Source organism: Streptomyces sp. NPDC017448, from assembly GCF_044330565.1.
Classification (GTDB): domain Bacteria; phylum Actinomycetota; class Actinomycetes; order Streptomycetales; family Streptomycetaceae; genus Streptomyces.
On record NZ_JBIRLM010000018.1, the window covers coordinates 1 to 81,114 of the forward strand.

The following is an 81,114-nucleotide window of genomic DNA, read 5'->3' on the forward strand; positions in this document are numbered from 1 at the left end:
CCGCGGGGCCGGGGCGGGTCCGTGGGGCGCGCCCGGGGGCGGGCGCGGGGGGGGGGGGCGCCCCCCGGCCCCCCGGGGGCCCCCCCCCCCCCCCCCCGCGCCTCGGACCCCGGCTACAGGCGTACGAGCCGTTCGGTCAGATCCCGGTAGTGCTGGAGGGCGATCCGCAGGTCCTCGGTCTCCGCCGCCGCCGGAGCGTCCTCGCCCTTCCCCGCGCGCAGCTTCCGCCCGCGTTCCCGGAGGGCGGCCTCAAGACCCCCGACGACCTCCTCGAACGTGGCGTCGGCGTCCCGCACGGCCCGGCGCGGGTCCTCCACGAACCCGGTGACGGCCTGCTGGATGCGGGCGGCGAACGCCTCCCGCTGCTCCGGGGCGAACAGGGGGTGTCCGGCGCGCGGCCGGTCCTCGACGTGGCCTTCGGGGGAGGCGGGCCCGGCTCCCGGACCGGAAGCGGTCCGGGGGTCCGTCGCCGCGTCGTGGGGCGGGGGGACCGGCGCGGACGCGTCCGGGGCCATGGCGCCGGACGCGGGCCCGGGGGCGTGGGGGGAGAGGGGGCCCGCCCCGGCCGCGGGGGGTGCCGCGGGCTTCTCCACCGGCTCCGCCGCCCTCTCCCGGCCCGTGACGGTCCTCGTGGCCGTCCCGGGTGCGGCCGGCCGCCTGACGGGCGTGCCCGTGTCGATCGGTCCCGCGCCCTCCGGGAGGCCGGTGCCGCCGGGCGGGGGCGTCCTGTCGTTCGGTGCCTGCGTCATGATGCGCGGTGTCCCTTCACCAGATGTCCGTTGCCGTGTTCGCGCTGCGACCCGCCGTCGGCGAGGAGCGCTTCGAAGAGGCCGCGGGCGTCCATCAGCGCCTCGCGCATCTCCTCGGTGCTCGCGTTCCCGCTCCGCGCCGCGTGCACGCGCCGGTAGCCGTGGACGTGCGCGGCATGGTGGACGGAGAGCGCGTCCGCACGGTCCTCGCCCTCGGGGAAGCCGCGCTCCCGCGCCAGATCGGCCAGCAGCGCGTCGGCCTCGGCCAGCGACCGCTCCGGCGACTCGACGAACAGTTCCTGGGCGCTCGCCCAGCGGGCGGCGTAGCGTGCGCGGGCCTCCTCGGCCAGCGGCCGTTCCTCGAGGTGCCCGTGGCGCTTCACCCGATCGTCCAGCTCCCGCTCGGCCGCCTTGGTGTCACCGCCGTGCCGGGCGACGACGCGGTCGTACTCCGGTCCGAAACGGCCGCGCAGTCCCCGGCCGCCGGCCGTGCGCCCGCGCAGCAGCAGGAACGCGGCGATGGCCGCCACGACGACCACGGCGACGATGATGATCGCTGTCGTCACGGCTACCGCCCCCAACGTTCGTCGGCCGGTACGTAGCTCTGCTGTCGCACAGTGTTCAACCCCTCTCGGTCCGGGCCCGGCGACGACCGCCGGGCTGCGTGCAGGAGTTCGTGTACCCCCGGATCGCTGTTCGAGGCGGTCCCGCTCCGACCCGGACCCGGTGGAGACGGTGGGTAGGGTGGAACCGTCGGGATGAGCGGTGGGCCGGAGGGATGCGCCATGACGGAACGGAAGCCGCCCGGGGTCAGTTTCGAGTCCTGGGTCGACCGGCAGATCAGCGAGGCGGAGCAGCGCGGCGACTTCTCCCGGCTGCCGGGGTTCGGCAAGCCGATCGACGGCCTGGAGCGCCCGTACGACGAAGCCTGGTGGATCAAGCAGAAGATGCGGCGGGAGGGCGTGTCGGTGCTGCCGCCCGCGCTGGCCCTGCGCAAGGAGGTGGAGGACGTCCCCGGCGCGGTCTCCGCCGCCCGCAGCGAGGCGGAGGTGCGGCGCCTCCTGACCGCGGTCAACGAGAAGATCGAGCGGGCGCTGCGGATGCCTCCCGAGGGCCCGCCGCTCCGGCTGGCCCCCTTCGACGTGGACGAGGCCGTACGCCGCTGGCGCGAGGAACGACCGCCGGCCTGAACCCACCGCCTCCCGGTGCCCCATACTCGCCGTATGGGATCGAGAAGGCCGGGGCGGCGGGGCGGGCGCGCTCCACGGCACCCCGCCGTGGCGGTACGCCGGGCCGCGGCGTCCGACGCCGGACGGCTGACCCGGCTGGTCCGCGCCTCACGCGCCTACGAGGGACCGTACGCGCCGATGGTCGAGGGCTACCGGGTCGGACCGGACTACATCGAGACGCACCGGGTCTTCGTCGCCGAGGACGACGGGACGGGCCTGGTCCTCGGCTTCTACGCGCTGGTCCTCGACCCGCCCGAGCTGGACCTGATGTTCGTCGCCGACGCGGCCCAGGGGCGCGGCATCGGCCGCCTGCTCGCCGCCCATCTGCGCCAGGAGGCCCGCGGCCAGGGGCTCACGGGCGTCCGGATCGTCTCCCACCCGCCCGCCGAGGGCTTCTACCGGAGCATCGGCGCCGAACCCGTCGGCACGGTCCCGGCCGATCCGCCCGCGGTCCTGTGGGACCGGCCCGAACTCCTGCTCCGCGTCGGCTGAGTCCGCACTCCGCACGGCGGGGCCCGGCCGCGCACCCGCGACCGGGCCCCGTTCCGTACGGGAGGCTCCCGGTGGTGATCAGCCGCCGTACGGGCGGGTGATCAGCTCCAGCCAGTGGCCGCCGGGGTCGGGGAAGTACACGCCCCGGCCGCCGTCGTTGCGGTTGATCTCGCCGGGCAGCTTCCGCTGCGGATCGGCGTAGAACTCGATTCCCCGCGCCTGGATCCTCGCGAACGCGGCGTCGAACTCCGCCTCCGAGATGAGGAAGGCGTAGTGCTGCGGAACGATCGAATCAGCGGGAATCGTCGCGAAATCCAGGGTGACGTGGTTGGCGAGGACGACCGGGATGAACGGACCCCACTCCTCTCCGACCGTCAGGTCCAGCAGCTCCGCGAAGAATTCGGCGGACTCGCGGTTGTCCCGGCAGTGGACGATCGTGTGGTTCAACTCGACTGACACGGTGGAATGCCTCCAGGGGCATCTCACGGGCTACCTCCACGCCTCACCCGGACGGTGACCGACGCGCGATGCCGTGCGGTGATCATAACCGCGCGGGACGACCGGATCGAGGGGGTGAACAGCCGCCCGGGCCCATGGGATTGGCCCGGTCCCCCCGGGGCACCTGTACTTCCGGTCGAACGGGTGTGTCAGTGCGCCCGGTCGTTTCGAGACGAGGAGAGCGTCGATGTCGGAGACCAAGGGCAGAGGCCGGGACGAGACCCAGGAGGAGCGGGCGGACCGGCAGTGGTCCGAACTCCTCCAGGAGCTGCGCGTCGCGCAGACGGGGGTGCAGATCCTCTTCGGCTTCCTGCTCGCGGTGGTCTTCCAGTCCCGGTTCGAGGAGCTGGGCCACGTCGACCGGGCCATCTACGTCGTGACGGTGATGCTGGGATCGGCGACCGCTGCCGCGCTCATCGGCCCCGTCTCGTACCACCGGCTCCTCACCGGCCGCCGGATGAAGCCGCAGACCGTGATGTGGGCCTCCCGGATGACCGTCCTCGGGCTGGGGCTGCTCTTCTGCACGATGTGCTCGACGCTGCTGCTGATCCTGCGCGTTGCCCTGCACAACCAGCTGGCCCTCTGGCTGGTCGGCGCGATGGCCCTGTGGTTCCTGGCCTGCTGGTTCCTCTTCCCGCTCTGGGCCATCGCCAAGGGGCGGTCCGGCCCGCGCGAGAGCGCCGCGGGCGACGGCGCCGACACGTCCGACCGCAGGCGCGGGGACGCCTGAACGGCGGACCGCCGCTCAGGCCGGGCTGCGCGCCTCGGTGACGGCGAACAGCGCTCCGTCCGGATCCCGCAGGGTGACCTCGGCGCCCGCGAAGCCGGTGCGGTCCTCGACGACGACGCCGCCGTGCCGCTCGGCCGCGGAGACCGTCGCCGCCAGGTCCGCCACCGGGAACTGCACCTGCCAGTGCGGGCGCACCAGGGGGTCGACCGCGGCCTCCACGGCCCCCGAGCTGATCCGGGCCAGCGGGTGCCCCTGGCACCGCACGATGACCTCGTCGCCCTCGTACGCCACATCGCAGGCTCCCGGCCGCCCGCTCGCCCAGTCGAGGACCTCGCCGTAGAAGATCGCCGCGTCGAAGGCGTCCCGGGTGCGCAACCGCAGCCAGGCGTGCGCGTGGCCCTCCGGGGCCGGCGTCGAGGTGGAGGGCTCGATGCGCTGCCAGAGGCCGAACGACGCCCCGTCGCGGTCCGACGCCAGCACCCCGCGCCCCTTGCCGAGCGTCAGCGGCCCCACCGCCACGGTCCCGCTGCGCTCGCGCACCCGGGAGGCGGCCACGTTCGCGTCCCCCACCGCGAAGTAGGGCGTCCAGGCCACCGCGACCTGGTAGGCCGACGAGACCGCGAAGACGCCGGCGACCGGGACCTCGTCGCGGAGGGCGACCGAGAAATCCGCCCCGAGCCGCCCCGGGCGGAACGACCAGCCCAGCACCTGCCCGTAGAACCGCTGGGCGCTCTCCAGGTCCCGGGTCATCAGGGTGACCCAGCACGGTGCGGCCGGCCCGGTCAGCGGTGCCGCCGAGGAGGCCGTACGGGGGTCGCTTCCGGTCATGGTCCACTGCCTTCTTCGAGCAGCGGCGTCCTGCACGACCGCTGCGGTCCAGCAACCAGCGTCGACCGGCGGGCCCGGTCCCGCAAACGCGGAACCCGCGCGCAGCCCGGCGGGCAGGCCCGTGCGGGGACACCCCGAACGGCCGAGCCGGCCCTCTCCGCCCCTGATCCAGGGGCGGAGAGGGCCGGCTCGGCCGGACCCGTCAGCCGCGCGGCTGCTCCTCGTCGGGCGGCAGCGGACCGTTGCCGTGGTCCTTCAGCTCGTACGGGGACAGGGCGTGGCCGTCCGCGGGGAACCGGTCGGAGGAGTGCGGGTCGCGCTCCTCGATGTGCGCGCGCCGCTCCGGCTTCTCCGGCTGCTCGTGGGGCTGGGGCGGCGGCGGCTCGGCGTCGTGCTTGCGCTTGGTGAGGATGAAACCGCCGATCAGCAGGGCGACGACGGCCAGCCCCACCAGGGGCAGCGCCAGCCCGAGAGCTCCTGTGCCGTCCGCGAGCGTGGCCGCGACGGGAAGCCCGGCCGCATTGACTCCATTGAGAACATCCATGTCTTGCGCATACCCCGGGAGAAGGTCATCAGTCAGCTATTCACAGCAATTCATGTTTTATGGGTATCTCAGGGGAAACGAGTTTCAGGGCCGGGGCCCGGAACAGCCCTCCTGCCCGCTCCTCTGGAGCTCAAGACCTCTTCCGGGCACTTCCCGTGCCGCAGCCGGCCGGACGCGGGAGCGGCCCGGCGCGGTCCCGAAGGCCGGCAACCCAGCGGAAGGAACCACGGTGAACAGCACCCCCGAGCAGAGCGGCGACAACCACCCGGCGGACCGGGAGGTGGTGGTGTCGCTGAGCCGCTGCGAGGCGCAGGACGCGCGGACCGTGTTCGACGTGCTCACCGCGGCGTTCGCCTCCGACCACCCGATGGGCGAGACGCCCGAGTCGTCCTCGGGCCCCCGCCCGGACGTCTGGGTCACCACCGTCGACGTCTCCGAGCCCAAGGCCGACGCCGGCCCCGCCCGCCTCACCGCACCGGTCACGGTGGAGGCCCAGGGCGGCTACCGGGCCGTCGACCGGCTGCGCACCCACCTCGACGGCGCCTTCGCGGTGAGCGTCGTCGGCACGGCCGCCGGCGACCAGGAGCAGGAGGTCCGGCTGCGGCTGGAGAACCGCTGACGGCCCGCACGAGGACACGACCGGCACCACGGCCGCGGGGCGGGCCCGCCCCGCGGCGAAGCGAAAGGCGCGCGTATGGACTCCCTCGCTCTCGGAGCGGACCTCGAACCCGAACCGGTCGTCGACGCACACTCCGCCGTGACGTTGCGCGTCAACGGCGAGGAGACGACGCTGACCGTCGACCACCGCAGCATCCTCCTGGACACCCTGCGCGAGGACTTCGGCCTGACCGGCGCCAAGAAGGGCTGCGACCACGGCCAGTGCGGGGCCTGCACGGTCCTCGTCGACGGGCGGCGGGTCAACAGCTGCCTGCAGCTGACCGTCGCCCGGAACGGCTCCGCGATCACCACCGTGGAAGGGCTCGCCGACGGCGAGGAGCTGCACCCGCTGCAGCGCGCCTTCGTCGAGCGGGACGCCCTCCAGTGCGGCTTCTGCACCCCGGGCCAGATCTGCTCGGCCGTGGGCATGCTCCGCGAAGCCGCGGACGGCGCGCCCTCGCACGCCACCGAACCGGACACCGCCGCGACCGGACCGGTCGCGCTGGACGCCGACGAGATCCGGGAACGGATGAGCGGCAACCTCTGCCGGTGCGGGGCCTACCCCCGCATCGTCGAAGCCATCGAGGACGTGATCGCGTGAAACCGTTCGGCTATGTGCGCCCCGCCTCCACCGACGAGGCGGTCCGGCTCTGCGCCGCCGGTCCGGGCGCCCGCTTCCTGGGCGGCGGGACCAACCTGGTGGACCTGATGAAACTCGGCGTGGAGACGCCCCGGACCCTCATCGACGTCGCCGCCCTGCCGCTGGACCGGGTGGCCCGGACGGCCGAGGGTGGCCTGAGCGTCGGCGCCACCGTCCGCAACAGCGACCTCGCCGCCCACCCCGACGTGACCGAGCGGTATCCCGCGCTCTCCCAGGCGCTGCTCGCCGGGGCCTCCGGACAGCTCCGCAACTCCGCCACCACCGCCGGAAACCTGCTCCAGCGCACCCGGTGCCGCTACTTCCAGGACGTCTCCAAACCCTGCAACAAGCGGCTCCCCGGCTCCGGCTGCCCCGCGTACGAGGGGACCAACCGGGACCTCGCGATCCTCGGGTACTCACCGGAGTGCGTGGCGACCCATCCGTCCGACATGGCCGTGGCCCTCGCCGCCCTGGACGCCACCGTGGTCCTCATCGGGCCCGAGGGCGAACGGACCGTCCCCGTCGCCGAGTTCCACCGGCTGCCGGGGGAGAACCCGGACCAGGACACCGTGATCCGGCCCGGCGAGCTGATCACCGAGGTGGTGCTCCCGCCCCCCGCGCCCGGCGCCCCGTCCCGCTACCGCAAGGCCCGCGACCGGGCCAGTTACGCCTTCGCGCTCGTCTCCGTCGCCGCCACCCTCCGGGTGGAGGCAGGGCGCGTGGAGCACGCCACGCTGGCGTTCGGCGGCGTGGCGTCCCGGCCGTGGCGCGCCCGCAGGGCCGAGGCCGAGCTGCGCGACGCCCCCGCCACCTCCGCCGCCTTCCGGCACGCCGTGACCGCGGAACTGGCCGAGGCGCGACCGCTGAGCGACAACGCCTTCAAGGTGGACCTGGCCCTCCGGCTCGCCCTCGACGTACTGGGCGAACTCACCGAGCGGCAGCCCGCCCCCACGGGCTGAACGCCCCGACCGGTCGGCCCCCCGCCGGTCGAACGCGCCCGCCCCCGACGACCTCGAGGATCCCCCGCCATGACCACGCAAGCCCCGCAGTTCCCCGGTGCGCCCGTCGTCCGCAGAGAGGCCCGGGACAAGGTCACCGGCGCCGCCCGCTACGCGCTCGACCGCACGCCCGCCGGATGCCTGTACGCCTGGACCGTCCCGGCCACCGTCGCGGCCGGGCGCGTCACCGCCGTACGGGCCGTGGACGCCCTCGCCGTACCGGGCGTCCACTCCGTCCTCACCCACGACAACGCGCCCGAACTGCAGGAGCCCGACGACCCGATCCTCGCCGTGCTCCAGAACGACCGGGTTCCGCACCACGGCTGGCCGGTCGCCCTCGTGATCGCCGAGACCCTCGAAGCGGCCCGCACCGGGGCGGGGGTCCTGCACATCGAGTACGAACGCGATCCGCACGACGTCGTCCTCACCGAGGACCACCCCGGCCTCTACACGCCCGACGAGGCCAACGGCGGGGAACCCGCCCTGCGGGTGCGCGGCGACGTGGAGCGGGCCCTGGCGGCCTCGCGCGTCCAGGTGGACGCCACGTACCGGATGAGCCCGTTGCACAACCATCCGATGGAGCCGCACGCCGCCACCGCCGTGTGGGAGGACGGCCGCCTCACCGTCCACGACTCCAGCCAGGGGGCCACCAAGGTCCGCGAGAGCCTCGCGCAGGCGTTCGGCCTCGACCCGGACCGGATCACCGTGGTCTCCGAGCACGTCGGCGGCGGCTTCGGCTCCAAGGGCACCACCCGCCCCCAGGGGGTCCTGGCCGCGATGGCCGCCCGGCACACCGGCCGCCCCGTCAAGCTCGGCTTCCCCCGGGCCCAGCTCGCGGAGGTCGTCGGGTACCGGGCCCCCACCATCCAGCGGGTCCGGCTCGGCGCCGACCCGGACGGGACGCTCACCGCCGTCAGCCACGAGGTCGTCACCCAGACCTCCACCGTCAAGGAGTTCGTCGAGCAGGCCGCCGTGCCCGCCCGCGTCATGTACGCCTCGCCGAACAGCCGCACCGGACACCGGGTGGCCGCCCTCGACGTCCCCACCCCCTCCTGGATGCGCGCCCCGGGAGAGGCCTCGGGAATGTACGCGCTGGAGTCCGCCATGGACGAACTCGCCTCCGCGCTCGGCCTGGACCCGGTGGAGCTGCGGCTGCGCAACGACCCGGAGACCGAGCCCGACAGCGGCCGCCCCTTCAGCAGCCGGGGGCTGGCCGCCTGTCTGCGCGAGGGCGCGTCGCGGTTCGGCTGGCACGACCGCGACCCGCGCCCCGCCGCCTGCAGGGAAGGCCGCTGGCTCATCGGCACGGGCGTGGCCTCCGCGACGTACCCCGTCCTCGTCTCCCCGTCCACCGCGAGCGCCCACGCCGCGCCGGACGGCTCCCTGCACGTCTGGGTCAACGCCACCGACATCGGCACCGGGGCGCGCACCGTACTGGCCCAGATCGCCGCCGACGCGCTCGGCACCGCCCCCGAGGCCGTCCGCGTCGACATCGGCTCCACCGACCTGCCCGCCGCGCCCCTGGCCGGCGGTTCCTCCGGCACCGCCTCCTGGGGCTGGGCCGTCCACAAGGCCGCCGCCGCTCTCGCCGCCCGCCTCGCGGAGCACACCGGCCCCCTGCCGTCCGAGGGGATCACCACCACGGCCGACACCGAGGAGGAGGCCGGAGAGGAGTCCCCGTACGCCCGGCACGCCTTCGGCGCCCACTTCGCCGAGACGGCGGTCGACGCCGTCACCGGCGAGGTACGCGTACGCCGCCTCCTCGGCGTGTACGCCGCCGGACGCATCCTCAACGCGCGCACCGCACGCTCCCAGTTCACCGGCGGCATGGTCATGGGCATCGGCATGGCCCTCACCGAGGGCTGCGGCACCGACCCGGTCTTCGGGGACTTCACCGCCAAGGACCTCGCCGCCTACCACGTGCCCGTCTGCGCCGACACGGCCGACATCCAGGCGCACTGGATCGAGGAGGACGACCGCCACCTCAACCCGATGGGCAGCAAGGGCATCGGGGAGATCGGGATCGTCGGCACCGCCGCCGCCATCGGGAACGCGGTCCGCCACGCCACCGGCGCCCGGCTGCGGGAGCTGCCCCTCACCCCCGACACCCTCCTGCCCTACCTGCTGTGACCCGAGAACCCCTCCCACCGGCACGGACGGCTCCGCTGTTGCGCGTTCGGCGTACCGGCCCCACCCTGATGAGTGACCCAGAAGTGACCAGTGCTCACGCTGCGCGTTCGGGGGTCGTTCGTACGACGGGGTGACGTACGGCGGGGAGCACGTGGGCCTCGTGGTGAGGAGCCTCGACGATGACCGTTCCACCCGACCGGCTCTACTCGGTCGAACTGCAGGTGTCGGCAGAGCGTGTTTCCCAGGTGCGGCGGATCGTCGCCGCACACCTGCGCCACTGGAGTCTCGACCTGCACGTCCGGCCGGTCTGCCGGGCCCTGGACGAACTCCTGACCAACGTCCACCGGCATGTCGGCGACGGCCGCACCTGCGTCGTCGAACTCCACTGGACCGGACGGCGCGTGACCGTGTCCGTCGCGGACGACAGCGCCCGGATGCCCCGGCTGCTGCCGGCCGGCGGCGGGCTGAGCCGGGTGATGGCCCTGAGCGACAGCTGGGGCACCTGCCGGACCGCGGACGGCAAGGTGGTCTGGTTCACCCGCTACGCCCAGGCGCCCCGGGCGGCGGGGCTGCTCCCGCACACCCCGCTCCCCGGCGTCCGCACCGCCCGCCGCCTCCCCCTCGCGGCGCTCGGGTAACCGTCCCCGCGGGCGGCCCCCGCACCGGCCGACGCGGAACGTGCGGCCCGGACGCTCCGCCGGCCGGGCGGGGCGCCCCTCGCACGCATGATCCGCGCCGGCCGGGTACGCGCGGGGGAGGAACGGGCCGCGTTGCGCGCACCGGCGCGGGGCGGCACGGTCGGAGTATCCACGCAAGGAGGCCACTGCCATGCCCATCGCGACGGTCAACCCCGCGAACGGCGAACTGATCAGGTCTTTCGACGCCCTCGGGGACGAGGAGACCGAACGCAGGATCGCCGCCGCCGCGGAGACCTTCCGCCAGTACCGCACCACCCCCTTCGAGCAGCGCGCGGCGTGGCTGAACCGGGCCGCCGACCTCCTCGACGAGGATCGCGACACCATCGCCCGCACCATGACCCTGGAGATGGGCAAGCCCGTCACCGCCGCCCGCGCGGAGGCGGCCAAGTGCGCCAAGGCGATGCGGTGGTACGCCGCCCGGGCCGAGGGGCTGCTCGCCGACGAGCACCCGGACCCCGGCGACGTGCACGACTCGGGCGCCTCCCGCGCCCTGGTCCGCTACCGGCCGCTCGGCGTCGTCCTCGCCGTGATGCCGTGGAACTTCCCGCTCTGGCAGGTGGTGCGCTTCGCCGCCCCCGCCCTGATGGCGGGCAACGTCGGGCTGCTCAAGCACGCGTCGAACGTGCCGCAGACCGCGCTGTACCTGGAGGACCTCTTCCACCGCGCGGGCTTCCCCGCCGGCTGCTTCCGTACGCTGCTGATCGGCTCGGGCGCCGTCGAGGCCCTCCTGCGCGACCCGCGCGTCGCCGCCGCCACGCTCACCGGCAGCGAGCCCGCGGGCCGCTCCGTCGCCGCCACCGCGGGCGACGAGGTGAAGAAGACCGTGCTGGAACTCGGCGGCAGCGACCCGTACGTCGTGCTGCCCTCGGCCGACGTGGCCAAGGCCGCCGCCACCGCCGTCACCGCACGCGTCCAGAACAACGGGCAGTCCTGCATCGCCGCCAAGCGCTTCATCGTCCACGCCGACGTGTACGACGCGTTCGCCGAACGGTTCACCGAGGGCATGCGGGCCCTGACCGTCGGCGATCCGCTGGAGGAGGCCACCGACATCGGGCCGCTCTCCACCGAGCAGGGCCGCGCCGACCTGGAGGAACTCGTCGACGACGCCGTCGAACGGGGCGCCCGGGTGCTGTGCGGCGGGCGCCGGCCCGAGAAGCTCGGCGGCGGCCTGGACAACGGCTGGTTCTACGAGCCCACGGTGCTCGCCGGCATCACCACCGCCATGCGCGTCCACCGCGAGGAGACCTTCGGACCGGTCGCCACCCTCTACCGGGTCGCCGACCTCGACGAGGCGATCCACCTCGCCAACGACACCCCCTTCGGCCTCAGCTCCAACGTCTGGACCCGCGACGCGGGCGAACAGGAGCGCTGCGCCCGCGACCTGGAGGCCGGCGGGGTCTTCTTCAACGGGATGACCGCCTCGCACCCCGCCCTGCCCTTCGGCGGCATCAAGCGTTCCGGCTACGGCCGGGAGCTGGCAGGCCACGGCATCCGCGAGTTCTGCAACGTGACCACGCTCTGGTACGGACCCGAGGCGTCCTGACGCCCGCCCCACCGCCCGTGCGCCGTCAGCCGACGAGGAGACCAGCTCCGTGAGCGACACCCCGACCCCCTCCGCCCCCACCGCGCCCGCCCCCCTCACCGACGACGAACTCGCCGCGCTCGACGCGCACTGGCGCGCGGCCAACTACCTCGCCGTCGGCCAGATCTACCTGATGGGCAACCCCCTGCTGACCCGGCCGCTCGTCCCCGAGGACATCAAGCCGCGGCTGCTCGGCCACTGGGGCACCTCACCGGGGCTCAACCTCGTCCACACCCACCTCAACCGGGTGATCAAGGCCCGTGACCTGAGCGCCCTGTGCGTATGGGGGCCCGGCCACGGCGGGCCCGCCGTCCTCGCCAACTCCTGGCTGGAGGGCAGCTACTCCGAGACCTACCCCGACATCGGCCGGGACGCCGAGGGCATGGGGCGGCTGTTCAAACAGTTCTCCTTCCCCGGCGGCGTGCCCAGCCACGTCGCCCCCGAGACCCCCGGCTCCATCCACGAGGGCGGCGAACTCGGCTACGCCCTCGCCCACGCCTACGGGGCCGCCTTCGACCACCCGGAACTCCTCGTGGCCTGCGTGGTCGGCGACGGCGAGGCCGAGACCGGACCCCTCGTCGCCTCCTGGCACGCGAACAAGTTCCTCGACCCCGTCCACGACGGGGCCGTCCTGCCGATCCTCCACCTCAACGGCTACAAGATCGCCAACCCGACGGTCCTGGCCCGCATCCCCGAGGAGGAGCTGGAGCGGCTGCTGCGCGGCTACGGGCACGACCCGCTGTTCGTCACCGGCGACGACCCGTCCGCCGTCCACCGCGCCCTGGCCGCCGCCATGGACACCGCCCTCGACCGCATCGGCGCCCACCAGCGGGAAGCCCGTGAGGACGGCGCCACCGAACGCCCCCGCTGGCCCATGATCGTCCTGCGTACCCCCAAGGGCTGGACCGGGCCGAAGGAGGTCGACGGGCTTCCGGTCGAGAACACCTGGCGCTCCCACCAGGTCCCGCTCTCCGGCGTCCGCGACAACCCGGACCACCTGCGGCAGCTGGAAGCCTGGCTGCGTTCCTACCGGCCCCAGGAGCTGTTCGACGCCGACGGCCGCCCCACGGAGCAGGTCCTCGCCTGCCTGCCGGAGGGGGAGGCCCGCCTCGGCTCCACCCCGTACGCCAACGGCGGGCTGCTCCTGCGCGACCTTCCGCTGCCCGACCTCGCGGACCACGCCGTACGCGTCGACGCACCCGGCGCCGCCCTCCACGAGCCGACCAAGGTGCTCGGCGGCTTCCTGGAGAGCGTCATGGCCGCCACCGCGGGGCGCAGGGACTTCCGGGTGGTGGGCCCCGACGAGACCGCGTCCAACCGGCTCGACGCCCTCTACCGGGCCACCGGCAAGGCATGGCAGGCCGGCACGCTGCCGACCGACGAACACCTCGCCCACGACGGCCGGGTCATGGAGGTGCTCTCCGAACACCTCTGCCAGGGCTGGCTGGAGGGCTACCTCCTCACGGGCCGGCACGGACTCTTCTCCTGCTACGAGGCGTTCGCCCACATCGTCGACTCGATGGTCAACCAGCACATCAAATGGCTGCGCACCTCGCGCCGGCTGCCCTGGCGGCGGCCCATCGCCTCGCTCAACTACCTGCTGACCTCGCACGTCTGGCGCCAGGACCACAACGGTTTCTCGCACCAGGACCCCGGCTTCGTCGACCACATCCTCAACAAGAGCCCCGAGGCCGTCCGCGTCTACCTCCCGCCGGACGCCAACACCCTGCTCTCGGCGGCCGACCACGCGCTGCGCAGCCGGGACTACGTCAACGTGATCGTCGCCGGGAAGCAGCCCACCTTCGACTGGCTCACCCTGGACGAGGCCCGCGCCCACTGCGCGCGCGGCGCCGGGGCCTGGGCGTGGGCCGGCACCGAGGACGGGAGCCGGGAGCCGGACGTGGTCCTCGCCTGCGCCGGGGACGTCCCCACCCAGGAGACCCTGGCCGCCGCCGACCTGCTCCGCCGCCGTCTGCCGGAGCTGGCCGTCCGCGTGGTCAACGTCGTCGACATCGCCCGCATGATGCCCGACACCGAGCACCCGCACGGCATGCCGGACTCCGAGTACGACGCCCTGTTCACCCGCGACAGGCCGGTCGTCTTCGCCTACCACGGCTACCCGTGGCTGATCCACCGGCTCGCCTACCGCCGCGCAGGCCACGCCCACCTCCACGTACGCGGCTACCGGGAGGAAGGCACCACGACCACCCCGTTCGACATGGTGGTCCGCAACGACCTCGACCGCTACCGGCTGGTCATGGACGTCATCGACCGGGTGCCCGGCCTCGGCGTCCGCGCCGTCGCCCTGCGCCAGGAGATGGCGGACGCCCGCACCCGCCACCATGCCTGGATCCGCGAGCACGGCACGGACCTGCCCGAGGTCGCCGAGTGGAAGTGGAGCGGCTGACACCGGTGTTCGCCGGGGCCCCTGCAGGCCGAGGGAGGCGATGCGCGATCATGGACGGCGATCCTGCCGGTACCGAGAGGGGCTGCCATGAAGCTGCGCTGCGCCGTCATCGAGGACTTCCAGTCGGTCGCCGCCACCGTGGCCGACTGGTCGCCCGTGACCGCCGACGTCGAGATCGTGACGTTCACCGAGCACCTGGCCACGGTGGACGAGGCGGCCGCCGCCCTCGCCGGCTTCGACATCGTGGTGACCCTCCGCGAACGGGTGCCGTTCCCGGCCGACCTGTTCGCCCGGCTGCCCCGGCTGCGGCTGCTCGTCGCCTCCGGCATGCGCAACTCCGTCATCGACTTCGACGCCGCGCGACGGCACGACGTCGTCGTCTGCGGCACCGCCAGCTCCTCCACCCCGCCCGTCGAACTCACCTGGGCGCTGCTGCTGGGCCTCGCGCGCGGCATCGTCCCCGAGACCGAGTCCCTGCGCACGGGCGGGCCCTGGCAGTCCACCCTCGGGGCCGACCTGCACGGGCGCACGCTCGGCCTGCTGGGGCTCGGGAAGATCGGCGGCCGAGTGGCCCGAGTGGGCCTGGCCTTCGGCATGGACGTGGTGGCCTGGAGCCAGAACCTGACCCGGGAGCGGGCCGACGAGGTCGGAGCGAGGCTCGCCGCCTCCAAGGAGGAGCTGCTGGCCGCGAGCGACTTCGTCTCCGTCCACCTGGCGCTCGGCGAACGGACCCGGGGTCTGATCGGCGCGCCCGAACTCGCCCGGATGCGCCCGACCGCGTACCTGGTCAACACCTCCAGGGCGGCCATCGTCGACACGGACGCCCTCCTCGCCGCCCTGCGCGACGGAGTGATCGCCGGAGCCGCGACCGACGTGTTCGACACCGAGCCGCTCCCGGCCGACGACCCGGTGCGCACGACCCCGGGGCTGCTGGCCACCCCGCACCTGGGCTATGTGTCGCGCGCCAACTACGCGACGTACTACGGCCAGGCGGTGGAGGACATCCGGGCCTTCCTCGACGGGCGACCGGTCCGCCGCCTGGGCTGACGGACGGACCGGCAGGGCCTCGGTGCGTGGTCAGTAGCGCAGGGCCGCCGCGATCCGCCCGTGGTCCGCCAGCGAGTCGTCCTCGACGAAGACGACGTCGGCGCCGCCGTCCAGCGCCGTCTCGACCAGTTCGTCGACGATGTCCTCGCGGACCGTGCCCTCCGCCGTCCGCGCGGCCTCCTCGGACACCGGCTCCAGGTGCTCGTCGGTCACCCGCACGGTCGTCCGGAAGTGCTCCTCCACCGCGACCGTTCCCGCCCGGCCCTCCCGGACCGCGGCCCAGACCTCGTCGAGTCCGGCGGCGAAGGTGCGGGCGCTGCGAGCGTCGTCGAGCCGGGCCTCCACGTCGGCCGCCGCCCGTCGAGCGCCCTCGGCGAGGGCGGGCTCCAGCTCGGTGAGGACCTCGGCGGCGGAGAGGCCGGGCGGCGCGCCCTTGGCCACCCGGCCCACGGCGGAGGCGGAAGCCGTACCGACTTCGTCGAGCAGTGAGAGGGCGGGCGCCTGGCCCATCAGATACAGCGGACGCGGATCGTCGGCGAGGACCGTGCGCAGCTTCGCGTCCACGTCCCGGAAGAAGTTCCGGGTCTCCTCGTCGGTGAAGAGGCTCGGAGTGTCCCCGATCCGTTCCTCGCGCTGCGGGTCCGGCTGCTCCTGCGGCGCGGTCAGCGGAAAGCCCGACCCCTCCACGCGGTGGATGCCGTCCACCGTCCCGGACCAGAGGGTCGCGTGGTCGGCGGCGACGGTCAGTGCCCGGAACGGCCGCGCCTGGGCCTTGGCCGCGACGAGGTTGCGGGTGAGGAAGGTGTCGCTGAGCACCACCCGTTCGGGTGCCGTGCGCGGCAACTGCCAGATCCAGTACGCGTCGGTGGTGACCAGGAGCACCAGGGAGTCCAGCGCTCCACGCGGGTCCACCTCGGCCGCCGCCCGCTCCAGCTGGTCCCGGAGAGCGGCCGCGGCCTCCTGGCTGACCTGCGGGTCCTCGTCGAGACGGGCTCCGGCCTCGGCCACCAGGTTCCGCAGGCGGACCGGGTCCTGGGCATTGTCCGGGGCCGTGCGGTGCGTCGGCATGGTCAGGGACAGCACCGGGTAGGGGCGGGGCGCCCGCAGCTCCCGCAACAGGTCGGCGGTCAGGGCGTCCGTGTCCATCGTTCCCTCCCGGGACTCGAACCCGCTTCCGTGTGAAGCAGGTGGAGAGATTGCTTTGTCCCTCAATTCATAGCTTTTGATCCTAATATGGGCGAGTTGTCACTCTGTGATGCGAGAGGAGGCGCGGTGCCCGCGTTCCTGGTGGGAAAGGCGACCGAAGTCGCGCCGGGCGCGGTGGGCGTCGGCGGCGTCGAGGCGGCCCCCCGCGCCCGGCCCCGGCGGGTGGCCGCCCGGTGAGCGCCGCCGACGCGGTCACCGACTCGCTCGCCGGGCTGCGCGACCGGTTCGCCGCCGTACGGGAGGGGGAACCGGCCGGCTACATCCCCCAGCTCGCCCTCGCCGACCCGGACGCCTTCGGGCTGGCCCTGGTCAGCATGGACGGGCACCGCTACAGCGCGGGCGAGGCGGAGGTCCCTTTCACCGTCCAGTCCGTCTCCAAACCGTTCGTCTACGCCCTCGCGCTCTCCGCTCTCGGCCTCGACGAGGTCAGCCGCTGGGTGGGCGCCGAGCCGAGCGGTGAGGCGTTCAACGCCATCAGCCTCGAACCCGGTACGGGCCGTCCCGCCAACGCCATGGTCAACGCCGGCGCGATCGTCACCACGGCCCTGGTCCCGGACGCTCCCGGCGAACCCGCCTTCGACCGGATCCTGCGCTGCCTCGGCCGCTTCGCCGGACGCGAACTGGACGTGGACGAGGAGGTGTTCGCCTCCGAATCGGCGACCGGCGACCGCAACCGGGCGCTGGCCTACCTGATCCGCTCCACCGGTACCCTGCCCGTCGACCCGGTCCTGGCGGTCGACCGCTACTTCCGCCAGTGCGCGATCCGCGTCACCGCCCTCGACCTCGCCACGATGGCCGCGACCCTCGCCTACGGCGGGGTGAACCCCGTGACCCGTGAGCGGGTCGTCTCCGCCGAGGTCGCCGCGCGGGTCCTCGCCGTCATGGCGACCTGCGGCATGTACGACGGTTCCGGCGACTGGCTGCTGCGGGTGGGGCTGCCCGCCAAGAGCGGGGTCTCCGGCGGGCTCATCGCGGTGGGCCCGGCCCGCTTCGGGGTGGCGACGTACAGCCCGCGGCTGGACGCCACCGGCGGTTCGGTGCGCGGCCACGCCGCACTGGAGGCGATGTCACGGCGGTACGGCCTCCACCTCATGCTCAACCCCGCGCTGCCGGGCTCCACCGTCACCCTCGTCACGACCGCCGACGACCTGCCCTCGGCCCCCTCCGGGGAGCGGGAGCGGGGCTTGCGCGAGCGGGTCGGCGTCGTCGTCGCCCAGGGGGCCATCGACTTCACGGCCGCCGAGCGCGTGCTGTACGCCCTGGACGAGTCGGGGCCGGACGGCGGCCCGGTCGTGCTCGACCTGCACGACGTCACGTCCGTCGACTCCGTGGCGCTGGCGATGCTGCACACCGGGCTCGCCCGGCTCACCGCCGACGGGCGGTACGCGGCGGTCGTGGACCCGAAGGACGTGCTCGGCCCCATCGACGCCGTACGGGAGCGGACCGGCCAGGACCTGCCGCACCACGCCACCCGTGAGGACGCCGTGGAAGCCTGCGCGCGGACCCTGGCCGGGGAGGGCTGAGCCCGTCACCCCCAGATGGAGCCCACCCACTCGGGGTGGTCCACGAACGGGTTCCGGTTGTGCTGGAACCGCTCGAATATGACGTCGTTGCGGCGCTTCTCGAAGGTGTCCGGCGGGTCCTCCCGGCTCCACCGCTTGAGGACGGAGAGCCTGCCCATCTTCGGTGCGGACCCGTTGTTCACCTGGTCGTTGGGTTCGAGGTCGGCGAAGGAGTCGTTCCCCTCGTACCGGACCGCCATGTAGAGGATCATGCGGGCGACGTCGCCCTTGACCTCGTCGCGCGGCTCGAAGGAGTCGCCGTCGGTGAAGTTGCCGGGCGCGGAGCCCAGTTCGCTCCCTCCGTCGTCGAAGTCCTTGTTGCCGCGCGTTGAGTTGACCTGGACGTCCGTGGGCCGCAGGTGGTGGATGTCGGTGCCCGGGCCCGTCGCCGTACCGAAGTCGCCGTGCGACTTGGCCCAGACGTGCTCCCGGTTCCACTGGCCCGGGTCGCCGCCGTTGTCGTTCTTGGACTGGGAGCGTCCGGTGTACAGCAGGATGACGTTGGAGGGGTTGGCGGGGTCCTCGTCGGTGGCCTTGAGGGCGTCCCACACCTGGCTGTAGGAGAGTCTGGTCTGGGCGCTGATGATCGTGTGCAGGGCGGCCTTGAGTTCGGCGCCGGACTTGCCGGCGGCGCCCTGGTAGTACGTGGAGTCGAGGGCTGCCGCGATGGTGGCGGGGCGGTCGGGCGGGGTGTCCGCGGGGGCTGCGGCGGCGGTGCCCGACAGTACGGTGACGGCGGCTGTCGCGGCCATGAGTGGACGCGCGTAGAACGAGAGGCGACGGGACATGTGGGGTGTCCTCCCCGAAACGCGGACACCGCGGCGAACCCCTCCCGGGTGCGGGGGCGGTCGCGCGGCGGCCGTTGCGGTAGGTGGTCAGCCGGAGCCTTCCACAGGCGCGGTGCCGCACGTGTGAACACGGTGTACCTATCATGTGCAGGTCAAGTCTGGATGGGTGGGGGGCCGGGAAAGCGGACCGTCCCGCGCGCCTCGGAGCCGCTACGGGACGGTCGGGGTCCGGGCGACGGCTACCCGGCGGCCCACTCGCGCAGCGCCCGGATGGAGCCGAAGTCGGCCACGTTCCTGTCGAGCGGGTCGTCGGTGTACTGGTGGATGCGCCAGTCCGCCTCGATGCGGGGTCTGCCCGCGGAGACGTAGTCGGCGATCCACAGCCCGTCGCCCGCGTAACCGCTGGTGTCGTGGTCGAGCCAGAACGCCCGGTTGCAGTACAGCAGGACCCGGTGGTCGGGGCGCTCCTCCTTCACCGCCTTGATGAAACGGTCCTTCTCCGCGCTGCTCGCACGCGTCCCGCCGCCGGTCTGCTCCCAGTCGACCGCGAGCAGGTCGCCCGCCTTCTCGGGGGTCTTGTCCAGGAAGTACTCGACCTGCTCCGACACGTTCCCCGGCCAGAGGAAGTGGTAGAAGCCGACGACGCACTCGGCGTCCCGGGCCCGCTTGACCTGCGCGTCCAGGCGCGGATTGACGTAGGTGCGGCCTTCGGTGGACTTGATGAGGACGAAATCGACCCCCTCCGTGTCGTAGGAGGGCTGGTAGGCGCTGACGTCGACACCGTGGATCATGGGCACCGCCTCGGAGAAGGTGGGGGCTGTGGCTTCCCTGTCCTGCCCACACCCCGCGCCTCCCATGGGCTGATTCACTCTCCCGGGTAACGGGGGCGCCCTCCTCGGATGCGGCCGGGCCCCGGGCGAGCGAGAATTGCCGCAAGGACGAGGAGGCGGCATGAGCGAAGAGCCCGAAACCGTATCCGAGGCCCTGGCCGGACCGGACGGCGTCACGCCCGACCGGCTCCTGCACACGGGCGCGAGCGACCGGCCCAGTCCGGAGGACCTGGTACTCGCCTCCGGGCGGGACCTGACACCGGAGAACCTGGAATGGGCCCGCCGCAAACTGGCCGACGAAGGGCGCTCGGCCATCGACAAGCAACTGCCCTGACGGCCCACGGGCCCGGAGCCACCCGGCGGACGGGTGCGCGGAGCCGTACGCCGAGGTGACGGCAGCCGAGGGGCCGGGGAGCGTGTGGGGCGCCCCCCCGGCCGCCTCGGCTAGCCTGAGTGCCATATGAACCGTTTGACGACCTCGCAGGGCGCCTTCGAACTCGCCCGCTTCCCCGAGCATCCGCGCGACCCCTTCCGGGCGTGGGACGCCGCCGACGAATACCTGCTCCGACAGCTCGCGGACCCCGAGACGGGCCCGGTGGACCTCTCGGGGACCGTCGCCGTCCTGGGGGACCGGTGGGGAGCGCTCGCCACCGCCCTGGCCGCACACCGGCCCGTGCAGATCGGCGACTCCTACCTGGCCCGGCGCGCCACCCTCGCCAACCTGGCCCGCAACGGCCTCGACCAGGACGCGGTACGCCTGCTGTCCTCGCGCGACGCCCCGCCCGGCCGGATCGACGTCCTCCTCGTCCGGGTGCCCAAGTCCCTGGCGTTCCTGGAGGACCAGCTCCACCGCATCGCCCCCGCCGTCCACGCGGACACCGTGGTCATCGGCACCGGCATGGTCAAGGAGATCCACACCTCCACGCTCAAGCTCTTCGAGCGGATCATCGGCCCGACCCGCACCTCCCTCGCGGTGCGCAAGGCGCGGCTCGTCTTCTCCACCCCGGACCCCGCACTGCCGCGTACGCCGAGTCCGTACCCCTACCGCTACGAGCTCCCCGCCGACGTGGGCCCCGCCTCCGGGCGGACCGTCGTCAACCACGCCGGGATCTTCTGCGCCGACCGCCTCGACCTCGGCACCCGCTTCTTCCTGAAGCACCTGCCCACCCGCGGCGGGGCCGCCCGGATCGTCGACCTCGGCTGCGGCAACGGCGTCCTCGGGCTCTCCGCCGCCATCGCCGCCCCCGAAGCGCACATCACCTGCGTCGACGAGTCCTACGGGGCGGTCGCCTCCGCCGAGGAGACCTTCCGGGAATCCGCGCCGGACGGCGCCAAGGCGGACTTCCTGGTCGGCGACGGGCTCGCCGGCCTGGCCCCGGGCAGCGTGGACCTGGTGCTGAACAACCCGCCCTTCCACTCGCACCTCGCCACCACCGACGCGACCGCCCGAACGATGTTCACCGGCGCACGGACCGCGCTGCGCCAGGGCGGCGAGCTGTGGGTCGTGGGCAACCGGCACCTCTCGTACCACACCCACCTGCGCCGGATCTTCGGGAACTGCACCACGGTCGCGGGCGACCCGAAGTTCGTGGTCCTGCGCGCCGTCAAGCGCTGACGCCCCGGCCCGCCTCCCGGCCCCTCCCGATCCCTGCAACAGGTTCTGCTCCGTGAGCCCCCGCACACGGGCGACGCCGAAGCGGGGCTCCGGAGGGGCCGTGCGCAGCTCCGGGCAGGTGGGGGGCGGCGGGGTGGCAGGATGACGGGGTGTCCGACCCCCTGTGCGAACCGTGGCTGCGCGGCGTCGCCTTCAACCCGGCGGCGCCTTCCGGGGTGCTGATACGCCTCCTGGACCGGTCGGGCCACGGGGCCGGCCCGGCGATGTGCGAAGGACGGGAGCTGCCCGGCGCCGTCATCGACGCGGCCCTCCGCCACCCGGACCAGCACATCCGGCGTGCGCTCGCCCGCAACCGGTTCGTCGACCCGGTGCGGCTCGCCCCCCTGGCGACGGATCCTTCGGGGGTCGTGCGGGGGTGGCTCGCCGGCGGGCCCCGGGGCTTTCCCCGGCGGGTCCGGCCGCTCCCGGACGACATCCTCGTGGCCCTCCTGACCGCCCGGGACGGAGGTGAGGACGGAAGGGCCACCGCGGACGAGATCGCAGCCGAACTCGTGTCGTCCCGGCAGATTCCGCTCTCCTTCCCACCCTCCCTGGCGGGCCACCGGCATCCCGGACTCCGCGTACGCGCCACCCGGAGCTGGCAGTCCCTCACCCCGGAGCAGCGGACGGCGCTGCTGGACGATCCGGACCCCGAGGTCCGTCGAGCGGCGCGGGACAGCAGTTGGGTGCTGGACCCGGAACGGGTGGAGGCCATGCTGCCGTCCTTCGGGGCGCGCAACGCGTTCGTGTTCGAGACCTGTGCGCTGACCCCCGCTCTCGTCGAGCGGTGTTTCGCGGACGGCACGGTACGCCCCCTGGCCCGGAACCGGCACATCCCGGCCCACGCCGTCGCCCGGCTCGCCCGCCACCCCGACGCCGGGGTGCGCGCGCTGGCCGCGGCCCGGCCCGATGCGGGACCGGACCTCATCGAGGTACTGGCCGCGGATCCGGACGAGGATGTGCGGATGCGCGCGCGTCTCCAGCCCTTCACACCCACCTGGGCCGAGTACGCGGTGGTCCAGCGGGTCGCCGGGCACGGCCCCGACTGCACCTGCCCCGTCACGGAGCCGTTCGCCGAGCCGACGAGGGGCGCGTCGCCGGGCCCGTCGCCCGACTGGTTCGCCGCCTGCGCGGTGTCCGGGGAACCGGTGCTCCGCCGGGTCGCGGCCAGTTGGCCGGGTCTGTGCGCGGAGCTGGTGGAGGCGCTCGCGCGGGACGCCGACGAGGAGGTGCGGATCCGGCTGGCCTGCCACCACGCCCAGGCCCCGCCGCGTCTACTCCTGGACGTCTTCACCACCCGCCCGGCCCACCGCCCGCACCTGCTGGACCTGCCCGCGTTCCCCCGTACCGGACGGGCCCACCTCACCGGCCACCCGGATCCCGAGGTACGCGCCCTGGCCGCGGCCGATCCCGCCCTGCCCGAGCCGCCGGTGGCGGACCCCGACGCGTCGGTACGGCGGGCGGCCGCGACCAACCCGAACCTGGCGCCGGAGACCATGGAGGCGCTCCTCGCCGACCCCGCCACGGCCGAGAGCGCCGCGGCCAACCCCGCCCTCCCGGTTCCCCGTATGCACGCACTGCTCGACCACTGCCTGCACGGCACCGGCACGCCGTGAGCCGCCCCGCGCCTTTGCACCGCGTGCGGTCGCGGTCCTGACCACCGGGTGAACGATGGCGAGGTGGTGTGCGGTACGGCGGAGGGCGCCCCGCCGCGTACCGCCGCCGCCGGCCGGCAGCCATACTGGACGGGGCCGGGGAGGGCCCGATGGCTCGGGCGGCGGCCACGGGGAACGACGGGGGCGGGAAGCGGACGATGGCGGAGACCGGGCTGATCCAGAGCCGCTACCGGCTGATCGAGCTGATCGGACGTGGCGGCATGGGCGAGGTGTGGCGCGCCCTCGACGAATCGCTGGGCCGTCAGGTCGCCGTCAAATGCCTCAAACCCGTGGGCCCCCAGCACGACCGGGCGTTCACCCGTGTGCTGCGTGAACGCTTCCGGCGCGAGGCCCGGGTCGCCGCCTCCCTCCAGCACCGGGGCGTCACCGTCGTCCATGACTTCGGCGAGGACGAGGGCGTGCCCTACCTCGTCATGGAACTGCTCGACGGACAGAACCTGAGCCAGCTCCTGGAGGAGAACGAACAGCACCCGCTGCCCGTCGAGCACGTCGTCGACATCGCGGAACAGGTCGCCGACGCCCTCGGCTACACCCACCGGCAGGGCATCGTCCACCGCGACCTCAAGCCCGCCAACATCATGCGGCTGACCGACGGCACCGTGAAGATCTGCGACTTCGGCATAGCGCGCCTGGGCCACGACATCGGCATGAGCTCCCGGCTCACCACCACCGGTCTCGCCATGGGCACCCCGCACTACATGTCGCCTGAACAGATCAGCGGCAAGGAGGTCGACCACCGCAGTGACCTCTACTCGCTGGGCTGCGTCCTGTACGAGATCGCCACCGGGGCGCCGCCGTTCGACCAGGAGGACGCCTGGGCCGTACTCGTCGGCCACCGCGACACCCCGCCGGAACCCCTGCGCACCCACCGCGCCGAACTGCCCGGCTTCTTCGACCGCGTCGTCCTCGATCTGCTCGCCAAGGCCCCCGACGAACGGCCCACGGACGCGGGCGACCTGCGCCGCCGCATCGTCCTCGGCCGGACCGGGGAACAGCCCGCGCTCGGGCCGGGGCCCCTCACCCGCCCCGGGGCCGGGCTGCCGCCCGCCCCCCGCGCGAAGGCCCTGCCCGCCTGGACCCGCTCCATGACCGCCGGCCGCCCGGCGACCGGCTCGACGCCCCCGGCCGCCGACCGTCCCGACCCGGCCGCCGGGCTGACGGGGCAGTGGACCGCGGCGACCGCCACCGCCCCGCACACCGGCTCCTCCGTCTCCGTCCCGGCCGGACCGCCCGCCCCCGGCCTCCTCGCCACGCTGGAGGGCCGGCACGGCGCGGGCATCGACCTCGGCCGCCTGGGCCGCTGGGCGGAGGCGGCCGAGGTGCACCGCGAGGTCGCCGCCCAGCGCCTCCGCCTCCTCGGCCCGGACCACCCCGACACCCTCGCCAGCCGCTACGAAGTGGCGTACGGCCTGGGCAGGCTGGGCCGCTGGACGGAGGCGCTCGAGATCTACCAGGACGTCGCCCGCGCCCGCGCGGCCACCCTCGGGGCCGACCACCCCGACACCTTCGCCGCCCGCTACGAGGCAGGCATCAGCCTCGGCCGCCTCGGCCGGGACGCGGAGGCCCTGGAGGTGTACCGGTCCCTGGTCGAGGGCCGCACCCGCACCGCGGGCGGGGCCGACCCCGAGACCCTGCGCGCCCGACACGGCCTCGGAGTCAACCTCGGGAGGCTGGGGCGCTGGGAGGAGGCGCTGGCCGAGGCCCGCGAGGTCTGCGCCCTGCGGGAGCGCACCCTGGGCCCCGACCACCCGGACACGGTGATCAGCCGCCGGGAGGTCGCCGCCGGGCTCGGCTGGCTCGGCCGGTGGAGGGAGGCCCTGGTGGCGTACCGGCAGGTGGCGGAGGCGCGCACCCGCACCCTGGGCCCCGGCCACCCCCAGACGCTCGCCGCCCGCGAGGACGAGGCGCACTGCCTGGAACGGCTCGCGCAGGCGTAGGGCCTGCCGCCGAGCCGCCCCCTCCGGGCGGCGACGGCAGTTCGACGCCGGGCCCGGGGCGGCCTGCCGGCCTGGCGGCGTCGTCCGGCGGGAAGCGAGGGACGGGTCCCGCACGCCCGGCACGTACGAACAAGATCGAGCGGCTCGGTGCGGACGCGGCGGCGGGCCCCCGCCCGGCACGTACACGCGCGAGCGCCGTCGGGCCGCCGCCTCTGGTCCGGAGCGCGGGCGGCGTGTTACGAAGACGCATGCGCGCACCCCAGAGCCCCGCACCCCAGAGCCCCGCACCCCGGCCCCCCGCGGGCCGGCCCGTCGCCCGAGCGGGGTCCGCCCCCGGCGCGCCCTCCCGCGACCGCTACGACGCGGTGATCGTCGGCGGCGGCCACAACGGTCTGGTCGCCGCCGCCTACCTCGCCCGTGCCGGACAGTCCGTCCTGGTCCTGGAACGGCTCGGAGCCACCGGGGGAGCGGCGGTCTCGACCCGCCCCTTCGCCGGGGTCGACGCCCGGCTCTCCCGGTACTCGTACCTGGTCTCCCTGCTGCCCGACAAGATCGTCCGGGACCTGGGCCTCGACTTCGCCGTACGCAAGCGGACCGTCTCCTCCTACACCCCCGCCGTGCGGGACGGGCGGCCCACCGGGCTGCTCGTCGCGGGCGGGGGCGCCACGCGGGAGTCCTTCGCCGCGCTGACCGGCGGCGAGCGCGAGTACGCGGCGTGGCAGCGGTTCTACGCCATGACGCGGCGGGTCGCCGAGCGGGTCTTCCCGACGCTCACCGAGCCGCTGCCCCGCCGGGACGCGCTGCGCGAGCGGATCGGTGACCCCGACGCCTGGCGGGCGCTGTTCGAGGAGCCGCTCGGAGTGGCCGTCGAGGAGGAGTTCACCGACGACCTGGTGCGCGGGGTCGTCCTCACCGACGCGCTGATCGGCACCTTCGCCGACGCCCACGACCCCTCGCTCCTCCAGAACCGGTGCTTTCTCTACCATGTGATCGGCGGCGGCACCGGGGACTGGGACGTCCCGGTGGGCGGCATGGGCGCCCTCACCGACGCACTGGCCGCCACCGCCCGAGCGGCGGGCGCCGAGATCCGCGTACAGCACGAGGCGACCCGGATCGAGACCGACGGGACCGCTGCCGAGGTCACCGTCCGTACACCCGACGGCGAACACGCGGTCGCCGCCCGCCGCGTTCTCGTCAACGCTTCCCCCGCGGCCCTCGCCGCCCTGCTCGGCGACGCCCCACCCCCGGCCGCCGAGGGCGCCCAGCTCAAGGTGAACATGCTGCTGACCCGGTTGCCCCGGCTCCGCGACCGGACCGTCGACCCCCGGCAGGCGTTCGCCGGGACCTTCCACATCGCGGAAGGGTACGGGCAGTTGGCCGAGGCGTACCGGGAGGCGGCGGCCGGGCGGCTGCCCGCCGCACCGCCCTCGGAGATCTACTGCCACTCCCTGACCGACCCCTCGATCCTCGACCCCGAACTCGCCGCCCGCGGCTACCAGACCCTCACCCTCTTCGGCCTGCACGCCCCCGCCCGGCTGTTCGCCGCCGACAACGACGCCGCCCGCACCGCCCTGCTGAAGGCGACCCTCGCCGAACTGGACGCGCACCTGGAGGAGCCGATCGCCGACTGCCTGGCCCTCGACGAGCGGGGGGAGCCCTGCATCGAGGCGAAGACCCCGCTCGACCTGGAGAGGGAGCTGAGACTGCCCGGCGGCCACATCTTCCACCGCGATCTCGCCTTCCCGTACGCGGAGGAGGGCGTCGGGCGCTGGGGCGTGGAGACCGCCCACCCCACCGTGCTGCTCTGCGGGGCGGGCGCGGTGCGGGGCGGCGGCGTCAGCGGGGTTCCCGGCCACAACGCGGCGATGGCGGTCCTGGAAGGGTGAGGGGCGCCCCCTAACGCAGGTGTCCGCGCTCGACGGCGGCGGCGATCGCCGTGTGACCGGAGGGGCCCGGATGCAGGCCGTCGCCGCTGTCGAACGCGGGCAGGAGCCGGGAGGGCCGGTCCGGATCGCGCAGGGCGGCGTCGACGTCGGCGACGGCGTCGAAGACCCGCCCGGTGCGCACGGCCTCGTTGACCCGGTGGCGCACCGCGTCCTGCTCCGGGGTCCAGCGCTTCCACCCCTCGAACGGCGCGATCGTGGCGCCCACCACCCGCAGCCCGGCGGACCGGGCGCGCAGGGCGAGTTGACGGTACGCGGCCACCATCCGTCCCGCGTCGCGTTCGACCGGCAGGTGGTGGAGGTCGTTGACGCCCAGGTGCACCACCACCGTCCGCAGCCCCGGCAGCGACAGCACGTCCCGGTCGAAGCGGGCCTGCGCGCCCGGCCCGAAGCGGTCGCTGTCGAGCAGCAGCCGGTTGCCGCTGATACCGAGGTTGGCGACGGCGGAGCCGGGCAGCCGGCGGGCCAACTGGTCGGGCCAGCGCAGGTCCCCGTCGTCAGGTGTGCCGGTGCCCTCGGCGATGGAGTCGCCCAGCACGGCGACCACCGGACCGCGGGCCCCGGTGGTCTCGACCCCGGTGAGAAGGAGGACGGACCGGGTCCGGACACCGTCGACCAGGTGCCAGGCGTGGGTGTTGCGGTGGAAGGAGAGCGGGCCGGTGGGGCCCGGCAGCCGTGTGTCGACGGTCAGCAGCGACCCGTCCGGAACCCGCAGCCCCGCCACCGGGTCGCTGGTGAGCGACGCGCCTGCCGCGAGCCACTCCTGCGGCCGTCCGCCGAAGGTGACCGGGCGCCCGCCGGCGGTCACCGGGCCCACCAGCACCGGTGCGGTTCCGAAACCGTGCGCGTACCGCAGCCGGACCTGGCCGCCCGCCGAGAGCCGCAGCCGCGCGGTGCAGAGCCCGTCGGTGAGACCGGCGGATGCCAGGGGGTCGTCCGCCGTGGGCGCGGTCTGCGCGGTGGCCCACGAGGTGGTCCAGGAAGTGCCCGGACGCGGGGCCGCCGACGCGTCCGGGGCCGAGGCGAAGGCCGCCGCGGCTCCGGCGGCCGCCGCGTACAGCAGCCCTCGCCTCGCCGGTACGGGAACGTGCCCGCCGGTCACCGGGAGAGCACCCGGGCGGAGGGGGCGGTGTGCCGAGCACTGCTCATGGGTGTGCCTCCTGGATTCGACCACGGGACGGGCGGCCCGAGCCGCTCGCGCAGGGACCGTGCCATTCAACGGCCTTCGGATGAACCGGTGGTGACGCCGGTGCGCACCGGACGCGTCGCCATCGTGGCGGTGGTGCCGGGGGGGGGGGGGGGGGGGGGCCCCCCCCCCCCCCCGCCCCCCCCCCCGCCGCACCGCTCAGTCGGCCGACAGGACCCAGCCCGTCGCTCCGATCCGCCCCGCGTCCCGGGGCCGTCCGGAGTCGAAGACGGTGACGGCCCCGTCCCGCACCCGGAGGGAGCCCACGTACGCGCCGCGCCCCACGTACCGCTGGTCCGTGGTGTACCGCCACCGCAGGTGGAGGCTCTCGCCGCGCCAGGCCGAGAGGTCCGCCTCCAGCCGGTGCCACACCCGCCCCGACCAGCCGCTCACCGATCCCGTCGGGTGCGGCTGCGGGTCCGGGTGGTGGCCGGCACCCCGGGCCTCGGTGGTGAACGGCACCGGCTGCCACTCCTGCCCCGTCGACGCCTCCAGCGCCAGGGAGTCGGAGCCGGGTTCGGTGTCCCACCACAGCGCGCACTCCAGCCGGGCCCGGGAGGAACGCAGCCGCAGGGCGGGCAGCGTCAGTGTGGCCGTGGTCGCGCTCGACATCCCGGAGAACCAGGCCGTCCGCCCGCGTTCGGGCCGGACCGGAACGGCCCGTGCCAGCTGGTTGGCGGTCGCCACCCGCGGGGCGCTGCCCGAGCGCCAACTCCGCACGGGGTGGACGGAGTTGCCCAGCACGATCAGGAAGGTGTCGGTCGTCGGGTCGAGCACCAGGCTGGTGCCGGTGAACCCGGTGTGCCCCGCGCTGCGCGGGGTGGCCATCGCCCCCATGTACCAGTGCTGGTAGAGCTCGAAGCCGAGGCCGTGCTCGTCGCCCGGGAAGTCGGTGTTGAAGTCGGTGAACAGCAGGTCGACCGATTCCTCGGACAGGATGCGGGCGCGGCCGTAGATCCCGCCGTTGAGGAGCGTCCGGGCGAGGACCGCGAGATCCCAGGCGCAGGAGAAGACCCCGGCGTGCCCCGCGACCCCGTCCAGGCTGTACGCGTTCTCGTCGTGCACCTCGCCCCAGACCAGCCCCCGGTCGATGCCGGACCAGGGCCGCCGGGCGTCCTCGGTCGCCGCGATCCGCGGCTTCCAGGACGCGGGCGGGTTGTAGCGGGTACGACGCATCCCGAGCGGGGCGGTGATCTCGTCGTGGAGCAGGGCGTCCAGCGGACGGCCGGTGATCTTCTCCAGGATCAGCTGCAGCGAGATCAGGTTGAGATCGGAGTAGAGGTACGCGCTGCCCGGCGTGCTCACCGGGACCTCCTCCCACAGCCTTTGGAGCTTGCCCTCCCGGGTCGGCTCCTCGTACAGCGGTATCCAGGAGCGGAACCCCGAGGTGTGGGTCAGCAGGTGACGGACCGTGATGCCCTCCTTGCCGCCCCCGGCGAAGTCCGGGAGGTAGGAGGCGACCGTCGCCTCCAGCGCCAACGTGCCCCGCTCGATCTGCTGGACCGCCAGGAGAGAGGTGAACAGCTTGGAGATCGAGGCCAGGTCGAAGACGGTGTCCTCGGCCATGGGGATCTGCTGGTCGGCCGGGAACTCCACCCCGGTGTCGGTCTTCTCGTCGTACGCCGCGTACCGCACCGCCTTGCCGATCGGCCGGTGCAGCGCCACGGTGCCGCCCCGCCCGGCGAGCAGCACCGCGCCCGCGTACCAGGGGTGGGCGGGGGAGTCGGAGAGGTACGCCTCGGCGTCCCGGACGAGCTGGTCCAGCGGTTCCTGGAGCAGCCCGGCGCGCGCCGCGCTCCCGCGCCGCAGTGTGGGCCGGTGCGCCCCTGATCCCATGCCCGCTCCCGTGCCGGCCGCCCTCTTCGCCGCTCCCGCTCCCGGCCCCCCGCGCGGGGCCGCGCCCGCCGCCGGGATCGGAGCCAGCGCGAGTGCGCCGCCCAGCGCCAGTATCCCGCCGCCGAGCCGCCGCCGGGCGACGCCGCCGCGGACCGGGCCGCCCGTGCCGTTCGCGGCCCTCCCGCCCCCGGCGGCGCCACCGTCCCCGTCTGCGCCCCGGCCGTCCGCCGTGCGCCCGAAGCCCTGCGTGTCCCCGGTCATCCGCAACTCCTCCCCGCGCCGGGCGGCCGGTCACCGGGCGGTGCCCGTACATCCGGAGCCCGCGCGAAAGTAACTTCCGACATCTGGCCGAGCAGTGAAAGTTCCTGCCGCCGCAGAGGTTACTGTCACCTCCGCCGTACCGCGCGGGTACCGGCGCCACCAGAATGTGACGCGGTGTCAGGAGCCGTTCTCCCGCTGCCTTCCGCCGCGGCGTCCTGCGGCCGGGCAGGGCTTCGGGCGCCCCTGTGGCCATGGCCGGGGAGGGGCGGGGCCCGCCCCTCCCCGGAACCGCCTACCGCCGTTCGTGCACCCGCACCACCCGCAGCGCGGGCGAGCGGGCGATGTCCTTCTCGCAGAACCGCGACGTCACCCAGCGCTCACCCGCGTACAGCCGGGTCTGGTCGCTGTACTGCGGCGACCTCGGGTTCTCCGACTGGGAGTACGTCAGCAGCGTCCGCGCCACCGGGCAGCGGCTGTCGTCCCAGCCGACCGCCTGGATGTAGCTGGACCCCGCCGACACCTCCGTATAACCGCCGCCCGACGGGTTCCACACCGGCTCGGTCTTGTTCCAGACGCCCAGCGACTCCGTACCACCGCCGATCGGGAGCCGTTCGCCGTTGCGTTCGACGAACTGGTGCTTCCCCAGCGGGGCGTCGAGCGCGATGCCCGCCGCCCGCAGCTCCGCCACCGCGTCCGCCAGCGCCTTGCCGAGCCTCGGCGCGGCGGTGTTCAGGCCGCGCGGGGTGCGCACCGGATCGGCCGGGTCGAACGGCGTCCGCCACAGCTCCGCGGCGGGCGCCGACGACGCCCTGCGCCAGAAGCGGTCGAAGAGCAGCGCGCCCCGGCTGTCGCTGTCCGCGGACCGGTCCCAGCGCCGCAGCACCCGGCAGGCACCGGACACGTCGACCGCGGCGCCGTCCGAGCCCACGGCCGTGCCGCCCGGCAGCGCCGCACACCACGTCGCCGCGTCGGAGGCGACCAGGTCACCGGCCGGCACCCGGTTGGCGAACTGCTGCCGCTGCAGATCCCGCACCCCGAGGCGGCCCTTCCGCGCCATCGCCGCGACGTCCTCGATCGCGCCGCGCGTCCGCACCGACCGGGGCGTCGCGACCGTGCCGAAGACCCGCTCGTACCCCGTCAGCGGCCGCTCCGCGTTGGTCAGCCAGGCGCTGTCGTTGGAGTTCTCCACATAGGGCAGGTTCTTCAGGGCGGGCATCCGGTCCGGCCCGAAGATCCCCGGCTGCACCGCGTCCCGGTCACTGCCCGGCGCGCAGTCCTTCCGCGAACCGTCCAGCACCGCGAGGCCGGAGGCGGGGTACGTCGCCCGGCCGAGCGGGGTCGAGCAGCGCTGCGCCAACTCGTCCGTGATCCTCGGCAGCACCTGCGACTGGGAGAAGAACGAGTGCCCCGCCCGGTCCGCCGCGATCGTGTTCACCCACGGCAGCCCCTGGTTCCGGCGCAGCGAACGCTCGACGTCCGCCGTGGAGCGGGCCTTCGCGAATCCCAGCCCCGTGTCGGCCATCCGCAGGTTCACCGCGTTCGGATCGTTCAGCGCGTACGCCGTGCTCGCCGTCCACGGCAACGGCAGCGCCGCGCCCATGGAGGTCGTGACGGGGCCGTAGCGCGTCCACCACTGGGTGCGCTTCACCGGGGCGGCGTCCTTCACCGGGACGCTCACGGTCCGCCGCGTCATCCGCTCCCGCTCGCCGTCCACCAGGTAGACGGTCGGGTCGGCCGGATCGAGGGTGAGCTGATGCAGGTTCAGCGGCACTCCGGTGGCGACCGTATGGCTCCACGCCACGTCCGCGTTGTGCCCGATCGAGATCGTCGTCGCCCCCAGCAGGGAGGCGCCCGCCACGTTCAGCTCGCCGGGGATCGTCTGCTGCGCCTGCCAGAAGCGCCGCCCGCCCTGCCACGGGTAGTGCGGGTTGCCGAGCAGCAGCCCGCGCCCGTTCGCCGTGGTGGAGCCGTCGAAGGCGACCGCGTTGGAGCCCATGTCCGCGTTCTGCGCCGACAGCAGGCGCTTCGCCGCCGCCGCGGCCTCCTCGGGGGTGACCCCGGCCGCCGGGGGAGCGGCGGTCGGCGGCTGCGCGGCGGTGATGCCGTCGATGCCGCGCCCCTGGCCGCCGAGCACGGCCAGCGCGTACCCGCGCGCCGCCACGTCCAGCGCCGTCACCGGGCGCACCCAGGACGCGCCCCGGCAGGCCGGATCGGTGATGCGGTTCTGCGCGATCCACGCGTTGTACCCGGCGGCGAACCCGCGCATCGTCTCCTTCACCTCCCGGCTCGGACCGGCGGGCGCGGGCGCCTTGAGCAGCCTCTCCACCGTGCCGCTGTCCCGGACGCCCCGGAAGTACAGATCGCTGGAGAGGTTCGTCGCCGCCGAGGAGAGCGAGAAGTCCGTGGCGGCGTCCGGCCCGAAGTACCGCGACCGCTCCCCGCGCACGGTGAGGAAGCCGTCCGCCAGGGTGCACACCTGGTCGGCGGCCTGCGCCCAGCCGGTGCCGAAGCCGAGCTGCGCGTAGTCCTTCGCCACGATGTGCGGAATTCCGTACTCCGTGTACCGGATGACGGCGGAGAGACCGCCGCCGGCCGGGCGCCGCTCCGCTCCCGCTCCGGACGCGGCGGCCGGCGGCAGCGACGCCGACACGGTGAACAGGGCGAGACCGGCTACCCCGAGCAGTCTCAGACGGTTGCGTAGCGTCAAGGTGTTCCTCCCAGCGGTGCGGTGGCACGGCGGCCGCTCCGGACCGCCCGGACAGCCACGCGCAACTCAGCCAGGGGGTCCGGGGAACTGTCAACCGTCCGGTCGGTATCCAGCCTCTTGACCCGGCGGGGACCGGCCGCACAGGATCACGCCATGACAGGTGTACGCAGCAGCACGGTGGACGGCGTCCTCACCCGCAGCGCCCGGCGCACCCCCGCCCGGACCGCCGTGCGGTACGAGGGCCGGGCCTGGACCTACCGCTCCCTGGACGCCGCCGTCTCCACGGCCGCAGCCGTCCTCACCGAGGAGCACGGACTGGCTTTCGGTGACCGCGTGGCCGCCTACGCGCACAACTCCGACGCCTACCTGATCGGCTTCCTCGCCTGTGCGCGGGCCGGGCTCGTCCACGTGCCGGTCAACCAGAACCTCACCGGCGACGACCTCGCCTACCTCCTCGGCCAGTCCGGCTCCACCCTCGTCCTGACCGACCCGGACCTCGCCTCCCGGCTCCCCGCCGGGCTCCCGGTGCGCACCCTGCGCGACGCGCCCGGCTCCCTGCTCGACGCCCTGGAGACCGAGCGGCCCTTCACCCCGAAGCGCCCGCCCGCCTCCGACGACCTGGTGCAGTTGCTGTACACGTCCGGCACCACCGCCCTCCCCAAGGGGGCGATGATGACGCACGGGGCCCTGGTCCACGAGTACGTCAGCGCGATCACCGCGCTCTCCCTCGCCGCGAGCGACCGGCCCGTGCACTCCCTGCCGCTCTACCACTCGGCCCAGATGCACGTGTTCCTGCTGCCGTACCTGGCGGTGGGAGCGGAGAACACCATCCTGGACGCCCCGGACGCCGGCCGGATCTTCGACCTCGTCGAAGCGGGGCTGGCCGACAGCCTCTTCGCCCCGCCCACCGTCTGGATCGGCCTCGCCGACCACCCGGAGTTCGCCACCCGCGACCTCGGCGGTCTGCGCAAGGCGTTCTACGGGGCCTCGATCATGCCCGTACCCGTCCTGGAGCGCCTGCGCGAACGCCTCCCGCGCCTGGCCTTCCACAACTGCTTCGGCCAGAGCGAGATCGGTCCGCTCGCCACCGTGCTCGGCCCCGACGAGCACGAGGGGCGGATGGAGTCCTGCGGGCGCCCGGTCCTCTTCGTGGAGGCCCGGGTCGTCGACGAGAAGGGGGAGGACGTCCCCGACGGAACCCCCGGCGAAATCGTCTACCGCTCGCCCCAGCTGTGTTCCGGCTACTGGGAGAAGCCCGAGGAGACGGCCGCGGCCTTCCGCGACGGCTGGTTCCGCTCCGGCGACCTCGCGGTCCGCGACGCCGAAGGCTTCCTCACCGTCGTCGACCGGGTCAAGGACGTCATCAACTCCGGCGGCGTGCTCGTCGCCTCCCGCCAGGTCGAGGACGTCCTCTACACCCATCCGGCCGTCGCGGAGGCCGCCGTCGTCGGGCTGCCCGACGACCGCTGGATCGAGGCCGTCACCGCCGTCGTCGTCCGACGCGGCGGGACGAGCGCGGACGAGCGCGAACTCATCGCCCACGCCCGCGAGAAACTCCCCGCCTTCAAGGCGCCCAAGCGCATCGTGTTCGTGGACGCCCTGCCGCGCAACGCCAGCGGGAAGATCCTCAAGCGGCGGCTGCGGGACGAGCTGGGCTGAACCCGGGGCGGGCCGGGGGAGCCCGCCCCCGGCCGGGGGAGCGAGGACCGGCCGGTACGCACCCGGCGCCGGACCCGTCGCCGTCCCGGGGGCCCGGGGCCGGCCCGGAGCGAGCCGGCCGGACCCGAGGCGCTCCCTACCCCCTGCCGGGCTCCCGCAGGTCCACGATCCGCCGGATCTTGCCCACCGAGCGCTCCAGCGACTCCGGGTCCACGATCTCGACGCTCACCGACACCCCGATGCCGTCCTTCACCGCCGCCACGATGGACCGCGCCGCCCTCTCCCGTTCCTCGGTCGTCGCGCCGGCCCGCGCCTCCGCGAACACCGTCAGCGCGTCGAGCCGCCCGTGCCGGGTCAGCCGCAGCTGGAAGTGCGGGGCGACGGCGGGCGTACGGAGCACGATCTCCTCGATCTGGGTGGGGAAGAGGTTGACCCCCCGCAGGATCACCATGTCGTCGCTGCGACCGGTGACCTTCTCCATCCGGCGGAATGTCCGCGCCGTCCCCGGCAGCAGCCGCGTCAGGTCCCGGGTGCGGTAGCGGACCACCGGCATCGCCTCCTTGGTCAGCGAGGTGAAGACCAGCTCCCCCTCCTCGCCCTCCGGCAGCACCTCGCCGGTGAACGGGTCCACCACCTCCGGGTAGAAGTGGTCCTCCCAGACGTGCAGCCCGTCCTTCGTCTCCACGCACTCCTGAGCCACCCCCGGACCCATCACCTCCGAGAGTCCGTAGATGTCCACCGCGTCGATGGCGAACCGGTCCTCGATCTCCCGGCGCATCTCCTCGGTCCACGGCTCCGCGCCGAAGATCCCGACCTTCAGGGACGTGGAGCGCGGATCGACCCCCTGCCGTTCGAACTCGTCCAGCAGCGTCAGCATGTAGGACGGCGTGATCATGATGATCTCGGGCCGGAAGTCCTGGATCAGCCGGACCTGGCGCGCGGTCATGCCCCCGGAGGCCGGGATCACCGTGCAGCCCAGCCGCTCCGCCCCGTAGTGCGCGCCGAGCCCTCCGGTGAACAGCCCGTAGCCGTACGCCACATGCACCTTGTGGCCGGGCCGCCCGCCCGCCGCCCGGATCGACCGGGCCACCACGTCCGCCCAGGTGTCCAGGTCGCGTCCGGTGTACCCGACGACCGTCGGACGCCCCGTCGTGCCGCTGGAGGCGTGGATCCTGCGCACCTCGTGCTCCGGTACGGCGAACATTCCGAAGGGGTAGTTGTCCCGCAGGTCCGCCTTGACCGTGAACGGGAACCGGGCCAGGTCCGCGAGCGTCCGGCAGTCCTCGGGCCGCAGCCCCGCCCGGTCGAACGCCGCCCGGTAGAAGGGGACGTTGGCGTAGGCGTGGTGCAGCGTGGACCTCAGCCGTTCCAGCTGCAGGGCCTCCAACTCGCCCCGGCCCAGCCGTTCCGCCGCGTCCAGCATGGCCGTCATCGAGATCCTTCCTTCCAGCACAGGAGACATACGGGCGACCCGCAGGTCGCCACAGAGGCGACCGATCATTCGGTCGCCCTCGCTGGGAGCAGTAAGGCAGGCGGCCGGGGGTGCGGGCAAGAGGCGGGCGGGCCGCGCGGGCGATCCGCCGGTGGCGAAGTCCGGTGCGCCGGCTCCCGGGGTGCTGTTCGGATGGGGCGCATGCCGATCTTCCCCGCGTACGACACGACCCCGCTCGCCTACCGTCTGGTGGGGGAGGGGGAGCCGCTGATCTGCCTGCCCGGCGGACCGATGCGGGCGAGCGCGTACCTCGGAGACCTCGGAGGGCTCGCCGCCCGTCGGCAGCTCGTCCTGCTGGACCTGCGCGGCACCGGCGGATCCGGTGTGCCCGAGGACCCCTCGACCTACCGCTGCGACCGGCTCGTCGACGATGTGGAGGCCCTGCGCGCCCACCTCGGCCTCGACCGGATCGACGTACTGGCCCACTCCGCCGGGGCGGACCTGGCCCTGCTGTACGCGGCCCGCCACCCGGAACGGCTGCGGACCCTGACCCTGGTGACGCCCGGCGTCCGGGCCGTGGGCATCGTGGTGAGCGGCCAGGACCTGCGCGAAGCCGCCTAACTGCGCCGCTACTCCTTCGAGACGTTCCGCGACGACCTCCACGCCTTTCTGGAGGCCCGTGACCTGGCCGGGGCGACGGTCGTCGGCCACTCCCTGGGCGGGGTGGCCGCCTACCTCCTGGCCCAGCGCGAAGCGGGCCTGGTCGGGCGGCTGGTCATCGAGGACGCCCCGCCCCTTCTCCCGCTCGACCCACCCCGGCCGCCCCCCGTCCGCCCGGACGGCGTCCTCGACTTCGACTGGGCCGTCGTCCCCGCCATCGACGCCCAGCTCAACGCCCCCGACCCCGCTGCCCGTGAGCGGCTTTCGGAGATCACCGCGCCCACCCTCGTCATCGGCGGCGGCCCCACCAGCCACATCGACCAGGGGCAACTGGCGCAGCTGGTCCGCGCGCTACCGAACGCCGCTTCGGTCACCATCGATGCCGGACACCTGATCCACACGGACCGGCCGGAGGAATTCCTCGCCGCGATCCGGGAGTTCGGCCTCGCCTGACCCTGTCACGTCCGGGAAAAGGCTCCGGCGGGGCCGAACGCCCGACGCGATGCGCCGGAGGGCGCACCCGGCTCGTACCTCTTCCGGTACCGGTGCCGTAAGGGGTGTGCTGGGTCGCCGAGGAGTGAGTGCATGAGCAAGCCGGCGGCGGAGGCCGGGCCGCCGGAGTTGCAACGGCGGCCGGGGGTCTTCGACGCCGTGGTGATCGGCCTGGGGCCGATGATCGGCGCGGGGATCTTCGCCGCGCCCCCGCCCCCGCGCCCGCGCCCGCCGCCCCCGCCGGCGGGCCCGGGCCCGGCTCCGCGGCGTGAGCCGGGACACGTACCATGGGGGGCATGTCCTTCCTCCGCCGCCGTAGTGCCGCAACACCCGCGGGCCCGGACTTCGACGTCCTGGCCATGGACCCCGGGGACTGGCCCGGCAACCTCGGCGCCGGTCTGCTCCCCGCGCCCGACGGCAGCTGCCAGGGCGTCTTCCTCCGCTACGACCTGTACGGCGGCCGGGGCCCGGCGATGGTCATCGGCAACCTCCCGGAAGGCTCACCCGCCCGCGAGACCGAGGAGGGCCAGGTCCCCTTCGAGGTGGCCCAGCTGCTGCTCGCCCTGGAGAACGACGAGCCGATCGAGGTCGTCAGCTCCGAGGACGTCCCCGTCATGCAGGGCGACAACCTGCTGATCGTCCGCCGCGTCAAGCTCTCCGAGAGCCGTATCTCCTGCGTGCAGTTCGATCGCAGCGACGGCGTCCTGGTGACCATCGCCAGCTGGGACCGGCCGATCACCGACGACCTGTACACCCTGCTCAAGCCGCTGCCCGCGGAGCTGTTCCAGCAAGGCTGACGCCTCCCCGCCCCGTGCCGTCCGGACCCCTCCGGACGGCCTTCTTACCGCCCGGCGGCCCCGCGAGACCCGCACCCCGCCCGCATGGCCGGCCACGGCCCGCCGGGGGGGGGGCCTCCCGGCGGACCCTCCTCCCCGCAGCCGGGCCTCCGGGCCCCGCGGCGGGGCCCGGAGACACGACAACGCCCTACGGGGCGGTGCTGCCCGCCAGGGGCGCCATCAGCCGGGTGATCTGCGCCGCCGACGTGCCGAGCCCCGTGGGTCCGCCCAGATGCCAGGGCGCACCGTGGACCTGGCGCAGATCCTCCTCACGGTAGCGGCGGCAGCCCCGGTGCCAGATCAAAATGCCCGCCAGCCAGTGCTCCAGCTCCCGCACATAGCCCGCCAGCGTCTCCCGCGCCTCGGCGCCCAGGCCGAAGTCGTCGTACATCACGGGCAGTTCGACCTCGGCGACATGCCGGAACTGCCGCAGCCGCGCGTTCATCAGGTCGTGCACGATCGCCACGCCCGTCGGATAGTCCACGCCGAAGAAGTTCTGCACGACCAGGACGCCGTTGTGCACCTCGCCCTCGTACTCGATCTCCTTCTGGTACGAGAACAGGTCGTTGAGGAGGCACGCGTAGTCCGCCGCCGCGTTCTCCAGGGACCGCATGGGGCCACTGCGGTAGACCTCGTCCGGAACCCTTCTGCCGTGCCCCAGCCGGCACAGGCTCATGGTCAGGTCCGAGCCGAACGTCGCCCGCCGCATCTCCACGTAGTCCACCGGATCGGGGACGCGGTTCTGCGCCTGGTTCGCCAGCTCCCACAGCCAGCTCGCGGTCATCGTCTCGATGGCGGTGCGGAAGGTGCGCCGCGCGCCCGCGTCCATCGGGCCGGCCGTCCTGCTCCACAGATCACCCAGACTCCGCTCCAGGGCGTTCACCGGCTCCGGCGTCCCCTCGCCGTCCAGCGGCATGAACAGCGACAGCCGCTCGTTCGCCAGCCGCGCCCCCGCCAGGTCCCTGGTCCGCCCGTGCACGACCGGGAACCAGTCGTCCCCGTACGTGCCCCAGGCCAGCCACCCCGAGGACAGGTCCAGCCCGTCCGGGGTCGCGTCCGGATGGATGCCCGCCGCGCACAACGGCAGGTCGATCGCGCGGATCCGCTCCTCGTCCCAGATGTGCGAACCCGGCACGCCCGGCTGGGCCTCCAGGATGCCCATCCGCCGTGCCCAGTCGACGACCCGGACGCGCGCCCCCTCCAGGTGGGGGCTCAGCGTGGTGGTGAAGGGCAGGTCGAAGTCCGGGATCAGCGAGGGGCCCACGTGCTGGAAGGGCACGTGGCTGTGGCTGCGGGCCCGCGCGGTCTCCGAGCGGAGGGTGAACCTGAGGGAGGCGGCGGACATGCCGAAGCCGGGCACGGCCTCGCCCGCGCCGCCGCCGTTCATGTAGCGGCTGGAGCGCATGTGCCACTCGTGGCCGCCGGACTGCCAGTCCTGGAGCCCCTTGGCGTAGGCCAGTACGGCGGCGGTCTGGGCGGGGCCCAGCCCCTTCTCGGCGCAGAGTGGGCCGAGTTCGGTCAGGGCGGTGTTCTCGAACTGCTGGAGGCGTGAGGTCAGCAGGTCGTTGACGGCCTCGGCGGCCTCCTGCGTGGAGCAGCCGAGGAACTTCTCCAGGACCAGCACGCCGTTGCTGTTCTCCCCCTCGTCCTCCACCTCGCGCTGGTAGGAGAAGAGGTCGTTGCGCAGGTGCACCGCGTCGGAGAAGGCGTCCCGCAGCACCCGCAGCGGCCGGGAGGCGGCGACCTCGGCCGGTACCTCGGCGTCGGCCGCGTACTCCACCAGACCGGCGGACCAGGGCGCGCCGCCCACCTTGCGGCGCATCTCGATGTACTCGACGGGGTTGGCGATGCGGCCCTCGTCGATGTTGGACAGCTCCCACAGGGACTCGTTGAGGAGGTTCTCCGTGGCCTCCGCGAACCGGGCCCGCCAGCCGTCCGTCATCGCGGGGACCGTCCGGGCCCACAGATCGGCGAGCCCCGCCTCGACGGGGTTCTCCGGCTCGGGCGTCGCCGCCCCGCGCTCCATGGGCATGAAGGCGGGCAGCCGGTCCAGGTACCGCTTGCCGCCCTCCCGGTCGGGCGTGCGCTTGAACAGTTCCAGGAAGTGGTCGTCGAAGAAGAAGACCCACACGTACCAGTCGGTGACCAGGCTGAGCGCCTCGGCCGAGCAGTCGGGGTGGGTGTAGGCGCACAGGAGGGCGTAGTCGTGCGCCTCCAGGTCCTCCTCCTCCCAGATGCCGGACCCCTCCAGCATCCCCATGGAGCGAGCCCACTGCCGGGTGTGCGTGCGCGCCGTCTCCACATGAGGGTTGAGCCTGGCCGGATACGGGACGTAGAAGTCCGGCAGTGAGAAGGGCTGTGCCATGTGCGTCAGGCCTTTCCAGAAGCCTCCGCGCGGGAAGCACGCGGACCGGTGGTGTCCGCGCAGCACTACCCTTCGGCCATACGGAGCACGCACGACGGCGATTAGTCACATCATCATTGGATCGCGTGTGCGTGCTCGGAAGGCGGTCGTGCGGGGGCCTGCCGCAGGCGGCCCCGGGGTGACTCAGTAGGCGGAGTCGACGTTGTCGATCGAGCCGTACCGGTCGGCGGCGTAGTTCGCGGCGGCCGTGATGTTGGCGACCGGGTCGGTGAGCTTCTTCGGGGTGCCCTTGACGTGGTAGGCGTCGAAGGTGGGCTGGATCACCTGGAGGAGGCCCTTGGAGGGGATGCCGTTGCGCGCGTTGATGTCCCAGTCGTTGACGGCGTTCGGGTTGCCGCTGGACTCGCGCATGATGTTGCGGTGCAGCCCCTCGTAGGTACCGGGGATGTTCTTCTTCTTCATGATGTCGAGCGACTCGCGGATCCAGCCGTCGAGGTTGTTCGCGAACTTCTTCGGCGTGATGGCCTTGCGCTCCGTGGAGCGGTTGGCGGCCTGCTTCTCGGAACGCGCCTGTTCGGCGGCGCTCCGGGCGGCGGCCTTCTTCGCGGCGGCGGCCTCGGCGGCCTTCTGCTCCGCGGCCTTCTCGGCCGCGTCCTTCGCCGTGGGGATGCCCGCCGCGGCGACCGGCTCCACGGAGACGGAGGACCGGACCGCGGAGGTCTGCGCTTCGCTCGGACCGCCGGTGGCGGCTATGGCGGTGACGGAACCGGCCGCGACGAGCACGGCGGTGGCGATCTTGTGCGAGCGGGTGATGCGCAGGGTGGAGATGCGGGGCATGCGTGAGCTCTTCCTATGGGGGACGGGCTTCGCGGCCTTCGCGCCGCGTCGGCGGCAACCGGGTCGTGCGGGCCGCGTCCGCCGGTGGGCGGTCGACGGCGGCTCGTACTCGGTGCCTGCCGGGATCCATGGTTAGCGGGCACGGGCATAGGAAGCAATGACCGCCTTTACTACTCTTCATCGTGTTATGTCCAATTTGTGAGCCAAAAGGAGGGTTCTTTACGCCGCCCGGGGGCTCTCGCGCCCACTACCCGCGGTCGTAGGTGACGTGGGTCTCGTGGCGGGCCTCACCCGTGGAGCACCCCGGAACGACGCACGGTCCGCGCTCCGTCACGGAACGCACGACAGCGCGCCGCGGGATCCGGTGTGTCGGCACCGGTCCCGCAGCGCGCTGCACTTTCACAGTGGTCTGGTCACTGCGGTCTTCGGGGGACGGGCCCTGGGCCCGTCCCGTTCTTCTCGTCCCGTCCCGGAGCTCCCGCCGTCCCGCCCCGGCCCCCGCGGTCCCGCCTCAGCGGGTGCCGACCGCCGCCCGTACAGCCCGCCGTGCCATCGCGCAGTCGTCGTGGAGCCTGCGCAGCAGCAGCCGCTGCTCCTCGCCCGAGGAGAGCGCGCCGGGACGCTCGGGTCCGGCGCCCGCCGGGGGGGCCTCGCGCATGGTGCGCTGGACCGCCGTCTCGTAATGACGGATCTCGCGGGTCAGCACCAGCATCAGGTTCACCAGGAACGCGTCCCGCGCGGCCGGCCCCCTGGACTGGGCCAGCTGGCTGATCTGGCGCCGGGCCGCCGGGGCGTCGCCCAGCACCGTCCACAGGGTCGCCAGGTCGTAGCCGGGGAGATACCAGCCGGCGTGCTCCCAGTCCACGAGCACGGGACCGGTCGGTGACAGCAGGATGTTGGAGAGCAGGGCGTCCCCGTGGCAGAACTGCCCCATGCCCTGCCGACCGCCCGCGTGGGCCAGGCCGTGCAACAGCTTCTGGAGGTCGTCGAAGTCACGGTCGGTGAACAGGCCCAGCTCGTGGTAGCGCGCGATCCGCGAGGCGTAGTCGAGCGGCGCCTCGAACACCCCGGGCGGCGGCCGCCAGGCGTTCACCCGGCTGATCGCGCCCAGCACGGCACGGATGTCGGCGCGCGGCGGCGCCTCCGCCGGATGCCGGGTGAGGGCGGCGACCCGGCCGGGGGTCCGCTCGATCACCAGCGTGCAGTTCTCCGGGTCCGCCGCGATCAGCCGGGGCGCCCGCACCGGGGGGCGGTGCCGGACGAACGCGCGGTACGCCGCTATTTCGTGCCGGAACCGCTCGGTCCACGCCGGTGAATGGTCCAGTAAACACTTCGCCACGGCGGTGGCCCGCCCGGTCGTCCCCACGATCAGGACCGAGCGGCCGCTGCGGCGCAGCACCTGGACCGGGTTGAACTCGGGGCAGACCCGCTGCACGGAGGCGATCGCCATCCGCACCTGCGCCCCCTGCGGCCCGGACAGGTCGATCCTTCCGCTGAGCGGTCCGGCGCCCGGCCCCGCGGCCCGCCGGGCCCGGCCCGGGCCCTGCGCCGGTGCGCCGGCGTGAGGAGCGAGATAGGGCCCGCCGCTCGCGCCCATCGGGCGGAGCGGACGGGGTGGGGCGGACACGGAGGACGATGCTGTGTACATGGGCGAGACAGATCCCTTCGTGCGCCGACAAGGTACGTGCGCCAACCCGGCCGACGGCCGGTCGGCACCCTGGGGAGTACCGAGGGCTGCCGGGCGGGGTGGCGCACTCCTACCTGACAACGGGTCACGGGTGGCAGACCATCTGGCGGACCCTGGCGAACCCTGGCGAATAGTCACGGCGCGTCTGACCAGGGGTTAGTGTCAAGTCAGCCGAGAACCTGGGGGCTTGACGTGACCGGAGAACCCAACACCCGCCTTTCTGACCTGTTCGGCCTGGCCGGCTGGTCCAAGGGCGAACTCGCGAGAATGGTGAACCGGCAGGCGGCGGCCATGGGCCACCCGCAGCTGGCCACCGACACCTCGCGAGTCAGGCGCTGGATCGACATGGGGGAATCCCCCCGTGATCCCGTGCCCGCAGTGCTGGCGGCTCTGTTCACCGAGCGGCTCGGCCGTGTCGTGACCATCGAGGACCTCGGGTTCGGTCGACGCGGGCGTGCGGGGAAACGGCGTGACTCCGGGACGGAGAACGATCCCGATCAACTGCCGTGGGCGCCCGAGCGGACGGCAGCGGTCCTCACCGAATTCACGGGAATGGACCTCATGCTCAACCGACGCGGTTTGGTGAGTGCGGGCGCCGCGCTCACCGCCGGATCAACCATCGCCGGCCCCCTGTACGACTGGCTGCGCAACGCACCCGCTCCAGCGGCCGACGCTCCACGCGCCAACACTCCGGCGCACGCCGACCCCGCCGGTCTCGACCGGTACGAGGCGGCGCCGGTCGGCTCCGAGGAGATCGAGGCCCTGGAGCACTCGGTCGAGGTGTTCCGCGCCTGGGACGCCTCCCGGGGCGGAGGACTCCAGCGCAAGGCGGTCGTGGGCCAGCTCAACGAGGTGGGCGGCATGCTCGCCTACCGCCACCCCGACCATCTCCAGCGCCGCCTGTGGGGCGTGGCCGCCAACCTCGCCGTCCTGGCGGGCTGGATGTCCCACGACGTGGGCCTGGAGCCCACCGCTCAGAAGTACTTCGTGATCGCCGCCCACGCGGCGCGAGAGGGCGGTGACCGGCCGCGCGCCGGAGAGGCGCTCTCCCGCGCGGCACGCCAGATGGTGCACCTGGGCCGACCGGACGACGCGCTCGACCTGATGAAGCTCGCCACCTCCGGCTCCGGCGACGAGACCCTGCCCCGGACGCAGGCCATGCTGCGCACCATCGAGGCATGGGCGCAGGCGTCGATGGGCCGCGGACAGGCCATGCGGCGCACCCTGGGCGAGGCCGAGGAGCTGTTCACCTCGGACAAGGGCGATGTGCCCGCGCCCAGTTGGATGCAGATGTTCGACGAGGCCGATCTGCACGGCATGCAGGCGCTGGCCTTCCGCACTCTGGCCGAGCACGACCGCAGCGCCGCGGTCGTCGCCCAGCGCCACGCCAAGCAGGCGCTGGAGCTGCGGGCCACCGACCGCCAGCGTTCGAAGATCTTCGACTACATCTCCCTGGCCTCGGCCTGCTTCATCGCCAACGACCCCGAGCAGGCGGACCGGTACGCGCGGCTCGCGCTGGTGTCCATGGGGGAGACCTCCTCGCACCGCACCTGGGACCGGCTCCGCGAGATGTACCGGCTCACCGGCCGGTTCGCCGGACACCCGGGCGTCCAGGCCCTGCGCGAACAGATCGAGCACTCGATGCCGCCGAGCCGGAAGAAGGCCGGGGGCGCCGAGATCTGACCCGGCGCCGCGCCGGTCCCCGCTCCCTCACACCCTGTCGCTACCGTGCCTCCTCACGCCCCTGCGCGGGCGACCAGCACGCACGCGTCGTCCAGGCGCCCGGCCCCGCCGAACACCTCGACGAGGCTCCGGACGCACTCCTGTGCCGTACGGGCCCGGGCGAACCGGGGGGCGAGGGCGAGCAGCGCCTCCGGGCCCGCACCCCGGACGCAGCCCCGGACCAGCCCCTCGGTGTGCAGGACGAGCACGTCACCGGGGAACAGCCGCACCTCGTCCTGCCCGTACGAGGCGGAGGGCGAGGAGCCGAGCGGCACACCGTCCGGCGTCGGCAGGGCCCCTCCCGAACCGTTCCGGAAGAGCAGCGGTGCGGGGTGTCCGGCCTGCGCCCAGGAGAGAAGGGAGGTCCCGGGGTCGAAGCGACAGCACAGGGCGCTGCCCAGGGCGGGCTGGAGCGACGTCTCCAGCACCTGGTCCAGGTGGCCCATCAGCGTGCCCGGTCCGATGCCGGCGACGGCCATGCCGCGCAGAGCTCCCAGCACCATCGCCATCGCCGAGGTGGCGGGGACGCCGTGCCCGGTGAGGCCGCCGACGGTGAGGAGGGTGCGCCCGTCCGGGAGCTCCATCGCGTCGTACCAGTCGCCGCCGACGTGCCCGCCCGACTCGGAAGGGAGGTGGTGCGCGGCGATGTCCAGGCCGACCCGGCCCTGCCGGGGGAGGCGCAGTGAGCCGCGCCAGGGGGGAAGGACCGTTTCCCTGAGTTCCGCGGCCAGGCGGTGCTCGGTGCGCTCGATGTGCTCCGCGTGGCGTGTCGAGGCCCCGTCGCGGTCCACGGCTCGCCCACCGCGCCGCAGCTCGCTGACGTCCCGCAGCACCGCCCACATCGAAGCGGTGCAGCCCTCGGCGTCGAGGACCGGTTCGCCCGTCATGCGCAGGGTGCAGGTGCGTCCGTCGGGGCGCACGATGCGGAACTCACCGTCCATCGGCCGGCCGTCGACCAGGCAGCCGGTGACCATGGACGTCAGCAGCGGCTGGTCCTCGGGCAGCAGTACGGACGGCAGGTCGTCGAGCGAGAGGGGGGCGGATCCGAGGGGCCTGCCGAAGATCTCGTACAGCTCGTCCGACCAGGTGCACTCGTCGGTCAGGAGGTTCCACTCGGCGCTGCCCACCCGGCCCGGCGGGGAGCAGGCGTCCGGTGCGTCCGGAGCCGCCCCGGTCTCGGGCGGCGGGCCCCCGGCGTCCCCTCCGGGCAGGCCGGCCCTCAGCCGCCCCAGGTTCTCGTCCAGGTGGTCCAGGTGGTGCACGGCCAGCTCGCACAGGGCGCGCTGCCGGCGCCGCTGCGGATCGTCCTCGTCGAAGAGGACGGCGTCGCGCCGCACGGCGTCCACGTCCCCGCGCAGCCGACGCGTCCGCTGGATCAGGGCGTCGACGGCGTCATGTGCGGGAAGCCGTGGCGCGGGGCGGTCCGCGAAGAGGGGGGACGGCATCTCGTACTCCGATACAGGCGCGGCCTAGCCGGTTCCGACAGGTGGGCCGGTACCGACTGTGGCACAGCCCGCGACGGACCGTAAGGGATTCGGCGAGACTCGGGGCGATGTTGCTTGTGGCATATGCCAGAGGCTGGACGCGAAGGAGTCCGCCCGAACAGGCTTACGTTTAGCGGGAGTTGAGCGGCTGCTCGGAGGGGCGCGCGGAGGGGGAATGCGGAGTGCGCGGGGCGCGTTACCTCACCAGAACGAAAACGAATCCCATTCCTATCAAGAGGGGCGGGATCGTACGAGACATCGGGAGGCGCTCATGGCGCGCAGTGAGATCAGGCCCGTCGTCACCCTCCGGTCCACCGCCGGAACGGGCCGGAGCTACGCGACACGCAAGAACCGCCGCAACAACCCCGATCGGCTGGAGCTCCGCAAGTTCGACTCCGCCGCCGGGCGGCACGTCCTGTTCCGCGAGGTCCGCTGACCGCGCGGCGGACCCCCACCCCTCAGTGCGCCACCGTCGGTCCGTCGGCCCGCGGTGAGGAAGGAACGCATCCATGAAGCCCCGTATCCACCCCGTCTCCCGCCCCGTCGTCTTCCGTGACCGCGCCGCCGGCGCCGCCTTCCTGACCCGCTCGACCGCCGACTCCGGCGAACGCGTGGTCTGGGAGGACGGCGGCAGCTACCCCGTCATCGACGTGGAGACCTCTTCCGCGAGCCACCCGTTCTTCACCGGCAGCCACCAGGTGCTCGATACGGCGGGCCGCGTCGAGCGGTTCCACCGCCGCTACGGCGGGGGCGGGAAGCTCGGCGGCTGAGCGGACGAGCCCCGGCCGGGGAGCCGGGGTGCGCGTGCCGTGGATCACGACGGCCGCGTTTCCGGGAACACTCCAGGATGGTTTATCGTTCATCTATACGTGGGTGTGAGGGGACAGTGTCCCCGGGCCTCACCTGTGGCCCAGGAGGAAGATCGCACCGCCGAAGTCTCCTGGAGCCCCCCGCCGAGAGGCGACCGCCCTTCGCACCCGCACACAAGCCGCCCCGGCTGGATTCCCCCGATCCGGCCGGGGCTTCCCCGTTTCCCGCCGGGACGGCCGATCGCACGGCGGCGCGCCGCCCCGCTCCTGACGCCCGGACGGCTCACACGGTCTCGTCGAGATCCTTGGCGTAGTGCTCGATCGCCCGCCGGTACCGCTGGACGTACGGGTCCTGGCTGGTCGCCGCCGTCAGCTCCAGCAGCAGCCGCATGGCCTCGTGGTGCTCCTCCGTGTTGAAGAGGGCCATCGCCAGGAACGTCCGCAGCGCCCCGTCGTCCGGGAACTCCTCGACCCCCCGACGCAGCGTCTCCACCGCCTGCCCGTACCGGCCGAGGACCCGGTACGTACTGCCCAGCCCCAAGAGCGCCCCGCGCCGGTCCTCCGCCGGGAGGCCCGGAGCGCTCAGGGCGCGCTCGTAGTAGGGGACCGCCTCCGATTCCAGGCCCAGCGCGTCGTGGACCCACGCTGTCCGGCAGGCCACCTCCGCATCGTCCGGGTACGCGGCGGTCAGGGCGAGCAGCCGCTCGCGCGCCTCCTCGGGCCGGCCGTCCTCGCGCAACCGGTCGGTCGCGTCCAACAGCTCCCTCTTCGTGCCGGTACTCGTGTTCTCCTCGGTGCTCATGGGCACATCGTCGCACGCAGGCGCGGAGAGCCGGACGAGTTTTCCGCTCCCCGCACCGGCCGGGGTGTGTTCCGGCCGGGCGGGGGCATCCGTCGGCCATGACAGCAGAGGCGAATCCCCCCGCGCGCCGGGGGACATGGGTGCGAGTACTGGTACGCGGGGTCGTCCTGGTGGTGGCGCTGCTGGGGATGGTGGCGTTCTCCGTCCTGCTGGCCAAGGTGACGCTCACACCGTCGCCGGCCTCCGAGGACCTGGTCACCTCGAATCTCCGCCCCGGCCGTTCGCTGCGTCAGTACGCGGAGGACTACACCTTCCTCGCCGCCTGCAAACAGGCGGGCGGCAACCTGCTGCTGGGCGTCCCGTTCGGGCTCCTGCTGCCGTTCTTCGTGCCGCGCCGCCTGAGGATGATCCGCACCACGCTGCTGACGGCCCTCGTCATGGCCGTCGTCGAACTGATCCAGGGGGCCCTGGTCGCGGGGCGCGCCTTCGACATCGACGACGTCATCCTGAACACCGCGGGCGCGCTGCTCGGATACTTCCTCCTGGGCCGCCGGATCAGCCACCGCTACTACGTCTACACGGACGACACGGGCGTTCCGGACGCGCCGGGAAAGCCGGTGGCCGAGCGGGGGACCGAGGCGGAACGCCCCGCGGGCGCAGGGACCGAAGGCGGGGCCGCCGCGGAGCCCGCCGCCGGACCGGGCCCCCGGCCGGCAGCCGCCCGTACCGGAACCGGACTGCGGGCGCGGCTGAAGCCGGCGCCCACCGCCACGGCCCCCGCGCGGACCGCGGGGACGAAGCGCCTCTCCCGCGGCCCGGAGCCCGGCGGCCCGGACGGGGACGGGCGGCACGCCCCCGCCCCGAGGAGCGCCCGCACGCTGCTCGACCGCCTCCGCCGCCGCTGAGACGGCTCCTGAGAGCGGCGGCCGGGGGCGGAGGCGCCGACCGACCGTGCTGCCGCCGCCTTCCGGTGCGGATCGAGGCGCGCCACCCCGCTCGACCGGCTCCCGGTGCTGTTCCGCGTCTTCCTGGTGATCCCGGCAGCGATCGTACGGAGCCCCGCCGGTACGGGTGACGCGCGACGGCCCTCGTCCGGTGGCTGATCACCCCGGTCCTCGGCCGGGCGCCCCCGCCGCCGCCCGGGGCGACGGCGGCCCCCCTCCCTCCGCCGCGGCGGCGCAACGCCGGGCCAGCTGGGCGAAGGCGTCCCTGAGCTCGTCCGGCCCGACGACCTCGATGTCCACGTCGAACCTGCCGAGCTCCGCGGCCAGCCCCGCCCACGACCAGGCGCCCAGGACCACCCGGCAGCGCCCCGCACCGTGCTCCGCGACGATCCCGTTGCGGACGTGGCCCGCCACCTCGCGGGCCGGGGCGCCCAGGACCACCTCGCCCCGGCAGGGCCAGGCGCCGGGCTCCTCGGACCCCTGGAAGCGGGCGGAGACGAAGGCCGCCACGTCGCCCCCGGGCAGCTCGCGCGGCGGGAAGCGGGGCCCGGTGGGGGTGCGCGGATCGATCCGGTCCACGCGAAAGGTCCGCCAGTCCTCGCGATCCAGGTCCCAGGCGACGAGGTACCAGCGCCCGCCCCAGGTCACCAGGTGGTGCGGCTCCACCCGTCGCACCGGGGCGTCGGCCCCGGCGGTGTCGCCGGCCGGCGGGGCGTACGCGGGGGAGTAGCCGAAACGCAGCACCTCGCCCGCGTGCACCGCCGAGCTGAGGGCGAGCAGAACGCGGGGATCGGCCTGCGGCCGCGGCGGCCCGCCGGCCCGCTCGACGGAGGTGACCCTCAGGGCGTCGACACGATGGCGCAACCGGGCGGGCATCACCTGCCGGACGGTGGCGAGCGCGCGGGCCGCGGCCTCCCCGATCCCCGCACCGGTCGCGGCGGCGGTCCGCAGCGCCACGGCGAGGGCGACGGCCTGATCGTCGTCGAACAGCAACGGCGGCAGGCTGGCGCCCGCGTCCAGCCGGTAGCCGCCCTCGGGCCCCTTGAACGCCGCGATGGGATAACCCAGTTCCCGCAACCGGTCCACATCGCGCCGCACCGTGCGCGGGCTGACCTCCAGCCGCTCGGCCAGCAGCCGGCCCGGCCAGTCCCGGCGCGCCTGGAGCAGGGAGAGCAGAGCCAGCAGTCGCGCGGAAGTCTTCGGCATGGGGCCAGTATGGCGCGGAGAAGAGGCCACACCCTGGCCTCTTCCCTTGCGAAGGTGGAGCCGTACCGCACGACGAGAACCACCGGAAGGACCCCGATGACCACGACCCCGCCCGCCGCCTCCCCGGCCCCCGACGCCGAGCGCAACGACCTGCTCGCCGCCCTCGCCACCGCGCGGGCCGCGCTCCTCCGCTCGGTCGAAGGAATCGACGACGCCCAGGCCGGTGAGACACCGACGGTCAGCACCCTGTGCCTGGGCGGCCTCGTCAAACACGTCACGGCCATGGAGGAGAACTGGCTGAACTTCGTCGCCCAGGGCCCTTCCGCGATGGACTACACCCTGCCCGAAGGCGTCACCTGGGACGACATCGTGGCCGGCACGGCACACACGTACCCGCAGTGGATGATCGACCATGAGAAGGGGTTCCGGATGCAACCGGGTGAGACGCTGGCCGGAGCCCTCCGGGCGTACGAAGAGGCGGCCGCCCGAACCGAGAAGGTCATTCTCGCCGTGCCCGACCTCTCGGCGGCCCACCCGCTCCCCGAGGCGCCCTGGGAGGAGCCTGGAGGCGAGTGGAGCGTACGGCGGGTGCTGACCCACATGATCATCGAGACCGCCCAGCACGCCGGACACGCCGACATCCTGCGCGAGACGCTCGACGGACGGCGGGCGAGCTGACCCCGGGCCATCGGACGAGGAGGAGGCGACATGGTGACCGTCCTCGACGACCGGGCGCTCAACCGGGCCACGCTCGCCCGGCAGTTGCTGCTGGAGCGGGCCGCCCTGCCGGTCGCGGACGCGGTGGCCCACCTCTGCGGGCTCCAGGCGCAGGAACCGCAGGAGCCCTTCGTCGGGCTCCGGTCACGGCTGGCCGGCTTCGAGGCGGCCGCCCTCTCGGACCTGCTGACCGGACGGCGCGTGGTGCGTACCCATCTGATGCGCCGCACGGTCCATCTCGTCACCGCCGAGGACGTCCTCGCCTGGCGGTCCCGCCACGACACGATGCTGCGCCAACGCGTGCTCGGGGTCTACCGGGACGAGCTGAAGGGGATCGACCTCGACGGACTCGCGGCCGACGCAAGGGAGTTGACGGCGGACGGGCAGCCCCGTACGGCGGCCGAGATCGTGCGGGAGCTCGCCGGGCGCTGGCCCGGACCGGGCCCCCGCCCCCTGGGCGAGATGGTGGTCGCCGCCCTCGTCCCGATGGCCCAGGCCCCGCCCCGGGGGCTGTGGCGGACGAAGGGCGGTGTGCGCAACGTCGCCCTCTCCTCCTGGCTCGGCCGTCCGGTCGACCCGCCCGCCCCCGACGGTTCCGACCCGGCCGGCCGGGCGCTGGTCCGGCGCTACCTGGCCGCCTACGGGCCCGCCGCCACGGCCGACCTGCGTGCCTGGTCCGGACTGGCAGGGCTCCCCGGCGCGGTGGCCGAGGTCCGCGAGGAGTTGGTCAGCTTCCGCGACGAGCGGGGCCGGGAACTGCTCGACCTGCCCGACGCGCCGCGCCCGGACCCGGACACCCCTGCACCCGTCCGCTTCCTGCCGGCCTTCGACAACGCGGTCCTCGGCTACCGGGACCGCGGTCGGATCATCGACGACGAGCACCGCGGCCTCTCGGTCGCCGGTGAGCGCGTGGTGCTGGTGGACGGCCGGGCGTCCGCCACCTGGCGGGTCGCCCGGGGGGTCGTCACCGTGGAGCCGCTGCGTTCCTTCTCCCGGACCGATCGCGCCGCCGTCGCGGAGGAGGGGAGGGAGATGGCGTCGTTCCTCTCCGACGGCGAGAGCGACCGCGTACGGGTGGAGCCCTCGCCGCCCTGAGCACACCGACCGCCGGGGCCCCTCCCGTACCGGCGCCGGGACGGGGCGTCCGCCGGTCCGTACCGGAAGAGGGCCCTCCCGTAAGGGAGTTCGGCCGAGAGGTGGGGTGAGTCGGACTGAAAGCAGCGGGTTCGGGTCAAACGCAGTCCATGACGTCCAGCGACGGAACCCCAGAGCCCGCGCCGCACGGCGGCGAAAAACGTCACGCCCGCCCCTCCCGGGGGTGGCTGAAGGCCCTCGGCGCCGGTGCGGCCGTACTGGCCCTGCTCTTCGCCGGCAGCAGGCTGAGCCTGCTGCCGGGGCTCGACGGCCTCTTCGGCGAGGAGACCCACGACCGGTCGGGCCCCGCCGTGCTCCAGTCGATCCAGGACATGAGCGCGTACGAGGCCGCCTCCGGCAACTTCCAGGTCGTCGTCGACCTGGAGAAGGACACCAGGTTCGTCCCCGACGCCCTGCGCGGCACCCGCACCCTGTTCGTGGGGGCCGGCACGGTCGACGCCTCGGTGGACCTCGGCAGGATCACCGAGGACGGCGTCGTGGTGAACGAGGACCGCACCGAAGCCGAAATCCGCCTGCCTCGCGCCGTACTGGGCAAACCGTCCCTCGACCCCGACCGTTCGTACGCGGTCTCCAAGCAGCGGGGCCTGCTGGACCGCCTGGGCGACTTCTTCTCCGACAACCCCGGCAGTGAGCAGGCGGTCAACAAGCTCGCCGCCCGCCACATCGCGGAGGCGGCGAAGGAGAGCGGGCTGACCGCGCGCGCCGAGAAGAACACCGCCGCGATGCTGAAGGGTCTGCTCGGCTCCCTCGGCTTCGAACGGGTCGCCGTCCGGTACGCCGACGACCGGGGATGACCGGCTCCGCACGGGCGGCCGCGCGGGGAGCGCGCGAGCGCCCGTGCGAGCGCCGGGGACAGCGGCCGTTCGCACCCCGCTCCTGACGCGGGCGCGTCGCTGGACAGGGTCCGGGCCACTGTTCCCGATGGCCGGAAAACGGCTCGGCGCCAATCCGCCACGTGATGGAGCGGTTACCCTACGTCAACCGTCCTGATCGATCGTCAGCGCCCCGGGAGACTCCTGAATGAACCGTGTCAGCACCGTACTCGCCGCGCTCGGCATCACCGCCGGGCTGATCTCCGCTCCGGCGGTGGGCGCGGCCCCGGCGTCCGCCCGCCCCGCGCCCGCCGCCGAACGCCACGAACCCTGCACCGGGGAGTTCCGCGACGACGCCCGCCTCGGCCCCAAGTGGCTGCCCGGCAAGCGGCTCGCGCCGGTAGGCCCGCTCCTGAAGGGCTACCAGCGCACCGGCGACCTCACACCCGGGGACTTCCTCAAGAAGTACTGGGAGGGGCCCGCGGACACCGGCAGCTGGAAGTACCCGCCCAACGACGGCTTCGCCGAGGTGAACGGCACGATCGACAAGGAGCCCGTCAAACTCCGCGCCGGCCAGCGCCTGGACCGCTTCGGCTCGGAGTACGGCGGCTACCTGGCCCCGGCGGGCGACGCCTACGCCGAGCGCGCACTGCCTCCGCAGAACCTCAACACCCGGGACGCGGACACCCCGTGCGACTACCGCGTCTACAAGGTCGCCAAGCCGTTCTGGGTCTGGCAGGGCGCCATCGCCCCGTGGTTCGAACAGCCCGGCGGCGGTCAGCAGATCAAGCTCGACGCCGTCTTCCTCGACCCGGGCGAGGGGCAGCGGCTCCATGTGAAGTGGCTGCTGGACCACGGCTACCTGACGCCCGCGGGGGCGTAGCCCATGGACCGCCGGGCCCTGCACACCGCACTCGTCGAGGCGCACATCCCCGGCGGTTACTACTGGATCGAGGGCGTCCACGAGCCCGCTCCCACCCCGACGGACTTCCTCTTCGTCCGGCGGGGGCCGGACGGCGGCTGGGAGACCGGGGCGTTCGAGCGGGGGACGTACGACGTCCTCACCCGCCACCCGGACGAGGCCGCCGCCTGCGCCCACCTGCTGAACCTCCTCGTCTGAACCGCCCCGCCCTTTGCCGGGCCGGCAAAAATCCTTGTCCGGGCGGGGCGGCGGCCGAATGATCGTGACCGGGCGGGCCGGGCCCCCGGCCCGCCCTCCGAAACGTCACGACAGCCCGTCCAGGGGCGCCCCAGGAGGAACGATGCCCGAGCCCACCCCCGTACCCGCCCCGGCCACGGGCCGCGTCGGCCGGCCTTCCACCGTCCTGCCCGGCGCGACCCACCGAACGGTCGACGTCCCCGGCGGCCGGATCCACTGCGTCGAGCAGGGTGACGGCCCCCTGGTCCTGCTCGTCCACGGCTTCCCCGAGTCCTGGTACTCCTGGCGCCACCAGCTCCCCGCCCTGGCCGCCGCCGGACACCGGGCCGTCGCCATCGACGTACGCGGCTACGGGCGCTCCTCCGCGCCCGCCGCCGCCGAGGCCTACCGCATGCTCGCCCACGTCGCCGACAACACCGCCGTCGTCCACGCGCTCGGCGAGGAGACCGCCACGGTCGTCGGACACGACTGGGGCTCGCCCATCGCCGCGAACAGCGCCCTGCTCCGGCCCGACATCTTCACGGCCGTGGGGCTCCTCAGCGTCCCCTACGCCCCCCGGGGCGGCCCCCGCCCCACCGAGGGTTTCGCCGCCGTCGGAGGCGAGGAGGAGTTCTACGTCAGCTACTTCCAGGCCCCCGGCCGGGCCGAGGCCGAGATCGAACCGGACGTACGCGGCTGGCTCACCGGCTTCTACGCCGGCCTCTCCGGCGACGCCCCCCTCTCCGGCGACCACCCCGGCCTCTTCTTCGTGCCGCCGGGCGCGCGCATGGCCGACCGGTTCCCCATCGGGAGGCTGCCCGGCTGGCTCACCGAGCGGGACCTCGACGTCTACGCGGAGGAGTTCGAGCGCACCGGCCTGAGCGGCGCGCTCAACCGCTACCGCAACGTCGACCGGGACTGGGAGGACCTCGCCGCCTGGGACGGAGCGCCCCTCACCCAGCCCTCGATCTTCATCGGCGGCGCCCTGGACGCCTCCACCACCTGGATGTCCGACGCCATCGCCGCCTACCCGAAGACCCTCCCCGCCCTGTCCGCCGCCCACATCCTCGACGGCTGCGGCCACTGGATCCAGCAGGAACGCCCCGACGAGGTCAACCGCCTGCTGACCGACTGGCTGCACGGCCTGCGCCGCGGGGCGTGAGGACGGCCTCCCGGTCTCCCCGCCGCCCCGGCGGTGTGTCGCAACCCGGCACCGCGGGCCGGCGGGGCCAAGGTGGGCGGATGAACACCGCAGACATGCTGGCCGAAGCGTTCGAGCGGATCGGGGAAGCGGTCCACGCCGCCGTCGAAGGGCTCGCCCCCGACGACCTCGACGCCCGCGTCGACCCGGAGGCGAACCCGATCTCCTGGCTGGTCTGGCACCTCACGCGCGTCCAGGACGACCACATCGCCGAAGCCGCCGGGACCGGGCAGATCTGGCTCACCGAGGGCTGGGCCGACCGTTTCGCACTCCCGTTCGATGCGGCGGCGACCGGCTACGGACAGAGCCCCGACGAGGTCGCCGCCGTCCGCGTGGACTCCGCCGACCTGCTCCTCGGCTACTTCGACGCCGTGCAGGAGCGGACCCTGAGCTTCGTCACGGGACTCGAGGGCCACGCGCTCGACCGCGTCGTCGACGAGAACTGGTCACCGCCGGTGACGCTGGGCGCCCGGCTGATCAGCGTCATCGCCGATGATCTGCAGCACGCCGGCCAGGCCGCCTACGTGCGCGGAATGCTGGAACGCGCCTGAGGGACGCGGCTGCGGCCCGGCCCCTCGCACATCCGTGCGTAGTCCGTTCGGCGGTGCCATACTCGGAAGGAGTCAGCGGGCTGGACAGACTCGTCATCGTCCGAGAGGTGACCGTCATGAACTGGGCATCGTGGACGACCAGCGGCGTCTACGCGGGAACCGGCGGAGTGCGCACCGAGGAGGCGGGCATCCTCAGCGGCGACCTCACGATCCATACGACCTGGTCCGACGGGCAGGCATCGGTGGCCGTGCAGTACAGCGGCTCCTCGGACTGGTTCACTCTCACCGGCAGTCCGGTGCCGTGCCCCTCCGAGGAGGAGAGCCGCTCCTTCCATCAGAGCGTGGTCGAAGCCGTCCGCTCCGGCGAGGGCGCGACGGTCCCGCCGGTCGGCGCGGAACCGGCCTAGGACCTGCCTGACAAATGATCACCCAGGGGGTTCGTGGAGCCGCAGGATCAGAGCCGCCAGGACGATCCCGGGCCGGTGGCGACCGGCGAGTCTGTCGAACCTGGTCACGAGGGCCCGGAACTGCTTGAGGCGGGCGAAGCATCGTGCGACCACGCCCACCCACCCGCGGCGACAGGGGCTCTCTTCGCCCCCACGCCGCGTCCGTCCACCCGCCCCCACCTGCCACACGGTCACTGATCAGTGTGCTCGCGCTCGGGCTCCCACCCGGGGTCCGTCACGAACCGGCTCAGCCGGTAGGTGGTCGGCAGCGCCCGGCGCCCGCACAGCGTGTCGACCCGGATCATCGACCCGTCGACTCCTGTCTCCCGAAGGCGGCGCAACCGCGTACGCATCTCCGCCTGGTCCCGAGTCTCAACGACCACTTCCCACCGCCCCGCCTCCGGCGCGGTGCGAGCGGCGAGCCGCTGACTCTCGGCCTCATGACGCCGCCTTCTCTTCCCTTGTCCTGGCACCAGTCCAGACTCACTGGCCGACGTCAGGACGGCAAGGCGATGGGACCGAGCACACACCCTCGGTGGTCCCCAACAAGCCTGTAAGAACGATTCGGTCCGGTTCGGGCGTGCAGGAGTGGTTCCCCTTCGCCCCTGAACGCCACGGGCTCTCGGAGCTCCGCACGGCGTGTTCAGCGAGAGCTGATCGGCACCGCTGTCCTCTCATGCGTCTCCCGCCCGGCAGCACAGGGGCGCTGCCGGGCGGGAGGCAGAGAGGCGGGATGTCTGTCAGGTGTTGAGGGGGGACCAGGACCAGGTGCCGCCGAGCCTGACGTAGAGGCGTTTGTTGGTGGTGTCGACGGCGAGGGTTCCGTCTGCGGGGGGACGGGTGAAGGAGGCGTCGCTGACGGGGCCGGCGACGAGGCGCAGCGGGGGGTTGGGCTGGTTTTTGGCGGGGATGCTGCCCTGGGCCTGGACCCCGACGTCGCCGTAGGAGTTCTCCACGCGGAAGTCGCCGGTGCTGGTCGCGTACCAGATGTGGGCGCCGGTGGGGGCGGTGCCGTACAGGCCTACGACGTTGCTCAGGACCGCGGTCGAGCCGGGGCCTGAGTAGAGTTCCACGCCGGAGCTGACGGTGGCGACGGAGCCGTTGGCGATCAGGACGTCCTGCAGGGAGCTGGCTCGGGGCGCCCAGTTGATGATGGTCTGGGCCTTGGGGGTGTAGTCCTGGGCGAACTTGCCCGCGAAGGCGTAGATGTTACGGGCGTGGATGTGCTTGCACGAGGCGTCCACCTTGATGTGGGGTCCACCCTGCATGTACGAGCTCTCGAACTTGCAGTCCGTGATGTAGATGCCGTTGGGGTTCTGGCCCTTCACGACGCCTTCGGTGATCCACAGGGCGCCGGTTCCGAAGCCTTCCAGGCGGCAGCCGGTGAAGTGGATCTGATTGTTGTTGTCCTCGCTGTAGCCCCAGCCGCTGGTGGCCGAGGCATTGCGCAGCCAGATGTTGGGGTGGGCCTTGCTGTCGGCGGGACCGGTGGATTTTTCGATGACGAGGTTGTAGAAGCGGGAGTCCCAGAACTCCACCGCGTCGATGCATATGTCGTTGTTGCTCGTCATGAAGACGTCGCGGAAGTAGCAGTTGTTCGCGTAGTACAGCTCGAGGAGTACGCCGGTGCGGCCGTTGCCGTCGAAGCCGAGGTCCTGGATCGAGCAGTACCGGCGGTGCTTCTCGCCCTTGGAGTCGGTCCGGATGCCCGCTATGCGCAGGACGAGGCCCGGCGCCCCCTTCACCAGCGTCGCGGCCTTGCTGCCGGCGCCGACCAGGCGTACCCCGTCGCCGGTGATCGTCAGAGCGGGGCCGGTGGCCGTGGGCTTGACGATGTAGCGGCCGATGGGGAAGTAGACGGTTCCGCCTTTGGCCGCCGCGGCGTCGATGGCCGCCTGGATGGCGGCGGTGTCGTCTCCCGCGTTGTTCCCGGCCGCGCCGTAGTCCTTGACGTTGAACCAGTCCAAGGGGGTGTCACCCTCGGCCGCGACGGCGGGGCTCGCACTCGCCCCGAGGGCGACGCCGGACAGTCCGGTGGCGGCTCCGGCGAACATGGCTCTGCGACGCGAGATGTCAGCGCTCTTACTCAACTTGACGGCCCTTCGATGCGTTGTTCCCCCGTGCGGCGGACGTCCGCCACGTCCGGGCCGGGAGCCACCACCACACGCGAACGATGGAAAGCGGATCGTAACGATCAAGGAGGCTTACATCAATAGGGACCTGTGCCGGTGCGAGCGGGAGAGGGCGGGTTCGACGCCGGGGCACGCAGGGAGCAGGCGGCTACGGAAGGGGGCGGGACGCTGCGGACGGCTCGACAAGTTCGGTCCGCAGACCCAGACGGACCCTCCGGAATGAAGCATTCCAAGTTTTGGTCGTGAAGCCGCGTGCCGCTGCCCGGCCCTTCTTCGCCTTCGTCGGCATAGCCACGACCCTCATCTGCCACCGCCGCCCCCACGGGTGAGGAGGCCCCTCCACGGGGGTGCACTCCACGATGATGGATCGTGTGAACAGAACTGATGAGTCCGACGCCGTCGTGGCCCACTTGCGGCAGGAACACAGGCGTGCGCCGTTCCCTGCCGGACTGGCCGGTGCGGGCCGGGCCGGCGATCGCCCGGCAGGTCTCGTCGTAGTACTCGCGGCGTCCGATGCGGCGCTGAAGGGGGGGCGCCCCTGCTTGTACTCCGCGTTGGCGTGCTCGACACGGATTCGCTCGGAGGCCTGCTTTTTCCGCGCCTCCTCCCCGGCGGCAACCTCTTCAGGCGGGGCGTCCTTCTTCGGCGTGAGCGGTGGGGCTTCGACTCGATCGGGGGACTGCCTGGCCGGTCCCCGGCGGCCCGCGTCGACCTTGGTCTTCACCTACGGGTGCTGCTCGAACAGGCTGCAGACAACCTCGGCTTCGAGTGCAGTTCGATCATGCATACGGCCAGGCCGGAAGGCGCCCGTCCTGGTGACAGCGGCGGCTGCGTGTGGGGGGAGAGGGAGCGTGCCTCAGTTCACAGACGTCAGCCGAGTGGGCCGAGAGAATGCGGGCATGGAGATCACCACCGCCGGGGCGACCGATGCCGATGCCGTCGCCGAACTGCACACGGCCAGCTGGCGAGCGGCGTACGCGACCTTGTTCCCCGCGCAGTACCTGGACGGTCCGCTGCTCGCCGAACGCCGACAGGTGTGGCGGGCGCGGCTGGCCGATCCCGTCCCGGGCGCGGCGCTGTTCCTGGTCGTGGAAACCCGAGTGCTGCTCGGCTTCGTCTACCTCGAACCGCAGCCGGACGGCCGGATCCTGCTCGACAACCTGCATGCCCGTCCCGGCGACACCGGGCGCGGGTTGGGCAGTCGGCTTCTCCAGCATGCCCTGGCCTGGTCCACCACCGCCCACCCCGGCCACGACGTCTACCTCGAGGTCCTGCAGGGCAACACCCGCGCGGTCGCGTTCTACGAACGCCACGGAGGCCGCCGTACCGCGTCCCGTATCTGCCGCTTCGACCAGGGATTCGAGCTTCCCGAGTTCGAGTACACCTGGTCCGCCACCGTCCCGGCACCGACACGGTCGCCGGCACATCGCTGAGCGTGGCCCCGCCGCACGCCTCCGCCGGTGAACCGCCCCAGCCTACCGCCGGGTACACGCCCTCCGGCCTCCGAGCCGCACGTACTGGCCCACCTCGATCGCGCACCACGTCGTTAGGGTGGGCCACCGGATCCGTTCCCCAGGAGCGGACGGATGGTACGCGGGGCGAGGAGCGGTGCAATGGGGCGTGCGGGTACACGGCGGTCGAGAGCGCGGAAGAACCGGCCGTTCTGGGTGGAGCTGCCGCTCCTCGTCGCTCTCGCCCTGGTGCTGGCCCTGCTCATCAAGACGTTCCTGCTGCAGGCGTTCTCCATCCCCTCGAACTCCATGCAGAACACCCTGCAGAAGGGCGACCGGGTCCTCGTCGACAAACTGACCCCCTGGTTCGGGTCGGAGCCCGAGCGCGGTGAGGTGGTCGTCTTCCACGATCCGGCCGATTGGCTCGCGGGCGTGCCCGTGGACGAGCCCAACACCGCGCAGAAGATGTTGAGTTTCATCGGCGTGATGCCCTCCGCAGAGGAGAAGGACCTCATCAAGCGGGTCATCGGCGTGGGCGGCGACACCGTGGAGTGCGCGGGGGAGGGGCCGGTCAAGGTCAACGGCGCCGCGCTGGACGAGCCGTACGTCTTCCCCGGCAACACCCCGTGCAGCGACGACGAGGACGGCGGCCGGTTCAAGGTCACCGTCCCCGAAGGAAAGATCTGGGTGATGGGGGACCACCGTCAGGCGTCCGCCGACTCCCGCTACCACCAGGACGACCCCGACAAGGGGATGGTCCCGGTCGACGAGGTCGTGGGCCGGGCCGTGGTCGTCGCCTGGCCGCTCGGCCGCTGGAGCACCCTGCCGGTCCCCGGGGCCTTCGAGAACGTGCCGGCCGAACGGTAGGGCCCGCCCCCGCCTCGTGGTTGTGGGAAGACCGGGGCGGAAAAGCCCCTGAGGCCTTGTCCTGGTACCCCCGCTGTAGATCGTGATCTTGTACCTTGAGGCGGCGAGGGGCGAGCGCGCGCTTCCTGAGGGGGAACGTCTCGACGTGGACGGAGGGGCCGTAGCGTTACCTGTTCTCGCATGCCTGAGCTGTGAATTCCGCCATGGAGACGGTGATGGGGGATGGGCCGCCGCTGAACGAGCTGCTGCGGTAGCGGACCTTTCCCGGAACAAGCCGGTCCCGGTCGGCCAGGGTGAAGGAGATGCCGCTCGCTGACCACGAGTTGTCCTTGGTCCAGCCGTACAGTACGTAGTTCGTCTTGGCGGTGAGTGGAGCGAGGGGCCTGGTTGCGGTCCAGCCGGCGGCAGGAGAATCGAGGGGCCAGGTGGAGACCCCCGGCGTGAGGGGGCGGTCGGCGGTCCACGAGCCGACCCTCACCTGCTTGTTGACGTCGTCACTGCTCACGTAGAGGGTCGCGCCATCGATGTGGTGTCCACAGACCATGATGACGCCGAGCAGATGGCCGTCGGCAGTCACGGAGACACCGGCGACGGCGTCGGAGGGAACGGTGCATCCTGAGGTTGCGGCCACGGCCGCGCAGACCGCGACGGCGCCGACGGAGCGCCGGAACACCGGCCGTGAAGTGGTCGACCACATGTTCGTCCCCCTACTGTCCGGGGTGCGCGTGGGACCCCTCCCCGGACAGTAGGGGGTGAGTGGCGTCTGGTCGCGGTAGCGCCGCCCACCCGTTACGCGCTTGTTGTTGCCTCGTGGTCGTTCGGTTGAGTCAGCCTCATGACGGCACCGACATCCGACCCCTTCTGCCTGACGGCCGACGGCATGGGAAACCACTGCGAGCACCGTTGACCACCGGGGTGTGAAGACAGAAGATCAGGCGGCGGCCGCAGGTGAGAACATCGATCCTGCCCGGTGGCAGGAAACGTTCGGGGTCCTGATGGGCCGTATCGCGGGCCGGTTCGTCCTGAGGAAGGGCACGCGCATGGCTGGCGTGCAGCGCCAGTGCACCGGCACCGCCGGACGCGTCGAGAACAGTCAGGTCGCCGTCTACCTTGCCTGCTCCGCCCCGCTCGGAGATGCGGCGATCGACCGGGAACTGCATGTCCCGCGTCGCGGGACCGAGGATGCGGCCCGCTGCCGCGCCGACGAACACGCCCGCCGCCCCAGGCCGGACGGGCTGATACCGCCCCCTTGCGACGAGACTCGGCGCCTTTCATCGCGCTTGTCGCCCAGCCTGTCCACGACGCGGCCCACCGGCTCGCCTGGTCCCCCTGGCACCGCCGCCACCAGGCTCGATCCCAGCCCGGTCACTATCAGCGACAAGCCGCTCAGGCATGAAGACCGCGATCCGCAGCCGGAGTACTGGGCGGTGTATCGAAAACGCCCTTCATGGTGCTTGCCGACGGTTGACGGGCCGTGGTGGAGACGTGGGTTGCAAGGGTGACGCCCACTGGAAGCACAGAGTTGGACACGTTCAACAGGTCTGGCAAGGTATCTCTCCATGGCCGCTCCTACTCGGTTGGCCGATACGGGCTGAGGGTGGGAGATCCTGGTGGCGGGCGGAAGCAAACGATGGATGCAGGGGGTTGTCCTCGGTGTCCTGATGGTGGTTTCGGCGTCTCTGACCGCGTGCGCCGGCCCCTATCAGTACTACGAGGGAACAGGGCTCCACGACGCCACGGTGGCCGAAGCCACCGGAAGCTGGGAGAACACCGAGGGAACCCGCGTGGTGCTCCGTAAAGACGGAACGGCCCTTCTCGAAAAGCTCGACGGTCAGGACTTCGATTTCGAGGACGGCTGGCGCCTCTCCGGTACGGGAACCTGGCAACTGAACGACGACGAGGACGGACAGGTCGTCCGGCTCGCGCTGACGACCCGGACGCGAGTCGAGAGACGTCTTCCTGCGGCAGCGGGGACAGACTCCTCGGCTTCGGAGCCCCCCTCGACATACTCGTGGTTCTTCTCTGTGGACCGCGATCGGCACGACGGGCTGGTGCTGTTCTTCATGTACGGCGACCCGGACGTGGGGAACATGTATGTGATGACGCGCGAGACAGGCTCATAGCCATTGATCTTGTTCCCGACGAACTGTGGGATCGCATAGCTCCGTTGCTGCCACCGCGACAGGAACGTCGGCGCCGATACCCCGGCCGTCTTCCCGTGGCTGACCGGACGGCTCAAAGGGTGGACCACGTCAGGCTTCGTCGGTCGACCGTGGGCGGCCCGGATCCAAGCATCACGTGATCGTGGACCGCCAGGGGATACCGCTCGCGGTCTCGCTGACCGGCGGAAACCGTCACGACGTCACGCAGTTGATTCCACTCCTCGACGCGATCCCTCACATAGGCGGATTGCGGGGCCGCCCGCGGAACCGTCCCAAGTGGATGGTCGCTGATCGCGGCTACGACTTCGGCAAGTACCGCAGACCGCTGTGGAAACGCGGCATCAAGCCATTGAGCTTCTTCAGCGGTGACGCTCCAGGGTGAGCAGGGCTTCGGCGATTGGCGTCAAGCGGGTCGGGCTGCAACGAGACCTGCGGAAGATGCGCCGGGGCTTCAGTCGTGCGACACCGCGTTCGACCGGCGCCCGTGCTTCGGCCAGGGCCCGGTTGAGGGTTTTCTCGGTGGAGGTGAGGCCCTGCTGGGGTCCGCGTTTGATGCCCGTGGTCACCCGGGGGCCGGCGCCCTGGTAGGCGAGATCGGCCAGGATGAGGGCGCCCTGGTGTTCGCAGATGCGGACGATGCGGTGGGTGCGGGCGGCGGTCAGGTCGTGGGTGCGGCCCGGCAGTGCGGGTGACAGCCACAGCGGCCGGCCCTGCGGATCGGTGACGGCCTGCACGTTCACGTCGTGGCGGCGGTGCTTGTGGGAGTAGTCGGCCCGGCCGTCGCCGTCCCGGTCGCACTCGGCGAGCGTGCCGTCCAGCAGGGCGAGATCGGGATCGGTCTCGCGCAGAACCTTCAGCAGGCCCGGAGCGCGTTCGGCGAGCAGGTCGATGACCGCGCTGGTGCAGGCGTGGGCGGTGGACTGGCTGATCCCGAACCCGGCAGCGATCTTCGCCAGGGTGGTGTGCTCCCGCAGGTACACCAGTGCCGCCATCGCACGCTGCGACGGACGGAGCTTGCAGCGCCGGTCACCCTCGCGGGTGACGACGAGCATGGTCACCCACCCCACGAGCGCATGCGGCAGGTCGAGTGAGGCACGATAGCTGACCAACGGGGCTCCCGAGCAGCGTTGTTGGGGCGTCAGATATCTCGATCAACAACTCGGGGGTCTTGTTCGTTGTGCTGCGCAGGCCATCACCCGATCGGTAGCCACCTCGAAGAAGCTCACTCAGCCGAATCGGCGCCTGCAGGCCTGTCAGCAGCGGACGGGGCGCGATGTTGGCGTCAACCCGGATCACCGTTCCTCCCGGTCAAGGGCCTGTTCTTCCTTGCGTTGATGCACCCGGCCAAACCGGCCCGGCTCGACAAGCACCAGAAGTGGCACTACCGGCGCCACCTCCTCCTGAAAAGAATTTCTTGCCCTCGTAGGGGTGGGTCAGTGACCGTTCGGCGTACAGGAATTGAGCTGCCTCGTAGCCCGCGGGGGTCGTAGCAGAGGAGGTCGCCGTCAACTGGACCGACTGCTTCACCGGCTCGTCCGTCCCGGCTTCGTTTCCGCCTGCTCGCCGAGATTCCGCAGAACTCTTTGCACTCTTTGGCCCGTTCTCGAGTTCGCAGCGAACAGCTTCGGCAGGAACGGTCGGTTTTCGGCCCCGTTTTGTTGACGTCGAAATAGTTGCCACAAGGCAAGATGAAGTGTCTCGGCATGGCATCTGCGGAGGATTCGGGCGGGCAAGATGGCTTGCTCTGGCTCGTTTACCCGTTTGCGACCGTGTAAGTGTTCGTGTCGCGTGAAGGGCTCGTGGCAGCGTGTGCGGCTCCGGTGAGCGCAGCGTTCACCGTGTCTACGTATCCCGTGGGGGATCACATGGATCCGCGTGCATCCGGCACGCCGTTTCGGCGTGCCCGTACATCGCGCACTTCTCGCAGAAGCGCTTTAACAGCGGCCCTGGTGGTGGCCGCTCTGGGGGCTTCCGCGCTGCCGGCGCTGGCCGCGCCGGGCGGTGACCCGGCTTCGGCAGCGGTCTCGGCCTGGGGTAAGAAGGCTGATCCGCAGTCCATACCGCCGGTCAAGGTCGGTGCCAACAAGCCGCCGGCCAACAAGGCGGCGTCCGCTCCGTCGGCGGCGGAGACCGCTTGGCGGGCCGCGCAGAAGGAGCGGAGCCGGACCGGGGACAGTGCCTCGTCGCCAGCGGGACGTTCGTCGGCCGGTGTTCGCAGTTGGGTGCCGCGCGGGCAGGGGGCGGTTCCCTGGCACGAGATCTCCGACGTCAGGGTCACCGACTCGCTGGTGGCGCGGATTGACCTGTCGAACGGCAACCTGATGCTTGCCGCCACCGATTTCGAGGTCGCCGGGGTGGGGCAGAAGCTGCGGCTTGCCCGCACCTACAACTCGCTGGACGCCCCTTGGGGCAAGGTGTCACAGCGGTGGTGGCAGGAGTACGAGCGCTACCTCGACCTCTACACGAACGAAGCGGTGCTCTTCGATGCCACCGGGGACGCGGCATCCTTCACGAAGAACGCCGACGGTACCTTCAGCACGCCGAAGGGGTACTCCAAGGACCTGACGAAGAACGCGGACGGCACGTACACGCTGACCAACCGCAAGTCCGGGTCCAAGGACACCTACGACCAGTACGGCACGCTGACGAAGGTCACCGACCGCAACAAGGGCGCCATCACCGTCACCCAGCACGACGAGGGCGACGAGCACAGGGGCTTCAAACTGACCGAGACCCGGTCGGGCCGCTGGGTGGACCTCCTCAAGACCTACCCGAACCAGTGGCAGGCCAAGGACCACACCGGCCGCACCGCCGTCTTCGACCTCAACACGGCGGGTGACCTGGCGAGGACGACCGACACCGAGGGCAAGGCCACCCACTTCGGCTACGACTCCTCCCGCCGCCTCACGAAGATCACCACCCCCAAGGGCCGGGTGACGGTCTTCACCTACGACGCCGAGAACCGGGTCACCTCGATGCTCCGGGCCACCGAGCTCAACGGCTCCGGCCACACCGGCCCCACCTGGACCTACGCCTACTCCGCCACCTCGCACGACGCCGCCGGCACCACCACCGTCACCGACCCCGAGAACAACGCGACGAAGTACGAGCACGACGCGGACGGGCAGGTGGAGAAGGTCACCGACGCCCTCGAACAGACGCGGTCCAAGAAGTACGACGCGAACCGGAACGTGGAGCAGGCCACCGACGCCATGGGCACCGGTGGTACGGGCGGCAATGTCACCACGTACGGCTGGGACTCCCGCAACAACCTGACCGGCTCCACGCTCCCGACCGGGGCCAGCGCGACGGTGACGGGGTATCAGTCGATCGCGGGCGCGGACCTGCCGGGAACGCTGACGACGGCCGACGACGAGAAGACCGAGTACACCTACGACACGGCGGGCAACACCAAGTCCGTCGCCGTCCAGGGCACGGGCGGCGGCAACCGGTCCTTCGACTACAACCCCGCAAGCCCCACCTGCGGCGGCTTCGAGGGCCAGGTCTGCAAGGTCACCACGAAGATGACGGCCTCGAAGTCGGTCGCCACCACCTTCACCTACGACGCCACGGGCAACCTGAAGACGGTCAAGGCCCCGACGCCGCTGGGCACGACCACCTACACCTACGACGACCTGGGCCGGGTCTCCTCGGCGAAGGACGCTCGCGGCATCACCATCACCTACACCTACGACCACCGGGACCGGGTGAAGAAGGTCGACTCCTCCAACTACCAGGCCGTCACCTACGAGTACGACGGTGACGGCAACCTCACCCTGCGCTCCGACGGCACCGGCGTGATCAGGTACGACTTCGACCCGCTCTCCCGCGAAACGGTCCGCACCCTCCAGAACGGGTCACAGACAGTCCTGGCCTACACCCCGGCGGGCAACGTCGACACCTACCAGGACCCCGCCGGCCTGACCGACTACACCTGGAACAAGGTCAACAAGCTCAAGGAGCTGAAGGACCCCAAGGGCAAGATCACCACGTACGCGTACAACAAGAACGACGTCCGGACCAAGACCACGTACCCCGGCGACACGGTCCAGGAAGTCACGCCGGACAAGTCAGGCCGCCCGGAGAAGATCAAGGCCACCAGCCCCAAGGGCCCCCTGGTCGACCTCGCCTACACCTATGCCCGCCAGGACGGCAAGGACGGCGGCAAGATCCGCACCACGACGGACGCGGTCGCGGGTACGAAGACGAGCTACGAGTACGACAGCGCGGGCCGCTTCTCCTACGCGGCGGAGAACAAGGGCTCAACGCTCAACTCCTCCTGGCAGTACTGCTACGACCTCGCCGGCAACCTCACCTCCCAGGGCGTGGACAAGGGCTGCCCGCGCGGCACCACCTACACCGTCAACGACGCCCAGCAGATCACCGCGAAGAACGGCTCCACAACGAACTGGTCCTACGACAAGATCGGCAACGAGACCGCCGCCGCCTCCACCCCCGAGACCACCCGCACCGGCATCACGTGGTCCGACCACTCCCAGATGACGTCGATCACCACCGGCGGCAAGACCCACGCGGGCCAGTACGGCTCCACCGACCAGTCCGAACGCATCAAGCTCGGCGACACCTTCTTCCACAACGGCCCCCTCGGCCTCTCCGCCACCTCAACGGCCGGAGTGGACACCGGATTCAACCGCGAACCCGGGGGCACGCTGAACTCCATGACCCGCGGGGGGAAGAACCACTACTACCTGACCGACGCCCTCGGCTCGGTGGTCGCCCTGGCCGACGAGTCCGGCACGGAGGTCAACACGTACGCCTACAGCCCGCGCGGCGTCCAGCGCGCCGGCACGAGTGAGCAGGCGCCGCAGCCGTACCGCTTCGCCGGCGGCTACCAGGACCCGACCGAGCTGTACCACTTCGCGGCCCGGTACTACGACCCCAACATCGGCCGCTTCACCACCCCCGACCCCTCCGGCCAGGAAAAGAACCCCTACCTCTACGCCGAAGGCGACCCCGTCAACCGCATCGACCCCACCGGCCTCCTCAGCCTCGGTGGTGTCGCGGATGCTCTCGGCCCTATTGGCGACGTCGCCACCGGAGCGGTCCACGTGGCCCAGGGAGACACCAAAGCTCTGTGGGGCGATGTCGCAGGCGTGGTTGCCGGTGGCGTGGCGGGAGCCTTGTGCGGAGCGGCAGTAGCCGCAAGCGTCGGTCCCACTCTCGGAGGATCTCTGGGTGCTACGGCGGGTTGCTACGCAATCTCATGGAGCGCAGGACAAATAGCGTCCAACGCTGTCAGCGGATAATCAGTCTCCGGGCGGGAGAGGGAAATACCCCTCTCCCGCCCGGAACCGGAAGGAGATCACATGTCCGAGCCACATGTCGGATGGACAATGGAACAGCGGGCCGCCGTTAAGCGCTATGTTCAGTTCGCGGCCGTCTTCGCAGTTCTGGGTGTAGCTTTTTCGATCTTCCTGATCATCTCGGGAAATAGCGGAGGATGGGCGCTTCTGGGAATCCTTGCCTGTATCTCAGTGGTGGGATATTTCTTCATCCAGAAGGGGAAGGGCGGGCGGGCCTGATATCAGTAGGTACGGAAGGTGTTACCTATCGTGAAAATCGAGAAGCGCCAGCCCGTCCTTTCGCGAACGCCCTGAGTGTCACCCTCGGCTCGTCGGCTTTCCGCTCCTCCGGCCAGGAGAAGAACCCCTGCCTCTACGCCGAAGGCGACCCCGTCAACCGCATCGACCCCACCGGACTGCTCTCGTGGGATGACATAAAGAAGGGCGGGAAAAAGTTCCTCAGGGGGGCAAGCCGACGCCTGCGTGGGTCGCTCTCCGCTACACCTCCAATTCGCTGACTGACGGAGGCTCCGAGGATGGAACAGTAGAGGGCGAGTTGTCGGACTTGCGAGACTGTGCAGATCCGACCAGCGACTTCCAAGGTGACTAAGAAGCAAGAGGAGTCTTTCATGTGAGCGGCCAGAAGGTCGTTCAGTACATGCTGTGGGGACTGCTCATCGTCACCGCGATCGCGGTAGGGATGATGACCGCCGATTAGCGATCGCATCACGCTGAGAGCCGACATACACGCCGAAGGTCGTCCTGGGCCCGTCACTCAAGCTTGGTGACGGGCCCAAGCGATAGGGCGTCCCGCCTCCGCACTGAGTTTGTTCTCTACCCTTTCAATCGTGTCCGCCTCGCGACCACCCTCATTCACACCATCCTCGCCGCAGTCGTGCCCGAGCTCGCCGGACGCATACAGGCGACGGCGTTCGACGCGGAGAGCCGCCGCCTGAACGTCGCTCCCGACGCCCCGGCGGTGGGCACGAAGCTGCGCTGGAGCGCGCTGAAGCTGGTCGCGGCGGCCAACGAGCGGGTGCGAGGCGCGAACGTCCGCGTCCTGCACGTCCTGGCGCCCGCCCCCGTAAAGGCCGGCCCCGCCGCGCCGATGCCGCGCGCGGATCCGCCGGAGGGCTACCGCGAGGCCATCGCCGCTCACCGCGCCACCTGGACCCGGCAGCCGCACACCAACCCCGCCATCCAGGCCGCCGCCGAACGGCAACTCCGCGAACGGCTCCGCGAGCCCCAGGAGAACTTCGCCGACGGCCGCTAGTGACCTGAGTCGGAGCTTTCAGCGTGGCCGCCGATCGGGTGACGGCGGCGAGCCCGGGGTGAGGGCCGCGACGCACAAGGCTCCCGTGCCGTTGGGGGAGGTGTTCGAAGCCTCAACCCACCGGCACAGAAGCCTCGTTGGTTCCCCATCCTGCCGCACTCGACCTTCCGCATGCCCTGGTCGAGTGGGTCACCATGCTCATCGTCACCCGCGAGGGTGACCGCAGGTGCAAACTCCCGCCCCACCAGCGTGCGCTCGTCGCTCTGGTGTACCTGCGCCACCACGACACACTCACCCGGATCGCGGCCGGCTTCGGGATATCCGTCGGCACCGCCCACGCATACGTCACCGCCGTCACCGGCCTGCTCGCCGACCGGGCGCCGGGCCTGCTCAAGACTCCGCGCGAGCACGATCCGGACTTCGTCCTCCTGGACGGGACCCTCGGCGAGTGCGACCGCGTCGGCGACAGCCGGGCGGACTACTAGGCCAAGCACCGCCGGCACGGCGTGAACGTCCAGGTCGTCACCGACCCCGCGGGCGAGATCCTGTGGATCTCGCCCGCGCTGCCCGGCCGTACCCACGATCTGACCGCGGCCCGCACCCATCGCATCATCCAGACCTGCGAGCGTCAGGGCGTCCCGGTCCTCACCGACCGCGCATACCAGGGCGCCGGCCCCTGGGTCACCACCGGACTCAAACGACCACCGGGTGGTGAGCTCACCCTCACCCAGCGCACCGTCAACCGGGCTCTGGCCGCAGCCCGGGCACCAGTCGAACGCGGCATGGCACGGCTGAAGTCCTGGCAGATCTTCCGCAGATCCCGCACCAGCCCGAACCGCATGACCGTCCTCACCAAAGCCGTCCTCACCCTGGAGAGACAACGCTGAAAACGCTCAGTGAGGGAGATGGGCCCTCGTCACCGTGGCGGCCTGCCCGCCGGGGCGAGTTCGGTGAGGGCCCCGACAGCACGGTCGATCTCGGCCTCGGTGTTGTAGTAGTGGGGTGAGAGCCGCACCAGCGGGTGGACGTCCCGGTTCTCGGTGTCGAACTGGGTCTGCGCCGGGTTCGTGACGCTGACGTTGATGCCCTGGGCGGCCAGGGCGGCCGCGGTGTCGGCCGCGGCCATGCCATCGACTTTGCAGGTGACGATGGCGCACCGCCGCGCGCCGAGATCATGGGTGTTGACGCCGGGAACGGCGTCGAGACCGTCGCGCAGACGTGCGCCGAGGGCGAGGGCGCGCCGCCCGATTTCATCGATGCCGAGGTCCATAGCCTGCTGGACGGCGGTGCCGAGACCCAGCGTGTTGGCGTAGCTGACCTCCCAGGTCTCGAAACGCCGGGCGCCGTCGTGCCAGGTGAAACCGCGCCCGCCGTCCCAGGTGGCCGAGGCCGTCTCCGCCACGTACGGCTCCAGACGGCCGAGCGCCTCGGGGTGGACCCACAGGAAGCCCGTGCCGCGCGGGCCGCGCAGGAACTTGCGGCCCGTGGCGGTGAGCATGTCGCAGCCCAGCTCCGCGACGTCCACGGGGAACTGCCCGACCGACTGGGTGGCGTCGAGGAGGAAGGGAACGCCGGCGGCACGGGTGACGCGTCCGATCTCGGCGACCGGGTTGACCAGGCCGCCGCTGGTCGGCACGTGGGTGACGCCCACCAGCTTGCAGCGGTCGTCGATCAGGTTCGCCAGGGCGGTGGTATCGAGCTGACCGGACGCGTCGTCGGGGACGACAACGACCTCGGCACCGGTACGCCGGGCTGTCTGCAGATAGGCCAGAACATTGCTGCCGTACTCGGAACGGCCGGTGAGGATGCGGTCGCCCGGCTTGAACTTCATGGAGTGGAACGCGGCGTTCCAGGCGTGGGTGGCGTTGTCGAAGAGCGCGATCTCGTCCGCCCGGCCGCCCACCAGCCGGGCGATGTGCTCGTGGACGGCGTCGATCCGTTCGCGTTCCTGATCGGCGGCCTCGTAGCCGCCGATCGCGGCCTCCAGTTCCAGATGGGAGGTCACGGTCCGGAGCGTGCCCCGGGACAGCAGACCCGCGCCCGCGTTGTTGAGGTGGAGCCGGTTCGCGGTGCCCGGGGTGTCCCGGCGTAACGCTTCGATGTCCATACTCCCCATCCCGATTCCCGTCCGGTGCGGCGCCGTTTCGGCTCACGGCTCCTGGGCGCCCTCCTAGTGGATCACGGCGCGGTCACCGCGGTCGAGGGTGCGGTCCGTCCGCCCTCGACGCGAACGGGGCCAGTTCGGCTGCCAGTTCCTCCAAATCGTCCGCCCGCCAGTCGAAGGTGTCGGTGTCCTTCGGCGGGTCTCCGCCGGGGCGGTGCACATAGGCCGTGCGCATGCCCAGGGCCTGGGCGCCTCGGAGATCCCAAGCGTGGGCGGCGATCATCACCGTACGCTCCGGCGGGCAGGCCGCGGTGTCCAGGGCGAGCTGGTAGACCGCTTTCAGCGGCTTGAACGCGCGGGCGTCCTCCGCTGAGAGCGCCTGGTGCCAGCGCAGCCCGGTGTGGGCGTTGAGGCGGAGCAGATCCGCGCGGGCGGCGTTCGTGAGACCGATGACCGGGAACAGGCGCGCGAACGCGGCGAGGCCGGTAACGGAGTCCTCCCAAGGGGCCAGGCGCTGGGAGGCCGTGGCGAGACGCCGCAGGGCATCGGGGTCCGTGAGCCCGGTATCGCCGGCCACGCGCTCGACGGCCTCCCTATCCAGGACCGTGGAGTTCGCGTAGGGCCGTTCGCCGTTCGCGATACGACGTTGTTCATGGGCGACGTGCTCCTCCCAGCTGGCGAGCAGCCGGTCGGCGGCCGCCTCGCCCGCGGAGGGGAACGCTTCACGGATCGCGGTCCGCAGCCCGCCCGGCTGATCGACCATCGTGCCGAGGACGTCGAAGACGGCGACCTCGATCCTGCTTGCCGGAGTCATCGACCCGCCCCTTTCCGTGCCCGGGCGTCGCGCTACGCGATCGCCGTCCCCGGCAGGCTGGCCTGTCGGCGGGCACAGAGACGCGATGGGGCCGATCGAGGGCGTGTCCTTGGGCGGGCGGGGCCGCGGGGACGGGGGCGTCCTGCCGGGCAAGGCGGGTCCGTGAAGGACCACCGTCGAGGCACCCGCGTTCGATTCCTGCCTTGCGGACGCTATCGTCTGTATACCGCTGGGTGTACCGTTGACCAGGTGACCATCAGTAGTGAAACCCACGCGACGAGGACAAAGCGTCGGGGTGCCCACCACCTGACGCCGGCCGGCGTGAAAGTCCTCGAAACGGCCTCCCGGCTCTTCTACGATCTCGGGATCCGGGCCGTCGGCGTGGAGGCGATCGCGGAGCAGGCGGGCGTCACGAAGAAGACGCTCTACGACTGCTTCGGCTCCAAGGACGATCTCATCGTCGCTTATCTCCAGGCCCGGGACGGCCTGTGGAGGTCCATGCTGGTGAAGCACGTCAACGGCCATGAGGGGCCGCCGGGTGAGCGGATTCTCGCCACCTTCGGTGCACTGCAGGAGTGGTCGACCGAGCGGAACAAGCGGGGGTGCGCCTTCATCAACGCGTCGGTGGAACTGGCTGAGGACCACCCGGCCCGGGAGGTCGCACGGCATCAGAAGGCGTGGTTCCTCGGCTTTCTGGAGGACCTCGCGCGGGAGGGCGGTGCTCAGGCGCCCGGTGATCTGGCCGCCCAGGTGCTCATCCTGCACGAGGGAGCCTGCATCGCGGGTCCCATGGGTTCGGTGGACCAGGCCGTGCGTCGGGCGGAAGAGGTGGCGGCCGTTCTCATCGAGCGGTCGCTCGCCGCCTGACGCCGGGCACCAAGCGCTGGGATGAGCGCTTCAGGCGACGAGGGCCGCCTCGGTCTCTGCCCGGTCCTCCCCCTGTGCGGTTGCGGTCCCGCCGTCCAGTTGCCGGCAGAGGTCCGCCGCGTAGACGCGTAGGAGATCGTGCATCAGGTAGTGGCGCTCGTCCTGCTGCTGGATCAGATGAGCGCTCGCCAGATCGCGCAGCAGCCGTACGGCCTCGGCGTGGCTGACCCCCGCGGTGACCGCAGTGGCCGCGACGTCGATCACCTGGCCGGGCAGCAGCCCCAGCAGCCGGAATATCCGTGCGCTCGGCTCGTCGAGGGTCCGGTAGGACGCGTCGAACGTATGGCGCAGGGTCACGTCCCCTTCGGCGAGGGCCAGCCGGGCTTGCTCCGCCTTGAGTTCCGCGGCCAGCCGGTCGGCGCTGGGGTGCTGGCAGCTCACGATGTTCTCCGCCGCCAGCACCAGGGCCAGGGGCAGCCGCCCACACCGTTCCGCCAGCACCGTCAGTGCGGCGGGGTCGGCGTCCGCGCGCGCGTCCCCGATCATGGCCCGGAGTAGCATGGCGGCCTCCGGGCGGCACAGTTCCGTCATTGGCAGGGTGGCCGCGTCCACCTTGGACAGCAGACCAGGAAGGCGCGAACGGCTGGTCACCACGACGGCGCTGCCCGGCGAGCCGGGCAGCAGATGGTGCACCTGCTGGGCGTCGGCGGCGTTGTCCAGGACCAGCAGCACCTCGCGCCCGTGCAGATAGGAGCGGAAGGCGGCGGCCCGCTGATGCAAGTCGGCCGGCAGACGCTCGCCGGGCACCCCCACCGCGTGGAGCAGATGCCCCAGGACGTCGAACGGGTCGGCTGCCTCTCCCGGTTCGGGGCCTTCGAGGTCGACGAACAGCTGCCCGTCGGCGAAGCGGCCGTCACAGACCGCCTGGTGTGCCCACTGGACGGCCAGGGCGGTCTTGCCGACGCCCGGCGGACCGTTGATCACCGCGACGGGCACGGCGAGGGACCGGTCGTCCCCGAGCCACTGGCTCAGCTGCTTCAAATGACGCCGCCTTCCTGTGAAGAAGCGCTTGGCCACCGGGAGTTGGGCTGGATGAACCCATCCGGGGCTCGGCCGGGAGACGGCTTCGAGCGCCGTCGCGATGGCGGTGAACCTGCTCCCGGAGTCCAGCACCCGGTCGCAGGCCGCTCCGAGAACCACCGACGGCGTGCGCTTGCCGTTCTCCACCTTGCTGAGATGCCCTCGGTTGAAGTGCACCAGGCCGGCCAACTGCGTGAGCGAGAGCCCGCGCCGCTCGCGGTGGGCCCGGAGCAGGTGGCCGAACGTCCCTGGCGAGTCGGCACCGCACGGACAGTCCGGACCGCTTGGTTCCGGTCGGCTTCCTGCGCTGTCCTGCACTGAATTCCGTAACACTGCGAACTCCCTGAAGTCGTAGGACCGCGCCGTGGCTCCTGAGAGGCGCAGGTCGGCCGAGTGGTACTGCCGCTCAGGGCAGCGCCAGCAGATCGTCGAGCGTCGGGAACCGGGCGGCGATGTCGCCCGGGGGGAATCGGACACCGGGCTGGTCGCGCGCTCGGAGGAAGCGGACAGACGTGTAGCGGGGGCTCGCGCCGGCGTCGAACCAGTGCCCCGTACGGCTGGGCACCGAAAGCAGGTCACCGGCCGTGCAGACCAGTGCGTAGACCTGGCCCGCGGCATGAAGGTAATGACAGCCGGTACCCGCCACCAGAAAGCGCACCATGTCCTCCTCGTGCAGATGCCGCCGACGGAACTTCTCGCGGTTCGCCCGTGACCTCTGCGGCCCGGGACCGGCCGACGCGGGGGTGAGGCGTCTGATGTCGACGGCCTGGTAGCCGTTCTCGGCGCTCACGTGGTCAATATGGCTCCGGTAGGCGTTCAGAATCGTCGCGTCATCTGCGTCGACGGGAATCCGCCGGGCGGCGCGCCACCGGGAGAAACGCACCCCGACCCCCAGCAGTTGGGTACGTATGACCTCCGGGTCCTCCGACCGCAGCTGCACCGCGCCGGGGTCGCAGGCCGACATGACCTGTAACAACGTCACCAGGCCTTCCCCTCGGCCTCCTCGGGGCCGGCGGCGGGCGCCGACCGCAGGACGCGACCGAGTCCCCTGATCCGCTCCAGTCCGGACAGCGCTTCGTCCGGGCTCCGGCCCCAGGTGAAGACGGCCGAACCACCGAACAGCACGGCGGCCACGGGGCCGGAGAGGTCGATGAGCTTCTCCAGGTCGGCCACGTCGTCACGCCTGGACGCGCTCCGCCGGCCGGGGGCGACCGCCAGCACCGTCGCGCCGACGGAAGGGGTTGCGCCGACCGCCTCCGCGAGAGCCACGGTGGTGGGTTCGCGCGTGTGGATCACGGCACCACCGCCCGGAAGCTGCCGGTGAATCGCGAGATGTGCCGGGGTCTCGGGGGGCGGCCAGGCGAGCTCCCCGAGCAGGGGCAGCCCCTCCTCCGGGTCGATCAGCACGGCGTTCCGATCGGTCCGCGGCGATTCCCCGCTCTCTTCGCAGGTCGAGATGACGACGGCCTCACTCGATCGCATCGAGACACAGCCGGAAGCCTGTCCCGGCGGATCGGACCGGTCCAGCGACCGACAAGCGAGCAGCACCATTTCACGGTGCCGTTCGACTTCCTCGTGGACCCGTACGGGCTTCACGGACTCCCCCTCGCTGTCATGGCGGTGATGTCCAGGGACCGTTCAGGCGCCTGGCCGGACACCGGAACTGGCACGCACGCACCCAGAGCGAGGAGCAGCGACTATACCAACCGGTATAGCTACAAGCTAGGGAGTCGCTTCTCGCCGTGTCAACGGCGCCCCGGCGGATGGCCGGAAAGAGCCTCCGGCGGCCGATCCGACCGATTCCCCTGCCCCTGGCGTGCGGGGAAGTGCAGATGTGGGTGTTCGCGGCGGACAGCGCTCCGCGGGTATGGCCTCCATCTGTTCGCGGGCGGTTCGGTGGTGCTGCTGTTGCCAGTCGAGTGGCAACAGAGTTGCCCTGTACGCGGATTGCGGGGCGGTGCAACAGTGAGTACGCCTTCATGGGAGGAGAAATGTCTCGCAGGGGCGCTATCCGGTGCACCAAGCATTTCTCTGGGCGCCGACCAGAATTCTTTGTACCGCCAGAGCTTTTGCCATGCCGAAGGAGGCTGAGATGAGTTCACGTATCGACACCACGGAACTGGTTGTGTCCCCGAGCGAGTTCTTCCAGATCGGAAAGACAGAACGGATCCGGTCATCCGTGGAGATCACGCTGTCGGATCACTCCTACCTTCCGAAGGCGGACGATCCGCGAGCGGACTGGGTCGCCAGCGTCGCCGTGCCCGCGTTCAAGACCCTTGCCCGGATGGGCTTCCTCGCCCCGAAGTTCTGCACCATCGGCACCGGGGCCGGCCTGGACGTCCTGGCCGCCGTGGAGATCCTCCACTCGCAGTCGGTCGGCTTCACGGACCTGCACGAGGACGTTCTCGAGCACGCGCGGCAGAACATCCGCGGCAACCTCCTCGCCCAGGACATCGAACTGATCGGAGGCGCCGGGGACATCCTCGCGCCGCTCGCCGGCAAGGTCGCGCAGGTAGACGTCGTCTACGAAAACCTCCCCAACATCCCTATGGCGGGCACCGGCGACCTCGACGACGGCCAGACGAGTTCGACGTTCATCGAGGAGCGGCGTGAGGAGATCCCCGGCTTCGCCGAGAAGAACCTGGTCACCCTGCACTACCTCGCCCTGCAGCAGGCGCACCCCATCCTCCGGGTCGGAGGCCGGGTGCTCTCGTCGATCGGGGCGCGTGTGCCACTGTCGGAGATCCTGGCGCTGTCCAGTGCCGCCGGATACAACGGCGGCATCCTGACCTACACCTGGAAGATCCAGTCCGAACCCCTGGACGTCGTCGGGGGCTACGCCCGGTGGGAGCGGGAAGGGCTCGGCCCGTTCCACTTCTACCCGGTCGACGTCCTGCGAGAGGTTTTCGCCGGTCTCACGGTGGCGGCCGCCGGTGCGCAGGCCCTCCAGCTGGAGAAGGAACTCGCGCCTCACGAGATATCGGCGGTAGACGCCTTCACCCGGGTGGAAAAGGGCGAGAAGGTCGGTCACACCGTGGCCATCCTCGACTCCGTGAAAATCCCTGATTCCGCTCTCTGATCACGGAGCGCACCGACCGGCCGTCCACCGGCCCGCTATCCCGTCATCTTCCTGACGCCGCTGATGTAAGGACTCCGAATGAATGTTCAGTCGGTCATCGGCAGAACACCTCTGGTGGAACTGACCACGTTCGATGTTCCCGTCGGCGTTCGCCTTTTCGCCAAGCTCGAATTCTTGAATCCGAGCGGCAGCATCAAGGACCGCATGGTCAGTCACATACTGGCCGACGCCGAGCGCCGCGGCCTGCTCCGACCGGGCGGGACGATCGTCGAGAACACCTCGGGGAACACGGGCGCGGCGATCGCGATGATGGCGGCCACACGGGGGTACCGCGCCATCCTCACGATGCCGGACAAGGTCAGCGACGAGAAGCGGGACGCCCTGCGTGCCATGGGCGCCGAGGTCATCGTCTGCCCGACCTCGGCCGCTCCCGGCTCGGCGAAGCACTACGTGACCTGCGCCCGGCGCATCCACGCCGAGACACCGGGCTCGTTCATGCTGAACCAGTACGACAACCCCCTCAACGCCGAGGCCCACTTCCGTTCCACGGGTCCGGAGATCCGGGAGGCGCTCGGCGACTCCGTGACGGCGTTCGTCGCCGCGGGCAGCACCGGCGGGACGATCTCCGGGATCTCCCGCTGTCTGAAGGAACAAAACCCAGACGTCACCTCGGTGTTGCTGGACCCGGTCGGCTCCGTCTACCACCGCTACTTCCACGACGGGGTGGTCGACCCCACCGAGATCGCCCCCTATTTCGTCGAGGGCGTCGGCGAGGATCACCTGGCCGAGTGCATGGACTTCTCGCTCATTGACGACGTCCTTCGGTTCTCCGACGCCGACGCATTCGCCACGTGCCACCACCTGGCCCGGCGCGAGGGCCTCGTCTGCGGTGGGACGGCCGGCGCCAACGTCTGGGGCGCCGTACGCGTGGCCCGCTCGCTGAAGGGGCCGGCCGTCGTCGTCACCGTGCTCCCGGACAGCGGGAGCAAGTACATGTCAAAGATCTACAACCCGAACTGGCTGAAGGAAAACGGATTCAGCGCCGGGGACACCGCCGAACGGAGAAGCGCTCTGTAATGGGAAGCACGCCGAAGAATGTCATCGCCGCACTGACGGCTGCCCTCCTGTGGGCTTTCGCCTTCGTCGCCCCGGCCGCAGTGCGCCCCGCGAGTGAACTGCTCCTGGTGACCGGACGCTACTCCCTGTTCGGCCTCTGCGGACTCTACGTCCTGTGGAGGGGCCGGGAGCAGCTGAAGCTGATGCCCGTGCGGAGAGTCTTCTTCGGCCTGTGGATCGGTTTCGTCGGCTACTTCATCTTCTACATCTGCGTCTCGTATTCGGCGACCATGGACAGCGGATTCATCACGGCCGTCGTCGTCGGATCGTCGCCGATCACCATCGCGGTGGCCGGGAACTTCGCCGAGAAGCGCATGCCCTGGCGCGAGCTGATCGCTCCCGTGGTCCTGATCATCATGGGTCTGGGGCTCCTCAGCGTCTCCGACCTCATCTCGGGGAAGGACCTCGAAGGCGTCAACGACTCGATCTTCGCGATCCTGCTCGCGATCGGCGCCATGCTGACCTGGTCCTACTTCGTGGTCCGCAACGCCCAGTCGCAGCGCACCTGGGAGATCAAGCCCGACCCCACCCTCTGGGCCGGACTCGTGGCCATGGGGGCCGGCGGCGCCTCGATGGTGCTGCTGCCCTTCGCCATCGCCTCGACTCCCCCCGAGACGTTCGAACCGTATCCGCTGTTCAAGATCATCGCGTGGTGTGTGTTCCTCGGAGTCATCGCCTCGTGGTGGGGGACCCTGATCTGGGTGAAGGCCGCACAGGGGATTCCCGTCCCCCTCGTCGGCCCGCTCCTCGCCACGGAGACCATCTTCGGAGCCATCCTCAGCCTTCCCGTGGAAAACCGCCTGCCCACCTGGTCGGAAGTGACCGGAGCACTGTTCGTCCTCGTGGGCATCGCCGTCTACATGCTCTTCGACGTGAAGAACTCCCGACTGCGTGTCCGGGACCGCCGGGACGCGGAAGGCGACGGCAACAAGAAGGCGGACGCGTCAGAAGTACCTGCCCCTACCTGAAGAATGCCGCCGAACGGTGACCACCGTGTCCACGTCCGTCGACCCGGCCTGACAGAGAGGCAATTCCATGAGCAGTTCCTTCACGAACATCAAGCAGTCGCACGTCTTCTTCGAGGACGCCCCCGGGCTGAAGAACTACTACGAAAACTGGGCGACGGGCTACGATGCGGACCTCGCCGACCAGAAATGGATCGCGCCGCGGGTCGCCGCGAACTTCGTGCACCTACTCGCCTCCGCCTACGGAACACCGCAGACCGAGATATTCGACGCCGGCTGCGGCACCGGCCTCGTCGGCAGCGTCCTCCGCACGCTGGGCACGTACGAGATCGACGGCGTCGACCTCTCCGAGAACATGGCCGCCGAGGCACGTAAGACCAACGCCTACCGCAAGGTCTACGGCGGTGTGGACCTCTCGGTGCCGGAGCGGGACGAGCGGCTGTCCCAGTACGGCATCGTCGTCAGCAGCGGGGTCTTCACCCTCGGCCACGTCCGGCCGCCGGCGCTGCTCACCCTGATCGAGTACGCCAGGCCCGGCGGGCTGATCCTGGTCTCCACCCGGGGCTCCTACGCCACGGAGACCGGCTTCGAGGAGTTCGCGCTGTCACCGGAGGTCGCCGCGCGCACCACGCTCCTGTTCAAGATGCCGGACGCCGGCTACATCGCCGAAGAGGGCGCCGACTACTGGGTGTTCCGCAAGAACGTCCCCACGTCGTAGCGACCGGCGCCACCGTCCCCATCCGCCATATCTCTGGAGCGCCCATGTCCCGCACCCTCTTCACCTCGGAGTCCGTGACCGAGGGGCACCCTGACAAGATCGCCGACCAGATAAGCGACACCGTTCTCGACGCACTGCTCAGCCGCGACCCCGCCGCACGCGTCGCGGTCGAGACACTGATCACCACCGGCCAGGTCCATGTCGCGGGGGAGGTGTCGACCACCGCCTACGTCGATATCGCGCACCTGGTGCGGCAGAAGATCATCGACATCGGGTACGACTCGTCCGCTAAGGGCTTCGACGGGGCGTCCTGCGGTGTGTCGGTGTCGATCGGCGCGCAGTCGCCGGATATCGCGCGGGGCGTCGACTCGGCGTACGAGAGGGGGGCGGAGGGCGAGCGGGACGAGCTCGGCGAACAGGGCGCGGGCGACCAGGGCCTGATGTTCGGATACGCGACCGTCGAGACGCCCACGCTCATGCCGCTTCCGATCGAGCTGGCGCACCGCCTCTCCCGGAGGCTGGCGGAGGTCCGCAAGGACGGCACTGTCCCCTATCTGCGACCGGACGGGAAGACCCAGGTCACCGTGGAGTACGTCGGGAGCCGCCCGGTCCGGCTCGACACCGTGGTGGTTTCCTCGCAGCACGCGGGCGACGTCGACCTGGACGGCGCTCTCACCCCCGACATCCGCGAGCACGTCGTCGAGCACGTGCTCACCGGACTGGCGGAGGACGGCATCAAGGTGGAGACGGACGACTACCGCCTCCTGACCAACCCGACCGGCCGTTTCGAGATCGGGGGCCCGATGGGGGACGCGGGCCTCACCGGACGCAAGATCATCATCGATACGTACGGGGGCATGGCCCGTCACGGTGGTGGCGCGTTCTCCGGTAAGGACCCCTCCAAGGTGGACCGTTCAGCGGCCTACGCGACGCGCTGGGTCGCCAAGAACATCGTCGCGGCGGGTCTCGCGACACGCTGCGAGATCCAGGTCGCCTACGCCATCGGAAAGGCCGAGCCGGTGGGGCTGCTGGTCGAGACCTTCGGCACGAATACGGTCGCCGTGTCCAGGATCGAGACAGCCGTCCGGCGGGTCTTCGACCTCCGTCCGGCCGCGATCATCCGGGATCTCGACCTGCTGCGGCCCATCTACGCCCGGACCGCCGCCTACGGCCACTTCGGTCGTGAGCTGGAGGAGTTCACCTGGGAACGCACCGACCGTGCCGACGCCCTGCGGGCGGCGGTCGCGGCCGGCTGAGGGCGCCGGCCCCGGCCCTCCCGTTCGTTCGGCCGGCGGTGCGCGGCTCCCCCCGGCCGCGCCCCCCCCGCCCCCCCCCCCCGCTCCCACCCCCCCCCCGGGCACCACCCGCCCTATAGTCGAGGTGCGCCCGCCCACCCTATAGCCCGCACCCGGG

At 72.0% G+C, this 81,114-nt stretch carries 69 protein-coding genes and 5 pseudogenes; 47 read left to right on the plus strand and 27 right to left on the minus strand.

Annotation, left to right across the window (positions count from 1 at the left end; all coding sequences use genetic code 11):
* Nucleotides 1–113: 113 nt before the first annotated feature.
* Both ACH4K1_RS25325 and ACH4K1_RS25330 read right to left on the minus strand, forming a co-directional pair.
* Nucleotides 114–749, minus strand: coding sequence for a hypothetical protein (locus ACH4K1_RS25325; protein WP_398091758.1), 636 nt, complete (start codon nucleotides 747–749; stop codon nucleotides 114–116).
* A complete protein-coding gene (locus ACH4K1_RS25330) occupies nucleotides 746–1,315 on the minus strand; it encodes a hypothetical protein (protein ID WP_398091759.1) in 570 nt (189 codons plus the stop codon). Before ACH4K1_RS25330 ends, ACH4K1_RS25325 begins: the two co-directional genes overlap by 4 nt.
* A gap of 219 nt (nucleotides 1,316–1,534) precedes the next feature.
* On the opposite strand from ACH4K1_RS25330, the gene ACH4K1_RS25335 reads away from it, so the two are divergent.
* Both ACH4K1_RS25335 and ACH4K1_RS25340 read left to right on the plus strand, forming a co-directional pair.
* A complete protein-coding gene (locus tag ACH4K1_RS25335; protein ID WP_398091760.1) occupies nucleotides 1,535–1,939 on the plus strand; it encodes a DUF1992 domain-containing protein in 405 nt (134 codons plus the stop codon).
* A 33-nt stretch (nucleotides 1,940–1,972) separates the two neighbouring features.
* Complete coding sequence (locus tag ACH4K1_RS25340; protein WP_398091762.1) at nucleotides 1,973–2,470, plus strand: GNAT family N-acetyltransferase; 498 nt, start codon at nucleotides 1,973–1,975, stop codon at nucleotides 2,468–2,470.
* A 78-nt stretch (nucleotides 2,471–2,548) separates the two neighbouring features.
* On the opposite strand, the gene ACH4K1_RS25345 is transcribed toward ACH4K1_RS25340, so the two are convergent.
* Nucleotides 2,549–2,929 (minus strand): VOC family protein, encoded by a 381-nt coding sequence (locus ACH4K1_RS25345; RefSeq protein WP_398091763.1) that lies wholly within the window; start codon nucleotides 2,927–2,929, stop codon nucleotides 2,549–2,551.
* Nucleotides 2,930–3,155: 226 nt separating this feature from the next.
* Here ACH4K1_RS25345 and ACH4K1_RS25350 point away from each other — a divergent pair, with 226 nt between their 5' ends.
* Nucleotides 3,156–3,698, plus strand: coding sequence for a DUF6328 family protein (locus tag ACH4K1_RS25350; protein ID WP_398091764.1), 543 nt, complete (start codon nucleotides 3,156–3,158; stop codon nucleotides 3,696–3,698).
* 15 nt (nucleotides 3,699–3,713) lie between these two features.
* Here ACH4K1_RS25350 and ACH4K1_RS25355 read toward each other — a convergent pair whose 3' ends face one another.
* Both ACH4K1_RS25355 and ACH4K1_RS25360 read right to left on the minus strand, forming a co-directional pair.
* Nucleotides 3,714–4,526, minus strand: a complete 813-nt coding sequence (locus tag ACH4K1_RS25355) for a VOC family protein (RefSeq protein WP_398091765.1) — start codon at nucleotides 4,524–4,526, stop codon at nucleotides 3,714–3,716.
* 202 nt (nucleotides 4,527–4,728) lie between these two features.
* Nucleotides 4,729–5,070, minus strand: a complete 342-nt coding sequence (locus ACH4K1_RS25360; protein ID WP_398091766.1) for a DUF6479 family protein — start codon at nucleotides 5,068–5,070, stop codon at nucleotides 4,729–4,731.
* A 229-nt stretch (nucleotides 5,071–5,299) separates the two neighbouring features.
* Here ACH4K1_RS25360 and ACH4K1_RS25365 point away from each other — a divergent pair, with 229 nt between their 5' ends.
* The 8 genes from ACH4K1_RS25365 to ACH4K1_RS25400 all read left to right on the plus strand — a co-directional run bounded on the left by ACH4K1_RS25365 (nucleotide 5,300) and on the right by ACH4K1_RS25400 (nucleotide 15,229).
* Nucleotides 5,300–5,689: a hypothetical protein gene (locus ACH4K1_RS25365; protein ID WP_398091767.1), complete on the plus strand. Its 390-nt coding sequence runs from the start codon at nucleotides 5,300–5,302 to the stop codon at nucleotides 5,687–5,689.
* Nucleotides 5,690–5,764: 75 nt separating this feature from the next.
* Entirely contained in the window at nucleotides 5,765–6,328 is a 564-nt protein-coding gene (locus ACH4K1_RS25370) for a 2Fe-2S iron-sulfur cluster-binding protein (RefSeq protein WP_398091768.1), read from the plus strand.
* On the plus strand, nucleotides 6,325–7,326 hold the full coding sequence (locus ACH4K1_RS25375; RefSeq protein WP_398091769.1) for an FAD binding domain-containing protein: 1,002 nt from the start codon (nucleotides 6,325–6,327) through the stop codon (nucleotides 7,324–7,326). The genes ACH4K1_RS25370 and ACH4K1_RS25375 overlap by 4 nt, the downstream gene beginning before the upstream one ends.
* A gap of 69 nt (nucleotides 7,327–7,395) precedes the next feature.
* Nucleotides 7,396–9,495 (plus strand): xanthine dehydrogenase family protein molybdopterin-binding subunit, encoded by a 2,100-nt coding sequence (locus tag ACH4K1_RS25380; RefSeq protein ID WP_398091770.1) that lies wholly within the window; start codon nucleotides 7,396–7,398, stop codon nucleotides 9,493–9,495.
* A gap of 179 nt (nucleotides 9,496–9,674) precedes the next feature.
* A complete protein-coding gene (locus ACH4K1_RS25385; protein WP_398091771.1) occupies nucleotides 9,675–10,133 on the plus strand; it encodes an ATP-binding protein in 459 nt (152 codons plus the stop codon).
* A gap of 190 nt (nucleotides 10,134–10,323) precedes the next feature.
* On the plus strand, nucleotides 10,324–11,736 hold the full coding sequence (locus tag ACH4K1_RS25390) for an NADP-dependent succinic semialdehyde dehydrogenase (RefSeq protein WP_398091772.1): 1,413 nt from the start codon (nucleotides 10,324–10,326) through the stop codon (nucleotides 11,734–11,736).
* Nucleotides 11,737–11,785: 49 nt separating this feature from the next.
* Nucleotides 11,786–14,182: a phosphoketolase gene (locus ACH4K1_RS25395; protein ID WP_398091773.1), complete on the plus strand. Its 2,397-nt coding sequence runs from the start codon at nucleotides 11,786–11,788 to the stop codon at nucleotides 14,180–14,182.
* Between the two features lie 87 nt (nucleotides 14,183–14,269).
* Complete coding sequence (locus ACH4K1_RS25400) at nucleotides 14,270–15,229, plus strand: D-2-hydroxyacid dehydrogenase family protein (RefSeq protein ID WP_398091774.1); 960 nt, start codon at nucleotides 14,270–14,272, stop codon at nucleotides 15,227–15,229.
* A 30-nt stretch (nucleotides 15,230–15,259) separates the two neighbouring features.
* Here ACH4K1_RS25400 and ACH4K1_RS25405 read toward each other — a convergent pair whose 3' ends face one another.
* Nucleotides 15,260–16,375 carry a chemotaxis protein gene (locus ACH4K1_RS25405; protein ID WP_398091775.1) on the minus strand — a complete coding sequence of 372 codons (1,116 nt, stop codon included), beginning with the start codon at nucleotides 16,373–16,375 and terminating at the stop codon, nucleotides 15,260–15,262.
* Nucleotides 16,376–16,608: 233 nt separating this feature from the next.
* Here ACH4K1_RS25405 and glsA point away from each other — a divergent pair, with 233 nt between their 5' ends.
* Entirely contained in the window at nucleotides 16,609–17,958 is a 1,350-nt protein-coding gene (gene glsA / locus ACH4K1_RS25410) for a glutaminase A (protein WP_398091776.1), read from the plus strand.
* 5 nt (nucleotides 17,959–17,963) lie between these two features.
* On the opposite strand, the gene ACH4K1_RS25415 is transcribed toward glsA, so the two are convergent.
* On the minus strand, nucleotides 17,964–18,785 hold the full coding sequence (locus tag ACH4K1_RS25415; RefSeq protein WP_398091777.1) for an endonuclease I family protein: 822 nt from the start codon (nucleotides 18,783–18,785) through the stop codon (nucleotides 17,964–17,966).
* Between the two features lie 239 nt (nucleotides 18,786–19,024).
* Nucleotides 19,025–19,576, minus strand: a complete 552-nt coding sequence (locus ACH4K1_RS25420; protein ID WP_398091778.1) for a GH25 family lysozyme — start codon at nucleotides 19,574–19,576, stop codon at nucleotides 19,025–19,027.
* 160 nt (nucleotides 19,577–19,736) lie between these two features.
* On the opposite strand from ACH4K1_RS25420, the gene ACH4K1_RS25425 reads away from it, so the two are divergent.
* The 5 genes from ACH4K1_RS25425 (at nucleotide 19,737) to ACH4K1_RS25445 (ending at nucleotide 26,768) form a co-directional block, all read left to right on the plus strand.
* On the plus strand, nucleotides 19,737–19,949 hold the full coding sequence (locus ACH4K1_RS25425; protein ID WP_030116922.1) for a hypothetical protein: 213 nt from the start codon (nucleotides 19,737–19,739) through the stop codon (nucleotides 19,947–19,949).
* Nucleotides 19,950–20,075: 126 nt separating this feature from the next.
* Complete coding sequence (locus tag ACH4K1_RS25430) at nucleotides 20,076–21,230, plus strand: methyltransferase (RefSeq protein ID WP_398091780.1); 1,155 nt, start codon at nucleotides 20,076–20,078, stop codon at nucleotides 21,228–21,230.
* Nucleotides 21,231–21,379: 149 nt separating this feature from the next.
* The gene (locus tag ACH4K1_RS25435; protein ID WP_398091781.1) at nucleotides 21,380–22,885 is read left to right on the plus strand and encodes a hypothetical protein; all 1,506 of its coding nucleotides are present in this window, start codon (nucleotides 21,380–21,382) and stop codon (nucleotides 22,883–22,885) included.
* Nucleotides 22,886–23,082: 197 nt separating this feature from the next.
* A complete protein-coding gene (locus ACH4K1_RS25440; RefSeq protein ID WP_398091958.1) occupies nucleotides 23,083–24,882 on the plus strand; it encodes a protein kinase in 1,800 nt (599 codons plus the stop codon).
* A 248-nt stretch (nucleotides 24,883–25,130) separates the two neighbouring features.
* Entirely contained in the window at nucleotides 25,131–26,768 is a 1,638-nt protein-coding gene (locus ACH4K1_RS25445; RefSeq protein ID WP_398091782.1) for a phytoene desaturase family protein, read from the plus strand.
* Between the two features lie 10 nt (nucleotides 26,769–26,778).
* On the opposite strand, the gene ACH4K1_RS25450 is transcribed toward ACH4K1_RS25445, so the two are convergent.
* The 3 genes from ACH4K1_RS25450 to ACH4K1_RS25460 form a co-directional block, all read right to left on the minus strand.
* Entirely contained in the window at nucleotides 26,779–27,927 is a 1,149-nt protein-coding gene (locus ACH4K1_RS25450) for an SGNH/GDSL hydrolase family protein (RefSeq protein WP_398091784.1), read from the minus strand.
* 243 nt (nucleotides 27,928–28,170) lie between these two features.
* Nucleotides 28,171–30,108 carry a serine hydrolase gene (locus ACH4K1_RS25455; protein ID WP_398091786.1) on the minus strand — a complete coding sequence of 646 codons (1,938 nt, stop codon included), beginning with the start codon at nucleotides 30,106–30,108 and terminating at the stop codon, nucleotides 28,171–28,173.
* Nucleotides 30,109–30,400: 292 nt separating this feature from the next.
* A complete protein-coding gene (locus ACH4K1_RS25460; RefSeq protein WP_398091787.1) occupies nucleotides 30,401–32,815 on the minus strand; it encodes an acylase in 2,415 nt (804 codons plus the stop codon).
* A gap of 153 nt (nucleotides 32,816–32,968) precedes the next feature.
* Between ACH4K1_RS25460 and ACH4K1_RS25465 the strand changes: the two genes are divergently transcribed.
* Nucleotides 32,969–34,474, plus strand: a complete 1,506-nt coding sequence (locus tag ACH4K1_RS25465) for an acyl-CoA synthetase (RefSeq protein WP_398091788.1) — start codon at nucleotides 32,969–32,971, stop codon at nucleotides 34,472–34,474.
* Nucleotides 34,475–34,610: 136 nt separating this feature from the next.
* Here the strand turns inward: ACH4K1_RS25465 and paaK are convergent, their stop codons facing one another.
* The gene (gene paaK / locus ACH4K1_RS25470; RefSeq protein WP_398091789.1) at nucleotides 34,611–35,906 is read right to left on the minus strand and encodes a phenylacetate--CoA ligase PaaK; all 1,296 of its coding nucleotides are present in this window, start codon (nucleotides 35,904–35,906) and stop codon (nucleotides 34,611–34,613) included.
* Nucleotides 35,907–36,107: 201 nt separating this feature from the next.
* Between paaK and ACH4K1_RS25475 the strand changes: the two are divergent.
* Both ACH4K1_RS25475 and ACH4K1_RS25480 read left to right on the plus strand, forming a co-directional pair.
* Nucleotides 36,108–37,019, plus strand: a pseudogene (locus ACH4K1_RS25475) (alpha/beta fold hydrolase).
* A gap of 335 nt (nucleotides 37,020–37,354) precedes the next feature.
* On the plus strand, nucleotides 37,355–37,855 hold the full coding sequence (locus ACH4K1_RS25480) for a hypothetical protein (RefSeq protein ID WP_228992838.1): 501 nt from the start codon (nucleotides 37,355–37,357) through the stop codon (nucleotides 37,853–37,855).
* 187 nt (nucleotides 37,856–38,042) lie between these two features.
* Here ACH4K1_RS25480 and ACH4K1_RS25485 read toward each other — a convergent pair whose 3' ends face one another.
* The 3 genes from ACH4K1_RS25485 to ACH4K1_RS25495 form a co-directional block, all read right to left on the minus strand.
* The gene (locus ACH4K1_RS25485) at nucleotides 38,043–40,259 is read right to left on the minus strand and encodes a germacradienol/geosmin synthase (protein WP_398091790.1); all 2,217 of its coding nucleotides are present in this window, start codon (nucleotides 40,257–40,259) and stop codon (nucleotides 38,043–38,045) included.
* A gap of 183 nt (nucleotides 40,260–40,442) precedes the next feature.
* The gene (locus tag ACH4K1_RS25490) at nucleotides 40,443–41,096 is read right to left on the minus strand and encodes a transglycosylase SLT domain-containing protein (protein ID WP_228992836.1); all 654 of its coding nucleotides are present in this window, start codon (nucleotides 41,094–41,096) and stop codon (nucleotides 40,443–40,445) included.
* Between the two features lie 511 nt (nucleotides 41,097–41,607).
* Entirely contained in the window at nucleotides 41,608–42,744 is a 1,137-nt protein-coding gene (locus ACH4K1_RS25495; protein WP_228992835.1) for an aminoglycoside phosphotransferase family protein, read from the minus strand.
* A 231-nt stretch (nucleotides 42,745–42,975) separates the two neighbouring features.
* Between ACH4K1_RS25495 and ACH4K1_RS25500 the strand changes: the two genes are divergently transcribed.
* Nucleotides 42,976–44,466: a hypothetical protein gene (locus tag ACH4K1_RS25500; RefSeq protein WP_398091792.1), complete on the plus strand. Its 1,491-nt coding sequence runs from the start codon at nucleotides 42,976–42,978 to the stop codon at nucleotides 44,464–44,466.
* Between the two features lie 53 nt (nucleotides 44,467–44,519).
* Here the strand turns inward: ACH4K1_RS25500 and ACH4K1_RS25505 are convergent, their stop codons facing one another.
* Nucleotides 44,520–45,950, minus strand: coding sequence for a PP2C family protein-serine/threonine phosphatase (locus tag ACH4K1_RS25505; RefSeq protein WP_398091794.1), 1,431 nt, complete (start codon nucleotides 45,948–45,950; stop codon nucleotides 44,520–44,522).
* Nucleotides 45,951–46,260: 310 nt separating this feature from the next.
* Between ACH4K1_RS25505 and rpmG the strand changes: the two genes are divergently transcribed.
* A complete protein-coding gene (gene rpmG / locus ACH4K1_RS25510) occupies nucleotides 46,261–46,425 on the plus strand; it encodes a 50S ribosomal protein L33 (protein ID WP_073770921.1) in 165 nt (54 codons plus the stop codon).
* A 73-nt stretch (nucleotides 46,426–46,498) separates the two neighbouring features.
* The gene (locus tag ACH4K1_RS25515) at nucleotides 46,499–46,759 is read left to right on the plus strand and encodes a type B 50S ribosomal protein L31 (RefSeq protein ID WP_398091795.1); all 261 of its coding nucleotides are present in this window, start codon (nucleotides 46,499–46,501) and stop codon (nucleotides 46,757–46,759) included.
* 322 nt (nucleotides 46,760–47,081) lie between these two features.
* Here ACH4K1_RS25515 and ACH4K1_RS25520 read toward each other — a convergent pair whose 3' ends face one another.
* Entirely contained in the window at nucleotides 47,082–47,600 is a 519-nt protein-coding gene (locus ACH4K1_RS25520; protein ID WP_398091796.1) for a tetratricopeptide repeat protein, read from the minus strand.
* A 98-nt stretch (nucleotides 47,601–47,698) separates the two neighbouring features.
* Here ACH4K1_RS25520 and ACH4K1_RS25525 point away from each other — a divergent pair, with 98 nt between their 5' ends.
* A complete protein-coding gene (locus tag ACH4K1_RS25525; RefSeq protein ID WP_398091797.1) occupies nucleotides 47,699–48,505 on the plus strand; it encodes a VanZ family protein in 807 nt (268 codons plus the stop codon).
* Nucleotides 48,506–48,703: 198 nt separating this feature from the next.
* Here the strand turns inward: ACH4K1_RS25525 and ACH4K1_RS25530 are convergent, their stop codons facing one another.
* Complete coding sequence (locus ACH4K1_RS25530; RefSeq protein ID WP_398091798.1) at nucleotides 48,704–49,750, minus strand: helix-turn-helix transcriptional regulator; 1,047 nt, start codon at nucleotides 49,748–49,750, stop codon at nucleotides 48,704–48,706.
* Nucleotides 49,751–49,846: 96 nt separating this feature from the next.
* On the opposite strand from ACH4K1_RS25530, the gene ACH4K1_RS25535 reads away from it, so the two are divergent.
* The 8 genes from ACH4K1_RS25535 to ACH4K1_RS25570 all read left to right on the plus strand — a co-directional run bounded on the left by ACH4K1_RS25535 (nucleotide 49,847) and on the right by ACH4K1_RS25570 (nucleotide 55,731).
* The gene (locus ACH4K1_RS25535) at nucleotides 49,847–50,428 is read left to right on the plus strand and encodes a DinB family protein (protein ID WP_398091799.1); all 582 of its coding nucleotides are present in this window, start codon (nucleotides 49,847–49,849) and stop codon (nucleotides 50,426–50,428) included.
* Nucleotides 50,429–50,461: 33 nt separating this feature from the next.
* On the plus strand, nucleotides 50,462–51,562 hold the full coding sequence (locus tag ACH4K1_RS25540; protein ID WP_398091960.1) for a winged helix DNA-binding domain-containing protein: 1,101 nt from the start codon (nucleotides 50,462–50,464) through the stop codon (nucleotides 51,560–51,562).
* A gap of 149 nt (nucleotides 51,563–51,711) precedes the next feature.
* Nucleotides 51,712–52,416, plus strand: coding sequence for a DUF4230 domain-containing protein (locus ACH4K1_RS25545; protein ID WP_398091800.1), 705 nt, complete (start codon nucleotides 51,712–51,714; stop codon nucleotides 52,414–52,416).
* Between the two features lie 226 nt (nucleotides 52,417–52,642).
* On the plus strand, nucleotides 52,643–53,317 hold the full coding sequence (locus ACH4K1_RS25550) for a TNT domain-containing protein (protein ID WP_398091801.1): 675 nt from the start codon (nucleotides 52,643–52,645) through the stop codon (nucleotides 53,315–53,317).
* A 3-nt stretch (nucleotides 53,318–53,320) separates the two neighbouring features.
* The gene (locus ACH4K1_RS25555; RefSeq protein ID WP_398091802.1) at nucleotides 53,321–53,554 is read left to right on the plus strand and encodes a hypothetical protein; all 234 of its coding nucleotides are present in this window, start codon (nucleotides 53,321–53,323) and stop codon (nucleotides 53,552–53,554) included.
* A gap of 142 nt (nucleotides 53,555–53,696) precedes the next feature.
* Nucleotides 53,697–54,734: an alpha/beta fold hydrolase gene (locus ACH4K1_RS25560; RefSeq protein WP_398091803.1), complete on the plus strand. Its 1,038-nt coding sequence runs from the start codon at nucleotides 53,697–53,699 to the stop codon at nucleotides 54,732–54,734.
* Nucleotides 54,735–54,814: 80 nt separating this feature from the next.
* On the plus strand, nucleotides 54,815–55,324 hold the full coding sequence (locus ACH4K1_RS25565; RefSeq protein WP_398091804.1) for a DUF664 domain-containing protein: 510 nt from the start codon (nucleotides 54,815–54,817) through the stop codon (nucleotides 55,322–55,324).
* A 116-nt stretch (nucleotides 55,325–55,440) separates the two neighbouring features.
* A complete protein-coding gene (locus ACH4K1_RS25570) occupies nucleotides 55,441–55,731 on the plus strand; it encodes a hypothetical protein (protein ID WP_073770909.1) in 291 nt (96 codons plus the stop codon).
* A gap of 18 nt (nucleotides 55,732–55,749) precedes the next feature.
* Here ACH4K1_RS25570 and ACH4K1_RS25575 read toward each other — a convergent pair.
* Both ACH4K1_RS25575 and ACH4K1_RS25580 read right to left on the minus strand, forming a co-directional pair.
* Nucleotides 55,750–55,884: pseudogene (locus tag ACH4K1_RS25575) on the minus strand (IS5/IS1182 family transposase); the annotation flags it as partial.
* A gap of 626 nt (nucleotides 55,885–56,510) precedes the next feature.
* Entirely contained in the window at nucleotides 56,511–57,860 is a 1,350-nt protein-coding gene (locus tag ACH4K1_RS25580; RefSeq protein ID WP_398091805.1) for a glycosyl hydrolase family 28-related protein, read from the minus strand.
* A 941-nt stretch (nucleotides 57,861–58,801) separates the two neighbouring features.
* Here ACH4K1_RS25580 and ACH4K1_RS25585 point away from each other — a divergent pair.
* Both ACH4K1_RS25585 and lepB read left to right on the plus strand, forming a co-directional pair.
* Nucleotides 58,802–59,335 carry a GNAT family N-acetyltransferase gene (locus ACH4K1_RS25585; RefSeq protein ID WP_398091806.1) on the plus strand — a complete coding sequence of 178 codons (534 nt, stop codon included), beginning with the start codon at nucleotides 58,802–58,804 and terminating at the stop codon, nucleotides 59,333–59,335.
* Nucleotides 59,336–59,515: 180 nt separating this feature from the next.
* Nucleotides 59,516–60,220 carry a signal peptidase I gene (gene lepB / locus ACH4K1_RS25590; protein WP_398091807.1) on the plus strand — a complete coding sequence of 235 codons (705 nt, stop codon included), beginning with the start codon at nucleotides 59,516–59,518 and terminating at the stop codon, nucleotides 60,218–60,220.
* Between the two features lie 166 nt (nucleotides 60,221–60,386).
* Here lepB and ACH4K1_RS25595 read toward each other — a convergent pair whose 3' ends face one another.
* Nucleotides 60,387–60,797 carry a hypothetical protein gene (locus tag ACH4K1_RS25595; protein ID WP_398091808.1) on the minus strand — a complete coding sequence of 137 codons (411 nt, stop codon included), beginning with the start codon at nucleotides 60,795–60,797 and terminating at the stop codon, nucleotides 60,387–60,389.
* Nucleotides 60,798–61,242: 445 nt separating this feature from the next.
* On the opposite strand from ACH4K1_RS25595, the pseudogene ACH4K1_RS25600 reads away from it, so the two are divergent.
* The 3 genes and pseudogenes from ACH4K1_RS25600 to ACH4K1_RS25610 form a co-directional block, all read left to right on the plus strand.
* A pseudogene (locus ACH4K1_RS25600) lies at nucleotides 61,243–61,422 on the plus strand (transposase); the annotation flags it as partial.
* 408 nt (nucleotides 61,423–61,830) lie between these two features.
* Nucleotides 61,831–62,343, plus strand: a complete 513-nt coding sequence (locus tag ACH4K1_RS25605; RefSeq protein WP_398091809.1) for a hypothetical protein — start codon at nucleotides 61,831–61,833, stop codon at nucleotides 62,341–62,343.
* A pseudogene (locus ACH4K1_RS25610) lies at nucleotides 62,340–62,761 on the plus strand (transposase); the annotation flags it as partial. The gene ACH4K1_RS25605 and the pseudogene ACH4K1_RS25610, both read left to right, overlap by 4 nt.
* Here ACH4K1_RS25610 and ACH4K1_RS25615 read toward each other — a convergent pair.
* Nucleotides 62,742–63,434: a transposase family protein gene (locus ACH4K1_RS25615; protein WP_398091962.1), complete on the minus strand. Its 693-nt coding sequence runs from the start codon at nucleotides 63,432–63,434 to the stop codon at nucleotides 62,742–62,744. The pseudogene ACH4K1_RS25610 and the gene ACH4K1_RS25615 sit on opposite strands and share 20 nt — an antisense overlap.
* Before the next feature lie 897 nt (nucleotides 63,435–64,331).
* On the opposite strand from ACH4K1_RS25615, the gene ACH4K1_RS25620 reads away from it, so the two are divergent.
* The 4 genes and pseudogenes from ACH4K1_RS25620 to ACH4K1_RS25635 all read left to right on the plus strand — a co-directional run bounded on the left by ACH4K1_RS25620 (nucleotide 64,332) and on the right by ACH4K1_RS25635 (nucleotide 69,845).
* Complete coding sequence (locus ACH4K1_RS25620) at nucleotides 64,332–67,649, plus strand: RHS repeat-associated core domain-containing protein (RefSeq protein WP_398091810.1); 3,318 nt, start codon at nucleotides 64,332–64,334, stop codon at nucleotides 67,647–67,649.
* A gap of 60 nt (nucleotides 67,650–67,709) precedes the next feature.
* A complete protein-coding gene (locus tag ACH4K1_RS25625) occupies nucleotides 67,710–67,925 on the plus strand; it encodes a hypothetical protein (RefSeq protein ID WP_398091811.1) in 216 nt (71 codons plus the stop codon).
* 655 nt (nucleotides 67,926–68,580) lie between these two features.
* Nucleotides 68,581–68,958 carry a hypothetical protein gene (locus ACH4K1_RS25630; RefSeq protein WP_398091812.1) on the plus strand — a complete coding sequence of 126 codons (378 nt, stop codon included), beginning with the start codon at nucleotides 68,581–68,583 and terminating at the stop codon, nucleotides 68,956–68,958.
* A 137-nt stretch (nucleotides 68,959–69,095) separates the two neighbouring features.
* Nucleotides 69,096–69,845 (plus strand): annotated as a pseudogene (locus tag ACH4K1_RS25635) (transposase family protein).
* Nucleotides 69,846–69,874: 29 nt separating this feature from the next.
* On the opposite strand, the gene ACH4K1_RS25640 reads toward ACH4K1_RS25635, so the two are convergent.
* Together ACH4K1_RS25640 and ACH4K1_RS25645 are read right to left on the minus strand one after the other, a co-directional pair.
* Nucleotides 69,875–71,065, minus strand: coding sequence for an aminotransferase class V-fold PLP-dependent enzyme (locus ACH4K1_RS25640; RefSeq protein ID WP_398091813.1), 1,191 nt, complete (start codon nucleotides 71,063–71,065; stop codon nucleotides 69,875–69,877).
* An 82-nt stretch (nucleotides 71,066–71,147) separates the two neighbouring features.
* Nucleotides 71,148–71,876 carry a haloacid dehalogenase type II gene (locus ACH4K1_RS25645; RefSeq protein ID WP_398091814.1) on the minus strand — a complete coding sequence of 243 codons (729 nt, stop codon included), beginning with the start codon at nucleotides 71,874–71,876 and terminating at the stop codon, nucleotides 71,148–71,150.
* Between the two features lie 321 nt (nucleotides 71,877–72,197).
* Between ACH4K1_RS25645 and ACH4K1_RS25650 the strand changes: the two genes are divergently transcribed.
* Nucleotides 72,198–72,743, plus strand: coding sequence for a TetR/AcrR family transcriptional regulator (locus ACH4K1_RS25650; RefSeq protein ID WP_228988767.1), 546 nt, complete (start codon nucleotides 72,198–72,200; stop codon nucleotides 72,741–72,743).
* Between the two features lie 30 nt (nucleotides 72,744–72,773).
* Here the strand turns inward: ACH4K1_RS25650 and ACH4K1_RS25655 are convergent, their stop codons facing one another.
* From ACH4K1_RS25655 to ACH4K1_RS25665, 3 genes are read right to left on the minus strand one after another with little or no spacing between them, the layout of a single operon-like run.
* On the minus strand, nucleotides 72,774–74,300 hold the full coding sequence (locus tag ACH4K1_RS25655; protein ID WP_398091815.1) for a helix-turn-helix domain-containing protein: 1,527 nt from the start codon (nucleotides 74,298–74,300) through the stop codon (nucleotides 72,774–72,776).
* Entirely contained in the window at nucleotides 74,230–74,805 is a 576-nt protein-coding gene (locus tag ACH4K1_RS25660; protein ID WP_398091816.1) for a cupin, read from the minus strand. The genes ACH4K1_RS25655 and ACH4K1_RS25660 overlap by 71 nt, the downstream gene beginning before the upstream one ends.
* Nucleotides 74,802–75,374, minus strand: a complete 573-nt coding sequence (locus ACH4K1_RS25665) for a class II aldolase/adducin family protein (protein WP_398091964.1) — start codon at nucleotides 75,372–75,374, stop codon at nucleotides 74,802–74,804. The genes ACH4K1_RS25660 and ACH4K1_RS25665 overlap by 4 nt, the downstream gene beginning before the upstream one ends.
* Before the next feature lie 541 nt (nucleotides 75,375–75,915).
* Between ACH4K1_RS25665 and ACH4K1_RS25670 the strand changes: the two genes are divergently transcribed.
* The 5 genes from ACH4K1_RS25670 to metK all read left to right on the plus strand — a co-directional run bounded on the left by ACH4K1_RS25670 (nucleotide 75,916) and on the right by metK (nucleotide 80,957).
* Entirely contained in the window at nucleotides 75,916–76,902 is a 987-nt protein-coding gene (locus tag ACH4K1_RS25670) for a class I SAM-dependent methyltransferase (protein ID WP_398091817.1), read from the plus strand.
* Nucleotides 76,903–76,980: 78 nt separating this feature from the next.
* Entirely contained in the window at nucleotides 76,981–77,979 is a 999-nt protein-coding gene (locus ACH4K1_RS25675) for a PLP-dependent cysteine synthase family protein (protein ID WP_398091818.1), read from the plus strand.
* Nucleotides 77,979–78,986, plus strand: a complete 1,008-nt coding sequence (locus ACH4K1_RS25680; RefSeq protein ID WP_398091820.1) for a DMT family transporter — start codon at nucleotides 77,979–77,981, stop codon at nucleotides 78,984–78,986. Before ACH4K1_RS25675 ends, ACH4K1_RS25680 begins: the two co-directional genes overlap by 1 nt.
* A 67-nt stretch (nucleotides 78,987–79,053) precedes the next feature.
* Nucleotides 79,054–79,701 carry a class I SAM-dependent DNA methyltransferase gene (locus ACH4K1_RS25685; RefSeq protein ID WP_398091821.1) on the plus strand — a complete coding sequence of 216 codons (648 nt, stop codon included), beginning with the start codon at nucleotides 79,054–79,056 and terminating at the stop codon, nucleotides 79,699–79,701.
* A 44-nt stretch (nucleotides 79,702–79,745) separates the two neighbouring features.
* Entirely contained in the window at nucleotides 79,746–80,957 is a 1,212-nt protein-coding gene (metK, locus tag ACH4K1_RS25690; protein ID WP_398091822.1) for a methionine adenosyltransferase, read from the plus strand.
* Nucleotides 80,958–81,114 lie beyond the last annotated feature (157 nt).

Coding starts and splice junctions, on each gene's coding strand:
- ACH4K1_RS25645 (WP_398091814.1), bottom strand. CDS start 71,876: ATGACTCCGGCAAGCAGGATCGAGGTCGCCGTCTTCGACGTCCTCGGC.
- ACH4K1_RS25675 (WP_398091818.1), top strand. CDS start 76,981: ATGAATGTTCAGTCGGTCATCGGCAGAACACCTCTGGTGGAACTGACC.
- ACH4K1_RS25335 (WP_398091760.1), top strand. CDS start 1,535: ATGACGGAACGGAAGCCGCCCGGGGTCAGTTTCGAGTCCTGGGTCGAC.
- ACH4K1_RS25555 (WP_398091802.1), top strand. CDS start 53,321: ATGGACCGCCGGGCCCTGCACACCGCACTCGTCGAGGCGCACATCCCC.
- ACH4K1_RS25390 (WP_398091772.1), top strand. CDS start 10,324: ATGCCCATCGCGACGGTCAACCCCGCGAACGGCGAACTGATCAGGTCT.
- ACH4K1_RS25400 (WP_398091774.1), top strand. CDS start 14,270: ATGAAGCTGCGCTGCGCCGTCATCGAGGACTTCCAGTCGGTCGCCGCC.
- ACH4K1_RS25370 (WP_398091768.1), top strand. CDS start 5,765: ATGGACTCCCTCGCTCTCGGAGCGGACCTCGAACCCGAACCGGTCGTC.
- ACH4K1_RS25360 (WP_398091766.1), bottom strand. CDS start 5,070: ATGGATGTTCTCAATGGAGTCAATGCGGCCGGGCTTCCCGTCGCGGCC.
- ACH4K1_RS25560 (WP_398091803.1), top strand. CDS start 53,697: ATGCCCGAGCCCACCCCCGTACCCGCCCCGGCCACGGGCCGCGTCGGC.
- ACH4K1_RS25350 (WP_398091764.1), top strand. CDS start 3,156: ATGTCGGAGACCAAGGGCAGAGGCCGGGACGAGACCCAGGAGGAGCGG.
- paaK (WP_398091789.1), bottom strand. CDS start 35,906: ATGACGGCCATGCTGGACGCGGCGGAACGGCTGGGCCGGGGCGAGTTG.
- ACH4K1_RS25625 (WP_398091811.1), top strand. CDS start 67,710: ATGTCCGAGCCACATGTCGGATGGACAATGGAACAGCGGGCCGCCGTT.
- ACH4K1_RS25685 (WP_398091821.1), top strand. CDS start 79,054: ATGAGCAGTTCCTTCACGAACATCAAGCAGTCGCACGTCTTCTTCGAG.
- ACH4K1_RS25525 (WP_398091797.1), top strand. CDS start 47,699: ATGACAGCAGAGGCGAATCCCCCCGCGCGCCGGGGGACATGGGTGCGA.
- ACH4K1_RS25530 (WP_398091798.1), bottom strand. CDS start 49,750: ATGCCGAAGACTTCCGCGCGACTGCTGGCTCTGCTCTCCCTGCTCCAG.
- ACH4K1_RS25480 (WP_228992838.1), top strand. CDS start 37,355: ATGTCCTTCCTCCGCCGCCGTAGTGCCGCAACACCCGCGGGCCCGGAC.
- ACH4K1_RS25465 (WP_398091788.1), top strand. CDS start 32,969: ATGACAGGTGTACGCAGCAGCACGGTGGACGGCGTCCTCACCCGCAGC.
- ACH4K1_RS25325 (WP_398091758.1), bottom strand. CDS start 749: ATGACGCAGGCACCGAACGACAGGACGCCCCCGCCCGGCGGCACCGGC.
- ACH4K1_RS25385 (WP_398091771.1), top strand. CDS start 9,675: ATGACCGTTCCACCCGACCGGCTCTACTCGGTCGAACTGCAGGTGTCG.
- ACH4K1_RS25570 (WP_073770909.1), top strand. CDS start 55,441: ATGAACTGGGCATCGTGGACGACCAGCGGCGTCTACGCGGGAACCGGC.
- ACH4K1_RS25670 (WP_398091817.1), top strand. CDS start 75,916: ATGAGTTCACGTATCGACACCACGGAACTGGTTGTGTCCCCGAGCGAG.
- ACH4K1_RS25680 (WP_398091820.1), top strand. CDS start 77,979: ATGGGAAGCACGCCGAAGAATGTCATCGCCGCACTGACGGCTGCCCTC.
- ACH4K1_RS25440 (WP_398091958.1), top strand. CDS start 23,083: ATGGCGGAGACCGGGCTGATCCAGAGCCGCTACCGGCTGATCGAGCTG.
- ACH4K1_RS25445 (WP_398091782.1), top strand. CDS start 25,131: ATGCGCGCACCCCAGAGCCCCGCACCCCAGAGCCCCGCACCCCGGCCC.
- ACH4K1_RS25425 (WP_030116922.1), top strand. CDS start 19,737: ATGAGCGAAGAGCCCGAAACCGTATCCGAGGCCCTGGCCGGACCGGAC.
- ACH4K1_RS25515 (WP_398091795.1), top strand. CDS start 46,499: ATGAAGCCCCGTATCCACCCCGTCTCCCGCCCCGTCGTCTTCCGTGAC.
- ACH4K1_RS25640 (WP_398091813.1), bottom strand. CDS start 71,065: ATGGACATCGAAGCGTTACGCCGGGACACCCCGGGCACCGCGAACCGG.
- rpmG (WP_073770921.1), top strand. CDS start 46,261: ATGGCGCGCAGTGAGATCAGGCCCGTCGTCACCCTCCGGTCCACCGCC.
- ACH4K1_RS25550 (WP_398091801.1), top strand. CDS start 52,643: ATGAACCGTGTCAGCACCGTACTCGCCGCGCTCGGCATCACCGCCGGG.
- ACH4K1_RS25485 (WP_398091790.1), bottom strand. CDS start 40,259: ATGGCACAGCCCTTCTCACTGCCGGACTTCTACGTCCCGTATCCGGCC.
- ACH4K1_RS25565 (WP_398091804.1), top strand. CDS start 54,815: ATGAACACCGCAGACATGCTGGCCGAAGCGTTCGAGCGGATCGGGGAA.
- ACH4K1_RS25520 (WP_398091796.1), bottom strand. CDS start 47,600: ATGAGCACCGAGGAGAACACGAGTACCGGCACGAAGAGGGAGCTGTTG.
- ACH4K1_RS25535 (WP_398091799.1), top strand. CDS start 49,847: ATGACCACGACCCCGCCCGCCGCCTCCCCGGCCCCCGACGCCGAGCGC.
- ACH4K1_RS25355 (WP_398091765.1), bottom strand. CDS start 4,526: ATGACCGGAAGCGACCCCCGTACGGCCTCCTCGGCGGCACCGCTGACC.
- ACH4K1_RS25380 (WP_398091770.1), top strand. CDS start 7,396: ATGACCACGCAAGCCCCGCAGTTCCCCGGTGCGCCCGTCGTCCGCAGA.
- ACH4K1_RS25665 (WP_398091964.1), bottom strand. CDS start 75,374: ATGGTGCTGCTCGCTTGTCGGTCGCTGGACCGGTCCGATCCGCCGGGA.
- ACH4K1_RS25455 (WP_398091786.1), bottom strand. CDS start 30,108: ATGACCGGGGACACGCAGGGCTTCGGGCGCACGGCGGACGGCCGGGGC.
- ACH4K1_RS25615 (WP_398091962.1), bottom strand. CDS start 63,434: ATGCTCGTCGTCACCCGCGAGGGTGACCGGCGCTGCAAGCTCCGTCCG.
- ACH4K1_RS25430 (WP_398091780.1), top strand. CDS start 20,076: ATGAACCGTTTGACGACCTCGCAGGGCGCCTTCGAACTCGCCCGCTTC.
- ACH4K1_RS25585 (WP_398091806.1), top strand. CDS start 58,802: ATGGAGATCACCACCGCCGGGGCGACCGATGCCGATGCCGTCGCCGAA.
- ACH4K1_RS25420 (WP_398091778.1), bottom strand. CDS start 19,576: ATGATCCACGGTGTCGACGTCAGCGCCTACCAGCCCTCCTACGACACG.
- lepB (WP_398091807.1), top strand. CDS start 59,516: ATGGGGCGTGCGGGTACACGGCGGTCGAGAGCGCGGAAGAACCGGCCG.
- ACH4K1_RS25340 (WP_398091762.1), top strand. CDS start 1,973: ATGGGATCGAGAAGGCCGGGGCGGCGGGGCGGGCGCGCTCCACGGCAC.
- metK (WP_398091822.1), top strand. CDS start 79,746: ATGTCCCGCACCCTCTTCACCTCGGAGTCCGTGACCGAGGGGCACCCT.
- ACH4K1_RS25490 (WP_228992836.1), bottom strand. CDS start 41,096: ATGCCCCGCATCTCCACCCTGCGCATCACCCGCTCGCACAAGATCGCC.
- ACH4K1_RS25495 (WP_228992835.1), bottom strand. CDS start 42,744: ATGTACACAGCATCGTCCTCCGTGTCCGCCCCACCCCGTCCGCTCCGC.
- ACH4K1_RS25505 (WP_398091794.1), bottom strand. CDS start 45,950: ATGCCGTCCCCCCTCTTCGCGGACCGCCCCGCGCCACGGCTTCCCGCA.
- ACH4K1_RS25415 (WP_398091777.1), bottom strand. CDS start 18,785: ATGTCCCGTCGCCTCTCGTTCTACGCGCGTCCACTCATGGCCGCGACA.
- ACH4K1_RS25405 (WP_398091775.1), bottom strand. CDS start 16,375: ATGGACACGGACGCCCTGACCGCCGACCTGTTGCGGGAGCTGCGGGCG.
- ACH4K1_RS25545 (WP_398091800.1), top strand. CDS start 51,712: ATGACGTCCAGCGACGGAACCCCAGAGCCCGCGCCGCACGGCGGCGAA.